This window comes from Bacillus sp. PS108, from assembly GCF_037963335.1.
Lineage (GTDB): Bacteria > Bacillota > Bacilli > Bacillales > Bacillaceae > Bacillus > Bacillus subtilis.
In genome coordinates, this window is record NZ_CP150155.1 from 811,013 (window position 1) to 905,000 (window position 93,988).

Below are 93,988 nucleotides of genomic sequence, written 5' to 3' on the forward strand. Positions count from 1 at the left end.
ATAAAAACGGATACGGAGGGGTTGGCATGGGGGAACTGAACAAATCGGCACGTCAGATTGTCGAAGCAGTCGGCGGTGCAGAAAATATTGCAGCGGCAACTCATTGTGTTACACGTTTGCGTTTTGCTTTAATAGATAAAAGCAAGGTTGACCAAGAGATGCTTGATCAAATTGATGTGGTAAAGGGATCATTCTCGACAAACGGACAGTTTCAGGTCGTAATCGGCCAGGGAACTGTCAATAAAGTATATGCTGAACTGGTTAAGGAAACGGGGATTGGCGAGTCAACAAAGGATGAAGTGAAGAAGGCCTCAGAAAAAAATATGAATCCTTTGCAGCGTGCTGTGAAAACGCTTGCAGATATTTTTATTCCAATATTGCCTGCGATTGTCACGGCGGGTCTTTTAATGGGGATCAATAACATTTTAACGGCGGAAGGCATTTTCTTCAGCACAAAATCGATTGTGCAGGTTTATCCGCAGTGGGCGGATCTTGCTAATATGATTAACCTGATTGCAGGCACGGCCTTTACGTTTTTGCCTGCGTTAATCGGATGGTCTGCCGTCAAGCGGTTCGGCGGCAATCCGCTTCTCGGCATTGTGCTCGGAGTTATGCTCGTGCATCCTGATTTGCTGAATGCGTGGGGATATGGCGCGGCAGAACAAAGCGGAGAGATCCCGGTATGGAATCTATTCGGCCTAGAGGTGCAGAAAGTCGGCTATCAGGGCCAGGTGCTCCCAATTTTGCTTGCTTCTTATATGCTGGCGAAGATTGAGGTATTTTTAACAAAACGCACACCTGAGGGCATACAGCTGCTCGTTGTCGCACCAATTACGCTTCTTTTAACGGGATTTGCCTCTTTTATCATTATCGGCCCGATTACATTTGCGATCGGTAATGTACTGACTTCAGGGCTTATCTCGGTGTTCGGTTCTTTTGCCGCACTGGGCGGTCTGTTATATGGCGGTTTCTACTCAGCGCTCGTGATTACCGGTATGCATCACACGTTTCTTGCAGTCGACCTGCAGCTCATCGGATCAAAGCTCGGCGGCACCTTTTTATGGCCGATGCTGGCGCTTTCTAATATCGCACAAGGTTCGGCAGCTCTGGCCATGATGTTTATCGTGAAGGATGAGAAACAAAAAGGCCTCTCCCTCACATCAGGGATTTCTGCTTATCTTGGCATTACAGAGCCTGCCATCTTTGGGGTGAATCTGCGATACAGATTCCCGTTTATCATTGCAATGGTCAGCTCTGGCCTGGCCGGAATGTATATTTCTTCTCAAGGTGTGCTGGCAAGCTCCGTCGGTGTCGGCGGCGTGCCGGGGATTTTCTCAATCATGAGCCAGTACTGGGGCGCGTTTGCAATCGGGATGGCTATTGTATTGATCGTGCCGTTTGCCGGAACATACGCGTATGCGAGATTCAAACATAAATAACAAATGGGGAGCGGGACGTGTTGAACGTTCCCTTTTCCCGTTTTCAATTTAAATATGGTGGTGGAAACAGATGAAAACAGAACAAACGCCATGGTGGAAAAAAGCTGTGGTTTATCAAATTTATCCGAAAAGCTTTAACGATACGACGGGAAACGGTGTCGGCGATTTGAACGGCATTATTGAAAAGCTGGATTACTTAAAAACACTTCAAGTGGATGTGCTATGGCTGACGCCGATTTATGATTCTCCTCAGCATGATAATGGGTATGATATCCGTGACTATTACTCGATTTATCCTGAATATGGTACGATGGAGGACTTTGAGCGCCTGCTGTCCGAAGCGCATAAAAGAGACTTGAAAGTCGTCATGGATCTTGTCGTCAATCATACGTCAACAGAGCACAAATGGTTTCAAGAGGCTATTTCGTCAAAAGACAGCCCGTATCGTGATTTTTATATATGGAAAGACCCGCAGGAAAACGGTTCTCTTCCGACGAACTGGGAATCGAAATTCGGCGGCTCGGCATGGGAACTTGACGAAGCGTCGGGCCAATACTATTTGCATCTGTTTGATGTGACGCAGGCTGATTTGAATTGGGAAAATGAAGAGGTCAGAAAGCATGTCTATGACATGATGCATTTTTGGTTTGAAAAGGGAATAGACGGCTTCAGGCTTGATGTCATCAACCTGATTTCTAAAGATCAGCGCTTTCCGGATGCGGAGGACGGCGGCGACGGCCGCTCTTTTTACACTGACGGGCCGCGGGTGCACGAATTTCTGCATGAAATGAACGAAAAGGTGTTTTCGCATTACGACAGCATGACGGTCGGTGAGATGTCTTCAACAACCGTAGACCACTGTATCCGGTATACGAATCCTGACAATAAAGAACTTGATATGACATTCAGCTTCCATCATCTCAAGGTTGACTATCCCAACGGCGAAAAATGGGCCTTGGCGCCGTTTGACTTTTTGAAGCTGAAGGAGATCCTATCCGACTGGCAAACGGGGATGCACGCAGGAGGAGGATGGAACGCTCTGTTCTGGTGCAATCATGATCAGCCGCGCGTTGTATCAAGATATGGAGATGATGGCGCATATAGGGTGAAATCGGCGAAAATGCTTGCTACGGCCATTCATATGATGCAGGGCACGCCTTATATTTATCAGGGCGAGGAGCTGGGGATGACGAATCCGAAGTTTACTGACATCAGCTCCTATCGGGATGTCGAATCGCTGAACATGTATCACGCCTTTAAGGAAAAAGGAATGGCTGATCAAGAGATCACAGCCATTTTACAGGCGAAATCCCGTGACAATTCCAGAACCCCCGTTCAGTGGGATGCTACGGAGAATGGCGGTTTTACAACGGGCACACCATGGATACCGGTTGCAGGAAATTACCGGGAAATCAATGCTGAAGCGGCGCTGAGGGATCAGAATTCGGTGTTTTACCATTATCAAAAATTGATTCGAATTCGCAAAATGTATGACATTGTGACAGAGGGAACGTATGAGTTAATCGCAAAGGATGACCCGAACATTTTTGCGTATCTCAGACACGGCAGCAATGAAAAGCTGCTCGTGATCAATAATTTTTACGGGACAGAGGCGGCCTTTACACTGCCGGACTCTTTAGCGCCTGACGAATGGAAGGCAGAGGTGCTGTTGACGAACGATGAAGCAAGGGAAGGGCTTCAGAACATGACGCTTCGCCCGTATGAGTCCATTGTTTATCGTTTAACGAAACCGTGTTAAACTAAGCTGGGTGGTCCATAATGAAGGTGAATAAATTCATCACAATTTATAAAGACATCGCACAGCAAATTGAAGGCGGCCGATGGAAAGCGGAGGAGATTCTTCCGTCTGAACATGAGTTGACCGCACAGTACGGTACATCAAGAGAAACGGTCCGAAAGGCGCTTCATATGCTCGCGCAAAACGGTTATATTCAGAAAATCAGGGGAAAAGGCTCCGTCGTGCTCAATCGTGAAAAAATGCAGTTTCCCGTTTCGGGCCTTGTCAGCTTCAAGGAGCTCGCGCAAACGCTTGGCAAAGAAACGAAAACAACTGTACACAAATTCGGGCTGGAGCCTCCGTCAGAGCTGATCCAAAAACAGCTCCGGGCCAATCTGGATGACGACATCTGGGAAGTCATCAGGTCTAGAAAGATTGACGGGGAACATGTGATTTTGGACAAGGATTACTTTTTCAGAAAGCATGTCCCTCACCTGACGAAAGAAATTTGTGAAAACTCCATATATGAATATATAGAAGGAGAGCTAGGTCTTTCGATCAGTTACGCCCAAAAAGAAATTGTCGCCGAGCCGTGTACGGACGAGGACAGAGAGCTGCTCGATTTACGCGGCTATGACCATATGGTCGTGGTGAGAAACTACGTCTTTTTGGAGGATACCAGTTTGTTTCAATATACGGAAAGCAGACACCGTCTCGACAAATTCCGATTTGTTGATTTTGCGCGGCGGGGGAAATGAGAGAGGCGCCTGCCTGCGGCAGCGCGCTTTTTTGTTTGGTATCAAAATTGATACTATCCAACAAAAATGTGCGTACTTTTACTTTTTATCATAATGGCTACAATAGAGATGAGAGTAACCTAAAGGAGAGGTGTTTTACATGGCAGATCTAAAGAAACAAATTCTGGATGCATACAATTTCAGGCATGCGACTAAGGAATTTGACCCGAATAAAAAAGTGTCAGACAGCGATTTTGAATTTATTTTAGAAACAGGAAGACTGTCTCCGAGCTCACTCGGCCTTGAGCCTTGGAAATTTGTCGTCGTCCAAAATCCGGAGTTCCGCGAGAAGCTTCGTGAATACACATGGGGCGCACAAAAGCAGCTGCCGACCGCAAGCCATTTCGTCCTGATTCTTGCGCGTACAGCGAAGGATATTAAATATAATGCGGACTACATCAAACGTCATTTAAAAGAAGTAAAACAAATGCCTCAAGACGTGTACGAAGGCTATTTAAGCAAAACAGAAGAATTCCAGAAAAACGATTTGCATTTGCTTGAAAGTGACAGAACATTGTTTGACTGGGCATCAAAACAAACCTATATCGCGCTTGGCAACATGATGACTGCCGCTGCGCAAATCGGTGTTGATTCCTGCCCAATCGAAGGCTTCCAGTACGATCACATCCACCGTATTCTTGAAGAAGAAGGCCTTCTGGAAAACGGAAGCTTCGATATTTCTGTGATGGTGGCATTTGGCTACCGAGTGAGAGACCCTCGTCCGAAAACAAGATCTGCTGTTGAAGATGTTGTGAAGTGGGTTTAAATAAAGAAAGCTGCTCGCTTAGCGAGCAGCTCTTTTTTTATGCCTGATTCGTTCTATTCTGTTTTCTCCTCTGATGTAAGTACATTGCCGTTCCGAGTGCGCTGATAAGAAATCCGGCCAACAGTATCGAGTACATGGATGTGGCTGTGTCCGGAAGCAGGCCGCCAGCCGGACCGTCTGTTCCTGATCCGCCCGAACCGTTTCCTCCAGAGCCGTTAGTCGGTTGAGTGCCGGGAGGCGTATCATTTCCTCCGTTTCCGTCAGTCGGCTGTTTTCCGCCTGGTTTGTCGGAGCCTCCGCCATGACTGCCGTCATCACCGCCTGTCGGTTGGTCGGACGGGAATGCCGGCGGTTTGTTGTTCGAACCGGAATTTAAGATCGTGTATTCGCTGAAGTGGTTTGTATATCCTGTCACCATATCATCGTCAACTGATCCGTTATCTGTCTTTGTGAAAGCTCTCTTTTTCCTGTCGACGTGATAAATGGCAGGGTTATGAGCTTCTTCAATATCAAACATGCGAAGCGAAAGCTGTACGGGCTCCTTGAATGATTTTATTTCTTTTCCTTTTTGCTTTACTGTAAAGTCATATACATCTGCCAATGACACATTCAATTCTCCCGTCGACTTGATTCCGATTGCAGTGTCTGCAGTTTTAAGGTTCGCCATTGGCATCTTCATGCTGTACCAGTAGTTGAACACCGTCAATGAAGGATCTGACTCTCTTTCTTTCAAAAGTTTGACCTGATCTTTTTTTACTTTGAGATTGATAGGCTTCTCTTGTGATCCTTCATGTGTTCCGTAATAGACAAGCGGCGTGTTGGCATTTTTAGCGTAAATCTCAAATTTGTCTTCATCAAGTGTCCAGCTGCCGTCCTTCTGCTTTGTCGGCAGGAATACTTCTTTGATCCGTCCTTCAACTTTAGGAGAGACCTTGTTTCCTAGTTTTTTCAGCTGTTCGGTGAAAATCTCATAATCAACGTAGCCAAGGTCTTCACCATGGGAGGCTTCTGTAAAGACAGAATATCCGTCTCCTCCGGCACCGACAAAATTATTTGTTGCCACGCGGTAGGTATCATCCGTATTTATAGCAACTTTGTCTCCGTTAGGCGATTCAATTTTCACTTCTAACACACGGTGCCCAGGTTCGTTGTTTAATGTAAAGGTATATTCGATTCCGGCCACCTGAGGGAAAGCGCCGCCGCCATTTTCCACATTGCTTAGGCCTTGTTCAAGGGCTTCTTTAATTTGTTTTCCGGTTAAATCGGCCACGTAAAGCGTATTGCCGAACGGCATCACGTTGAGCACCTCGCCGAGTGTGATATCACCTTTGTCAATGCCGGCTCTGATGCCGCCGCCATTTGTTATCGCTATTCTGGCGCCGGCTGCTTCTTTCGCTTTTGCCAGCATACCGTCCGCGATGAAGTTTCCGAGATTCGTTTCTTTCGTGCGCACATGCTCACGCTGGCCGTCAAGCGCCACATCCGTATAGCCGACTTTTTCATTTTTTACGTCTTCTAATTCACTTTTGAACTGATCAAGCTCTTGTTTTGCTTCTGCGTTTTCTTCTGTATGCTCATCAATTGGCAGCACGCTCTGATTTGATTTGTCTGTTTGCACAACGCCATTTTCATCAAACGCGACATCAACGCGCCCCAAGAATTGGCCGTATTCTTTTGCCTGTGCCACGATCGTCGGTTCTTCGTTGTTCACGACCTCCATTTTGTCTACGAGGGTGTGAGTGTGTCCGCCGATGATCAAATCAATGCCTTTTACTTTTTTGGCTAGCTCAAGATCCCGGTTATGCCCGATGTGGGTTAAAGCAATAATTTTATTTACCTGTTCTTCTTCTTGAATCGCTTTGACGGTGTTTTGTGCTGTTTCAAAGGCATCATTGAATACGATGCTTTTGCCCGGGCTTGATGTGGTGGCTGTATCTTCTGTTGTCAGGCCGAATACGGCGACTTTCTCCCCGTCAACGTCTAACAGAATGTAAGGGTGAATGCCGGCCTCTTTCTTTTCACCTGCCGTAAAGGTTTGCGGCTTTTTGACAAATGATTTCAGCTTGGGCTCATTTGACACATCTACGTTTGCACTGACAATCGGAAATTCCGGCGCTTCAAAGAGATAGCGGTTCGCCGGATCAACGGTTGCGCTGTTTCCGCTTAGAAAATCAGAAAGCACTGTCGGGCCTTTGTCAAATTCATGATTTCCGAAGGTCATGGCGTCATAGCCCATCATGTTCATCATTTTCAGATCGGCCAAACCGTTCCATTTTGTAAAATACAGATCGCCGGAAAACACATCTCCCGCATCAAGGAGAATGTTGTGATTTGTTTCGCTGCGTACTTCGTTGATTTTCGTCATTCGTCTTGCTGCATCATCGAGATGTGCGTGCGTATCATTGGTGTGCATGACGGTCAGGTCCCACAGTCCGTCTTTAGGAGGATCTGGATTTGAATCATCATCGAATTGCAGCTTATACACACCATAGCCTTCATTCGCAGACTTGCCTACATAAGCGACGTCGTCTGCTTTATCGGCAAATGGCTTGGCCAAAAGCGAGGATTCAAACGTCAGATTCGTGCCGGAAACAGGCGCGATTGACCAGTTGTTGTCTGCTTTTGGATTGACTGTTTTTTGTTCAATAATATAGTCCATCAGCACCTGCCTGTTTTCAACCGCAGAGCCGTGGACAATTTTATCGCTCGTCAGATGAGGGAACCCGCCGCCTCCGGACGCACGATAGTTATTGGTGACCACGAGAAATTCCTGGCTTGGGCTGATCGGCTTGCCTTCATAGGAAAGATTGATGATCCGGGATGAATCCGCATTGATCACTTTTCCGTTCTCATTGTATTTAGCCGGTTTTGTCACATCGACCTGATATGTGACACCGTCAATCACGTCAAAATTATAGGAGCGGAAATTCTCGTTCAGCAAGGCCTGGTCGCCGCCTTTAGCTGGATCAATTTGATTGAATTGGCCTGCTGACATCTCCAGCCAGTCCTTGACCTCGCTGCCTGTCAGCTTGACGATTTGAACAGTATTATCGTAAAGATACAAGTCACCGACATTTTTAATCGCAAGATCTCCGGCTGGAATGTTTGTATAGTAATTGGCTCCGTTTCTGCCGCCTGCTTTAAACGGCGCTCCAGCGGATAAAATCGGCAGGTTCTTGTACTCGGTATCCTTCATTTCTTTTTCAGCGTACCACTTTTGCGCGTCAGTCACGATCTGAATGGAAGGATCATCTTTGACCTGTGCAAAGAAGCTGTTAATATCTGCTTCGGTTTTGCCGACTGGCTTTCGGACATACTCCAGTGTGTTTTGGTGTGTTTGCTGAATGGTGTTTGTAACGGTTTCGTTTCTTGATGTGACGTTGCCAGCAATAGATTCAATACTTCCTTTGGAATCTGCTACTTTCCATGAGCCGTCCGCCTTTTCAAGCTTGAGGTCAATCACGCCTAAATATTTGCCCCAGCTGCTTGGCATGACGACAGGAATGCCGTTAATTGTTCCCTTTTCCACATTGAACTGAGCAACACCCGCATACTCGGCGGAAGGAAAGAGTCCGTGCTGATGGCCCGAGATAATCGCGTCAATGCCTTTCGTTTTAGTGGCAAGGTCAAACACGGCGTTTTCTGCGCCTGATGATTGCGCCTGCTTTTCAATGCCGGTGTGGGCGAGGGCAATAATGACATCTGCGCCTTCCGCCTTCATTTTCGGGATCGTTTCATTGGCGGATTCTACGATATCCTGCACCTGAACTTGCCCCTCGAGATTCTTTTTGTCCCATGTCATGATTTGCGGCGGGACAAAGCCTATGTAGCCGACTTTTACTTTCTGCTCATTACCGTTTTCATCAATGAGGGTTTTTTCATTAATCATATACGGCGTATAACGGTTTTCGCCGCTAGTTGTTTTGACGTTGGCATTTACAATCGGGAAATCGGCTCCTTTGATTGTGCCGTCGAGAAAGTCGAGCCCGTAGTTGAATTCATGATTGCCAAGCGTTCCGGCGTCGTATTTCAGCGCATTCATGACGCTGATAATCGGATGGGTTTTCGTGCCGGAGATAATGTCGTCTTTTTGATATTTCACCGCGTATTCACCCAGCGGATTCCCTTGAATCAAGTCGCCGTTATCCACAAGCAGAGTGTTAGGGTTTTGCTCGCGGTGCTTTTGGATCAATTGCGCTGTTCTTGCCAGACCGAAATCCGCCGTTTCTTTGTCGCTGTAGTAATCGTAATCCATCATGTTGGCATGAATATCAGTTGTAGCCAAAATACTCAGATGCACCTGAGGAGCCGCGCTTTCTTCTGCATGAATGGGTGGTGTTGGGAGGATTAGGCTAAGTATCATAATTGGGGGCAAAAGAATACGGAGAATGTTTTCGACGTGTGTTCGTCTTTTCTGTATTCTCACCAGTTCTCCACCTTTCAACGAAATTTGTGTTACAGCTCCTATTGTAAGAATATTTTGTAACTATTTGTAGGTGTTTCTTTATGATTATTGTAAAAGGGAGAAAAATGAGTACTATGTAGCAGCTTCAAGCGACAAATACTGGGTATTTATGCTTATCGTTTGTCCATATTCGCAAAATGTTTATTTTAGTGTGGCTGGGGTAGAGTGTTTTATGTAGACATATAAAGCGGGAGGTTATGAACCATGGGGAAAAAAATTGCAGTTGTTTTGACAGATTACTTTGAGGACAGCGAGTACACTGAGCCTGCGAAAGCCTTTAAAGAAGCGGGACATGAACTGACTGTCATCGAAAATGAAAAAGGAAAAACAGTAAAAGGCAAGCAGGGAAAAGCGGAAGTGACGGTTGACGCGTCCATTGACGACGTAAACCCTTCAGACTTTGATGCGCTTTTGATTCCCGGAGGATTTTCACCAGACCAGCTTCGCGCTGACGATCGTTTCGTCCAATTTACAAAAGCGTTTATGACTGACAAAAAACCGGTATTCGCCATTTGCCACGGCCCGCAGCTTTTAATCAATGCGAAAGCGCTCGACGGCCGAAAAGCGACGGGCTATACGTCCATTCGTGTTGACATGGAAAACGCCGGTGCCGACGTTGTGGACAAGGAAGTGGTTGTTTGCCAGGATCAATTGGTCACTAGCCGCACACCGGAAGATATACCGGCATTTAACCGCGAGTCATTGGCATTGCTTGAGAAATAAGAAAAAACGGACGCTCTTGGGCGTCCGTTTTTTGTTGCTTAGGCTTGAGCACCTGTCAGTTTCTTGTACCTGTAATACAAGAAAGCAGCTGCAGCCGTTCCGATGACCGCAATGCCGAAGTCGAATATGAAAATATGAGCGATGCCCCCCGCTTTTGCGATAAGCCCTGTTGCAATCGGCAGCAGAATCGATGCAAGACTTGAAGCGGTCGCTACAATTCCGGTAACGGTTCCTTTTCGCTTCCAGAAAAGCTCTGTCATTAACGTAATGGTAATTTGAAACACACCCGCAGTTGAAAAGCCTAAGAAAAAGGCAGTGATGTCCAGCACAACTGGGATATGAACGGTCAGCATGACTGCGAGCGTACATAAAGTAATAATAGGATATAAGAGCGTTATGAAGACAGGTTTGACCCATCTATTCAGCAAAACGGCTAATAATAAAACAGATGCCAGAGATCCTATACTATAATAGCTCAGCAATTGTACAGATGCTGATTCAGCTAAACCGGCTGCCTTTTGCGCGTAGCTCGGGAGCCAGATTTGAGAAACCGTAAATAAAGCCGTGGATGTAAAACCGATGATAATCAGTGCGGTGCCTTCCTTCTGAAAAACGGGTTCAGACAAGAAAACGGGAGATTCCTGTTGGCCGCTATTAGTTGGTTTCTTATGTTTTTTAGGAAACGAAAGCGTTGATAAATAAATAATATTCAGGAGATAGACCGCTGCCGGCAGATAAAAAGCAAATCCGTAAAACATGCTGTGGTCTGATAAAAATGTGATCAAAAGCGGCAAAAGTGCGGCCCCGACAGACATAAAGGCTTTGACCAAGACATTCGCCGAACCGGAAGCAGACGGAAAGAGCTCGGTTAGGGCCGGATATGTTCCGGCATCCATCGCTGAATTTGCGACTCCGGCTAATAAGGCGAACACAAACGCCAGCTCATAGCTCGGTGATAAAGGAATACCGACTAAAAAGACGGCCATAATTCCCGCAGAAGCGACAACAAGCGGCTTTCTGCCGATTTTATCTGATAGAACGCCGGAAATGCCGTATGTCAGCAGTTTGCCAAACCCGATAGCGGCAATGACATAACTGATGCCGGTCGGATCGGTATTCCACTGTTTTGTTAATGAAGACATATTGGATGCGAGAATGATGTTGACCATCCCCAGAAAGAAGTAGTTGATATACATTCCGGATGCTGTTTTGATAGATGTCGTTTGCATGCTTGTACTCCTTCAAATCTTATTCGAACACTTTGCTGTTTTGGTTTGGGGAAATGATAAAAAAGACTCGCCGAGTTTCCGGCCAGTCTCCATTATTTACGAAGCGAGGCTAATTCTTGAGCAATCGCCTGCATTTCACTTGGGCTGAATGATTCTTTTTTCATCACCATTCTGTGAAGGTACGTGAGGTCTTCAATCTTCTCATCACTGAAATCCTCCGCTTTGATTACGCCGACGTTCAGCATGTTCAGCTTTTGGGAAATCTCTTCAATCATTTGAGTTAATGTTTCTGTATTTGGGCTGGACAAAGGGTTCCATCCTTTCTATGCGCAATATAGGTATGTTTTATTCTAACAGAATTCCATCAGAAAAAAACCCTATTCTAAAAGCAGGCTGTTCATTCCAAAAAAGTGAAGACATCAGTTGAAAAGAAAATGAACATCCTACTAAGATATTCATGAAGGTTTCTTTTTAGAGAAATAGGGGCAAAGAATAGGGAGGTTGGACAACATGATAAGCGTGTTATTTGTTTGTTTAGGAAACATTTGCCGGTCTCCGATGGCGGAAGCGATTTTTCGGGACCTTGCAGCCAAAAAAGGATTAGAGGAGAAAATCAAGGCGGACTCAGCGGGAATCGGCGGCTGGCACATCGGCAATCCGCCGCATGAGGGAACGCAGGAGATATTGCGCAGAGAAGGAATCAGCTTTGATGGCATGCTGGCGCGTCAAGTCAGCGAACAGGATCTGGCCGATTTTGATTACATCATTGCAATGGATGCAGAAAATATCGGAAGTCTCAGAAGCATGGCGGGATTTAAAAACACCTCACATATCAAAAGGCTTTTGGACTATGTTGAAGATTCAGATCTTGCCGACGTTCCCGATCCTTACTACACAGGGAATTTTGAAGAAGTCTGCCAATTAATCAAATCGGGCTGTGAGCATCTCCTTGCGTCTATTCAAAAAGAAAAACAATTGTGAGTGAAAGGAGAATTTGCATGAACAACGAACGTTTAATGCTGAAAGGGATATTTCTCGGAGCTGCGGCAGGTGCGGCGTTATCACTGCTCCATAAGCCGACAAGACAGGCGTGCGGCATGAGATGGCTGACATGCAAGCATAAACTTTCACTGTATAAAAGCAATCCGGAGCTGTTAAAAAACACTGTTATCACAAAAGTGGATGAGGCCAAAAAGCTCGCCCAAACGCTTTCAAAGGAAGTCGACTTTGTGAACCAGCAGGTGAAAGAGCTGAAGAAAACAACGCCGCAAGTGATGGAACTCGTGCAAGAAACGAAAGAGCATTTTTCAAAAAAATGATCAAACATGCGAGGTGAGACGACATGAGTTTTTTGAAAGAGCTTTTCAGCAGATACACCCTTCATGAAGGACAAAGTAAATCAGCGGAGCTGGCGTATTTTTTTCTATTATCACTGTTTCCGTTTTTGATTTTTATGCTGACGCTCACCGCGTATCTTCCGCTTTCTACTGATGATGTTTTAGGAGTCATAGAACAATATGCTCCCGCCAGTGCGATGTCTCTCGTTGAATCCATTACCCATCAAACCTTAAATAATCGAAATGGCGGTTTGCTGTCATTCGGGATTATCGCCGCATTATGGTCTGCGTCTAATGGAATGAACGCGATCGTCCGGTCGCTAAACCACGCGTATGATGTGGAAGAAAACCGCTCTTTTATCATTGTTCGTCTAACCTCGATTTTTTTGACGATTGCCATGGTATTTACGATTTTAGTGGCTTTGCTTCTGCCGGTATTTGGCCGGGAGATTGGAAGGCTCGCTTCTGACTTTGTCGGCGCGTCGGATCTGTTTTTATCCGTCTGGGCCGCCATTCGCTGGGGTGTCAGCCCGCTTGTGCTTTTGATTGTTTTTTCCGCGCTGTATGTGATTGCGCCGAACAAAAAGCTGTCTCTCCGGTTTGTCATGCCGGGTGCGGTCTTTGCGACTATCGGCTGGATCATTGTCAGCACATTGTTTTCATTTTACGTCAGCACGTTTGCGAACTATAGCGCCACTTACGGGAGCATCGGGGGAATCATCGTTCTGATGATTTGGTTTTACTTGAGCGGCATTTTAATTATCCTAGGCGGAGAAATCAACGCTCTTTTACATAAACGTAAAAAGCTTCCTGATGAAAATCCCTACCAATAGCGCACCCTATAAACGAACTTCGGTTCAAAAAGAAGTCGGGGGGATATCGTGATGACCAAGCATACGAAAAAAGGCGGAAGCCATAACAAACAAAATTCGAAAAGCAAATCGAGCCATAAAACAAGCGGAAGCGCCAACGGACAAAACGGCTACCATTAGCATAAAAGCCTCCTGACATGATGTCGGGAGGCTTTTTGATTAAGAAGATGAAGAATAGGTTTCAGCCGGTGACCAGCTTTTCGGTTTGCCCAGCACAAGGGCCAGCCACACAGCGCTAAGCGTGAGAGTAATGAAGTAGAACAAGTTTGCGCTTTCAAATGTCTGCATATACCAGCCGCCGGCAACCGGGCCGAGGATGCTGCCGAGACTGAATGTAATGCCGCAAAGCAGGTTTCCCGCCGGCAGGAGGTGAGGCGGGAGAAGATCTGTCATATAGCTGATGCCAAGTGTAAAGGTTGATCCGACTGCCATTCCTGCAATAAAAAAGCAGCCGCCGATCACGTAAGGCGAAGGAAATACACCGGCGATGAAAAAGCAAAGAGCCCCAGTCAGCAAAATCACCAGCAGCACATTCCGCCTGCCGTATCTATCGCTGAGGATGCCGAGCGGAAACTGAAAGATAATGCTTCCAATCGCAAATGCGGGAAGGATGATCGCTACTGCGTCTACTGATATCCCCAAACGGAGCGCGTACACCGGAAAGCTTCCGTTCAGCGCCGTTTCCAGAAAGCCATAGCCAAATGTAGGCATAAAGGCAACCCACCCAAACAACATGGCCTGATAAAATCGCCTGAAACTATTGTCTGATTTGGTTTCATGAGGACTGGTTTCCGGGTATGCATTTTGTAGAAAGAAAACAAAAAGCCACGCAAACAGACTGATGCAGCCGGACACGATAAAAGGAAGCGACGGACTCAGTTTGACAAGCGGCACCATGAACGGGCCTGCGGCAAAGCCAAGGCCAAAGGAAAGCCCATAAATAGACAGGTTTCTTCCGCGATTTTGTTTTGATGACATGGAGGTCACCCACGTTTGCGTAGAAAAGTGAAGCATGTGGTCGCCGATTCCAATGAACAGGCGAAGCAGGAACCAAACCCAAACTGACTGAAGCCAAATAAATCCGAATAAGCTTAAAATGACAATGCTTCCGCCCATGACGATCAGTGGCTTGAACCCGAGCTTTCTGAGCGGCGCTTCCATAAACGGCGAAGCCAAAAGCACACCGATATACAGCCCGGTCGCGTGCAGGCCGTTGATAGCAGCGGATTCTCCATTTGTTTCAAAAATGATTGAAATGACAGGCAGTAGCATGCCTTGTGAAAACCCGGAAATGGATACGAGCAAGACAAGGATAAAGAAATGAAATCGTGACATCGTGTCAGTTCTCCTTATGTGGAATCTATGTTGATCGTACAATGTTTTCCAAAAGCAGGCAACCTGAAAAAAGCCTATATCACGCTATACATTTGCCCTCGTGTAATCATGAAGGTTTTTGTGAAGAATAAAAATAAAACAAGTCATAAAAAAGGAGCTATTTCACCATGAATCGTATCTTTTTTATTTTAGTGGCGGCCGGTGTTCCGCTTTCTGTGATTGGCAGTTTGATGCATTGGCCTTCCGCGGTTCTATTTGCAGTTTATTGCGTGACGATTATCGCGCTTGCAAGCTATATGGGGAGGGCGACAGAATCACTGTCCATCATTGCAGGACCGCGTATCGGCGGTTTGTTGAATGCAACCTTCGGGAATGCGGTGGAGCTGATTATTTCCCTTTTTGCATTAAAAGAAGGCCTGACAGGAATCGTGCTTGCCTCTTTAACCGGTTCAGTGCTGGGGAACCTGCTGCTGGTAGCGGGCCTATCGTTTTTTGTCGGCGGTTTAAAATATAAGCGGCAGGAATTTAATATCCATGATGCCCGCCATAACTCCGGGCTTCTGATTTTTGCCATCATTGTCGCCTTTGTGATTCCGGAGGTATTCTCTGTTGGTATGGGAAACGCCAGCAAGCTCAATTTAAGCATCGGCATCAGCATCATTATGATTCTGTTGTATGTGGCGGCGCTGTACTTTAAACTTGTCACGCATCGGGGCGTTTATCAGCCGAATAATGCCGCTCAGTCTGAAGAAGAGGAAGAGCCGGAATGGTCAGGGAAGGTTGCGACGATTGTCTTGTTTGCGGCAACGATTGTGGTTGCATACATATCCGAAAACCTGGTCCATACCTTTCACTCGGTTGCTGAACAGTTCGGGTGGAGCGAGCTGTTTATCGGGGTCATCATCGTGGCGATTGTAGGAAATGCGGCGGAGCACGCGTCAGCGATTATTATGGCCTTCAAAAATAAAATGGACATTGCGGTTGAAATTGCAGTCGGCTCTACGCTGCAGATCGCTATGTTTGTCGCACCGGTTCTCGTCATCTGTTCTATCTTTTTTCCGACAAGCATGCCGCTTGTATTTACATTGCCGGAGCTCGTCGCGATGGTATCAGCGGTTCTCTTGATGATCGCGATTTCGAATGACGGGGATTCCAACTGGTTTGAAGGGGCGACACTGCTTGCTGCATATGTCATTATGGCGATCGGCTTTTTCCTTCTTTAACCTGAAAAAATGATGGATAACAACAAAGCGGGATGAAAAGACTAAGGGAAAATGCCATAGAAAGAGTGATATGATGAAAAAGCTATTTCATTCCACACTTATCGTGTTGTTATTCTTTAGTTTTTTCGGTGTTCAGCCCATCCACGCGAAAAAGCAGTTTAAGGTTCCTAATTCTGTCGCAAGCATTTCAAAGGAAAACACGTATCCGAATGCTTCACAGGATCAGCCAATGCTTCAGCCGAGCAAGCTGGCAAAGGAATTGCTCGATCATTCTGAGGTGAAGATTGAAAATCCGCATCTCATCAAAATGCTGAATGAATCCAACATATCCGGCACACCGCTTGCAGTAGGGTACCGGGCGACAATATTTCTCGGGAAATGGGCGCTCGGCTATGAATCAAATGAAACAGTCGCAAACTGGGAATATAAAAAAATCAATACAAACCGTGCGGATAACCGCGGCGGGAAAGAAACGGCTGAAATGCATTATGCCCAGGAACAGCAGTACAGAGTGAAGGGCGGCCTCACAGCTAAAGTTCCAAATGCTGAAGATGTCAAAAGCATGATGATGCAAAAAGCAATGAAGAAAACGAACCTTCCGCTTGCATTTGAGACGGTCATCGGGGCTGGCACAAAACGGGATCAGATTTATAAAGTCGCTCCTAAAAAAATCGGTTATTTACATGCATATGCACCGGCTGTGAATGAAAAAGGAAAAGTGACTTACGGAGAAGTGTACTTAGTGCTGAAAGGAAATAAACGAAAACTCGTCGTGAAAAATGTCACGTCACAGGGCATCGGCGCGTGGATTCCGGTTCAAGATCATGTCACATTTGGCTTTCAGCTTTCCTCACTGCCAAGATAAATAAAAAACTGATTCCAACTCGGAATCAGTTTTTTTGTTTATTGGGTTCTCTCGATTCGGACCGCTTCCTCAAGCATTTGCACATTGTTTTGGTAGAGCTGGCGAACGAGAACCCGTCTGACTGCAAGGCTGGCACTGAAATAATCATCATCTTTCACCATGCCTTTAACCGTAAATTCGACGCCGCGATTGATTTTATTCAATGCGGTGATGCCGTGGATTTGAAACGGTTCTGTCGGATTGCCGAATTCATCCCGCTTCAATGAATCACGAAGCTCTTCATTCAGCATGTCACATGCCTCTTCCAACACGCTGTACACGCGGTCCGGATCTTCTTTAAAGCTGATAAGAAAGGATTCGGTAATCCGCATAAAATCAATATTATAGTTCTCTATTTGTCTGACCTCGCCGTTGCTGATGGTGAGCAGCTTCCCGCTCCATTCCCGGATTTGCAGCGAGCGGAGGCCGATTTCCTCCACTGTCCCGTTGAACAAGTTGTTGACGGTGACATAATCGCCTTTGTGCAGCTGGCGTTCATATATTAAGAACACACCAGCCAGCACATCTTTGATCAGCGATTGGGCGCCAAAACCGATCACGATACCTGCTACGCCCGCCCCGGCCAATATCTTGCCGAAATCATGCACAAATAAAGAAATAACGTAAAAGATAAAACCAATTGTCGCCGTATACTGGGTGACAGAACGGACAAGGCTTTCAATCGTTTTTTCCTTTTTTTCTTCAATAAAATCCGTCCGTTTAAAAAATAGCTGTACCAGCCGGTTGATGATAAAGACACTGATCCAAAGGATAACGGCAACGAGGAGAATATCGACGATTTTATTTTGAAAAACCTCCGTAAGTGTTTCTTTCATCCGCATCTAACTCCTGGCTTGACGTTTTGTGAAGTCTGTATCCTGATAATAACTGTTTTTGACAAGAACATTCGGTCCGAGGCACCGGACATTCGGGCAGTGGCAACTTAGTTCTTTCGCAAGCTTGGTCTCTCTCCACTTTTCATAGGCAGAAGGGAGGCTGTCCGTCTGAATGTTGCCAAGCGGCGGGGTATCACCGAAATCGGTCACGATAATGTTTCCGTCGAAAATGTTCACATTCAGGCGGGATCGGCCGTCAGGGTCATTTCGCACTGTGACGTTTTTCGCCGCGCGAAGCCGGCGAAGCAGCTTTTGGTCGTCTTCGTCCGGACTGCAGGCATAAAACGGCAGCGTTCCGAACAGCATCCACGTATTTTCATCACGAATATCCAGCAAGCGGTGAATGGCCTGTCTCATCTCTTTCAGGCTGAGGGATTCAAGAGCGCTTGCGAAATCGCTTGGGTACATTGGGTGGACCTCGTGACGCTGACATTTCATATCTTCTGTGATTTGGCGGTGAATATGCTCAATATGCGGAAGAGTTCGTTTGTTCAGCATCGTTTCCGCAGATACCATTACTCCGGCATCCACGAGCGTGCGGCTGTTTTCGATCATTTTTTCAAAATAGCGCGCGCGCTGTTCGAAGGTCGGTTTTCTGTCCATCATGGCAAAGCCGATTTCAGCAAAATCTTCAACTGTACCCCAGTTATGAGAAATATGTAGTACATCGAGATACGGAATGATCCATTCGTACCGCTCGATGTCGAGGGTCAGATTTGAATTAATTTGTGTCCGCACACCCCGTTCATGGGCATATTTCAATAAAGGAACAACATATTCTTTTACTGATTTCAACGAAAGCATCGGCTCTCCGCCTGTGATGCTGATGGATCTGAGGCGCGGGATTTCCTCCAGCCGTTTTAACAGAAGATCTATTGGCAGAGCATTCGGGTCTTTAGGCTGCAATGTATAGCCTACAGCACAATGCTCGCATCTCATATTGCACAGTGTCGTCGTTGTGAATTCAACGTTTGTCAGCTGCATGTCTCCGTATTGGTCAACATCCATATAGGCTTCCCAAGGGTCAAACTCGGGCGTAATCGGACGCAGCTTCGTGTTTTGTGTCATGACTATCTAACTCCTTTATAAATGGGCATACTAACGCTGCCAACAGTTAATTTTAGACCTGATTTGCCAAGATCGCAAGTAGCGCGGCGATTGAAAAACGGCAAAAAATGAGCTACCATAATAAAAAATGAATGGAGGAACAGAATGGGGAACGCCGTAAACAATAAAGATCAGCAGATTGATTATTTAAAGAACAGACTTGACATGTTTATGAACGTCATCGATTCATTAGACCCTGAAGCAACCGACGTTGAAGATATAGACAGGCTTATCAGTATGCTTGATGACCTGGAAGCCAAATACGAACGTTTTAAAAAAGATTGGGAATAAAACCGCGTGCCCGCCGCGGTTTTTTTATTGGCATAAAGCAACAGTATAAAACAAAGCCCCTATCTGTAAAATAAGAAAAAATGCAGAAGGAGCGCTGGCCATGAAGTGGATGTGTTCAATATGCTGCGCCGCCGTATTGCTTGCCGGAGGTGCAGCACAGGCGGAAGCGGTGCCGAATGAGCCGATTAATTGGGGCTTTAAACGAAGTGTCAATCATCAGCCGCCAGATGCCGGGAAGCAGCTGAACAGTTTGATTGAAAAATATGACGCGTTTTATTTAGGGAATACAAAGGAAAAAACGATTTACTTAACGTTTGATAACGGATATGAAAATGGCTATACGCCAAAAGTGCTTGATGTCTTAAAAAAACATCGCGTAACAGGAACGTTTTTTGTCACCGGGCATTTCGTAAAGGACCAGCCTCAGCTGATTAAACGAATGTCAGATGAGGGCCATATTATCGGCAACCATTCCTTTCACCATCCGGATTTAACGACAAAAACAGCTGATCAGATTCAGGATGAGCTTGATTCAGTCAACGAAGAGGTTTATAAAATTACGGGAAAGCAGGACAACCTGTACTTGCGCCCGCCGCGCGGCGTGTTTAGTGAGTACGTACTGAAAGAAACGAAACGCCTCGGCTATCAAACCGTTTTCTGGTCAGTCGCTTTTGTTGATTGGAAAATCAATAACCAGAAGGGGAAGAAATATGCCTACGATCATATGATCAAGCAGGCGCACCCGGGAGCTATTTACCTGCTTCACACTGTATCAAGGGACAATGCTGAAGCACTGGATGATGCGATCACAGACCTGAAAAAACAAGGCTACACTTTTAAAAGCATTGATGATCTGATGTTTGAGAAAGAAATGAAGATGCCGTCCTTGTAATGAGAAAAGCCTCTCCTGAAACGGAGAGGCTTTTCTTTATTTTATACATTTAATCAGTGCGGCCCAATCCAGATCTCCGAAGCCTTGTTCAATCCCGCTTTCAAAATGGCTCTTGGCCAGCTCGGCAAGAGGAAGATTTGCAGAAACCTGTTTTGCGGCGGCGAGTGCCAGGTTGGTATCCTTCAGCCCTAATGACATTTTGAAACCGGCCGGCTCAAATTTCTGCTCGGCCATGATGGTTCCGTAATTTTGGTAGACAGGGGAGCCGAAAAGCGCGCTGGCAATTTCTAAAAATTGTTTTTGTTCTAAGCCGTACTTCTCCATCATTAAGAAAGATTCAGATAACGCCTCCAGCATAGACACGAGTAAGAAATTGATGCTGATTTTCGCTGCATTTGCTATCTTGCTTTCTTCGCCGACGTCAAATATCTGCTGGCTCAGGCTGTCGAGCAGAGGCTTGGCAGCTTGCTTTGCTTCCGCCGGTCCGGCTGTTATGATACGGAGCGCGGCTTTGGCTGCGGCATCCGGTCTGCCAAGGACAGGAGCGGCGAGAAAAAATTGTCCTTTCTCTGCATGAGCCGCTGCGAGCTTTTCTGAGAACTCAACACTGATTGTGCTCATCGAGATGTGAATGCCGTTCTCTGCTAATCCTTCAAGCAGCCCGTCTTCTCCGAATGTCACGGTGCTGACAGAATCATCATCTGCAAGCATTGTGATGACAATATCAGCGGATTTTGCCGCCAGCCGCGGCGTATCAGCTGCCTGTGCGCCTTCTGTGACAAGGTCTTCTGTCTTTTGTTTCGTCCGGTTATAGACAGTCAATTCGTAGCCTGCTTGAAGAACATTTCGGGCAATGGGCTGTCCCATATTGCCGAGTCCGATGACAGCAATTTTCAATCTAATCACTCCCTGAATATTTTTTCCATTATAAACAATATGAACAGAATATGCATAGCGATCGGCTTACAACAAAAAAGAACAGCTGCTCGCTGTCCTCATTTAAAAATATTGAACCATCCTTTATGTACAAACCAAATCAGCATTCCAATCACAAGCGCGGCCATCAGGCCAAGTACAGCGAAATATCCGTATTTCCAATGCAGTTCCGGCATAAAGTCGAAGTTCATACCGTATACACCGGCAATAAAGGTGAGCGGGATGAAAATGGTTGATACGATCGTCAGTGTCATCATAATCGCATTCATCCGGTTTGAGTTTAGCGTCACGTAGCTGTCACGCAAGTCGGACGTCATGTCACGGTTGGATTCCACAATTTCAGACAACTTTAACAAATGATCATATATGTCGCTGAAGTAGGCTTTCGTTTCCCGCTGCTCTTTCACATGGTCAAGGCTTAAAATCCGATAGAGCAAATCACGCATCGGGATAATCGTCCGTCTCAAATGCAATAGGTCTGTTCTGAGATCAAACACCTCATTCATCAGCGTTCCATACGTTTTGTGGGGACGGCTTTCTTCAATTTCATTCAGCCGGTCTTCGATTTTATACACGAGAGGAAAATATTCATCAACAAGCTGATCCATGATCATATAAGAAATATGCCCGGGTCCTTTTTTCAATATGTCCGGTGAAGCATACAAACGCTCCCGGACTTTAGCGATACCGGGCGTTTCGTGTAAATGAAAGGTGACGACAAATTTTTCGCCTTGAAAGATATCGACTTCCTCCGTCTCAAGTGTTTCCTTATTCAGCGCATGAATCACGTAAAAACGATAGCCGTCATAATGGTCAAGCTTCGGCCGCTGCATATGCTGGAAGCAATCCTCAATGGCAAGCGGGTGAAAATGAAAAAAATCTCTCAATAACGCCGTTTCCGTATCCTCCGGGCCGTAAAAATCAACCCAGTACCATGCAATATCAGGCTGTTCCACTCGTTCGATCGGTATATTTTTCAGCAGCTGATGCTCTGTTGTGATTGCGGTAATGTTGATCATAAACAACCCTCCACCTGCCATTATATCATGCGGTCTTTATGAGAAAAGTATACGGTACTCTCTGCCTAATTCAAGCGGCATGTTATACTGAACAAAAACGGAAAAAAGGGTGGATCTCATGTGGAAGGAAAAAGTATCTGTCACGCCTCCGTATCATTTTGACCGCGTGCTGGACAGGCTGTCTTTAGACCCCCTCAATGCTGTTGATCGAGAGGCGAGGGAAGTCCGTGTGCCAATCAGAAATCAAGCGGGGGACGTATGTATTGTAAAGGTACAGGCGTTAGGCCATGCGGGCGAGCCTGAGTTCCTCGTCAGCGGGGAAACGGATCAGGGAGAAATGATGAAGGAAATCAAGCGGATTTTTCAATGGGAAAATCATTTGCAGCACGTTCTGGATCATTTTTCAAAAACGAGCCTGTCCGCCATTTTTGAAGAGCATGCCGGGACGCCGCTTGTTCTGGACTACAGCGTGTACAACTGCATGATGAAATGCATTATCCACCAGCAGCTTAATCTTTCCTTCGCTTACACGCTAACAGAACGGTTTGTTCATGCGTTTGGCGAGCAGAAGGATGGCGTGTGGTGCTATCCAAAGCCGGAAACGATTGCGGAACTCGATTATCAGGATCTGCGTGATCTGCAATTCAGCATGAGAAAAGCGGAATACACCATTGATACATCAAGGATGATCGCAGAAGGCACACTCAGCTTGTCAGAGCTGCCGCATATGGCGGATGAAGACATTATGAAGAAACTGATCAAAATCAGGGGTATCGGCCCGTGGACCGTGCAAAACGTCCTCATGTTCGGACTTGGCCGTCCCAATTTATTCCCGCTTGCCGATATCGGCCTCCAGAATGCCATCAAACGCCACTTTCAGCTGGACGATAAGCCGGCAAAGGATGTCATGCTGGCGATGAGCAAGGAGTGGGAGCCTTATTTAAGCTATGCGTCTTTGTATTTGTGGAGGAGTATAGAATAATTCGTCTGACAATGAAGGAAATCCTGCAAACGTGTTATACTAGAAAGATGTGAAAAAACCATTTCACTTTCTGCCATCCGCAGAAAGCTTCATATAGAAACGGAGAGAACAACGTGAACCAACAAAAGAAACAGGCGCCCGTCGAACTGAAGGTCGGACAAACTTTTCCGCTGACGATTAAGCGTCTCGGCATTAACGGAGAAGGTGTTGGCTATTTTAAGAAAAAAGTCGTCTTCGTGCCCGGCGCGCTTCCTGGCGAAGAAGTTGTTGTGCAGGCCACAAAGGTCCAGCCGAAGTTTTCGGAGGGCCGCATTAAGAAAATCCGCAAGGCATCTGAGCACCGGGTGGCACCGCCTTGCCCTGTTTATGAACAATGCGGCGGCTGTCAGCTTCAGCACCTTGCATACAGCCAGCAGCTTCGGGAAAAACGTGATATCGTCATTCAGTCTCTTGAACGCCATACGAAGTTTAAAGTTGAAAACATGGAAATCAAAGAAACGATTGGCATGGACAACCCGTGGAATTACCGCAATAAAAGCCAATTCCAGATCGGGCGCTCGCAAAGCGGCAGCATCATCGCCGGCTTATACGGTCTTGATTCTCATGACATCGTTCCGATTAAAGACTGTATCGTTCAGCATCCGGCAACGAACAAAACAACAGGCATCGTCCGCCGCATTTTAGAGGACTTCAATGTGTCTGTTTATAATGAAAGAAAACGAAAAGGCGACGTTCGCACGATCGTGACGAGAGTCGGCTTTGAAACAGGCGAAGTGCAGGTCGTGCTTGTAACCGCAAAAGAAACGCTTCCGCACAAGGAAGAAATCGTCAAAGCGATTCAAAAGCGATTGCCAGAGGTCAAATCCATTATTCAGAATGTAAATGGTGCGAAAACCTCAGTGATTTTTGGTGAGAAAACAAAACCGCTCGCCGGAAAAACAGTGATTCAAGAAGTGCTCGGCGACGTATCTTTTGAATTGAGCGCCCGCGCTTTCTTCCAGCTCAATCCGGAACAGACCGTCAAGCTGTATGATGAAGTGAAAAAAGCGGCGCAGCTGACCGGAAAAGAAAAAGTCGTTGATGCGTATTGCGGCGTCGGCACTATCGGCATGTGGGTTGCGGACGGAGCAAAGGAAGTCCGCGGCATGGACGTCATCAAGGAATCAATTGACGATGCCAAGAAAAACGCCAAAAAACACGGCATGGCAAATGCCACATACGTAACAGGAACAGCCGAGCACTGGCTCCCGAAATGGACGAAAGAAGGCTTCCGCCCGGACGTCGTCATTGTAGACCCGCCAAGAACGGGCTGTGACAGCACGTTCCTGGACACGATCAAAAAAGTCAAACCGAAACGCTTCGTCTACGTTTCCTGCAATCCATCCACGCTTGCGAAGGATTTGCAGACGCTGTCGAAGGACTATCGCGTGGACTATATTCAGCCTGTCGATATGTTTCCGCAGACGGCGCATGTTGAAGCAGTGGCGAGACTTGTATTGAAATCGTCTAACTAAAAAGAACATTTCCCAGTCATAAAATAGTTTTCCTAATAAGACCTGGATTTCGGTAAAATAAACAATTCCGATTTCCGGGTCTTTTTCGTGCGCAGCCCTTGTCCTAACTGTCTTTCCCCAATTTTATCTTCCTTCTTTTCTCGGAGATCTTTATTTTAACTGGCGAAAAGAATTGAAAAAACGTGTTGAAAAGCGGGTGAAAAAAAGCGTTATTTAACCGGAAAAATTTCCTTCCAGTATGATTAAAATACATGAGTAAAATGATGTAAAATCATAGATATATTTTTCATAATTTGTAAAATTATATATTAACTTGCAGTTATTACGTGTGAAATATTGATTATAGGAATATAAGGAAAGGTATGGCGTATATCATTTCAAGAGTCATTCGATGTAAAAAGTTGAAACATTGTAATAAACGAAAGAGGTGAAAATGATGGCCAACCCCATTTTAAAATGCATAACGTATGAGCACTACAACAATTAAATAATAGTGCCGAGACGATAACAACTATTACAGTAATACCTACAATGGTTATATCCTTGCGACAATCATGCTTCATAATATAATGATTTTAGATTGACACTTGGCTAAAAAGTATTGCAGAGAAGGAAATGGATAATTAAATGGATAAAGTATATAAAAGAAGTTGGTTTCAAACATTTTTGGCATTTTTAGTATCTCAGCTTTATTTTAATTTTGTAGAATTAACGGGATGGGGTCCTAAGTATAGAGAAATGAATGGATTCCCAGCAAACATAGTTGAACTAGATTTCTTTCAAACATATCTTTCATTCTATGATAATCCATGGTTTAATATTATTACTGTTTTCTTGGGAGTTTTCACTATTATACAAATAATTACAGGGATAACAAAGGATATTCGAAATTAAAGCAATAACTTCTGATGCCTTATTTAATGATGAAAGAAAATGAACACTTTCTTAATTATCTTATGAGTGAAGACTGCGACATTTAGTCAGCAGTCTATTTTATTGGTTCTGGATCAGGATTACCGAATTATAACCCTATACAAATATATAGTAGGTTGCCACTTGCTGCGTTGGTTATTTTCTAAATCATGAGCAAATCCCAAATGATTCAGATTGAAGTTCTTGAATTCTTTTAAATAAGGATTTATTTTCTCTTCTCATCCTCTTTACTCCATGTGATTCACAAGTGGTAGCAGCTTAAGTAGAGTTTTTTTTATTCTCTTGAGTACTCAGTTATACCACCCCCAACTCAATTTGCTTTATCTCTATTAGTTTTTCCGCAAATATGATATAGAGATACGGATATGGTGTAGTGTTAAATATCTTATCTTCAATAACAGGGCAATTATTTTGCGTTGGTAATATGGAGAACTCATATGATATTCTATTTAGGTTGGAATCCTTTTTATCCAAAAGTTCAAAAGTAAGGCCACTAAGAAAGACGAAGGTCAGCGCGAGTTAACCACAATATAAAAAATAGGGTAGATAATTATCCCACGTGAAATGTTCAAAATTTACTATAGATTGATAAGAAATGCTTTCGCATGCGATAAGTGTAAAAAGAAGCATGGTCAGTTTTTTAATATTGAGATACAGGTCTAGCTGTATCCTCTAATGAAAGGATTTGATTTTTGTTATGACAGAAAATTTCTGGCGTGAATTGCCACGGCCATTTTTTGTACTGGCACCAATGGAAGATGTGACAGATGTTGTTTTCCGGCATGTAGTAAGTGAAGCAGGCAGACCGGATGTGTTTTTTACAGAGTTCACAAACTCAGAGAGCTATTGCCACCCGGATGGGAAGGATAGCGTGCGCGGCCGTTTGACTTTTACAGAGGATGAACAGCCAATTGTGGCCCATATATGGGGAGATAAGCCTGAAAACTTCCGTAAAATGAGTATTGGCATGGCAGAGTTAGGATTTAAAGGACTAGATATCAATATGGGCTGTCCTGTGCCTAATGTGACACAGAACGGTAAGGGAAGCGGTCTTATCCGCCGGCCGGAAGTTGCAGCAGAGTTAATACAAGCAGCAAAAGCAGGGGGATTGCCCGTAAGCGTAAAAACAAGACTTGGTTTCACGGATGTAGACGAATGGCGCGAGTGGCTGACACACATACTGAAACAGGATATTGCCAATCTTTCTATTCATCTGCGCACAAGAGCAGAAATGAGCAAAGTAGATGCGCATTGGGAACTCATCCCGGAGATTAAGAAACTTCGTGACGAGGTGGCACCAGATACATTGTTAACAATAAACGGGGATATCCCTGACCGCCAAACTGGCTTGAAACTTGCTGAACAATACGGTGTTGATGGAATTATGATTGGGCGTGGTATTTTTACAAATCCATTTGCCTTTGAAAAGGAGCCGAAAGAGCATAGCAGCAAGGAATTGCTTGATCTCTTAAGGCTGCATCTGGATCTTCATGATAAATATTCAGCATTAGAAGCCCGTCCGTACAAGCCTCTTCCTCGCTTTTTCAAAATTTATCTCCGCGGGTTCCGAGGGGCAAGTGAATTAAGAAATCAATGCATGAACACAAAGTCAACAGATGAAGTGCGTGCATTGCTCGACGACTTTGAGAGAAAGTATCTTGATGGGATAGAGTAACTGCAGTGCTTGATTCAAAAAAGGCTAACAAAATAAAGGGATTTTTACACAATTCTTGACTAAAATACCTGGATTTTCGGTAAATCCGGGTCTTTTTTGTACGCAGCTTTACTCAGCCTGTCTTTTCTCTAATTTATTGTAAGAAAATAATGGTATATTTAGTGGAGATATCTTATAAAGGGGGAGAGAAAAATGAAACGGCTATGCATCATCCCCTGCGGCAAGAAAAAAATCTGGGACGTCCAGCCTGATGCCGGGCCGGTAAGAGCAGAGGACGCTTATCTCAGCCCGTTTCATCAGGCGTGCGAGCGGTATGCGAAAGCATTTTTCGATGAGTGGGTGATTTTGTCGGCGAAGCATGGCTTTCTTCGCCCTAGTGATCTCGTTTCGGGAAATTACGATGTCACTTTTGGCACCGGTCATCCGGAAATCATGACAGCGGACGAGCTAGGCCGTCAATTTCACGAAAAAGGCTTTTCTGATATCGAAGAGCTAGTCATGCTTGGCGGAAAAAAATATCGAAGCATTCTAAACGCCGTCATCGGAGAACACCAGCATATCAGCTGGCCGCTATCATCATACAAAGGCATAGGCTACATGCTCCAAGCGCTGAACCGGGCTGTTGAAGAAAAGCATGAACTGTAGCACGTACATATGAGGAAAAGAGTGGGAACATGAAAAAACTTGTGTTTGGCTTGCTTGCCATTGTGTTATTCGGATGCGGACTATATATCTATCATGTATGGTTCGGTGATCCATTTTCGAAAAATGCTGCAGAACAGAAGCTAGTGTCTTATGTGAAACAAACCTATCCTAAGAAAGAAATCAAGATCACGAATGGGGTATATAACGCTAAAACGTCTGAATATGTATTTGAAGCAACCTCCCAATCTCATCGCTACCCAATGTGTACGAAGGGATTTCTGCATCCTAAAGTAACGTGCGATGGAATTGAAGAAGCGTATACCGAATCAGTAGCAAAACATGTAAATGAAGAAGCAACGAAGGCAATCGAAGCAGATCTGAAAAAAGCGGTTCCTCGATTTATAAAAGCTGATGCTGCTTTGAGTATCGAAAACGGACAGTTCACGTTAGATACAAAATGGAACAAAAAGCTGGCTGAAAAAGCGCCTATGAGCATGACGATTCAGTTAGACGCCAGCGGGTTATCAAAAACAGATGCCGCAAAGATGGCGGAAACGGTCAGAAAAACGCTTAATGAAAAGGGATATACATACTCAAACGGCACGATAGACTGTATGCAGAAGGACGGGGACGGCGGTATTGGATATGTCAAATATTCAATTGATTTTCTTTCAAAAGCAGCTATTCAGTCAAACGATGCAGAGGAACTAGGAAGTTAAAAAGATTTCCAAGGAAATAAATACGTCGATCATTGTCAAAGGCCGGGTGATATCCGGTCTTTTTTTTGCATGCTGTAAAACGAGACAAATGAATCAGTTTGAGACAAAACGAGACACACGTCTCAAACTGTCTCCAAAGTGAAGATGAGAAGACTGATTTTACGGGCTCAAAAGACTGGCACACTTCTTGCATTTATAATGGTGAACCCTAAATAGAAGGAGGCGCACAAAATGAAATTGTTAAAACGAGAAGGCTTGTCATTAACTGAGGAAAAAGCGCTGTGGATGTACCAAAAGATGCTGGAGATCAGGGGCTTTGAAGACAAAGTGCATGAACTGTTCGCCCAGGGAGTGCTTCCCGGATTCGTTCATTTATATGCCGGTGAGGAAGCCGTGGCTGTAGGGGTGTGCGCTCATTTACATGATGGCGACAGCATTACAAGCACCCACAGGGGACATGGACATTGTATCGCCAAAGGCTGTGACCTGGACGGCATGATGGCGGAAATTTTCGGGAAAGCGACCGGATTGTGCAAAGGCAAGGGCGGTTCTATGCACATTGCGGATCTTGATAAAGGCATGTTAGGCGCAAATGGAATCGTCGGGGGCGGCTTTACGCTCGCATGCGGATCAGCGCTCACGGCTAAATATAAACAGACTAAAAATGTAAGCGTTTGCTTTTTCGGGGACGGGGCAAATAACCAAGGTACCTTCCACGAAGGGCTGAATTTAGCGGCTGTATGGAACCTTCCTGTCGTATTTGTTGCTGAAAACAACGGCTATGGCGAAGCTACCCCATTTGAGTACGCATCAGCCTGTGATTCAATCGCCGATCGGGCGGCTGCTTATAACATGCCGGGGGTTACAGTTGACGGCAAAGATATTTTAGCAGTTTACCAGGCAGCCGAGGAAGCGATAGAAAGAGCAAGAAACGGCGGCGGCCCGTCTTTGATTGAATGTATGACCTACAGAAACTACGGCCATTTCGAAGGAGATGCCCAAACCTATAAAACGAAGGATGAAAGAGTTGAGCACCTTGAAGAAAAAGATGCCATTCAAGGTTTTAAAAACTACCTTTTAAAAGAAACAGATGCTAATAAGCTGTCAGACATTGAACAGCGTGTCAGCGAATCGATTGAAAAAGCCGTCTCGTTCAGCGAAGACAGCCCATATCCAAAAGATTCGGAGCTGCTGACAGATGTGTATGTGTCATATGAAAAAGGAGGAATGTAAGAGATGGCGAGAGTCATAAGCATGTCAGACGCGATCAATGAAGCAATGAAGCTTGCGATGAGAAAAGACGAAAATGTGCTTTTGATCGGTGAGGATGTCGCCGGGGGAGCGGCGGTCGATCATTTGCAGGATGATGAAGCATGGGGCGGTGTATTAGGGGTCACAAAGGGACTCGTACAGGAATTCGGGCGTACAAGAGTGCTGGACACTCCGATTTCTGAGGCAGGCTATATGGGAGCGGCTATGGCTGCGGCATCAACCGGTTTGAGACCGATTGCCGAGCTGATGTTTAACGATTTTATCGGCACGTGCTTTGATCAGGTGATCAACCAAGGGGCGAAATTCCGTTATATGTTCGGCGGAAAAGCGCAAGTGCCGATTACCGTCCGCACCACATACGGAGCAGGGTTCCGGGCCGCTGCCCAGCATTCACAATCGCTGTATGGCCTTTTCACGAGCATCCCTGGACTGAAGACAGTTGTTCCATCCAATCCGTATGATGCCAAAGGTCTTTTGCTTGCAGCAATAGAAGATAATGATCCGGTGTTTTTCTTTGAAGACAAAACGTCCTACAACATGAAGGGCGAGGTGCCGGAAGATTATTATACAATTCCCCTCGGAAAAGCGGATATCAAACGCGAAGGCAATGATGTTACGCTCTTTGCAGTCGGCAAGCAGGTCAATACTGCGCTTGAAGCGGCTGCACAGCTTTCAGAGAGGGGCATCGAAGCCGAGGTCCTTGATCCCCGCAGTCTGTCTCCTCTGGATGAGGATGCGATTTTCACATCGTTAGAAAAAACAAACCGGCTGATCATCATTGATGAAGCCAATCCGCGATGCAGCATTGCCACGGATATTGCTGCGCTTGTCGCTGACAAGGGCTTTGATTTGCTTGATGCGCCGATTAAACGGATTACAGCGCCGCATACACCGGTTCCGTTTTCACCAGTGCTTGAAGATCAATATTTGCCGACACCAGATAAAATTGTCAGCGTCACGCTTGAATTGCTTGGCGAGCCGGCATTGAATTAAAGGGGGGACACAAATGGCGGTAAAAGTAGTGATGCCAAAATTGGGAATGGCCATGAAACAAGGGGAAGTATCGATATGGAATAAAAAAGTAGGCGACCCGGTTGAAAAGGGAGAAAGCATTGCCAGCATTCAATCGGAGAAAATTGAAATGGAGATCGAAGCGCCTGAAAAAGGAACGCTGATCGATATCAAAGTGAAAGAGGGAGAAGAGGTTCCGCCCGGCACAGCTATCTGCTATATCGGGGACGCCAATGAGTCGGTGCAGGAAGAGGCGGGGGCGCCTGTTGCTGAAGACAATATGCCGCAAGCCGTCCAGCCCGTCAAACAAGAAAACAAACCCGCAGCCTCCAAAAAAGATCGAATGAAAATATCTCCAGTCGCCAGGAAAATAGCAGAAAAAGCAGGATTAGACCTAAAACAACTGAAAGGAACTGGACCAGGCGGACGAATCGTGAAGGATGACGTAACAAAGGCTCTTGCTGAACAGAAAAAAGATCAAGCAAAGCCTGTTTCGGAGCAGAAAGCGCAGGAAATCCCGGTGACAGGCATGAGAAAGGTCATCGCTGCCCGAATGCAGGAAAGCCTGGCAAACAGCGCGCAGCTGACGATCACGATGAAAGCTGATATCACCAAGCTTGCCACTCTTCAAAAACAGCTTTCACCAACTGCGGAAGAGAGATACGGCACAAAACTGACGATCACTCATTTTGTCTCAAGAGCCGCCGTTCTCGCTCTGCAAGCTCACCCTGTGCTGAACAGCTTTTATCAAAATGAGCGCATCATCACACATCCCCATGTGCACCTTGGTATGGCTGTAGCCTTGGAAAATGGCTTAGTGGTGCCTGTCATCCGCCATGCTGAAAAGCTATCGCTGATTGAACTGGCTCAATCCATCTCAGAAAATGCCAAAAAAGCACGCGAGGGACGTGCGGGAAGCGAAGAACTGCAAGGATCTACTTTCTCCATTACAAACCTTGGCGCGTTTGGAGTTGAGCATTTCACACCGATACTAAATCCGCCGGAAACAGGCATTCTCGGCATCGGAGCAAGCTATGACACACCGGTGTATCAAGGGGAGGAGATCGTCAGAAGCACGATCCTGCCACTCAGCCTGACATTTGATCACAGAGCGTGTGACGGCGCCCCTGCCGCTGCATTCCTGAAGGCGATGAAAACATATTTGGAAGAACCCGCAGCATTAATTTTATAGGAAAAGCAGGTGAAAACGACATGACATTAGCCATTATCGGCGGCGGACCTGCAGGCTATGCGGCTGCGGTTTCCGCGGCACAGCAGGGCAGAAACGTGCTGCTCATTGACAAAGGCAAGCTTGGGGGGACCTGCCTGAATGAAGGCTGCATCCCGACAAAGTCTTTGTTAGAAAGCGCAAACGTTCTTGATAAAATCAAGCATGCCGACAGCTTTGGAATCGAACTTCCGGCAGGTGCGATATCAGTCGATTGGAGTAAAATGCAAAGCCGAAAACAACAGGTTGTCAGTCAGCTTGTCCAAGGCGTTCAGTACCTAATGAAGAAAAATCAAATACAGGTTGTAAAGGGAACAGCCTCCTTTCTTTCTGAAAGAAAGCTCTTGATCGAAGGAGAAAACGGAAAAGAAATCAGAGAGGCGGACCAAGTATTGATTGCCTCCGGGTCAGAGCCAATCGAGCTGCCTTTTGCCCCATTTGACGGCGAATGGATCCTCGACAGCAAAGACGCGCTTTCTCTTTCCGAGATTCCGTCTTCACTAGTCATTGTCGGCGGCGGTGTCATCGGGTGTGAGTATGCAGGGCTGTTCGCCAGATTGGGATCGCAGGTGACCATCATTGAAACAGCAGACCAGCTGATCCCGGCTGAAGATGAAGATATTGCCCGTCTCTTTCAGGAGAAACTTGAGGAAGACGGTGTCGAAGTGCATACTTCATCCAGATTAGGGCGGGTGGATCAAACGGCCAAAACGGCAATATGGAAAAGCGGTCAGCGAGAGTTTAAAACGAAGGCCGATTATGTGCTGGTGGCGATCGGCAGAAAACCCCGTCTTGACGGATTGCAGCTGGAACAGGCCGGAGTTGATTTTTCTCCAAAGGGCATTCCGGTGAATGGGCACATGCAGACGAACGTGCCTCATATTTACGCGTGCGGAGATGCTATAGGGGGCATTCAGCTCGCGCATGCCGCTTTCCATGAGGGCATCATCGCTGCTTCTCATGCTTCCGGAAGGGATGTCAAAATCAATGAGAAACATGTGCCGCGCTGCATCTATACGTCCCCGGAAATCGCGTGTATCGGAATGACAGAACGACAGGCAAGAAGCATATACGGGGATGTGAAGATCGGCGAATTTTCATTTTCCGCAAACGGCAAGGCGCTCATTAAACAGCAAGCGGAAGGAAAGGTCAAAATCATGGCTGAACCGGAATTCGGCGAAATCGTGGGTGTCTCGATGATTGGCCCGGATGTAACCGAGCTCATCGGCCAAGCGGCAGCGATCATGAATGGTGAGATGACGGCAGATATGGCGGAGCATTTTATCGCCGCCCATCCGACTTTATCGGAAACATTGCATGAGGCGCTGTTAAGCACGATCGGCCTTGCGGTACATGCATAATAAAGGAAAAAGCAGGCGCATGGATATAAGGCGCCTGCTTTTTTATTGTTGAAAGCGCTTTATTTTTCCCCTACAATAGATGAAAACGGCGTGTAAGGGAGGAGCGATCAAGGAAATGAATTCGGTCCCAAACGATTTGCAAACCTGGAAACGTTTTGTGAAAGACGGTGTGCTTGACGAAGCCCGATTAAGAAAACGGATTGCAGAGTCATGGCATCGCTGCAAAAAAGCTGAGGTCAATCCTTATTTAGAAAAAGGCCCGAAGGTTTTACAGCAAACGGAGCTGGATCAGCAGTCAAAAAAACATTCATTCTTCTTGACGACCGCAAAGCCTTACCTCGAAAAACTGCTGCCTGCCATAAAAGAAATGGAAATGATGGCGCTGTTAATTGATTCAGACGGTGTTGTTCTGGCATTGGACGGCCATCCGCGCGCGCTCTATGAAGCCAAACGCATCAATTTCGTCGAAGGGGCATGCTGGACAGAAACGGCTGTCGGAACAAATGCGATTGGCACGGCGCTCCACATCAGCGAGCCGGTTGCAATACAAGGATCAGAGCATTACTCTATCGCTTCCCATCTTTGGAACTGTTCAGCTGCTCCGATTCACCATGAGGATGGCAGCCTTGCGGGTGTAATTGACATATCATGCCCGGCGGCAGGCGCGCATCCTCATATGCTTGGTATTGCCACGGCGATTGCCTATGCCGCTGAACGGGAACTCGCAGCTAAAAGCCGTGAGAAAGAGCTGGAGCTGATCAGCCGTTTTGGGGAGAGAGCTGCATCCAGTGTGCCGATGGTGCTCTGTAATACCAAGCAGCACATCATCAGTGCGAGCATGCCGATTCGAACCTCAATGCCGGATTGGCAGGGCCGGCACCTGTACGAGTTGAAGGAACGGGGCTATTCAATCGAAAATGCTGTCACCATAGGAGATGGCGGCACTTGTTTTTATCTTTCGGAACAAAAGAAAAAGAAGGCGTTTCGATTCAATGGAGTGATCGGGCAAAGCGGCCGATCGCAAGCGATGCTGATGCACCTTGAACGAGCAGCTGCGACGGATGCATCGGTCTGTTTGTCGGGTGAAACGGGTACGGGGAAGGAGGTCGCGGCTCGCGCGCTTCATGAGAACAGTGAGAGACGGCACGGTCCGTTTGTTGCTGTCAATTGCGGAGCGATTCCGTCTGATTTGATTGAAAGCGAACTGTTCGGATATGCAGAGGGCGCTTTTACGGGAGCGAAACGAAATGGCTATAAAGGCGCCTTTCAAAAAGCGAATCAAGGCACATTATTTTTAGATGAAATCGGAGAAATTTCCCACTCGATGCAGGTTGCACTTTTACGGGTGCTTCAGGAACGCAAGATAACGCCAATCGGCGGGACGAAAGAAATTCCGGTTGATATCAGAGTTATTGCCGCCACACATTGTGATTTACGCGAGCTTGCCGAAAACGGAAAAATCAGAGAGGACTTGTTTTACCGTCTTCATGTCTATCCAATTGAACTCCCTCCATTACGCGATCGCACCGAGGATATCCCGGATCTCTTTGAGTACTACAAACAGAAGAATCATTGGCCAGGCGATCTTCCTTCTGATTTTTGTAATGTGCTGAAGCAATGGAAGTGGCCGGGGAATATCCGCGAGCTGTTTAATGTGTTTGAACGTCTTTCTATCAGATTTCCGGACGGCCGGCTGAGAGATGAATCGCTTCCCGCTTTACTGGAAGCCGCTGGATTGCCGGCCAGCTCTGCAGAAAAAAAGCCGGCTGCTGCCGGCGTGCTTACTTTTCGTGAGCAAATCCAAAAGGATATGATGATCAAAGCGCTTGAATCTGCAAAAGGAAACGTCTCTCAAGCCGCAAAAATCAGCGGGATCCCCCGAAGCACTTTCTACAAACGCCTGAAAAAATTCAACTTGTCCGCTGAATCATAAAGCATACTTCCTTCAGGAAATGGAAACGTTATGTATTGAAGGAGGGTGTTACGATGAATATTCAAAGGGCGAAAGAAATTGTAGAATCTCCCGACATGAAGAAAGTAACATATAACGGCGTTCCTATTTACATTCAGCACGTAAATGAAGAAACTGGAACAGCAAGAATTTATCCGCTTGACGAACCGCAAGAGGAGCATGAAGTGCAGCTGAACAGCTTAAAAGAGGATTAAACAAAAATGGCCCGCTTCATAAGCAGGCCATTTTGTTATCCGCGCGGCGCAAATAAAATGACACAGACACCGATGAGACAAATGAATGCGCCGATCCAGTCATACAGATCAGGTGTTTTCCGGTCAACAAGCCATCCCCACAGGACCGCAAGCACGATGAATACCCCGCCATAAGCGGCGTATACACGGCCGAAGGAAGGGAAGGACTGGAATGTCGGAAGAATGCCGTAGACAATCAAGATCAATGCTCCGGCGATCCCGTAGCCGGCTGGCTTTGCCTCTCTCAGCCATAGCCAAACCAGATATCCGCCGCCAATTTCAGCAAGCCCCGCCGCGAGAAATAAAAGAATGGTAATCAGCATCATGAGCACTCCTCAATTTGCATTTATCTTTCATTATAGAGGAGGAGAGCTTTTAAAGCTTCGGATGATTCTCAAATTCCTTCAAATACGCTTTTCGCTGAACCTCTGTAAATTGGCTGATCCAATTGTTTTGAGCCTCTTCATTCAAATGGGGAAGGATATAGCGTTCAACCGCTTCGAAAAACAACGGATTCGCGATGATGTTCCAGGTCGGGATTCGAACGATTTTGCCGTCTGTTTTCTCGATGATAATATCCTCAAAAAAGATTCCTTTCAAACTGTATTGATGGCGTCCCATATAAAGCCGCTTCACCTCGGAAAACAGCACGCTGCGCTTTCTCGAGAAGATTTCGCCACTAGGTCCGGTCTTTATGGTGAAAATGACATTTCCACGGCTTGTGAAGGCAGGAAAAGCCATAAAGAATGTGATCAATCCATAAATCATAGCCAGTAAACCGCCGCCCAAATAAAGCAGGGCATATTTAGATTCAAACGTGAGAGCTTCAGACACCAGCCAGACGCCCACAATAAAGGCGCCCCCTGTAGCGAGGAACAGCCAAGCCCTTAGAAGCATCATGCTTTTTACTTCAATCATGTGCTGCCCCTAAAGCTTCGGATGATTCTCAAATTCCTTCAAATACGCACTGCGTTGGATGTCTGTAAACTGTCCGATCCAATTGCTTTTCGCCTCTTCACTCAAATGGGGAAGGATATAGCGTTCAACCGCTTCGAAAAACAACGGATTCGGAATGATGTTCCAAGTGGGAATGCGAATGGTCTTCTGATCAACGGTTTGGATCAATATATCTTCTTGGAAGATTCCTTTTAGACTAAATTTATGGCGGCTCATCTCAATTTTCTTGATATCAGTAAACGTAACAGACACTTTGTCAGTGAACAATTCTCCATTTTTTCCTGTCTTGATGCGGAAAATGGTATTTCCCCGCGGGGTGAAAGCCGGAAAGAAGATGATAAATAAATATAAACAAAACAAGGTGAACAGAAAGCCAGCAGGTATGGCTAATAGGTAATATTTCGTTTGAAACGTAATACCCATATAAAAGAGCCACAAACATGCTAATCCCATACCGGCAGATCCGACAAAAGCCCATATTCTCAGGAACATTTTGCTTTTGACTTCAATGATTTCTTGGTTTTTCAATGCTTTTCTCCTTTTGTTAATTCAATTCTTATCATTGTGAAATGATTTGATTTACAACATCCTTATGAGCAGGGAGGATAGAAAATTCATTCTGGGTGATGCCTGTGACAAGCCAAGTATGGTGGGCCCCCGGCAGGACAAATGCCATGTCAGCCACTTCAGGAGTGTTATCTTTGCCATATGCCAGACGCATAAGTGTATCCATTTTCCCTTTCCGCAAAGCCAAATCATTTGTAAATCGGGTAACGTCCTCTTGGTGGTCATGTTTTTCAAGGAACTCTTTTAGATATGAAGGGTTGTCTGAAGCGCCCTCCAAGAGTTTTTCAAATTCATTTGATGTCAATGTCACAATCGATTCTCTTTTATCCTCTGTATCTATTATATGTAAAAACTCATCTGTCTTAGCAAGTAACCCTTCACTTGATTCCATTTTTGTAATGCGATGGACTTGTTCATCAAAAAGGAGTTCGTGAGAGTAGGTGCCGAATTTTGATACATGGCAGGACACATTCTGTTCGGCGCCTTGCCCGTTAAATTTAGAAAGCTTCACTGTATAGTCAGCGTCGTTTAATACATGGATAAACGGACAGTACTCGTCCTTTAACCGATATTGATGGTTCCGATATTCCGCTGCATCCTTAGCTAAGAGTGAGCGGCAAGCTGCTTCGAACAAAGCGCCGAGCTGTTCATCTTCTATTTCCGGAAAATAGGCCTGCTTCAAGGCCATCCCCTGTTCAAAAAACCCTTCGCTGTAAAAGCAAAATAAGAGTTCTTCTATGCTAATTGTAAACTGCTTCATTGTTTATTCTCCTATCCAAATGAAAATTTCCCTTTAAGGAAATGGGTTGCGCCGTGTATGAGCGAATCCGCTGTTTTCTTTGCTTTTTCCATTCCTTTTTTCGCGCTGTCTATCCCTTTATGTATCGATTTATTCGCCGCATCTATGCCGTCATTCACTGATTTGACGACTTTGCCGGCTGATTCCAGCCCTTTTTTGGCTGTATCAACGACAGCATGGATCGGTTCTTTCAGCTTTAAGGCTGCTTTTTCGGCAAAACCGGCTGTATATTTGGCGATTTGTTCTCCGACGACTCCGCCAATGTATGAACCTGCTGCCCCAAGAAGGACAGTACCCACAGGTCCTGCAAAGCTTCCAATTGCACCGCCCACAACAGCACCAGCTGTGGCACCGCCGGCAACAAAAATCGTATTATTCACAGCATTCCCGACGGCCTTGGCGTTTTCACGCTTGAGAACTTCGGGTTTGTCCTGGTATTTTGCATAATTTTCAGCAATTTTCACGCCTGCTCCGAATGTTTCGGTCGCTCCGGTAATCAGTGTGGCGGTAATGGCATTTCCTTTCGCGAATCTCAAGCCCGTTTTTCCCACATCCTTCAAAGTGGAGCGTACGCCGGCTTCATTAAGAAATCCTTTTGTGTAGCTTCTGACGCTGTTTGAAAAATCCACCGTGTCCTGAGGAAAGTATTTTGTAAACTTTTTATGTACCAAATCTGAAAATGGACGGTTGGTCTTTTTTAACAAATATTTAGGATTCAAAAGCACTCTTGCCGCTTTTTGATAACGTGAGCTGTCAACGGCCCTAGAAATATCCAAGAGCAGTTTTGAGTGCTGGGCTGTATGCAAGCCGCTTGGCTGTTTCACAAATTTCGTAAGCCCTAATCCGTAATATTTTCCCTGCGTCAGCATAAGAGCGGTTAAGCTTGTCATCGTACCGTATTTGTCGTAGGCATTGTAGAGCTTTCGCAAAATATCATCTTGTTCCACAAATTTATCGCCCGTTTTTCTGATGAAAATCTCATTGTCACTCAGCTTGGTGACGAGCGCTTTTCCTGAGCTCCACGCATCGCCCACTCCGGAAAAACAGCTGCTGTAGCGGGGATCGCATTGCAAAATCATCTGCCCCAGCTCCACATGCAGGTCCTTATATTTGTTTTCCATATCAGTTAATTCAGTGACAACATCATTTGCAAGCTGTTCGAGCTTATCCGGATCAACTGCAATGTTTCCTGACACACCGTTCACCTCCCGAGTTTATGTCTTTCCTCTCTTGCTTTACGCTCCAGTTCTTCCATTCTGGCAATTTCAGCTTTTCGTTCTTCTATTTTGACAGCGGCAGCCTTCAGCTCTTGGCTTGTTTCAAGCAGCTCCTGTTCGAATTGATCGTAGGCGGCTTTCGTTTCCTCGAAATCCTGGTCAAACGAATCTCTTGATTTGCCCTGCCAAGCATCTCCCATTGCAGATAACCGGGATTCAAGCAGCATTTTGGAGCTTCTGACCTCTTCTGCGGCCGCACTGTACTTGTTTGCCAGCTCAATGACTTTATATGAGTCCAACTTTTGTCCCCTGCCTTTTCTAAATTCACGCACAATTGGATGTTTTATATAAATGATTATAAATAATTCGGCATGTATCCGAATCGTACAAAAGAACCTTTTCATAAGAATTGGAAGGGCGTATATTCACTTAAAATTCACAGTTGGTGAGACTTTAAGATTACAAAAAAGGTAAAAAAAACAAATCCCTCAGACATAAGGCAAATGAGAAATTTCCCGCTCTATGGGAAAAAACACTAAAGTTGATCAAATGACCTAAGTGCGCCAAACGTGTTACGGGACGGGCTATCTCATGGTATAAATGGAATTGTAAACGTTATCAAGGAGGTCGTCATATGAAGAAAAAATCATTCTCAATCGTAATAGCGGGCGGAGGGAGCACTTTCACTCCAGGGATCGTACTCATGCTCTTGGACCATTTGGAGGAGTTTCCGATCAGAAAGCTGAAGCTGTATGATAATGATAAGGAGAGACAGGATCGAATTGCAGGCGCCTGTGACGTTTTTATCAGAGAAAAAGCGCCGGATATTGAATTTGCAGCGACGACTGACCCGGAAGAAGCTTTTACAGATGTCGATTTTGTTATGGCGCACATCAGAGTAGGGAAATACGCGATGCGTGCGCTTGATGAGCAAATTCCGTTAAAGTACGGAGTTGTCGGCCAGGAGACGTGCGGGCCGGGCGGGATCGCATACGGTATGCGTTCGATCGGCGGTGTGCTTGAAATATTAGATTACATGGAAAAATACTCGCCTGATGCTTGGATGCTCAATTATTCCAATCCGGCGGCAATTGTGGCTGAAGCTACGAGACGCCTTAGACCGAATTCTAAAATTCTCAATATCTGTGATATGCCGGTTGGGATCGAAGACCGGATGGCGCAAATTCTTGGCTTATCCTCAAGAAAAGAAATGAAGGTCCGCTATTACGGATTAAATCACTTCGGCTGGTGGACATCAATTCAGGATCAAGAGGGCAACGATTTAATGCCGAAGCTGAAGGAGCATGTATCTCAATACGGCTATATTCCGAAAACAGAGGCTGAAGCGGTGGAAGCGAGCTGGAATGACACATTCGCCAAAGCGCGTGACGTACAGGCCGCAGATCCTGATACACTGCCGAATACGTATTTGCAATATTATTTGTTCCCGGATGATATGGTGAAAAAATCAAATCCGAATCATACGCGGGCAAATGAAGTGATGGAAGGGCGCGAAGCTTTTATTTTCAGCCAATGTGACATGATTACACGTGAGCAGTCCACAGAAAACAGCGAAATCAAAATCGATGACCACGCATCATATATCGTTGATCTTGCCCGGGCGATTGCCTACAACACAGGTGAAAGAATGCTGTTGATCGTTGAAAATAACGGCGCAATTGCGAACTTTGACCCGACTGCGATGGTCGAGGTCCCATGCATTGTCGGCTCAAATGGGCCTGAACCGATTACCGTCGGCACCATTCCACAATTCCAAAAAGGGCTTATGGAGCAGCAGGTATCCGTTGAGAAGCTGACTGTTGAAGCGTGGGCGGAGAAATCGTTCCAAAAGCTGTGGCAGGCGCTAATTTTGTCAAAAACAGTGCCGAACGCGCGTGTGGCAAGACTCATTCTCGAGGATTTAATGGAGGCCAACAAAGACTTCTGGCCTGAGCTTGATCAAAGCCCGACCCGTATATCATAACTGAAATTCCCCCATTTTCGAATCTTTAATTGTATATAATAGAAAGAAAATGGGGGGATCTGATATGCAGCTCGAAGAACTGATCAATCAGCACTACAGCAAATTGAATGACAACGATTTTCATATTTTAAAATATATATTGAATCATAAGCACACATGCTATCACCTTGGAATCGACGCGCTGGCCAAAGCTTGCAGTGTATCGCGTTCCTCAATTTTACGGCTTGCCCAAAAGCTCGGTTTCAGTGGCTACAGTGAATTTCGCGTCTTTTTAAAGTGGGAAGATCAGCCGGAAGAAGGCGAGAGTATGAGTTTTGAAAAGCTGCTTGATGATATTGAAGCAAATTTGAAGTTCTTAAGGACAAAGGACATGACGGACATGTGCCAGCTGATTGATGAAGCTGACCGCATTTTCGTCTACGGTTCTGGAAATGCGCAAAAGATATGCGCCCGCGACCTGCAAAGAATGTTTATTCCGCGCCATCGCTATCTTATTTTAATTGAAGACACAAATGAATTTAATCTGATGCGCGGGGATTTTAAAGTGAACGATCTGTTTATCATCATTTCTCTTTCCGGAGAAACACCGGAGCTGATTCCTCAGGCAAGAATGCTTTCTGCAAAGGGTATTCCCTTTATTTCCATTACGAATTTAAAAAACAATGTCCTCGCCCAGCTGACTCCGCATAATCTTTATGCGACAAGCAAACCTGTGACATTAAGCGATAAAACGGAAATTGTCGCTTTTGCACCGTTTTTTCTCGTTGGCGAAGCATTGTTCCGCGCATATGTTGATTACAAAGAGGCAGAAAAAAATGACAATGAGTAGCAGGGGGTTCTGGTATGATGCAAAAAATTCAGCGCTTTGGAAGCGCGATGTTTGTGCCTGTTTTATTATTCGCGTTCGCCGGCATTATCGTCGGTATCAGCACGCTCTTTAAAAATAAAACCCTCATGGGCCCGCTCGCCGATCCCGACGGTTTTTGGTATCAGTGCTGGTATATTATTGAGCAGGGCGGCTGGACTGTTTTTAACCAAATGCCGCTCTTATTCGCCATCGGCATCCCGGTTGCTTTGGCGAAGAAAGCTCAGGCACGCGCTTGTTTGGAAGCGCTTACTGTTTACCTGACATTCAACTATTTTGTCAGCGCAATATTGACGGTATGGGGAGGAGCATTTGGCGTCGACATGAATCAAGAGGTCGGCGGAACGAGCGGATTAACGATGATTGCGGGCATAAAAACGCTCGATACCAACATTATCGGAGCCATCTTTATTTCTTCGATTGTCGTCTTTTTGCATAATCGCTATTTTGATAAAAAACTGCCCGATTTTCTCGGCATCTTTCAAGGCTCAACATATATCGTGATGATTTCCTTCTTTATTATGATCCCAATTGCCTTGGCTGTGTCTTATATTTGGCCGATGGTTCAATCGGGAATCGGCTCGCTTCAAAGCTTCCTGGTTGCTTCTGGGGCGGTGGGCGTTTGGATATACACGTTTTTGGAACGGATTTTAATTCCGACCGGCCTTCATCACTTTATTTACACGCCGTTTATTTATGGCCCGGCTGTAGCGGAAGGCGGGATCGTCACGTATTGGGCACAGCATCTTGGCGAATATTCGCAAAGCGCCAAACCGCTGAAGGAGCTCTTTCCGCAAGGCGGATTCGCGCTTCACGGCAACTCGAAAATCTTCGGTATTCCGGGTATCGCCCTGGCTTTTTATGTGACAGCCAAAAAGGAAAAGAAAAAACTCGTCGCAGGGCTGCTGATTCCTGTCACACTGACAGCGATTGTCGCCGGTATTACAGAGCCGATTGAGTTTACGTTCTTATTCATTTCACCTTTCTTATTTGCGGTTCACGCCGTGCTTGCCGCCACAATGTCGACAGTTATGTATATGGCCGGCGTCGTCGGAAATATGGGGGGCGGACTGATCGAAGCGGTGACCTTGAACTGGATTCCGCTCTTTGGAAGCCACGGTATGACATATGTATATCAAATTTTGATCGGACTCTCGTTTACAGCAATTTATTTTTTCGTCTTCAGATTTTTAATCCTCAAATTCAATATCGCTACACCAGGACGGGAAAAGGATGAACAGCAGGAAACAAAGCTATATTCGAAAAAGGAATACAGAGAACGAAAAAACAAGGATGAAACGGCCTCCGCTGCTGAAACGGCTGATGACACCGCTTTTCTGTATATTGAAGCGCTGGGCGGAAAAGACAACATCACTGAAGTCACAAACTGCGCCACCCGCCTCAGAGTCAGTGTCAAGGATGAAACAAAGGTTGAACCCGACAGCGTATTCCGCGCGCTTGGCGCACACGGCGTTGTCAGGAACGGGAAGGCGTTTCAGGTAATTATCGGATTAAGCGTACCGCAGATGCGGGAGCGTGTGGAAAAAATATTGAATCAATAAAGACTGCCCTCCTTTTCGGGAGGGTTTTCGTTTGCCGTCAAAAAGACCGCCATAGTAAAGTAAAGAAAGAGACAATCGAGTAAAAAGGGGTTTGGAGGCTTTTACATGCAAAAGGCTTTGTCGTTTTTAAAACCATATTCATTGCTGGCGGGGATTGCTCTGATTCTTATGTTGACGGAGCTTGCAGTTGAACTGATGCAGCCTTTATTGATTGCAAAAATCATCGACGATGGGATATTGAAGCAAGATCTGCGGCATGTATGGATATGGGGCACGGTCATGATCGGGCTGACCGTGTTATCCTTTGCGGCGGGGATGCTGAATTCCTTTTATGCCGCCCATGTCAGCCAAAGCTTTTCCTATGATACGAGAAAAGGGCTTTTCCAAAAAATCCAGTCCTTCTCCTATTCCACATTTGGACAGTTTTCGTCCTCTTCTTATATTACAAGGCTGACAAACGACGTCACACAGGTTCAAAATATGATTTTTATGAGTTTGCGGTTTATGCTGCGGGCTCCCTTAATGATTGCAGGCGGCATTGTGCTGTCGCTTGCCGTTAATGTGAAACTCGGCTTTTTTCTGCTTGTGACCATTCCGATCCTGATCTTGTTTTTGCTATGGGTATTAAGGAAAGGCGGGGCACTGTTCCGCTCAGTGCAGAAAAGGCTGGATCAAGTGAACACCATCATGCAGGAAAATTTAATTGCAATCAAGCTGATCAAAGCGCTGCTTCGCGGCAGCCACGAAGTCAAACGATTTATCAAAGCCAACACAAGGCTGATGGAAAAAACGGTTTCGGCCTTTCAGCTTGTGGAATTCACGATGCCTGTACTGATGCTTTTGATGAATCTCTGCATCCTTTTGATTTTGTGGGCGGGGTCCTACAGTATTACGAGCGGAAGCACTCAGGTTGGCGATGTTGTTGCGATAATTAACTACGCAACACGAATTACAGGCGCGCTTTCGATGTTTCCGTTTTTGATTATGATTTTCACCCGGGCGAAGGCTTCAGGGGATAGAATCGGTGAGGTGCTTGAAACAGAAGGCGACGAGCGGGAGGAAGGCACCATATCTGATCGTTTGTCAGGACGGATTGAGTTTCAGCATGTATCCTTTCGCTATCCTGAAATGGACAGAGAAGCGCTCAGGAATGTCTCATTTTCCGCAAAGCCAAGAGAAACGATCGCGATTCTCGGTGCGACGGGCTCGGGCAAGTCCACGCTTTTTCAGCTCATTCCGCGGCTTTATCAGCCGGATTCAGGCCGCATTTACATAGATGAAAAGCCGGTTCAAGATATTCCGGCTGAAGGGCTGCGCAGGCAAATTGGATATGTACCGCAGGAAGTCCTCTTGTTTTCCGGCACAATCAAAGAAAATATCGCTTGGGGCAAAGAAAATGCTTCACTAGATGAAATAATGGATGCGGCCAAACATGCGCAAATTCATGAAACGATTTTGAAGCTCCCAAATGGATATGACACAGTTTTGGGGCAAAGAGGCGTCAACCTGTCCGGCGGCCAGAAACAGCGAATTTCCATTGCGCGGGCGCTGATTCGAAAACCGGCTATCCTTCTATTAGATGACAGCACAAGCGCACTTGATCTGCAAACGGAGGCGAAGCTGCTTGAAGCAATCAGCACATACCATTGCACAACTTTGATCATTACACAAAAAATAACCACGGCGATGAAAGCTGATCAGATTTTGCTGCTTGAGGACGGCGAACTGATTGAAAAAGGCACTCACAGTGAGCTGCTTTCTGAATCTCAGTTATACAAGCGCATTTACGAGTCACAATTCGGAAGGGAGGGGAGCGAGTCATGCTAAAAGACATCCGCAAGCCTTTCCAATATCCCAAACTGCCAATTGACAAAAAAGAAGGCGCGAAAAAGCGGGCGAAAGCAAAGGATACAAAGGGCACACTGAGACGAATCTGGTCTTACTTGGCTGAAAGAAAAGGACTGCTCATACTTGTCATGCTAATGGTTGTCATCAGTGCCATATTCGGGCTCCTTGGTCCCTTTGTGATCGGAAAGGCCATCGACCATTTTATCGTCGGGAAAACGGTCAGCGGCTTGATTCCTGTTTTGCTTCTTCTGCTCGCTATCTATATCATTCAGTCCCTGTCGCTTTGGTTTCAAAACTATTGGATGATTACGATCTCGCAGGGCACGGTTTTCAGAATGAGAAGCGAATTGTTCACCCATCTGCATGAGCTGCCGATTCCATTTTTTGATAAACAGCGGCACGGCGAGCTGATGAGCCGGGTGACGAATGACATCGAAAATGTCAGTTCTACCTTAAACACGTCAGTCATTCAAATTTTGTCAAGCATGATCACCTTTGTCGGGACGATTGCGGTGATGCTGTACATGAGCCCGCTCCTTACATTGATTACGCTGACCATTATTCCGGTGATGGCAGCGAGCCTGAAATGGATCACCAACCGAACGGGAAAGCTGTTTAAAGAACAGCAGAAAAACCTTGGTGATCTGAATGGGTATATTGAGGAATCTGTTTCAGGCGCAAAGGTCATCAAAGCATATTCACGTGAGAAGCAGATTACTGCTGAATTTCTCGAAAAAAACGCTGCACTCAAGACGTCGGGCTTTTGGGCGCAGACGATTTCCGGGTTTATCCCGAAGGTCATGAACTCTTTGAATAACTTAAGCTTTACAATGATAGCGGCAATCGGCGGTTTGTTTGCGCTGAAAGGCTGGATCTCGATCGGCTCCATCGTCGTCTTTGCCGAGTATTCAAGACAATTTACACGCCCTTTAAACGATCTGGCCAACCAGTTTAATACGATGCTGTCCGCAATCGCCGGCGCTGAACGGGTGTTTGACGTGCTTGATGAAAAAGAAGAGCGCGAGGATGAAAAGAACGCCGTGCATCAGCCCATCCAAACAGGCAGCATTGAATTCCGGGATGTGTCCTTCGGTTACGATAAAGGGCAGCAGACACTGAAGCATTTACAGTTTACCGTGCCTGCGGGGCAGTCCATCGCGTTTGTCGGACCGACGGGGGCGGGGAAGACAACCGTCACTAATCTTCTCGCCCGTTTTTACGAGCCTAACGAAGGAAAAATTTTAATCGACGGTACAGATATTAAAACCCTTACTAGAGCAAGCCTGAGAAAAAACATGGGGTTTGTTCTTCAGGATTCTTTCTTATTTCAGGGAACGATCAGAGAAAACATTCGCTACGGCAGGCTTGATGCTTCTGATCAGGAAGTCGAAGCCGCTGCAAAAACAGCGAATGCCCATAGTTTTATTGAAAGGCTGCCAAAAGGGTATGACACCGTGCTGACGCAAAACGGTTCGGGCATCAGTCAAGGACAGAAGCAGTTGATTTCTATAGCGAGGGCGGTGCTTGCTGATCCGGTTCTTCTCATTTTGGATGAAGCGACAAGCAACATTGATACCGTTACAGAAGCCAACATTCAAGAAGCGCTCGCCCGTTTAATGGAAGGAAGAACAAGCGTCATCATTGCCCACAGGCTGAACACCATTCAAAGAGCGGACCAGATTGTGGTGCTAAAAGACGGTGAAATGATTGAAAAAGGCAGCCATGATGAGCTGATTCGGCAAAAAGGATTTTACAGTGACTTATATGAAAGCCAATTTGAGAAATAGACCTTTGTCCTGCACAGAGGTCTTTTTTGTTACAGTTTTATAGTACTTTTATTTCATTTTCGTAAAATGTAACAAAATTACTTGACGTAAACAAGTTATGTATATATACTAGCTTACATTAAGTAAGTGATAACATTTATCAAGGAGGATAAAATGAATAAATCATTTGAAATTGGCACATTACTTTTAAGAGTTATTACAGGCATTATCTTTTTTGTTCACGGTTTATCAAAGTTTCAGGGAATGGAGGGCACCATCCAATTTTTCGGCAGCATAGGCCTTCCAAGCTTTATGGCGTATGTCATCGCAGCGATTGAACTCATTGGCGGAGTGCTTGTCTTCTTCGGATTGGCTACACGTATTGTCGGTGTACTGTTCGCTCTTACACTGATCGGCGCCATCATCACTGTTAAGCTGAAAGCGCCATTCATGGGCAATGCAGAATTTGATTACCTTCTGCTTTTGACATCCATTCACCTGGCGCTTACTGGAAGTCGATTCCTGGCGCTGGACCCATTTGTGTTTAAAGGAAAAAAGAACGAAAACGTTTCAGCATAAGAAAAGAGGCATGCAGCATGACCAGCATTCATGAGGATACACACATTGGCTATGCCAAACTCACAATTCGCAGTCTGGAGCGTTCGCTTCAGTTCTACTGTAACGTCATCGGTTTTCAAGTCTTAAAAAAGACGGATCGCCAAGCGGAATTAACGGCTGACGGGAAACGCGTACTGCTTATTCTTGAAGAAAATCCGAGCGCTGTCGTCTTGCCTGAACGGTCTGTGACAGGCCTTTATCACTTTGCGATTCTTCTTCCGGACAGGAAAGAACTTGGGATCGCGCTCGCCCGCCTGATTGAACACGGCATTGCTATCGGACATGGAGACCATGCTGTCAGCGAAGCGCTCTACCTGTCTGATCCTGACGGAAACGGCATTGAAATGTACGCTGACCGCCCCCGCAGCACGTGGCAGCGTGATCGGGAAGGAAACTATGTCATGACGACAACCGCTGTTGACATTGAGGGCCTTCTGGAAGAGGCAGGAGATGAGCGGAAAACATCGCTTCCGAACGATACAATCATCGGACACATTCATCTGCATGTCAGTGATTTGAAAGAAGCAAAGGCGTTTTATACAGATGTACTGGGCTTTGACATTGTCGGAAACTATGCGGGCATGTCCGCCCTCTTCGTTTCAGCCGGGGGGTACCACCATCATATCGGCTTAAACATTTGGGCGGGAAGAAATGCGCCGCCTAAACCGACAAATGCCAGCGGACTAGATTATTACACTGTTGTCCTGCCTCACCAAGTGGAGCTGGATTTGGTGGCAAACCGAGTCAAACATGCCGGGTATTCGATTGAAGAGACGGAAAACAGCTTTCGTGTGAAAGACCCTGTTTCCGGCGCCTATATTACATTTGTGATTTAACTGCAATCCCCTTGCCGAAATAACGGCAGGGGGATTTTTTATTTTCCAGAAACTCCTGTCAAAAATGCCCTGAGGCAGGTATGATAAGAAGGGAATTGGGTATCGGGAGTGATGAGCGTGAAAGCTCTTTTTTTTACGAGAATGTTCACCTTGATGGTGAGCTGTTTAATGTATCTGTCCATTGTGAAAGAGGATAACTGGTTTGGATATGTATTTATAGCAGCAGGTGCTGCCATGTATGCAGCCAATCATGTTTTGCTGACAAAAGAGACAAATGCCATCTGGTTCTGCCTGATTGATATTGCAATCGGCTTTTCGTTCGGATTTATCTTTCCCGGCACAGGTTTGTTCATTATTATGCTTTGTCCGGTTGCGGTCGCCTTTTTTCTGCGGGGGTTTCCTAAAAGAACAGCATGGTCTGTCTTATGTCTTTCCTCTATTTTATTTTTGACCGTCCTCATCCGTACATATGCGATGTTCGGCAATGAATTTGTCATTGATCATTTGACTAGCATGACATTCGTTGTCTTCTGCGGTGTCGTGGGCAAATTAATCCGCAAGCTGTTGGATGCGCAGGATACGGCAAAACAGCAGTTTCAGGAACTGACGGAGTCCCATCTGGCGCTGTCTGCTGCACATCAGGAGCTCCATTTATATGCGAAGCAGGTTGAAGAGCTGACTGCCATTTACGAGCGGAACAGAATGGCGCGGGAAATCCATGATACAGTGGGGCATAAAATGACGGCCCTTCTCGTCCAGCTGCAGCTTTTGCGTGAATGGCAAAAAAGAGACAGCCAAAAAGCGGATGAGACAGTAGGTGTCTGTGAAACACTTGCCCGTGAAGCGCTTGATGATGTCCGCTTATCAGTACGCACCCTGCAAACTGAAAACGATCCTTCGCTAATCGAATCGCTGAAACAGCTGACAGAGGACTTTTGCAAAAATGCAGGAGTCACAACAGAATTTGCGGTCAGCGGTGATCCTGCAATCATCCCGCTGTCTCTCCATCCGACCCTGATCAGAACGGTGCAGGAAGCACTGACCAATGCCAAACGGCACGGCGGCGCCGCAGCTTGTTCGATACAGCTTGCCTGCACAACGGACAGCATCAGCCTTGTCATTAAGGATGACGGCAAAGGCAATCCCGAGGCAGCACTTGGTTTTGGTCTCTTGAATATGAAAAAGCGGGCAGCGGAACATGGCGGAATGATCCGCTTTGAAAGCGAACAGGATCAAGGATTTACTGTGAATGCAGAATTTTCACTTGCCAATAAAAAATGGAGCTTCAGGCCCGTGCAGCAAAAGGAGAGTTTATCATGATTAAGATCATCATTACCGACGATCAGGATATCGTCAGAGAAGGGCTGGCATCCCTGCTCCAGCTCAGAGAAGAGCTCGATGTGATCGCAACAGCGCGAAACGGACAGGAAGCCTTCGAAAAGGCGAAAGAGCTGGAGCCGGATATCGTGTTAATGGACATCCGCATGCCGATTTCCAACGGGGTGGAGGGAACAAAATTAATCACAAGCTCGCTGCCCGGCGTAAAGGTTTTGATGCTGACAACCTTTAAGGATTCAGCGCTGATTGCTGAAGCGCTTGAAGAGGGAGCAAGCGGGTACCTGCTGAAGGATATGTCGGCAGATACGATTGTAAAATCGGTGATGACTGTTCATTCTGGCGGAATGGTGCTTCCGCCGGAATTGACTGCCCAAATGCTGAATGAATGGAAGCGTGAAAAACAGCTGAAAGGAATAAATGAGATAGAAAAACCTAACGAGCTGCTCGACCTGACCGAGCGCGAAATCGAAGTTCTGGCTGAGCTGGGGTACGGGCTGAATAACAAAGAAATTGCCGAAAAGCTTTACATTACAGAAGGCACAGTCAAAAACCACGTTTCAAATATTATCAGCAAGCTGGCTGTCAGGGACAGAACCCAAGCCGCCATTTACTCGGTCAGATATGGTGTATCTGTCTTTTGACATATGACGTTTTGCATATACGCTTCTCTGAAAAGGCCTTTTACAGGCCTTTTTTTCATGCCCTATGTTCTATCTGCCGCTACATGCCGCACGCCTTTCTTTCTTCTACAATGGCAATGGATCAAAAAAAGGAGTGAGACGACGTGCTGCAAGCAGAAAACATCAAAAAGGCATATGGAAAAAAAACAATCGTGAAAGGTATTTCTTTTTCCCTCCAAAAGGGGGAGTCGTTCGGTCTGCTCGGGCCAAACGGTGCGGGGAAATCCACAACCATTTCGATGATTTCCGGCCTTGTCCCGCATGACAGCGGGAACATCACGGTGGGCGGCTATGTCATCGGAAAAGAAACGGCCAAAGCGAAACAAAAAATCGGCATTGTTCCGCAGGAAATTGCATTATATCCGACGCTGACGGCTCATGAGAATCTTATGTTTTGGGGGAAAATGTACGGACTTACGCACGGTGAGGCCAAAAAAAGATCGGCTGAGGTCCTTGAATATGTCGGTCTGACTGAGCGGGCTAAAGATAAGATTGAAACATTCTCCGGGGGGATGAAACGAAGAATCAACATCGGTGCGGCTTTAATGCATAAGCCCGAGTTGCTGATTATGGATGAACCGACTGTCGGTATTGACCCTCAATCGAGAAATCACATTTTAGAAACGGTCAAACAGCTCAACGAAACGGGCATGACGGTGATCTATACGAGTCATTACATGGAAGAGGTTGAGTTTTTATGCGATCGGATCGGAATTATTGATCAGGGGGAAATGATTGCGATTGGCACAAAAACTGATTTGTGCAGCCGCCTTGGGGGCGATACCATCATTCAGCTCACGGTCAGCGGGATCAATGAAGCGTTTCTTGTGGCGATCCGATCTCTGGCCCATGTGAATGATGTAACAGTACATGAATTAGAGCTCAAAATTGACATTTCTGCGGCTCATCATGAGAAAGTCGTCACCAGCCTGCTTGCTGAAGCTGCTGCTCATCATATAAACCTGCTGTCCCTTCAGGTGCAGGAACCGAATCTGGAGCGCCTGTTTCTGAATCTGACCGGCCGCACGTTGCGGGATTGAGGAGGGACGGCAATGAAAAAAAGCATATGGATCGCATGGAAAGATGTCAAAATCAGAATCACGGACAGAAAAGGGTTTATGATGCTTATCCTAATGCCGCTGATCCTAACGTGTATTTTAGGGGCGGCGCTCGGATCAGTTGTTGACGGAGGCAGCCGGATTGATGACATCAAAGTCGGCTACATTCAATCAGACCAGTCAGATGCAGCGAACATGTTTACAAAAGATGTTCTCAAAAAAATGAAGTCGATAAAGGCCACAAAAGCCGGCAGCGAAGACAAGATGAAGAAGCTGATTGATGAAAAGAAAATCGATGTAGGCATCGTCATCCCGAACCATTGGGAAGCCGGCAAAACCTCAGCTGTTGTTTATGCCGCACCTGATCAAACATTGAAAAGTTCCATCATCGAAACAGCTGCAAGCTCTTTTATAGAACAATATAAAGCGGTAAAGGAAGCCGCGTCAGCCTCAATGGACTACATCAGCAAAACGGAAGCTGTAAAGCAAGGAAAACTTGACCCTGCACAGTTTGCAGAAAAGCTGGCAAAGACGCTAGAAAAAGAAACAGGTGACAAGCTTACTATTGCGGAAAAATCTGTCGGCAGCAAAGCCGTTACCAGTTTTCAATACTATTCGGCGGCAATGCTTTGCATGTTTATGCTGTTTCATATCACAGTCGGGGCGAAATCGTTTTTACAGGAAAAGGATACGGAGACGCTTGCCAGAATGCTGATGACGCCTGCGCAAAAATCCGTCATTCTCTTCGGAAAATGGCTTGGGACGTATCTGTTTGCCATCATACAATTTTTCATATTTCTGATCGTCACAATCAATGTATTTGGTGTGGACTGGGGCGGTAATCTGCTGTTTGTGAGTGTACTCGGGCTTTCTTACGCCGCAGCTGTATCTGGTATTTCAATGCTGCTTGCGTCGTGCATCAGCGATATGAAATCTGCAGACTCGATAGGCGGCTTCGGCATTCAATTGCTTGCGGTTCTCGGCGGGTCCATGCTGCCGCTGTACCAATTTCCGGACGTCTTGCAGTCTGTATCCAAAGCGGTGCCAAATCGCTGGGCGCTTGACGGCTTTCTTTCTTTAATGGAAGGGGGAGGCTGGGCTGACCTTCAAAAGCCTGTGCTTCTTTTTGCGGCGATCGGCCTTTGTTCACTTGTAATTGGTATCAGACGGCTTCATACAAGATAAGGAGGTACAAAAGGTGAAAAAAATCATAGCCATTTGCGGCATTGAGCTTTCTCTCATTTTTAAGAAGCCACAGAACTATTTGATCATGTTTGCTGCCCCGCTTTTGCTTACCTTTGTATTTGGGAGTATGCTCGGCGGCAATGATGATAAGGTGCGGCTTGCAATCGTTGATCAGGACGATACGATTCTCTCACAGCATTATATTCGGCAGCTGAAGGCACACGATGATATGTATACATTCGAAAACGTGCCTGAAAACAAAGCGTCAGAAAAGCTGAAACAAAAGAAAATTGCCGGGATCATCGTCATTTCCCGCTCGTTCCAGACACAGCTGGAAAAAGGCAAACATCCTGAGCTGATTTTCCGTCACGGCCCTGAGCTGTCGGAAGCGCCGATGGTCAAACAATATGCAGAAAGCACATTGGCAACGCTCAATATTCAGGTGACCGCGGCAAAAACGGCATCGCAGACAGCGGGAGAGAACTGGAAGGCTGCGTATAAAACCGTTTTCGCCAAAAAACATGAAGATACAGTTCCGGCTGTAACACGGCAGACGCTCAGTGATAAAAAAGAGGGTGCGGAAGCAAGTGACACAGCCTCCAGAGCAGCAGGTTTTTCCATCCTGTTTGTCATGCTGACCATGATGGGAGCGGCTGGAACCATTTTAGAAGCAAGAAAAAACGGCGTATGGTCCAGATTGCTTACAGCCTCTGTCAGCCGAGCCGAAATCGGTGCTGGGTATGTGCTGTCCTTCTTTGTCATTGGCTGGATTCAATTTGGCATATTGCTTCTCGCAACCCATTGGCTGTTTGGCATCAACTGGGGGAATCCGGCTGCGGTTATGGTGTTGGTGTCGCTTTTTCTGCTGACCGTTGTCGGCATTGGATTGATGATTGCGGCCAATGTCAGAACGCCAGAACAGCAGCTTGCGTTCGGTAACTTGTTCATCATCGCAACATGTATGGTGAGCGGGATGTATTGGCCGATCGACATTGAACCGAAATTTATGCAATCCATCGCTGAATTTCTTCCGCAAAAGTGGGCGATGAGCGGGCTGACAGAGATTATCGCTAACGGTGCCCACGTCACAGATATTCTCGGAATCTGCGGCACTTTGCTTGCATTTGCTGCGATCACTTTCGCAGCGGGGCTTAAGGCGCTCCGAGCCTAAAAAACATCTGCCGTTTAGGCAGATGTTTTTTTGCATGTGGGTACATTCGTATGGGTGTAGCCTGAACTGCGGTTAATCCTTATCTATCATAGCTAAAATTGATTCCAGCCAAGAAACGTAATTTTTCTCCCGCTCCAGCGCTTTCGTTAGCACAAGATAGTGGCCGAAGTCCGGTGAAGAAAATGACATCGGCTCTGCTGAAGCCATAAGCTTTTCATAGCTTCCCTGTAAGTCAGAAAGCTTGGCCTGTCGTTTTTGCAGCTGGTCTTTGAACAAATCAGAAGCCTCCTGGCGCGATAGACAAGAAATGAAATAAGCCTTCAGCATAAATTCATCCTTCACCGTCTCGGGTATCGGCTGGTGGCGGATCAGCCAGTCATGCAGCTCCTGCTTTCCGCTGTCTGTCAGGGTGTACATCTTTTTCTCCAGCTTTGTGCCCTGAATCGTTGTCCGGAACGTGATAAATCCTTCATCCGTCAGCTTTTTGAGCTCAGGGTAAATCTGGCTGTGCTTGGCGCTCCAAAACTGGCCGAGCTCCTCTTTAAAATAACTCGTAATATCGTATCCACTCAATTCGCCTTTTCGCAAAAGCCCTAATATGGCGTATTTTAATACTCTCATGCTATCCTCCGTGTCTGGCTGTTTCGCAAAACAGATAAGCCGGTGCTCAACTGTGATTCTAACTGCCTATTTCCCTTATTATAGAAAAGGGAGGAAGGGAACACAACCGGGCTCTTTGGAAATGAAGATAAAAGGTTTGTCAGAAGGTATCCGATTTATCTCCGTCAATATAAAAGAGATTTAAATTTAATTTTCAGAAAAAATATTAACCATATTGATTTTTTATGTATAATAGGAAATTGGTGGTGTAAACATTTTAAGGGGGAATAAACGTGAAAAAAGTACTTATGGCATTCATTATTTGTTTATCGCTGATTCTATCTGTTTTAGCCGCTCCGCCGTCTGGCGCAAAAGCTGAATCAGTACATAATCCTGTCGTTTTTGTTCATGGAATAAGTGGTGCATCATACAACTTTTTCGCTATTAAAAACTACTTAATTTCTCAAGGCTGGCAAAGCAACAAACTGTATGCAATTGATTTTTATGATAAAACAGGAAATAACCTAAATAACGGCCCGCAGCTTGCTTCATATGTTGACCGTGTTTTAAAAGAGACGGGGGCAAAAAAAGTAGATATTGTGGCTCATAGTATGGGAGGCGCCAATACGCTGTACTATATTAAATATTTAGGCGGGGGCAATAAGATTCAAAATGTCGTAACGCTTGGCGGGGCTAATGGTTTAGTGTCATCAACGGCGCTGCCGGGTACAGATCCTAATCAAAAGATCCTCTATACATCTATTTACAGTCTCAATGATCAAATTGTCATCAATAGCTTGTCTCGGTTACAAGGAGCGCGAAACATCCAGCTTTATGGCATCGGTCATATTGGCTTGCTCTCTAATAGCCAAGTGAACGGCTATATCAAAGAAGGGCTGAATGGCGGAGGCCTCAATACAAATTAATATCTTCAAAAAACAACCTGCTGTCTCCGTTACAGTGGGTTTTTTCGTCTGAGAAAGCCATAGGGTCTTATGACCTTAGTCTATCATGCATACGTCAATTTATGACATCAGGCACTTTTTCAAATAGAGCGGACATGTTAAGGTACAACCATCGATTTCTATCAATTTGAAATAAAAGGAGCGCTGTTATGCAAATTAAAGAAATTTTTATGATCCGCTGCATTTCGTGCTTAAGTGTCGTCTTGCTCCATATCATTTCAATGGTCCTGATGCTTCAGGCAGAAGCTCTTGCAGATATTTCTCACACTGTTGATTCTTTCCGCACACTCCTGATGTTCAGCACGCCCGCTTTTATTTTCATCTCTGAATTTTTACTGGCCCGTTCTTATCCTGATGGGGTGCCTGACGGTTTTTTAAAGAAGCGGGGAAAAGTGATTTTTGTTCCTTTTCTATTTATCGCGGCCATCGATGCGCTGCTGATGACCAGTGCGATGGGGGGAGAGGTAACCTTTCTCGCGTTTGTGCAAAAATATCTGGCGAACGTATTCTTAGGAAACTTTATCGGATACTTCATTCTCGTCATCTTTCAATTTTACATGCTGCATATGATGTTTCATGAGTATTTGAAAAAAGCATCGCCGAAATGGGTGCTGTCTATCTCATTTGTGGTGACAGCCGCTTATTTAGGCTATTTCTCCGCAGCCAGCCCGGCTCCTGCTTCTGATGAGGGCGGGGCATTTCCGTTCTTCTGGGTTCCGTTCGCAGGCTGGCTTTTCTACTTTTGTCTAGCCTACTATTGCGGAAAAGAATACAAGCGTTTTTTAGCGTTGCTGAACCAATACCGCTGGGTGGTGTACGGCGCCGCAATTGCTTCTGGGGCGCTGGTTGTCACTGTTTCTTATGTGGGTGAAATCGGCATGATCAGCTCGAAGCGGCCTGATATCATGCTGTATTCAACAAGCATGATTTTTCTGTGTTTTCACTTGTTCTCCAAAATGAAGCATGTGCCGAAAATCATGATGTTTATCAGCAACTATTCCTTTTCGATTTATCTGCTTCATGCCTATTTTATGATTATAGGCTACGTGTTGCTTTTGAATATGCCCGAAATTCCTGCCGTACCAGCTGTTCTCCTGTTGTTTGCCGTGTGTACAGCCGGCCCGATTATGACTTCATGGGCGCTGAATAAGTTCAAATATGGGTATTTATTTGTGGGGAAAATTTATCAGCCAAAACAGAAGAAGGTAACAGTCGAAGTGCGTGATCACGCAGGGTGAAAAACAAGCGGCAGGGGGGGCTCCTGCCGCGTTTCTTTACTTCTTATCCGCTTGCAGAACTGTTTTTAAATATAGTTTTGCAGACTCAGCAAGTCCAGATACATCAGCTTTTTCTTCATCGAAATACAGGGCGTTTTGAATGATGCCGTCATTCATATTGAGGAAAAACTTGGCGATAGTCGCAAGAGGCTGAAGCGGCTGAAACTCTCCCTGATCGATCCCTTTTTGCAATAGCTTTGAAAATCTTTCCACAAAAAGATCATACCTTTTCTCCAAATACTGCCTACGTTCCTCATTCCGCCAAGCTGTCACTAAATATTCAAATTGCACCGGCGCCAGCGTATCTGCTACATCACGCAGGCCCTCAGTCAGTTCATCCAAATAGATTGAAATGGCGGACCAAACACTTTGGTGTTCAGCTGATTTATCAAGCTTTCGGAGTCCTTCATCCAGCCCTGTTTCAATAATGCGGCGAAACATCTCCTCAGTGCTTGAAAAATAAAGATAGACACCGCCCCGGCTGAAACCTGACTCTTCTACAACGTCCTTCATCGTCGTTAATTCGAATCCTTTACGTTTAAAAACCGTTTTGGCAGCCTCTAAAATCTTTGCCTGTCGTTTATCCTTGTGCTCCTTTGTTACTTTTGGTGACAAGATATCGCCTGCTTTCTGAAACTTTCTTACCTACAAGTGTAATCAACCCAATCAAGATCAGCAAGCAGCCACAGACAAGAAAAGCAAGTGAAACACCGATCCATTCCGCCAGCATGCCTCCGCCCGCCATGCCGAGGATGGAGGCGAGGGTTGTCGCGCTCTGAATGGCGCCAAACACCCTGCCGCTGTAATCAACCGGCACTGTTGTTTGCACGAGAATTTGAAATGGAATATGGACCAGACCAAAAGCCGCTCCCATGATGAAAAAAGCGAAAATAAAAAGAGCAATGCCGGCAATTCCCATTCCACTCAGAAATGGCACGCCTCCAGTTGCTAGTCCAAGCAGAAAGGTCCCAGCTGAGAAATAAAGAAAATAAGAGGTGATTCGCCGTCTGCCGGCAATTGCCGCCGTAAGGAGCATGCCGGCTCCGCTGACGGCCATGCACCAGCCTGCAAGCTCAGGCGGAGCGCCTGAAAAAGAACGGATAAGAATGATAGCCTGGGAATCACCAATCTGCAAAACAAAGAGAACGACGCAAGCTGTGAGTAAGCCTATTAAAAGAAGCGGCATCCGTTTCAAATACTGAAGGCCTTCTTTAATAGAAGCAAGTGCTGATGTTTTTTCTTGAGGTGTATTGGCTTTTTGTAAAAAAGCATCTTTGGGGAGGAAAAACAAAATGACAGCGGAAAGAAGAAAGGCGCCGGCGTTAATATAGAAAACAGAATGTATAGAGACAGCAGCGATCAGCATGCCGCCAAGGGCAGGGCCGAAGATTTTTGCACTGTTATCAATGATGCTGCTGGCGGAAACAGCCTGCTGAATGTGTGCTTCCGGAGCCAATTCCTTAAGCTTTCCGTTTTTAGCAGGTGAAAAAAGTGAAGAAAAACAGCTCTGAAGGCATAGCAATACGTAAAGCTGCCAAAGCTCACTGACATAAACGCAGCTGATAACGGTGAGGGCACGTCCGATTTCAGACAGAAACATGATCGTTTTTCTGTCAAAACGGTCGGCAAGCAGACCCGATACAGGTCCGAGTACAATGACAGGCAAAGCAAACGACATCATTAAAAGCGACATATCTAATGGAGAAGCATGAAGCTGAAAAGCGGCTAATGTTAGCACGGCCAAAATGTGAAGCCAGTCTCCAAGTGAAGAAATGGTTTGCGAGGCTAACAGTGTCATCAGTCCTTTTTGATTGCGAAACAACGGTTTTTCCATGATTCATCCTCCTGATTATTAAAATGACACTAGTGTCGTTTTTATTGTATGGGAAAAAGACACAATATACAATCTTTTTCTTGTAAAATAAAGGAGAAGAGTGAAAAGAAGGGGGAACATTCATGACATCAGTCAATCTAAGCTACCCAATAGGAGAATACAAGCCGAGGGAATCCATATCGAAGGAGCAAAAAGATAAATGGATTCAAGTACTTGAAGAAGTGCCGGCAAAATTGAAGCAAGCTGTAGAGGTCATGACGGACAGCCAGCTTGACACACCGTACCGGGACGGTGGATGGACCGTTCGGCAAGTTATTCATCATCTGGCTGACAGTCATATGAACAGCTATATTCGTTTTAAATTGAGCTTGACGGAAGAGACACCGGCTATCCGTCCGTATGATGAAAAAGCATGGTCGGAGCTAAAAGACTCGAAAACGGCAGATCCGAGCGGCTCACTTTCGCTTTTGCAGGAGCTACACGGAAGATGGACGGCTCTGCTCCGCACCCTGACGGATCAGCAATTTAAGCGCGGATTTTATCACCCTGATACAAAGGAGATCATTACCCTGGAGAACGCGCTCGGCCTGTATGTCTGGCACTCACATCACCGTATCGCTCATATTACGGAGCTTTCCAGACGGATGGGGTGGTCTTAACGCTTTTGCCGGCGGAAAGCCGGAATACTGATAGCAGCAATCACCAGAAGTGAGATCACAGCAGCCGCTGCATATAAATGATCATAGCCGCTGGCGACACTCGCATGAATGGCGTCGCTTATCGCGGTTTTGACTTCAGGAACGGGAATGCGTTCGATTTGTTCTTGTAAAGAAGAAACATCAGAACTGTCGATCTCCGGAATCATCTGCATCGCCTTTTCTGAATATCCGCTGTCCGATAAGCGGCTGTTGATCTCATCACCTATTTGGTCAAACCCGGCTGTGATAAAACCTGCATATAGAGTAGGCGCCAAGGTCAGTCCAATTTGCCTTACTAATGAAAGCGTGCCAAGAGCTGTACCCTTATTTGTTTTTGCCGCTTCTGATACAAGGACGTTCAGCGGAGCGCCTAACAGAAAGCCAAAACCGATCCCAGCTGCCACACTTGCGATCACAAACTCCCATTTTTCCGTCACCCAGAGCGGAAATAAAGCAAACCCCGCACATGAGATGATTCCCGAAAGAATAACGGTTTTTACAGGACCTTTTTTGTCGGTAAGCGCTCCGCCAAGCCAAGCGCCGATTCCGGAAGCCAACGCAAGCGGTGTCATCCAATAGCCTGCTTTTGCGGCAGGGACACCCAAATACTGCTCGACATATGACGGGATAAAAATGACTGCCGCCAAGAGCCCCCCGGATAACAAACCGATGATAAGCGTGCGCTGAAACATATGGTTTCGCAGCAGAGAATACGCCAAAATGGGATCGCCTCCTCGCATTTCAACTCTCTTTTCATACGAGATAAGCGCTGCAAAACAGAGCATGCCAAAAATAATACATCCATAAACCTCCGGATTCCCCAAGCTGTGTAAGAGATTTGCCCCGTCAAGGTTCGTCATGCCGTACATCACGGCTAAAATCGACAGGGATAGAAGGAAGATTCCGGCCGCGTCGAGGCGCTTAGCTTCAGGTGCTTTTGTTTCCGCGATAAAGTATGCGCCGAAAACAACCAATAGCACGGCAATCGGCAAATTAATCAAAAATAGCCAATGCCAAGACCCGGTCCAATCAAGCAGAAAGCTTCCGATATTTGGCCCGAGCACAGCGGCCATCCCGTTCATTGCGCCAAGCAGCCCAAGCGCCTTCCCCTGTTTTTCCTTTGGGAGGGTCGCGAGAATGTGAGAGCTGCCGATGATGAAAATCCCGCCGCCTCCAAGCGCCTGAATCAGCCGCGATATCAGAAAGAGCGGGAAGCTTTGGCTCAAAGCAACAAGCAAAGAACCAAGTCCGAACAGGCAAACCTCAATGAGAAAGAGTTTTTTTCTGCCGTAGCGGTCGGAAAGCTTTCCGACGATTGGCACACTGACGCTAAGACCGAGCGTATAAAGAGTAATGCCCCATGATCCCCAGGAAGGAGAAACGGCAAACGACTCGTTTATCGTTGTTAAAGCAGCTGAAATAATTCCGTTATCTAGCGCAGCCATAAATACACCAATCGTAAACAGGCTGATCGCCCACTTTTGGCCTTTCTGCTCTGTTAATGCTTCAGGCATATTCATCAACCCCTTTTTTATTCACTAGAAGTATATTATTCATTTTAAATGAACTAAATGTCAAATAAAAAAAGCCTGCTCCCGCAGTTTGCGGATGACAGACTTACAGATTTATTCTTTTTTCGCTTTTTCTAATGCTCTTGAAAGGATAGACAGCCCTTCGGAAACAGCCTGCTTTTCTTCAGGGGACAGCAGCTCTAATGAACGCTTCAATTTCAGGTGGCCTTTTTCATACAAACCCCGGAAAATCTTTTTCGCATTCTCTGTCAACTGAACAACTACAGAGCGGCGGTCCTCTTCAGAATGTGAGCGTTTGACAAATCCTGATTTTTCAAGCCGGTCAAGCAGCCCAGTTGTATTGGACAGAGAAGCCCCCATTTTTTCAGCAATGTCGCTCACTTTCAATGTTCCATGGTTGTTTAATAGCATCAGCACTTTCATTTGCGGCATGCTCATATCCAGCTTCATCCACTCGGACACATCACCGAGCCCGGCGGACGTTAAGACTTTCATATAGAGCACCCATATTTCCCGTTCCTCCGATGAAAGAATGTTTTCGTTTAATACTGTTGTATCGTGTAAATTATATTCCATTTCATCACTTCCTCATCATTCACTCCTCTTACCATATTACTCGATTTTCACTCCTGAAAGAAAGTGAGCAGAAACCGCATGCGGGACTTTGTCCGAAAAATAACGGTAGTGTATAATGAGTTGGAGATTATTGGGGGAGAGGATCGAACTAGAATATGATTGGAGAGACCATTGCTGATTAAAAAGAATGCTTTATCAATATTAAAAATCGTTTTTCCTATTGCTGTTTTGCTATTTGTTATTTATCAATCGAAAAAAGAACTGACAAATCTGTCATTCAAACGTACGCTCATGGTCATCAACGGACTGGAACGAACGGACTTATTCATGCTTGTGTTGATCGGCTTGCTGGCTGTTGCGGCCATGTCGCTGTATGATTACGTCCTGAAATACTCACTGCGCCTATCGATCACAAACGGAAAAGTATTCAGGGTTTCCTGGATCGCCAATTCATTTAATAATGTGCTGGGCTTCGGCGGTTTAGCCGGCGTCGGGTTAAGAATGATGTTATATAAGGAGCATACGAAAGACCATAAGGCACTCGTGAAAGGAATCGCCTGGCTCACATCATCTATGCTGCTCGGATTATCTGTTTTCAGCATTTTCGTCGCTGCGAGAGTGCTGCCAGTTGATGAAGTGATTCATGAAAAGCCTTGGCTATGGGCGGTCGTTATCGGTTTTGCGCTGATATTGCCGCTGTCTTTGGCGGTGTCCAAAATAAAAGACCGCAAAGCTGGGGATGAAAAGAATGCGGATAAAGTGAAAAATCCGATTTTCGCATATATTGGAGCTTCAGTTGTTGAATGGCTCATGGCCGGGATCGTCATCTATTTTGCTTTGTTCGCTATGGGCATTCATGCAGATATCAGGTATGTGTTCGGGGTGTTCGTCATTGCGGCGATCGGAGGAATGATCAGCCTCGTGCCGGGCGGCTTCGGCTCGTTTGACCTTTTATTTTTGCTGGGGATGGAGCAGCTTGGCTATCATCAAGAGGCCATCGTTACTTCTATTGTGTTGTACAGGCTCGCCTACTCATTTATCCCATTTATCTTGGGACTGTTCTTTGCCGCCGGCGACCTGACGGAAAATACAATGAAGCGGCTCGAAACGAACCCGCGCATCGCACCGGCAATTGAGACGACAAACGTTCTGCTTGTTGTTCAGCGTGCGGTATTAGTGAGAATTTTGCAAGGCTCGCTTTCCCTTATTGTGTTCGTAGCAGGTCTGATTGTCCTGGCCTCAGTTTCCTTGCCGATTGACCGGCTGACGGTTATACCGCACATTCCGCGCCCGGCGCTTTTGCTGTTCAACGGCCTGTCCTTAAGCTCAGCGCTCATTCTGCTGATTTTGCCGATCGAGCTTTATAAACGGACAAAACGTTCCTATACGATGGCCATTACAGCGCTTGTCGGCGGCTTTGTGTTCAGCTTTTTAAAAGGGCTTAACATCAGCGCGATATTTGTACTGCCGATGATTATCGTATTGCTTGTGCTATTGAAAAAACAATTTGTCCGCGAACAGGCATCCTATACACTGGGACAATTGATATTCGCTGTGGCGCTGTTTACTGTGGCGCTCTTTAACTACAATCTGATCGCGGGCTTTATTTGGGACCGGATGAAGAAGGTGCTGCGTCACGAGTATTTCGTCCACAGCACCTCGCATATTACACATGCAACCATCATGGCGATCATTATTGTGCCGCTGTTCTTCTTTATATTTACAGTGGTCTATCATAAGAGAACGAAACCGATCGGAGAGCAAGCTGACCCTGAGCGTCTTGCTGCGTTTCTTAATGAAAAAGGCGGCAACGCGCTGAGCCATCTTGGTTTTCTTGGAGATAAGCGGTTTTATTTTTCTAGTGATGGGAATGCACTGCTTCTGTTTGGGAAAATCGCCAGAAGGCTGGTCGTGCTCGGCGATCCGTCTGGCCAAAGAGAATCATTCCCGCTCGTGCTGGAAGAATTTCTGAACGAAGCGCATCAGAAGGGATTCAGTGTTTTGTTCTACCAAATTGAACGAGAGGACATGGCGCTGTATCACGATTTTGGCTACAACTTCTTTAAATTGGGCGAGGAAGCATATGTAGATTTAAATACATTTACCTTGACTGGGAAGAAAAAAGCCGGCCTTCGGGCAATCAATAACCGCTTTGAGCGGGAGGAGTATACTTTCCATGTGGATCATCCCCCATTTTCTGATGCGTTTTTGGAGGAGCTGAAGCAAATCTCAGACGAATGGCTCGGCTCGAAAAAGGAGAAGGGATTCTCGCTCGGATTTTTTGATCCTTCCTATTTACAGAAAGCGCCGATCGCCTATATGAAAAATGCAGAAGGAGAGATCGTTGCATTCGCAAATGTCATGCCGATGTACCAGGAAGGAGAGATATCGGTCGATCTGATGCGCTATCGCGGCGACGCTCCAAATGGCATTATGGACGCATTGTTTATCCGCATGTTTTTATGGGCAAAGGAAGAGGGCTGCACGTCATTTAATATGGGAATGGCACCCTTGGCCAATGTCGGCACTGCCTTTACATCCTTCTGGTCCGAAAGGTTTGCCGCTGTCATTTTTAATAATGTCAGATACATGTACAGCTTCAGCGGCCTAAGAGCCTTTAAAGAAAAATACAAACCGGAGTGGCGAGGGAAATACTTAGCGTATCGGAAAAACAGATCTCTTTCTGTCACCATGTTCCTCGTTACACGTCTGATTGGCAAAAGCAAAAAAGACTCCGTCTAATAAGACGGAGTCTTTTTTTATTTCGTTTTTAAAAAGTAGGTTTCAATATCATCAAGCAGGTAGTTTGCGGCTTTAATTCCGCCTGCGGTTGTCCATACGACGTCATCGACTTCATGTGCATTACCTGACTTCACGGCCTTCAGGTTTTTCCATAGTGAACTGCTTGTCCACTGATTGGCCCATTTTTCATTTTCCTTTGCATTATCGGCTTTATAAGTGAAATAAAACAGCACATCAGCATCCATATCAGGAATAGATTCTTTACTGTCAGTTGAGAATGTAAATTGGTCCTTTTGTTTCTTAAACAGCTCCACTTGTTTTTCAGGGCGTTTGAAGCCAAGCTGGTCTAAAATAATCCCTGAGAATGAATCGGTATAATAGATTCTTGATTCACCGGATAAAAAGCGTACGACTGAAACTGTTTTGTTTGTCTGGTCGCCCAGCTTGTTTTTTAAATCAGAAACACGTTTATCAAAATCGGCAATGACTTCCTTGCCTTTGTCCGCCTTATTCACCGCGTTGGCGTATAGAGTCAGGTTATCCTTCCAGTTCCCGGCCAAAGATTCAGCAAAAACAGTCGGCGCAATCGCATTTAACTGATCATAAATTTTTTCCTGGCGCACTTTGTTTCCAATAATCAAATCAGGCTTTAATTCTGCAATGGCTTCCACATTCGGTTCCGTTTCAAGACCGACGTTTTTAACACCTTTCATGTCATCTTTCAGATAGTCATACCACGGGTCGCCCTTCCATGACTTTACGGCTCCGACCGGCTTAATGCCAAGCGCTAAGAGCGCCTCTGTTCCTTCATTAGTTAAAACAACAATCCGTTTTGGATTGGCGGGGATGTTGTCTGATGTCCCCATTGCATGTTTGACCGTTCTTGTTTTGCTGCTTGACCCCTCGCTGTTGCTTGAACTTTCTGAACTATTACAGGCAGAAAGTACCATAAAGGCCATTAAAAATACGAATAGCATGCTGATATGCTTTTTCATCTTTTTCCTCCCAATATTGAAATTCATTATCATTTAGATCATAATAAGCAGTGTTAAGAGTGTCAATCCCTAATTGAGGATTATTCTCAAAAACAAACATTACATAGTAAATAACTAGGAGAATTAGATCATGATCTGCAAAAAGGCATCTTCAAAATGGATTGTGTTAGTATGTCTGATTTTCATTTTACTGGCGGCTGTCTGCGCAAGCGTCGTGTATGGCTATACAGGTACGTCATGGAGACAGGTCTATCAGGCGTTTACTTCCTTCAACGGAACAAATGAGCATGTCATCATCAAGGATGTCAGGCTTCCGCGCGCTTTGGTTGCGACAGTCGTCGGCGCCTCGCTTGCAGCCGCGGGCGCTCTCATGCAGGCGCTCACAAAAAATCCGCTTGCGTCACCGGGGATTTTCGGGATTAACGCCGGTGCAGGTTTTTTTATTGTTGCCGGATCGTTTTTTCTGCATATTCAGTCACCTCAGGCATTAGTATGGAGCTCGTTTCTGGGGGCAGCATTTACCGCCGCGATCGTCTATGCAGCAGGCTCGCTTGGGAGGGAAGGGCTGACGCCAATCAAACTGACGCTGGCGGGAGCTGCCATGGCAGCCATGTTTTCTTCTCTGACACAGGGCTTGCTGTCTGTCAACGAACTCGAGCTTGCCCAGGTGCTTTTTTGGCTGACTGGCTCTGTGCAGGGCCGGAGTCTGGAGCTGTTGATGACGATGTTTCCATATGCAGCGGCAGCGCTTGTAATCTGCTTCTTTCTCGGCCAAAAAATTAATCTCCTCGTTATGGGAGAAGATGTGGCAAAAGGACTCGGCCAAAAAACAGGCCTGTTAAAATTTGTGATGGCGCTTTGTGTTGTCATGCTTGCAGGGTCCGCTGTCGCCATTGCCGGGCCGATTTCTTTTATCGGCATCATTATTCCGCATTTTGCCCGCTTTGTCGTTGGTAATGATTATCGCTGGGTTCTGCCATTTTCCGCTGTTTTGGGTGCCATTTTGCTTGTTTGTGCGGATATCGGTGCGCGATATATCATTATGCCTCAGGAAGTTCCTGTCGGGGTCATGACCGCCATCATCGGAATGCCTGTGTTTGTGTACATCGCAAGAAGGGGGGCGAAGCTATGAAACTTCGTTTTGGCGTTACTGCGGCTGAAAAGAAAGCATGGATCGTATTTTTGGTTTTACTGGGGTTAACAGCTGCTGTACTCATCATAAGCGCTGGTCTCGGACAAAGGTTTATTCCTCCCTGGGATGTAGCAAAAACATTCTTTGGTGCAGGTTCCAAGCTGGATGAACTGATGATCATGTCGTTCCGCATGCCAAGAATTTTGACGGCTTTATGCGCCGGTGTCTGCTTGGCAGCGGCAGGCGCGATATTGCAGGGGCTCGTCAGAAACCCTCTCGCATCTCCGGATATTATCGGAATAACAGGAGGAGCGGCGGTAGCGGTCGTGCTTTTAATGATGTTCTTCTCAGACCGCAGCAGTTCACTTACGATCAGTCTGTCATGGCTTCCGGCAGCTGCATTTATCGGCGCATCGGCTGTCGGGCTCATCGTCTATTTACTGGCATACAAAAATGGCGCCTCCACATTTCGGCTGGTGCTTATCGGAATCGGATTTTCAATGTCGGCGCAGGCGATGACTACTCTGCTAATGATCAAAGGCCCGATTTACCGGGCATCACAAGCCAATGTGTATATCACTGGGTCAGTTTATGGGTCAAACTGGCAGCATGTAAAAATAGCTATTATCTTATCTGTCATTCTCTTATTCATTTGTTTTGTCGCGCTAAAAAATATGAATATACAGGTGCTGGGTGAAGATATTGCGGCGGGTGCAGGAAGCGCTGTGCAGCGAAATCGTTTTTTCTTGCTCCTTTTGAGTACGGCTCTTACGGGTTGTGCAGTTTCAGTTGCCGGCACAATCGGTTTTGTCGGGCTGATGGCGCCCCATATTGCAAGACGGCTTGTCGGCTCATCTTATGGCGCGCTGCTCCCAGCGTCGGCACTTATTGGAGCTCTGCTCGTTTTAACAGCTGATATCGTCGGCAGAACCTTATTTGCTCCGGTGGAAGTGCCGGCCGGCGTCTTTACAGCGGCTATCGGCGCACCTTATTTTATTTATTTGCTCTATAAAACAAGAAATTCTTAATCGTTACACCCATTTTCTTAAAAAAGAAAATGGGTTTTTTTGATAATGACTGAAGATTCGTAATTATTTTTGCTATACTGACAGAGACATTGATAAAGAAAGGGCGGCAGATGAATGAAAGAAGCAGAGGTATTAAAATATGAAGCATTTACAAGCAGTCCCGGCAAAGGAAACCCCGCAGGCGTCGTTTTGCAGGGAGACGATTATACGGAAGACGAGATGCAGATCATAGCTGAGCGTGCCGGGTATTCAGAAACCTCCTTTATCCGAAAAAGCGAGTCGGCCGATCTTGAACTCCGTTACTTTACACCTGGACACGAAATGAATTTGTGCGGTCATGCGACAGTTGCTTCTCTTTACGCATTATGTGAGAAAGGAATGCTGGAGAGCGGTAAAACGTACAGCATCCAAACGAAAGCGGGTATCCTGCCTGTGAAGATTTCTGAAAAAGATGGCCGTATTCATATCACGCTTGAACAGGCCTCTCCGCAATTCAAACCATTTACAGGCGATCGGAAAAAACTTGCGGACGCACTGGGTATCACCGAAGAGGATTTTCATGAAGACCTTCCGATTGTGTTTGGCAGCACTGGCATATGGACAGCCATCGTTCCGCTTAAATCATTGGAGGCTTCCAAAAAATTGGTGCCAGATAACAAACAATTTCCGGCAGTGTTAATTGATCTGCCAAAAGCTTCAGTCCATCCGTTTACCTTTGAAACCGTTCATCCCGATAGCGACCTGCACGGACGCCACTTTTCATCCCCGTATTCGGGAACGATTGAAGACCCCGTGACCGGCACAGCATCCGGCGTGATGGGGGCTTATATGAAACATTATGGCAATGCCGAGCAGCATAAATTTATCATTGAACAAGGGCAGGAAATTGGAAAAGACGGAAAAGTGGAGATCGAAATGAACGAAGCCGGCGGCCATGTGAAAGTGAACATGACAGGAACAGCCGTTTACTCAGAAACCCGTATTCTTAAAATCTAATACGGATGATGGTTTACAAAAAGATGCACTTTCCGTTATCATTATGAAATGATAATCATTTTCAATTGCATAGGAAGGTGAGACGGTATGCCTCAAACCGAACAAATACATCAGCATTCAGTACTGCGGGACATCATACGCAGCAGAAGATCGATTCGAAAGTTTAAACAAGAGCCAGTACCTTCAGCAGTCATTCTTGACATGCTTGAAACGGCAAAATATGCGCCAAATCACAGAGTGACAGAGCCATGGAGATTTATTTACGTTTCCAGTGAGACAGGTAAAGCGAACCTCATCAATACATTTGCAGCGTTCTCTAAGAAATCCAAGCCGGATATGACAGAGGAAAAGCTTCAAAATTTCAAAAACACACTTGGGCGCGTTCCAGGATTTCTCCTCGTCGTGTTTCAGGAAGATGAAAACGAAAGAGCGCGGGACGACGATTTTGCGGCAACAAGCTCGTTAATTCAAAATCTTCAGCTTCTTGCTTGGGAAAAAGGAATCGGCATGGTTTGGAAAAGCGGAAAAATCCTTTATGACAAAGAAGTCCATCAGGCCTTTGGTTTGCAGGATAATGAGCGTTTCGCCGCCATCATACAAACAGGTTATCCTGACGAGGCGCCGGAAGTGAAAAAACGCACACCGATCCGCGACCGGTTTACTGAAATGTAAAAAGCCCCTTGTCTCAAACGGAGACAAGGGGTTTTTCATTAACGAGATTTCTTTTTCGCTCTGTTGTCGGCTGCTTTCGCACGCTCTTGCGCTTCGCGGTCATCTGCATCAGCAAGCTCGGTTGAATATTCTTCGTAAACGCCGTCAGTTTCCCTTTTTAATGCATCGGGAACTTGTGGAAGCTTTTGTTTGTTTTTATCACGGTTTTTGTGGATATGATTTCTGCCCATATCAAATTCCCCCTAAAAAGTGATATCAAACAAATATAGTATTTGGTTTTAAGGGGCTATGTATTCCTACTTCCGCTTAGCAGCTTTTTCCGCTTTTTTAAATTCGCCTGAATAAAGAACTTCCTGCATTTTTTTCAGGTTGGCGCCTTGCTGGTGCTTCTCCCTCTTTTTTTCCATAAAAAGGACCTCCTTCAACCATGTTATTCTTAAGGTTGACGCTTCCTGCTGTTTTTATACAGTCTTTCGGTCCGCTATCAGCTGTGAGAGTGCAAATTCAAGATCCGAATATGTAAAACGAAATCCAGAGGTTATCGCTTTTTTCGGAAGAGCGCGCTGTCCTTTCACAATCAAAAGACTCATTTCACCCAATGCTTTTGATAAAAAGAATTCCGGGACGGGGAGCCAGTGCGGGCGGTGCTTCACCCGTGCAATCGTTTTTCCGAATTGCTTCATGTCCACAGGATTGGGCGCGGTGACATTCATTGGGCCTGAGATGCCGGCGTTTTCCACCGCATATCGGATCATCTGGGCCGCATCCTCGACATGAATCCATGACAGCCACTGCCTTCCCGTTCCGATCGTTCCGCCGGCCAGAAACTTATAGGGGAGAACCATAAGCGGTAAAGCGCCTTTTTCTCCAAGCATCACGCCAAATCTCGCATAAACTGTCCGGATGCCCATCGCTTCAATATGCTGTCCTTCCTTTTCCCACAGGTGTGCAGTATGGCTGAGAAAATCCTCATCTGACGTTGCAGAATCCTCTGTGAAAGTTTTCTCAAGGCTTGTGCCGTAAATGCCCACGGCACTGGCTTGGATCAATGTCTTCGGCTTCTCCTTCTGTTTCTGAATAAGCCGCTGCACTTCACGCGTCGCATTGATACGGCTGGAGAGAATGTGCTGCTTTGTTTTATTTGTCCAGCGGCCAAAAATCGATTTTCCCGCAAGGTTTATCCAGACATCAATATGAGGAAGTTCCTGCTCCGGGGCGGCTCCTTCCGTCAGCCATTGGACATATGTCATATTTTTTTGTTCAGTTTCCCTTGCGTTTCTTGATAAAATATAAACATGGTGTCCCTGGCGGGTAAGAACGCCTGTCAGATGCTGGCCGAGAAAACCGGTTCCGCCCGTCATTGCGATATTCATGAACATCTCTCCTCATCGTTCTAATAAATATACTTTACCTCATTGTAATAAAAGAAAACGCGTTTCAGGCCTGAGAAGGGAGATTAAGATGCCGTTTATTACAAAAATATCAACGCAAAAAAAGAATACGGAACGCTTCAATATTTTTCTGGATGATAAATACGCCTTCAGTGTGGACGCGGATGTGCTCGTGAAATTTGAGCTCAAGAAGGGAAAAGAACTCGATGATCTTGACATCATTGAGATTCAATACGGCGATGAAGTGAAGAAAGGCTTCAACCGTGCGCTTGACTTTTTATCCTATCGAATGCGGTCGACGAAAGAGGTCGAGGACCACTTAAAGAAAAAAGAAACCTCGCCCCCCGTCATTGCGGAAGTCATCCATAGGCTTAACGATTACAAGTACTTAAACGACCAGGAATTTGCCGCAGCCTATGTCAGCACTCACAAAAAAACAAACGGAAAAGGCCCTGATGTTTTGTTCAGAGAGCTAAGAGCGAAGGGAATTGATGACGATACAATTAAGGAGGCGCTAAGTTCCTTTTCCTTTGAAGATCAGACAAGAGAAGCGGTCAAGCATGTTGAAAAGCTTCTCAAAAAAGATAAAAAGCTTTCGACGAAAGAATTCAAACAGCGCGCCCAGCTGCAGCTTCAGCGCAAGGGCTTCTCATTTGATGTTATCAGCGCGGCGATGGATCAGATTGAATATGAAAATGATGAAGACACAGAGAAAGAAGCGCTGCGCCTTCACGCGGAAAAAGCGTTTAGAAAATACCGCTATGACGGCTCATATGAAAGCGCCATGAAGGTCAAACAATTTTTATTCCGCAAAGGATTCTCACTCGATTTAATCGAGCAATTACTGCAGGAAGAGGAGTACTGAAATGGAGAAACGATACAGTCAAATGACACCTCACGAACTCAATACCGAAATCGCATTACTTTCTGAAAAAGCAAGAAAAGCCGAACAGCATGGAATCATAAACGAACTGGCAGTGCTCGAACGGAAAATTACGATGGCAAAAGCATATTTACTGAACCCGGAAGATTACTCACCGGGAGAAACATATCGTGTGGAAAACACTGAGGACGAGTTTACCATCAGTTATTTAAATGGCGTTTTCGCATGGGGATACAGGACCTCTTCCCCTCAACAAGAGGAAGCGCTGCCAATCTCAGTATTGCAAGAAAAAGAATAAAGCGTAACAGGAGGCTGATGATCAGCCTCTTTTTGTTTGCAGCACATTTACACGAATTCTTAAAGAAAAAATCATTGAATTCACTTGAAAAATCTTTTAAGATGAAACTCGTTGTTTTTTAAAATCAAAGGAGGCGATGACGTTGAGTATCAAAAACCCATCTGTAAAATTTATTATATTTGTTCTTATGATTTGTACATTTTCAATCGGCTATACAGAATACGCGGTGATGGGTATTTTGACGTCGATTGCCAATGACTTTCATATACAGGTTTCATCCGCAGGGCTTCTTGTCACGGCTTATGCGGCAAGCGTTTGTTTGACAGGACCGCTCGTCACCATCATTTCCGTCAAGCTTCCGAGAAAGCCTGTGCTTCTTGGGCTTATGGCGATATTTATCCTTTCAAACCTGATGAGCGCACTGGCGCCGAATTTTGCGGTATTGGCCATTTCAAGAATTTTATCTGCGTCCATTCATGGCGCTTTCTTCGCGATTGCCATGGTATTCGCAAGTGAAATGGTTCCGCCGGAAAAGCGTGCTGCAGCTGCTGCTTCAATGAACGGCGGACTGACAGTGGCTCTAATGCTTGGTGTTCCATTCGGCTCTTATCTCGGAGATGTCCTGAATTGGAGAGCGGTGTTTTCCATCATTACGGCACTTGGTGTCATCGGATTTTTAGGCCTTATGGCTGCCGTACCGAACAGAAAACCAAAAGTGATCCCAATGCTTATGAATGAGTGGGGGGTTTTTAAACACAAACAAGTGCTGTTTTCCTTCGCGATTACCATTTTAGGCTATTCCGGTGTCTTTATCGCCTACACCTTTATCGAACCCATTTTAAGGCATTCAGCCGGATTCAGCACGGTTGGCATTACAGGTGCTCTCTTTGCGTATGGATTGGGAGGCGTTGCCGGGAATTTCTTTGCTGGAAAAGTACCGCTGCCTTTGCTGACTCGGACGATGATCGGCGTAATGATCGGTTTAATCGGTGTTCTGGCTGTATTTCCTTACATCGCCATTTACCCGGCTGCAGCCATTTTGGCAACGTTCCTATTCGGGGCATGCGCATTCGGCACGCCGCCTCTTTTGCAAACAAAGGTCATTTCATCATCTGAGGGCGGCACGACCATTGCCGCAGCTGTCAGCGTATCAGCATTTAACCTTGCCAATGCCCTTGGTGCATGGATCGGCGGAATGATTTTAAACGGAACAGGCTCTTATTCCTGGCTGTTTGCAGGCGGTGCGCTTATGACCGCATGCGGACTTGTGCTTTCTACCTTCGCACACTTATCAGAAAAGAAGAGCGTCTACGAATATCAAGTCAATAAAGGGTAAAAACAGCTGCAGTGTATGCAGCTGTTCTTCTTTACCGTTTGCCTGAGGCTCTCATTCTTTCTTGAGGATGCTGATTGATAGATCCGTCAGCACGCTTTGAAGCATAGTCGTCCTTTGCTCTCGGTTCACCCTGAAATTTGTTTTCGTTTTCGTAAGGAAATCCTTTTTCTTTATTTCGGACCATGTCATATCCCCCTAGGTTCGAGATCAAAAAGTTGCGTCTTTCCAGATGAAGACGTAAGGTTAGTATATGGAGAACACCACGTAATAAAGCGTTATTTTTTTCCTGAAGAAAGGAGACTGCACACATGAATATGTACATTGAGAAACTGACTAATCTGCTTCTGGAAAAGAACGAGATGATCAGCTATATACAGGCAAAAACGTGGGTGGAATTGTTATGGAGCGATTTCGAAGCAACCTATGCAAAAGCCGGACACGCCTATCAAGGTGAAAAAATGACTGAAAAAATCGTCACACAATGGATTGAAAACTATGGCGGCCAGCTCCACCTTTTTCAAAGCTCCCGTAACGACGTGAATGATTACTTAAATCAAAGCAGAGGCCTTTTGCACTAAAAACCTGCCGTTAACGACCGGCAGGTTTTTTCATTTTCTTAAAATTACCTTAACAGGAAGAAATCATAAACAAAACATGTTTCACCAGCCTGTCAATCAGGGAATACCACTAATATCTTGTCAAAATGCGAGGAGGAGCTTTATATGAAAAAGAAACAAGTAATGCTCGCTTTAACAGCTGCCGCAGGACTGGGTTTGACAGCACTTCATTCCGCTCCCGCAGCAAAAGCTGCGCCCCTTCACGACATATCTGTCAGCATGCCATCATCCGATTCTTACATCATAAAAGCAGGAAAGCTGAATGTCCGGACTGAGCCAAATCATAAAGGTGACATTCTCGGCACTGTATCATCAGAACAAAAGGTAAAAGTCGATAGGTTCATAAATGCCGATTGGGCTCAAATTCATTTCAAAGGAAAAAAAGCGTATATTTCAACTCACTTTTTAATGAAAACCGCAAGCCAAGCGAAAACAACGAAACAGACAGCCTTCTATACACCGACGCCCGAAAACGGAAAAGCTAAGCAGCTCTCATCTGGAACAGAGGTGACAATACTCGGGTGGGGATTTAGTGAAAACGGAGGATTTGACTTCACTTGGGCGTTCGTGGATTATGGCGGTGTAATAGGCTATATTCACACAAAGGATTTACAAATGCGATAAAAAGGCAGGCCGAGGCTTGTCTTTTTGCCTATGCATGAAACATTTCTTCTTTCTGCACGTAACAATGAGAAAGGAGATGAGGATATGACGGGTTTAGTCGGCGGAGGGCTTATGATCATTGCGGGCATACTGATCAAACTGTTTCCTCCCAAATCGATCAACAGTGTGTATGGATACAGAACGAGACGCTCAATGTCAGATCAAAGATTATGGAATGAAGCGAACCGTTACAGTGCATCATTAATGATCCTGTCAGGCTTGGTGATTGCGGGAATGGGTTTGCTGCTGGGATCAAACTTGATTATTCTTCAGCTTATCCTGCTGATTGCCGCCTGTGTCATAACATTTATGCTAACGGAGAAAAGGCTGAAAATCATGACGCACAGTCAAGGAGGAGATTGAAGTGGACGGAGTTAAATGCCAGTTTGTCAATACGAACGGAATCACGCTCCACGTTGCAGCCGCAGGACCGGAAGACGGCCCGTTAATTGTCCTGCTCCATGGATTTCCTGAGTTTTGGTACGGCTGGAAAAATCAAATCAAACCGCTTGTTGATGCGGGTTACCGGGTCATTGCTCCTGATCAGCGGGGCTACAATCTCAGTGACAAACCGGAAGGAATTGATTCATATCGGATTGATACATTAAGAGATGATATCATCGGGCTTATTACGCAATTCACTGATGAAAAAGCAATTGTCATCGGTCATGACTGGGGAGGAGCTGTCGCATGGCATTTGGCTTCCTCACGCCCGGAATATCTTGAAAAACTGATCGCGATCAATATCCCGCACCCGCACGTCATGAAAACCGTAACGCCGCTTTATCCGCCGCAATGGCTGAAAAGCTCGTATATCGCATACTTCCAGCTGCCCGATATACCGGAGGCATCACTAAGGGAAAATGATTATGAAACATTAGACAAAGCGATTGGATTATCCGACCGTCCCGCGCTTTTTACATCCGAGGATGTCAGCAGGTACAAAGAAGCGTGGAAGCAGCCGGGCGCGCTGACAGCTATGCTGAACTGGTACAGAGCCCTCAGAAAAGGAAGCTTGGCAGAGAAACCCTCTTACGAAACAGTACCTTACCGAATGATCTGGGGAATGGAAGACCGCTTTTTGAGCAGAAAGCTTGCGAAAGAGACGGAAAGGCATTGCCCGAATGGACATCTCATCTTTGTTGATGAAGCTTCCCATTGGATTAACCACGAAAAGCCAGCCATCGTCAATCAGCTGATTTTGGAATATCTTAAGAACCAATAAGCTAAAATTTCTCTCCATCCGTCTGTCATAATGGCAGACTTTTTCTGTGCGTTTTTTTCATAGTCTGTTTTAAACATGACAAAATAACATTAAAAATCATGAATGTCACCATAAAATTGTAACAAAAAACAGGTTTAAACGACTTTAAAAAAAGGAATAGCCTTACTGAAGATTTGTGTAAAACTCCCCTAAGGCAATACTTAAAAAGAATAATAAAAAGAAGGTGCCTTAATGAAGCAAGGATTAATCTCGATTATTATCCCGTCTTACAATGAAGGGTATAATGTCAAACTCATTCATGAATCTTTAAAAAAGGAATTTAAAAACATTCATTATGACTATGAAATATTCTTCATAAACGACGGAAGTGTTGATGACACGCTTCAGCAGATCAAAGACTTGGCAGCAACGTGCAGCCGGGTAAAATATATATCTTTTTCTCGAAACTTTGGAAAAGAAGCCGCAATTTTGGCGGGCTTTGAGCATGTTCAGGGCGAGGCGGTTATTGTCATGGATGCCGATCTGCAGCATCCGACATATTTGCTGAAGGAATTTATCAAAGGCTACGAAGAAGGGTATGACCAAGTCATTGCTCAAAGGAACAGAAAAGGGGACAGCTTTGTCCGCTCACTCTTATCATCTATGTATTACAAGTTCATTAATAAAGCGGTGGAAGTCGATTTGCGTGACGGTGTCGGTGACTTCAGATTGTTAAGCCGCCAAGCTGTGAATGCACTTTTGAAGCTGAGCGAAGGAAATCGCTTCTCAAAAGGCCTTTTTTGCTGGATTGGCTTTGATCAGAAAATTGTATTTTATGAAAATGTCGAACGAAAAAACGGCACCTCCAAATGGTCGTTCAGCAGTCTGTTTAACTACGGAATGGACGGCGTCGTTTCATTTAATCATAAGCCGCTGAGATTATGTTTTTATACAGGCATTTTCATCCTGCTGCTTTCCATCATTTATATCATTGCCACATTCGTTAAAATTCTGACTAACGGTATTTCTGTGCCTGGGTATTTCACCATTATCTCAGCAGTGTTATTTCTCGGCGGAGTACAGCTGTTAAGCCTTGGAATTATAGGCGAATATATCGGCCGAATCTATTATGAAACAAAAAAACGCCCGCATTATTTGATCAAAGAAGCGAATATCCCGAACAAAGACCTGCCTGAAACGAACGAATTAAAAAACATGCGGCGTCTGACAAAAATGCACTGAAAATACCAAGCGCCATTGGCAGTGCTTTTTTTGCGTGTCTATTATCTTAAAAGCAAGACTGGAGAATTTATATGAAAAGAAAACATATCATGATCTATGCGGCCAGTTTGCTGGTGTCCGTTCTGGCACACGCTTTTTTTGTGAAAGAATGGGCGGAAGGCAGGTATATGACAGGTCCGGGTGACGGGCTTGCGCAAATGATCGTATTTAAAAAATTATTATTTGACCAATATACACACGGGAATTTTTTCTACAATTATTCATTCGGACTTGGCGGCGGCACATTCAGTCAGCTCGGCTATTATTTTTCTGCGTCTTTTCTTTTTCTTGCTGTATCCGCCGCTGTTTGGATGCTTCAAGCCGTCCAGCTGATCGGAGAAGCGGATACGCTTTTTTGGGCTGAGTCAGCTGTTTTTATCAGTATTTTCAAATTGAGCTTGATCATCTTTACGTCCGCTTCTGTTTTTCATTATCTTATTAAGCACAGGGCGGCATCGTTCACGGGAGCCGTGTTATACGGCGTCTCAATTATTTATTTCCGTCACGAAGCGTATTGGGAATTTTTCACCGATACAATGGTTTGGCTTCCGCTGCTTGTGCTTGGCGCAGAAAAAATTATTAGAGAGCGGCGTCCGGCGTGGTTTATCGTTGCGTGTTCGCTGACGTTAATCAACAATTTTTACTTTGCATACATAAACCTTATATTCATCGGAATCTATGTGCTGTTCAGATGGCTGATTAGTTTGGAACCACATGAAGAGAAAAGATGGATTCAAATCAGATTATTTCTCGTTTCAGGCTTCATTTCTTTTGGCATCAGTGCGGTGGCGTTTGTGCCGGTAGTATACGGTTTTTTAAACAACCTGCGCCCTCCATACAGCCAGAAAATAGAGTGGCTCAATTTCGATGATAATATCTTATTTTCGAGCCGGATCATCATTGTGCCGGCCGCTTTTCTGCTGTTTTTGTTTATGATTTCTTTTTACAAAAACCGTGTGTTTCGTCTCTTTGCCGGGTTGAGCCTGCTGTTTATTCTGTTTCATTTCAGTCCGTATGCGGCAAGCGTCTTTAACGGTTTTTCCGCCCCGCAAAACCGGTTTGAATATATTCTGGCCTTTGCCATTGCGGGAGCAGCTGCGGCTGGTTTGTCACAGCTGTCTGAATTGAAACGGAAAGAACTGCTCCCGGCCGCAGCTGTCGTCCTGCTTCTTTACTTGTATCATATTCAAAGGTATAAGCTCGATATATGGAAGCCTGCGAATGAAAGTATTCTATTGCTCTTACTCATGACAATCGCAGCCTTGTTTGCTGCAGCTTTTGCGAAAAAACGGGCAAAAATGGCTGTGTACGGTATAATCATTCTTTCTTCGCTGTTTGTCGCCAACTCCTATCAAAAATACGCGCTCTCAGAAGGCGGCGATTTGGATAGTGTGACAAAAGAATATCTTACAAGTGAGGAATACAGAGGGCGGGAATCATCTGAGCTCATCAGACGTTTACAGAAGGAAAACGATGATCCGCTCATGAGAATCGACTGGATGAACGGGGTCCGCAATAATACGCCAATCATTTACGGGTTTAATGGCTTCAGCGCCTATTCCAGCATTTTAAACAAAGATCTGCTGGCCTTCTATTGGAATGATTTAAGCATCGATATGGGCAGGGAAAGCGTCAGCCGTTACGCGTCATTGGGAGACAGGGCGAATTTATACAGCCTGCTTTACGGCAAATATTATATGACCGAAAAAACGAACGAAGCCAGCGTTCCGTACGGCTTCAAAAAGCATTTAGAAACAGAGCATTATGCAGTTTATGAGAATCAGTACATGCTTCCATTCGTCAAAACAGCGGATGCCATATACAGCGAAAGTGAGCTGGACCGATTGCCCGCTCTTGCGAAAGAACAGGCGATGTTGAAAGGAATCATATTAAAAGATCCATCAGGAAAAACGGAGCAGACACCAAAACCGTCCAATATGATCACCAAGTCGGACATTACCGCAAAACAAGCCCAGTATCAAAACGGGCTGCTAACCGTAACTGGAGAAAACGGAGGAGAGCTGATCATCACCCCGAAACAGCCATCATCCGCTCCGGGAGACTACTATGTCAGCTTTTATTTGAAAAGCAAAGCAAAAGACAGAGGATTTACGTTAAAGGTAAATGATTATGTCACAACAAGGAAATCGAACAAATCGATATATAAAACCGGAGTAAATAATATAACGGTAAGAGTGCCTAAATCAGGCCATATCTCAATCAATCTTCCGAAAGGAACCTATGAGCTGAGGAACATAGCGCTCTATGAAGAAAATTACCAAACGCTGAAAAACGCTGTAATGCTAAATAAAACAGAGAAAGCAGACAAACTGAATTGGAACAAAAATCGACTGACCTTTGCCTATCATCTGTCAAAAGACCAGTACATCATGCTTCCGATCCCATATGAAAAAGGCTGGGAGCTGAAGATCAACGGAAAAACACAGAAGATCGAAAAAGCGGATTATGCTTTTATAGGCTTCAAGGCGCAAAAGGGAGACAATCACATTGAGCTGACTTACTATCCGCCATACTTCAAAATATCGGCGATCATATCTCTCGTCAGTCTGCTGCTTGCTGTTTTCTATATAAGACGTAAAAAGCCCGGCTCTATATAGAGCCGAGCTTTAATTTTTTCTGAAGTTTTTCTTCGCTGAATATCCATCCCGTATAGGACGAACGGATCGTGAGATCATGGCCGATATGAACAATCGCGACAAACGGATAATGGCCTTTGCTCCGATAACGCAGGTCGATAAATCTCACCTCATAATGATCTTTAAACGTATCCACTTCCCACCGGTAAACCGGAGAAAAGGACAGAAACGCCGCGATGTTATCATCCTGCTTTGCCGCATGCATTACATCGGTTTCAGGAACAGGCACCCGATTAAATGTATCCAGAATCACTACATGTCCTTCCATGCTTCTTCCTACATAGAAAGCATGTGCTGTCGTCACTGCGATTCGCCATTGCCTGAATTTCATCGTTGGAGAAATAATAATGCTTTCGATCTCATCATGAATCATCTCATGAAGCTTCCGTTTAATTCTAAGCTGCATGATCAGGCGCACCAAATAATAGCCTGCCAATATGATATATAAGCTGAGAAACGTGATGCCGGGACTCCCGCCTGCATACCAAATCGCGATAGCTGCCAGATGGCTGATAAAAATAAACGGATCAAACGTATTAATCAGCCCGAGCGCAACCCATTTTTTCGAAAACGGACGAATGGCTTGTGTTCCATAGGCGTTGAATATATCAACAAAGACATGCAGAACGACTGCCAGCAGTGTCCACAGCCATAGGTGCAGAAAATCGGCCTGAGGATAAAATAAATACAGAATCGCCGGGATGATGACAGACCAAAACAAAACGGCGGGAATTGAATGGGTAAATCCTCTGTGATTCCTTATATAAACAGCATTGTTTTTAAGCTTTAACACAGTATCAATATCCGGAGCCTGAGAGCCCGCAAGCGTTGCGATCATAACAGCATGAGCCATTGCCGGATCTGATCCGACAACAGGATCAAGCGTCGCAATACCGCCCAGTGCGATGCCCATAACGACATGTGTGCCCGTATCCATAGGTGACCTCCTTGCAGGGTGATCCTGCACATTCACTTTGTAAGAAATTCCCCATTTTCATATACCCAATTTTTAAACTGATTCAATCGTTCTCATATGTTTCCGCTTTTTCTTTATTACTATTTAATGTAACATATTATCGTACTGTGCCCTTAGTGTACAACAAAAAACAGTCTAAAGAAAAGCGGGGCGCGAAAGACTGGGGAGAAACACATATGAACGTACTTGAAGACAAATTAAAACAAAAAGACATACAGCAATTTCGTGATGATTTAATCTCATGGTTTGAACGAGAGCAGCGCGTTTTGCCGTGGAGAGAGGACCAAGATCCATATAAGGTGTGGGTATCTGAAGTGATGCTGCAGCAAACGAGAGTAGAGACAGTGATTCCTTACTTTCTCCGGTTTGTAGAACAATTCCCGACAGTGGAAGCGCTCGCTGATGCTGATGAAGAAAAGGTGCTGAAAGCATGGGAAGGGCTCGGCTATTATTCGCGAGTCAGAAACCTGCAAAGCGCGGTAAAAGAAGTGAAACAGGAATACGGCGGCATTGTTCCTCCAGACGAGAAAGATTTTGGCGGGTTAAAAGGCGTCGGCCCTTATACAAAGGGAGCGGTGCTCAGCATTGCCTACAATAAACCCATTCCCGCGGTTGACGGAAATGTGATGCGTGTCATGTCCAGGATTCTATCTATTTGGGATGATATTGCCAAACCAAAAACAAGAACGATCTTTGAAGACGCCATACGAGCTTTTATTTCCAAAGAAAAACCATCTGAATTTAATCAGGGCTTGATGGAGCTTGGAGCCTTGATCTGTACGCCAAAATCACCCTCATGCCTGCTTTGCCCGGTTCAGCAGCATTGCTCAGCATTTGAAGAAGGCACTGAACGGGAGCTTCCGGTAAAAAGCAAAAAGAAAAAGCCCGGGATCAAAACCATGGCCGCGATCGTACTGACTGATGAAGACGGACAAGTGTATATCCACAAACGGCCGTCTAAAGGTTTGCTCGCCAACCTGTGGGAATTCCCGAATCTTGAAACACAAAAAGGGATCAAAACTGAGCGTGAACAGCTCATTGCTTTCTTAGAAAACGAATATGGCATACAAGCTGATATCAGTGATCTGCAAGGTGTAGTCGAGCATGTTTTCACCCACCTGGTATGGAATATTTCAGTGTTTTTCGGTAAAGTAAAACAAGTGTCGGATACCAGCAAGCTGAAAAAAGTAACGAAAGAAGAGCTCGAGCAATTTGCGTTCCCGGTGTCACATCAAAAAATCTGGAAGATGGCAGGAGAAGCAGCCGCCATCTCGGCTGCTCCGTAAACCATTCTTAATCGTAAGAGACGCGCGTGCCGTGGCTGTAGTCCGCTTCATTGCGCTTCATTCCGCCGCGCGCTTCAATTTCTTGCGTTAATTCCCGGTATTTTGATTGGCCTTCTTCGTTCAAATAAGGCATAATTTGCTGAAAGGCATGATGAAAATAAGCGAGTTCACTGTTCTTCCAATCTTTTTTGGAAACCATGTTCAATTCGCTCATATCACGTCCGACATACATAACAGAAGACCCCCTTTAAAGTTCTTGCCATTATTGTTTGTGGAAATAAAAGAACTATACGCTACAAGGAGATGAGGAAAAATGGAACAAAATAAATGTGCACTCGTAACAGGAAGCAGCCGCGGTGTCGGAAAAGCGGCCGCGATCAGACTTGCTGAGAACGGCTATAACATCGTCATTAACTATGCACGCAGCAAAAAAGCAGCATTAGAAACAGCGGAAGAAATCGAAAAGCTTGGCGTTAAAGTGCTTGTCGTAAAAGCAAACGTAGGACAGCCTGCAAAAATCAAAGAAATGTTTCAGCAAATTGATGAAACGTTCGGCAGACTTGATGTTTTTGTCAATAATGCCGCTTCAGGAGTACTAAGACCTGTCATGGAATTAGAAGAAACACACTGGGACTGGACGATGAACATTAATGCGAAAGCATTGCTTTTCTGCGCTCAGGAAGCTGCCAAGCTAATGGAGAAGAACGGAGGCGGGCATATTGTCAGCATCAGTTCATTAGGCTCTATCCGCTATCTTGAAAACTACACCACGGTCGGTGTATCAAAAGCAGCGTTAGAGGCTTTAACCCGTTATCTTGCCGTTGAGCTTTCACCAAAACAAATTATCGTCAATGCTGTTTCAGGCGGAGCGATCGACACAGATGCGCTGAAACACTTCCCGAATAGAGAAGATCTGCTTGAGGATGCGCGCCAAAACACGCCGGCGGGACGCATGGTCGAAATTAAAGACATGGTTGATACTGTTGAGTTTCTAGTGTCTTCCAAGGCTGACATGATCCGCGGACAGACAATTATCGTTGACGGCGGACGCTCACTGCTCGTTTAAAAATTTTTAAAAAAGAGGAATAGCTATACGATCACCTGCACATTCTAATGACCGTGGAGGTGATAACAATGGCTAACTCAAATAACTTCAGCAAAACAAACGCTCAACAAGTTAGAAAACAAAACCAACAATCAGCTGCTGGTCAAGGTCAATTTGGCACTGAATTTGCTAGCGAAACAAACGCTCAGCAAGTCAGAAAACAAAACCAGCAATCAGCTGGACAACAAGGTCAATTCGGCACTGAATTCGCTAGTGAAACTGACGCACAGCAGGTAAGACAGCAAAACCAATCTGCTGAACAAAACAAACAACAAAACAGCTAATCACTGAAACAGAAAAAAGCACTTCATCTTCGGGTGGAAGTGCTTTTTTCTGTTTGAAAAACGACAAAACTTGTGGAAGGTCTACAGAATGAGTCAAAGGGTTTGCTTTACGGAGATCGAAATGATTAAAGGAGGAAATGTTTATACTTTCATCAGGCTGAAGGAGGAACCGATGACCGAATTTGAAAAGCTGGTAAGTGAACAGATGAAAACGATGGATAAGCTTCTCGATCTCCAATCAGAGCTCGACCGCTGCAAACAAATTGAGGCGGAACTCCGGCATTTGGAAAGGGATGCAAGGCTGCGTGGGATTCAGGCTGAAATTGCGGTAAAACGGAAACACCTTGCCGATATACAGGATATGTTTCAAAAGCAGACAGAGCAGGTCATTCGTTCATATCGCAGCTCAGAAAAGCCGTCTTCCTTTGTGTAGTGTAGGAATGTGCCATTCCCCGGCCGGAATGGCTCTTTTATTTTCATTTTTCAATTTGTAACGTTATAATAGGTAAAAGACGTTGTCGGTAAGCAAATTTGGACATACTAACTGTAGGGCTTTATAGAAAGTAGGGGAGAAATATGGGCTATCCCAAGGAAGGAGAAACCATTCAAATTCACAGCTATAAGCACAACGGGCTGATTCATAGAATTTGGAATGAGACAACAATCTTAAAAAGTACAGAAATGTGTGTCATCGGAGCCAATGACCGGACGATGGTAACCGAATCAGACGGCCGGACATGGATAACCAGAGAGCCCGCAATCTGTTATTTTCACGCAAGACAATGGTTTAATGTCATCGGGATGCTGAGGGAAGACGGGGTTCATTATTATTGCAACATCAGTTCTCCGTTTGCCTATGATGGCGAAGCAATTAAATATATTGATTATGACTTAGATGTTAAGGTTTTTCCTGACATGACCTACAATATTCTCGATGAAGACGAATATGATGATCATCGGAAAGCCATGAATTATCCAAAAGAAATCGACAGTATTTTAAGAGACTACTTAAATACGCTGCTCCATTGGATTCACCAGCGTCAGGGACCGTTTGCGCCCGAGTTTGTCGATATGTGGTATGAACGGTATTTGCGCTATACAAAATAATGGTTACGTAAAAACCTGTTGCGGGGTACAACAGGTTTTTCACATGGGCTCACACACATCATGATAAAGAGAGAGGGGGAATCAACGTGGGGGTTATGAAACGCTACATGCAATTCGTCAAACCTTATAAGAAGCAAATTTTCGTTACAGTGTTAATCGGGATCGTAAAATTCTCCATTCCGCTTGCTCTCCCATTGCTTCTGAAGTACGTAGTTGACGACATTATTCAAGGAGGCGGCACGGCCAGTGACAAAACCACGTCATTGTTCACGATTATGGCGATCATGTTCGCCTTATTTTTAATTTTGCGCCCGCCTGTTGAATATTACCGGCAATATTTTGCCCAGTGGACTGCCAGCAAGGTGCTTTATGATATAAGAGCTAAGCTGTTTGACCATATACAAAAACTGAGCCTTCGTTTTTACGCGAATACAAGAACAGGGGAAGTCATTTCCCGAGTGATTAATGATGTAGAACAAACAAAGGATTTCGTCATCACAGGGCTGATGAATATATGGCTCGATATGCTGACGATTTTGATTGTAATCTCTATCATGCTCACACTGGACGTTAAATTAACGCTGATCTCTATCGTTTTATTCCCATTATACGGAATATCAGTGAAGTATTTTTACGGCCGTTTACGAAAGCTGACAAGGGAGCGCTCACAGGCTCTTGCTCAAGTGCAGGGGCATTTGCACGAACGCATTCAAGGCATGCCTGTCATCAGAAGCTTTGCGATAGAAGATCATGAACAGGCTCAATTTAATGAGAAAAACGGTCATTTCTTAGATAAAGCCATCCGACACACGAATTGGAACGCCAAAACCTTTGCGGTCGTTAATACCATTACAGATTTGGCGCCGCTCATCGTCATAGCGTGCGCCGGGTATTTTGTCATTAATGGACCGCTGACAGTCGGAACAATGGTCGCGTTTGTCGGATATATTGACAGAATGTACAACCCTGTTAGAAGGCTGATCAATTCCTCTACAACTTTGACACAGTCAATCGCATCAATGGACAGGGTATTTGAATTTATTGACGAGCCCTACGAACTCACTGACAAACCAAATGCGATAAAGGCCGATCAGATTCGCGGAGGAGTGGAGTTTCAAAACGTTTCGTTTCAATATGAGAAGGACAAAGAAAATATTCTTCATGATGTATCCTTAAAAGTAAATAGAGGAGAAACTGTAGCTCTCGTCGGCATGAGCGGAGGAGGAAAATCAACGCTCGTCAGCCTGATCCCAAGATTTTATGATGTAACAAGCGGCAGACTGCTGATTGATGGGACGGATATTCGCGATTATGAAGCAAGAAGCCTTCGCAACCAGGTTGGTATGGTGCTTCAGGATACCTTTTTATTTAGTGAAACGATTCGGGAAAATATCGCGATCGGCAAGCCTGATGCCACACTTGAAGAGATAATCGAAGCCGCCAAAGCTGCAAATGCCCATGAATTTATCATGAGTTTTCCAGAAGGATATGAGACCCGGGTGGGGGAACGAGGCGTTAAGCTTTCAGGCGGACAAAAGCAGCGGATCTCAATTGCGCGGGTATTCCTGAAAAATCCGCCGCTCCTCATTTTAGATGAAGCTACATCAGCTCTGGATTTGGAAAGTGAGCATTACATTCAAGAAGCGATGGACAAACTGGCGAAGGATAGAACAACTTTTGTTGTCGCCCACCGTTTATCGACAATCACCCATGCGGATAAGATTGTTGTCATGGAAAACGGGACAATCATTGAAATCGGAACCCATGATGAACTCATGGACTATGAGAGCCAATACAAGCACTTATTTACCATTCAAAATTTGAACTAAAACCAATCTTATATCCTTTTAACGAAGGATATAAGATTTTTTTGTATATAAAAAAACCCGGCTGTTTAACCGGGTTACTCTTCTGTTTCTATTTCGCAGTCTTTCGGATGATACGTTTGAAAACTTGTGATAAGTGTTTCTAAATGTTCAAGCTGCTCGCGATATTCCACGGCGCTTGCCATAATATTGAGCATGTTGTAATCAATAAGCTCCTCATCCGTATTCTGCTGATTTTTTAAAAATGACTTTGTTAAAAGCTGCTTATACCGGATGCCTTCTTCAACCGCGTCATCATGCGGCTTGATTTTTCCGACAAACCTCATCAAAATCCGTTCGTGCCAGTAAAGCAGGTAATCAAGTTCTTCAGTCAATGTTTCCTGAAACTCTTCCGGCATATGATAGATCTCGTTTTCCAGACGATGCAGCTTCTTCAATGTATCAAGCGCCCGATTTGCAGTAATAATGGCCTGTCTGAACAGGACAAGCTTTCTTGATTTCACATAAGTCGTTTTCTTAAAGTAACTTCTTTCTTCTTTATATAGAAGATATGTCTGATCAAGCTTGATCATTTTTTCTTTCAGTTTTTCAATATCCTCTTTCAAAATCGAATGCTCTGTCGACTGCCGCATGGACAATCTGATCCACTTCATAATTTCTTCGGTGTTTTCGACGGTATTATGAATCAGTTTTGTTTCGTACTTAGGAGGCAAAAACACAAGGTTGACGATAAAGGAAGAAAGCACCCCTAAGATGACTGTGCTTGTTCTGATCAGCGCGAACATTAAAAAGTCGTCACCGGCAGATTCTAATATCGCAATGACTGTTACAAGAGCAATTGAAATTGTATGTTCAATTTTAAGTTTCAGCATGATTGTAATGACAATAACTGCTGTTAACCCGATCATAATCGGGCTGGGTCCGAAAATAAGGCCGAACACTGTGGCAATCACAGCTCCGATGATATTTGCTTGAACCTGGTCAATAATAATGAGAAAAGAGCGGTAAATCGACGGCTGGATCGCAAATATCGCTGCAATTCCAGCGAAAATCGGCGCGGGAAGCCCGATCCACGAAGCCAAATAAAGAGCAAGTGTAATCGCAATCCCGGTTTTGAAAATGCGGGCACCAAGTTTCATTGGTTTGTGCGTGCATTCCTTTCTATAGTAAATTGTGTGACATAGCAAATGGGCTAATCCTTAAAATTCCCGGTTAGTTTATTTGCTAAACAATTAAGTAATATACAGGGATCGATACAAATATTCAAGCTATTTTTCTAGAAAAAGACCAAAATCTTACACGTTGTTTGATTCCATAAAAAAACAGGAGCCCAAAGCTCCTGTTCAAAGTATCTGATTCTAGTTTTTAAGATGTTTAAAAGCATCCTCGACCGCTGCAAGCGTGTCTTTAATATCCTGCTCTGTATGTGCTGTGGTAATAAACCAAGCTTCATACTTAGAAGGTGCTAAATTAATTCCGCGTTCCAGCATCAGCTTGAAAAACGTAGCGAATGTTTCTCCGTCACTCCGTTCAGCCTGCTCGTAATTTTCCACTTTCTCATCAGAGAAGTATACCGTGAGCGCACCTTTTAACCGGTTGACCGTAATGGTGATGCCGTGTGTTTCTGCGTGCTTCAAAATGCCTTCCTCAAGCATAGCGCCAAGGTGATCAAGCTTTTCATACACGCCTTTTTCTTTGAGCACTTCCAGACAAGCGATGCCTGATAGGATGGAAGCGGGGTTCCCTGCCATTGTTCCTGCCTGATAAGCAGGCCCTAGCGGAGCTACCTGCTCCATGATTTCTTGTTTGCCGCCATAGGCGCCAATCGGAAGTCCGCCGCCGATAATTTTCCCGAGTGCTGTTAAATCTGGTTTCACCTGTAAGAGATCCTGCGCGCCGCCATACATAAAGCGGAAAGCCGTAATGACTTCATCGTAAATAACGAGAGCGCCTGCATTATGTGTCAATTCATTTACTTTTTCTAAGAAGCCCTCTTTCGGCTCGACGATACCGAAGTTGCCGACAATCGGTTCAACGAGAACTGCCGCGATTTCACTGCCCCATTTATCAAGAGCCGCTTTATAGCTATCGATATCATTAAATGGTACTGTGATCACTTCGTTTGCAATGCTTTTCGGTACACCGGCTGAGTCTGGTGTGCCGAGAGTAGACGGGCCGGAGCCTGCGGCGACAAGCACAAGGTCCGAATGCCCGTGATAGCAGCCCGCAAATTTAATGATTTTTGTCCGGCCTGTATATGCGCGAGCCACGCGGATGGTCGTCATAACGGCTTCTGTACCCGAATTGACGAATCTTACTTTGTCCATAGCGGGAATGGCTTCTTTGAGCATCTTTGCAAATGTAACCTCGTGTTTCGTTGGTGTTCCATACAATACACCGTTCTCTGCCGCTTTTTTAATCGCTTCTGTAATATGTGGGTGGGCATGTCCTGTAATAATCGGACCGTACGCCGCTAAATAATCGATGTATTTGTTGCCGTCCACATCCCAAAAATAAGCGCCGCTTGCTTTCTCCATTGCAACAGGAGAACCGCCGCCGACTGCTTTATATGATCTAGACGGGCTGTTTACACCGCCGACAATGTGCTGTAATGCCTCATTGTGAAGTTCAATTGATTTTGTATGCAAGAATAAAAACCTCCTATATCTCCATGCGTCCTTTCTATTGTAGCATGCTTCCGAACAAGAACAATGGCTTCGGGCTTCAGATTCAGCTGAGATGGTTGTAATCCGGACAAGAATTGGATACGCTTAATAAAAAAACATCCGGAGGTAACGTAATGACTATAGAAATCGGACAAAAAGCGCCTGATCTTGAGTTAAAAGGCGATCATGGGGAAACAGTAAAATTATCGGATTATAAAGGAAAGTACATCGTGCTTTATTTTTATCCAAAGGACATGACACCGGGATGTACAACTGAAGCATGCGATTTTCGGGACAGTCACGAAAGCTTCGCCGAACTGGATGCCGTCATTATTGGCGTCAGCCCGGACAGCCAGGAAAAACACGGAAAATTTAAAGAGAAGCATAACCTGCCATTTCTGCTTCTTGTTGATGACGAGCATAAGCTGGCGGAAGCGTTTGATGTGTGGAAGCTGAAGAAAAACTTCGGAAAAGAGTATATGGGAATCGAACGTTCCACTTTTTTAATTGATAAAGAAGGCCGGCTCATTAAAGAATGGAGAAAAGTAAAAGTAAAGGACCATGTAGCCGAAGCGCTTCAAACCCTCAAAGATATGTCGGAAAAGTAAATCTCTATGAGCCTATGCTTACTTTTACCCTGATATCAATTGACAAATTATCGTAGAAAGAGTTACACTAATTATAAACATTACAATGTAAGAATTTTTTTTAGAAGAGAGGTGCATGACGGATGGCTGCACATGAACTAAAAGAAGCCTTAGAAACGTTGAAGGAAACCGGAGTTCGCATTACTCCTCAACGTCATGCGATTCTGGAATATCTCGTTAACTCTATGGCTCATCCAACAGCGGACGATATATATAAAGCTCTGGAAGGGAAATTTCCTAACATGAGCGTAGCGACGGTATATAACAATTTGCGTGTGTTCCGAGAATCAGGTTTGGTAAAAGAGCTCACATACGGTGATGCTTCCAGCAGATTCGATTTTGTGACATCTGATCACTATCACGCGATTTGCGAAAACTGCGGTAAAATTGTGGACTTCCACTACCCGGGCCTTGATGAAGTGGAGCAGCTCGCTGCCCACGTCACGGGCTTCAAGGTCAGCCACCACCGTTTAGAAATTTACGGCGTCTGCCAAGAGTGTTCGAAAAAAGAAAATCATTAAAAATAAGCTGACCGCACGAAACGGTCAGCTTATTTTATTTCGACATTTTCTTTTTATTATAAGACTCATCAAATTCTTTTCCTTCTAATCCCTTATCTAAAGTCAGCGGCTCTCGGCAATGCATGCACATATCGACTCTTCCTAAAACCTTTGTCTCTTTTTCACAGCCCGGACAAATGACGCGAACCGCTTTGGTCGAAAGCATTCCGATCCAAAAGTAAACTATCGTGCTGAGACCGATGGATAAAAGCCCAAGTATCATAAACAAACTAGAAAGCAAAACTGACTCTTTGAAAAAGATCCCGATGTACATAATGATAAACCCAACGAAAACCAAACTTAACGCAAATGTTCTGATTTTATTAATTTTGCTGGAGTATTTCGCCATGTCCATCCCCCTCTGATTTAACTATAGCACAAACCCGATGGGATTTTCTTCATGTTTTCGGTTGAACTGGAATTTACATATGGAGAGTTACTGTGAAATTGTTTATAATAGTTCAATGTGTTTAGAAAAAAGGAATTTCGTTTTAACCATAGAATTGAATCAAATAGAGAATAAAAAAATTTGAACAATTGCATTGGAGGAATAGTGATGGAAAATCTTCTCCGTCCAATTTACCAAGAAAGAGCAAGTCACCCCAATACATTGGCTGTCATTATGATTGAGAGAAGAAACAAAACATCTTCCTTAACAGATAACTTTGATGCAGCTTTGCTGGTAATTGTAAAAGATGCTGATGATCCAGTTTTTATAAAGCATTATGAATTTGATCATCAAACAGCTTCTTTGCATGTGGTAACAGATTCTCAGATTCAAGAATGGATTTTGCTCGGAACAAATAGAAGAATCATAGATTGGATTGTAAATGGCAGAGTTTTGTTTGACCGTAATGAATACGTAGTTGAACTGATTGACAGGCTGAATACATTTCCGTTTGCCGAACGTAAACTGAAGATCGGACTCGAATACGGCAAATTAATCAGAAGGTATGTTGAAGGGAAAGCTTTTTTTGAAGCCAATCAATTTTTAGATGCCTACAACGCCGTTGTTCATGCGCTGCATCATTTAGCACGTATTGAAGTAATCGACAGAGGATTCCATCCCGAAACCACGGTGTGGAGCCAAGTGCGCCAGATGGAGCCGCAAGTGTACAAATTATATTCCGAGCTGATTGAAAGTCACGAGAGCCTGGAAAAAAGACTTGAATTATTATTCTTAGCAAATGATTTTCTCATCCATTCCAAAGCCGAGATCGGTTCGGCGCATCTTTTCGAAGTAATGAAAGAAAAAGACATTTGGCAATTCGGTGAGCTTCTTCAACATCATGACCTAAAGCACTTTACCCAAGATCTTGGCGTTATGCTTGATTACTTGACAGAAAAGGGACTTATCAACGTCTGCCAGATAGAAACGAAAGGACAGGCTGTCTATCACCGAGGATATTCTTTTAAAAAAGGTGTTGACTCTGATTCTTGACCGTGTTATATTATTAAACGTCGCTGATGCGCTTCTGAGAAAACAAGCTCACAGCGGCGGGGAAATAAATCAAAAAAACATTTGACAAAAGAAAGTCAAAATGTTATATTAATAAAGTCGCTTCAACAAGAAGTGAAAATGATCTTTGAAAACTAAACAAGACAAAACGTACCTGTTAATTCAGTTTTAAAAAAAATCGCACAGCGATGTGCGTAGTCAGTCAAACTAGGTCCTGCACGACGCAGGTCACACAGGTGTCGCCGCAGGATGCGGTGAACTTAACCTGTGATCCATTTATCGGAGAGTTTGATCCTGGCTCAGGACGAACGCTGGCGGCGTGCCTAATACATGCAAGTCGAGCGGACAGATGGGAGCTTGCTCCCTGATGTTAGCGGCGGACGGGTGAGTAACACGTGGGTAACCTGCCTGTAAGACTGGGATAACTCCGGGAAACCGGGGCTAATACCGGATGGTTGTTTGAACCGCATGGTTCAAACATAAAAGGTGGCTTCGGCTACCACTTACAGATGGACCCGCGGCGCATTAGCTAGTTGGTGAGGTAACGGCTCACCAAGGCAACGATGCGTAGCCGACCTGAGAGGGTGATCGGCCACACTGGGACTGAGACACGGCCCAGACTCCTACGGGAGGCAGCAGTAGGGAATCTTCCGCAATGGACGAAAGTCTGACGGAGCAACGCCGCGTGAGTGATGAAGGTTTTCGGATCGTAAAGCTCTGTTGTTAGGGAAGAACAAGTACCGTTCGAATAGGGCGGTACCTTGACGGTACCTAACCAGAAAGCCACGGCTAACTACGTGCCAGCAGCCGCGGTAATACGTAGGTGGCAAGCGTTGTCCGGAATTATTGGGCGTAAAGGGCTCGCAGGCGGTTTCTTAAGTCTGATGTGAAAGCCCCCGGCTCAACCGGGGAGGGTCATTGGAAACTGGGGAACTTGAGTGCAGAAGAGGAGAGTGGAATTCCACGTGTAGCGGTGAAATGCGTAGAGATGTGGAGGAACACCAGTGGCGAAGGCGACTCTCTGGTCTGTAACTGACGCTGAGGAGCGAAAGCGTGGGGAGCGAACAGGATTAGATACCCTGGTAGTCCACGCCGTAAACGATGAGTGCTAAGTGTTAGGGGGTTTCCGCCCCTTAGTGCTGCAGCTAACGCATTAAGCACTCCGCCTGGGGAGTACGGTCGCAAGACTGAAACTCAAAGGAATTGACGGGGGCCCGCACAAGCGGTGGAGCATGTGGTTTAATTCGAAGCAACGCGAAGAACCTTACCAGGTCTTGACATCCTCTGACAATCCTAGAGATAGGACGTCCCCTTCGGGGGCAGAGTGACAGGTGGTGCATGGTTGTCGTCAGCTCGTGTCGTGAGATGTTGGGTTAAGTCCCGCAACGAGCGCAACCCTTGATCTTAGTTGCCAGCATTCAGTTGGGCACTCTAAGGTGACTGCCGGTGACAAACCGGAGGAAGGTGGGGATGACGTCAAATCATCATGCCCCTTATGACCTGGGCTACACACGTGCTACAATGGACAGAACAAAGGGCAGCGAAACCGCGAGGTTAAGCCAATCCCACAAATCTGTTCTCAGTTCGGATCGCAGTCTGCAACTCGACTGCGTGAAGCTGGAATCGCTAGTAATCGCGGATCAGCATGCCGCGGTGAATACGTTCCCGGGCCTTGTACACACCGCCCGTCACACCACGAGAGTTTGTAACACCCGAAGTCGGTGAGGTAACCTTTTAGGAGCCAGCCGCCGAAGGTGGGACAGATGATTGGGGTGAAGTCGTAACAAGGTAGCCGTATCGGAAGGTGCGGCTGGATCACCTCCTTTCTAAGGATATTATACGGAATATAAGACCTTGGGTCTTATAAACAGAACGTTCCCTGTCTTGTTTAGTTTTGAAGGATCATTCCTTCGAAACGTGTTCTTTGAAAACTAGATAACAGTAGACATCACATTCAATTAGTAACACAAGATATCACATAGTGATTCTTTTTAACGGTTAAGTTAGAAAGGGCGCACGGTGGATGCCTTGGCACTAGGAGCCGATGAAGGACGGGACGAACACCGATATGCTTCGGGGAGCTGTAAGCAAGCTTTGATCCGGAGATTTCCGAATGGGGAAACCCACCACTCGTAATGGAGTGGTATCCATATCTGAATTCATAGGATATGAGAAGGCAGACCCGGGGAACTGAAACATCTAAGTACCCGGAGGAAGAGAAAGCAAATGCGATTCCCTGAGTAGCGGCGAGCGAAACGGGATCAGCCCAAACCAAGAGGCTTGCCTCTTGGGGTTGTAGGACACTCTGTACGGAGTTACAAAGGAACGAGGTAGATGAAGAGGTCTGGAAAGGCCCGCCATAGGAGGTAACAGCCCTGTAGTCAAAACTTCGTTCTCTCCTGAGTGGATCCTGAGTACGGCGGAACACGTGAAATTCCGTCGGAATCCGGGAGGACCATCTCCCAAGGCTAAATACTCCCTAGTGACCGATAGTGAACCAGTACCGTGAGGGAAAGGTGAAAAGCACCCCGGAAGGGGAGTGAAAGAGATCCTGAAACCGTGTGCCTACAAGTAGTCAGAGCCCGTTAACGGGTGATGGCGTGCCTTTTGTAGAATGAACCGGCGAGTTACGATCCCGTGCAAGGTTAAGCAGAAGATGCGGAGCCGCAGCGAAAGCGAGTCTGAATAGGGCGCATGAGTACGTGGTCGTAGACCCGAAACCAGGTGATC

91 protein-coding genes and 2 rRNA genes (1 of these 93 only partly in view) are annotated in these 93,988 nt (G+C 45.5%); 64 read left to right on the forward strand and 29 right to left on the reverse strand.

Annotated elements, in window-relative coordinates; genetic code table 11:
- Window positions 1-26: 26 nt before the first annotated feature.
- The 4 genes from treP to NSQ16_RS04145 all read left to right on the forward strand — a co-directional run bounded on the left by treP (window position 27) and on the right by NSQ16_RS04145 (window position 4,740).
- Window positions 27-1,439 (forward strand): PTS system trehalose-specific EIIBC component, encoded by a 1,413-nt coding sequence (gene treP / locus NSQ16_RS04130; protein ID WP_032722999.1) that lies wholly within the window; start codon window positions 27-29, stop codon window positions 1,437-1,439.
- 70 nt (window positions 1,440-1,509) lie between these two features.
- The gene (gene treC, locus NSQ16_RS04135; protein ID WP_032730624.1) at window positions 1,510-3,198 is read left to right on the forward strand and encodes an alpha,alpha-phosphotrehalase; all 1,689 of its coding nucleotides are present in this window, start codon (window positions 1,510-1,512) and stop codon (window positions 3,196-3,198) included.
- A 20-nt stretch (window positions 3,199-3,218) separates the two neighbouring features.
- Entirely contained in the window at window positions 3,219-3,935 is a 717-nt protein-coding gene (treR, locus tag NSQ16_RS04140; protein ID WP_003233679.1) for a trehalose operon repressor, read from the forward strand.
- Window positions 3,936-4,074: 139 nt separating this feature from the next.
- Window positions 4,075-4,740, forward strand: a complete 666-nt coding sequence (locus NSQ16_RS04145; protein WP_014476144.1) for an NAD(P)H-dependent oxidoreductase — start codon at window positions 4,075-4,077, stop codon at window positions 4,738-4,740.
- Between the two features lie 37 nt (window positions 4,741-4,777).
- Here NSQ16_RS04145 and NSQ16_RS04150 read toward each other — a convergent pair whose 3' ends face one another.
- Window positions 4,778-9,166 carry a multifunctional 2',3'-cyclic-nucleotide 2'-phosphodiesterase/3'-nucleotidase/5'-nucleotidase gene (locus NSQ16_RS04150; protein WP_080265328.1) on the reverse strand — a complete coding sequence of 1,463 codons (4,389 nt, stop codon included), beginning with the start codon at window positions 9,164-9,166 and terminating at the stop codon, window positions 4,778-4,780.
- A 243-nt stretch (window positions 9,167-9,409) separates the two neighbouring features.
- Between NSQ16_RS04150 and yfkM the strand changes: the two genes are divergently transcribed.
- The gene (yfkM, locus tag NSQ16_RS04155; RefSeq protein WP_015252557.1) at window positions 9,410-9,928 is read left to right on the forward strand and encodes a general stress protein 18; all 519 of its coding nucleotides are present in this window, start codon (window positions 9,410-9,412) and stop codon (window positions 9,926-9,928) included.
- 38 nt (window positions 9,929-9,966) lie between these two features.
- Here yfkM and NSQ16_RS04160 read toward each other — a convergent pair whose 3' ends face one another.
- On the reverse strand, window positions 9,967-11,157 hold the full coding sequence (locus tag NSQ16_RS04160) for an MFS transporter (RefSeq protein ID WP_003233671.1): 1,191 nt from the start codon (window positions 11,155-11,157) through the stop codon (window positions 9,967-9,969).
- A gap of 92 nt (window positions 11,158-11,249) precedes the next feature.
- Window positions 11,250-11,465, reverse strand: a complete 216-nt coding sequence (locus NSQ16_RS04165; RefSeq protein ID WP_003243712.1) for a DUF1128 domain-containing protein — start codon at window positions 11,463-11,465, stop codon at window positions 11,250-11,252.
- 202 nt (window positions 11,466-11,667) lie between these two features.
- On the opposite strand from NSQ16_RS04165, the gene yfkJ reads away from it, so the two are divergent.
- The 3 genes from yfkJ to NSQ16_RS04180 are packed head-to-tail and all read left to right on the forward strand — an operon-like array spanning window position 11,668 to window position 13,327.
- Window positions 11,668-12,138, forward strand: a complete 471-nt coding sequence (yfkJ, locus tag NSQ16_RS04170; RefSeq protein ID WP_019712686.1) for a protein-tyrosine-phosphatase — start codon at window positions 11,668-11,670, stop codon at window positions 12,136-12,138.
- A 17-nt stretch (window positions 12,139-12,155) separates the two neighbouring features.
- Complete coding sequence (locus tag NSQ16_RS04175) at window positions 12,156-12,476, forward strand: hypothetical protein (protein WP_003233665.1); 321 nt, start codon at window positions 12,156-12,158, stop codon at window positions 12,474-12,476.
- Between the two features lie 23 nt (window positions 12,477-12,499).
- Complete coding sequence (locus NSQ16_RS04180) at window positions 12,500-13,327, forward strand: YihY family inner membrane protein (RefSeq protein WP_003233663.1); 828 nt, start codon at window positions 12,500-12,502, stop codon at window positions 13,325-13,327.
- Window positions 13,328-13,525: 198 nt separating this feature from the next.
- Here NSQ16_RS04180 and NSQ16_RS04185 read toward each other — a convergent pair whose 3' ends face one another.
- A complete protein-coding gene (locus NSQ16_RS04185) occupies window positions 13,526-14,701 on the reverse strand; it encodes an MFS transporter (protein WP_003233661.1) in 1,176 nt (391 codons plus the stop codon).
- Between the two features lie 167 nt (window positions 14,702-14,868).
- Here NSQ16_RS04185 and cax point away from each other — a divergent pair, with 167 nt between their 5' ends.
- Window positions 14,869-15,924, forward strand: coding sequence for a calcium/proton exchanger (gene cax / locus NSQ16_RS04190; protein ID WP_003233658.1), 1,056 nt, complete (start codon window positions 14,869-14,871; stop codon window positions 15,922-15,924).
- A gap of 70 nt (window positions 15,925-15,994) precedes the next feature.
- A complete protein-coding gene (locus tag NSQ16_RS04195; RefSeq protein ID WP_003233657.1) occupies window positions 15,995-16,789 on the forward strand; it encodes a YfkD famly protein in 795 nt (264 codons plus the stop codon).
- A 38-nt stretch (window positions 16,790-16,827) separates the two neighbouring features.
- Here the strand turns inward: NSQ16_RS04195 and mscC are convergent, their stop codons facing one another.
- A complete protein-coding gene (mscC, locus tag NSQ16_RS04200; RefSeq protein WP_003233656.1) occupies window positions 16,828-17,670 on the reverse strand; it encodes a mechanosensitive ion channel protein MscC in 843 nt (280 codons plus the stop codon).
- Entirely contained in the window at window positions 17,671-18,792 is a 1,122-nt protein-coding gene (gene yfkAB / locus NSQ16_RS04205) for a radical SAM/CxCxxxxC motif protein YfkAB (protein WP_003233655.1), read from the reverse strand. It abuts the gene before it with no gap.
- 144 nt (window positions 18,793-18,936) lie between these two features.
- On the opposite strand from yfkAB, the gene NSQ16_RS04210 reads away from it, so the two are divergent.
- Window positions 18,937-19,122: an SE1561 family protein gene (locus tag NSQ16_RS04210; protein ID WP_003223132.1), complete on the forward strand. Its 186-nt coding sequence runs from the start codon at window positions 18,937-18,939 to the stop codon at window positions 19,120-19,122.
- A gap of 100 nt (window positions 19,123-19,222) precedes the next feature.
- Window positions 19,223-20,014, forward strand: a complete 792-nt coding sequence (pdaA, locus tag NSQ16_RS04215; protein WP_014479173.1) for a delta-lactam-biosynthetic de-N-acetylase — start codon at window positions 19,223-19,225, stop codon at window positions 20,012-20,014.
- 36 nt (window positions 20,015-20,050) lie between these two features.
- On the opposite strand, the gene NSQ16_RS04220 is transcribed toward pdaA, so the two are convergent.
- Together NSQ16_RS04220 and corA are read right to left on the reverse strand one after the other, a co-directional pair.
- Window positions 20,051-20,911, reverse strand: a complete 861-nt coding sequence (locus NSQ16_RS04220; RefSeq protein ID WP_003233652.1) for an NAD(P)-dependent oxidoreductase — start codon at window positions 20,909-20,911, stop codon at window positions 20,051-20,053.
- Between the two features lie 98 nt (window positions 20,912-21,009).
- Window positions 21,010-21,969: a magnesium/cobalt transporter CorA gene (corA, locus tag NSQ16_RS04225; RefSeq protein WP_003233650.1), complete on the reverse strand. Its 960-nt coding sequence runs from the start codon at window positions 21,967-21,969 to the stop codon at window positions 21,010-21,012.
- A 118-nt stretch (window positions 21,970-22,087) separates the two neighbouring features.
- On the opposite strand from corA, the gene NSQ16_RS04230 reads away from it, so the two are divergent.
- The 12 genes from NSQ16_RS04230 to NSQ16_RS04285 all read left to right on the forward strand — a co-directional run bounded on the left by NSQ16_RS04230 (window position 22,088) and on the right by NSQ16_RS04285 (window position 35,475).
- Complete coding sequence (locus tag NSQ16_RS04230) at window positions 22,088-22,951, forward strand: DNA-3-methyladenine glycosylase (protein ID WP_003233646.1); 864 nt, start codon at window positions 22,088-22,090, stop codon at window positions 22,949-22,951.
- A 113-nt stretch (window positions 22,952-23,064) separates the two neighbouring features.
- Window positions 23,065-24,465: a 23S rRNA (uracil(1939)-C(5))-methyltransferase RlmD gene (gene rlmD / locus NSQ16_RS04235; protein WP_015252551.1), complete on the forward strand. Its 1,401-nt coding sequence runs from the start codon at window positions 23,065-23,067 to the stop codon at window positions 24,463-24,465.
- Window positions 24,466-25,092: 627 nt separating this feature from the next.
- Window positions 25,093-25,359 (forward strand): YfzA family protein, encoded by a 267-nt coding sequence (locus NSQ16_RS04240; protein ID WP_009966802.1) that lies wholly within the window; start codon window positions 25,093-25,095, stop codon window positions 25,357-25,359.
- Between the two features lie 736 nt (window positions 25,360-26,095).
- On the forward strand, window positions 26,096-27,073 hold the full coding sequence (locus NSQ16_RS04245) for a tRNA-dihydrouridine synthase (RefSeq protein WP_015715509.1): 978 nt from the start codon (window positions 26,096-26,098) through the stop codon (window positions 27,071-27,073).
- Window positions 27,074-27,265: 192 nt separating this feature from the next.
- Window positions 27,266-27,718 (forward strand): DUF6884 domain-containing protein, encoded by a 453-nt coding sequence (locus tag NSQ16_RS04250; RefSeq protein ID WP_019712688.1) that lies wholly within the window; start codon window positions 27,266-27,268, stop codon window positions 27,716-27,718.
- Between the two features lie 29 nt (window positions 27,719-27,747).
- Window positions 27,748-28,437 carry a hypothetical protein gene (locus tag NSQ16_RS04255; RefSeq protein WP_003243897.1) on the forward strand — a complete coding sequence of 230 codons (690 nt, stop codon included), beginning with the start codon at window positions 27,748-27,750 and terminating at the stop codon, window positions 28,435-28,437.
- Window positions 28,438-28,668: 231 nt separating this feature from the next.
- Window positions 28,669-29,670 (forward strand): acetoin:2,6-dichlorophenolindophenol oxidoreductase subunit alpha, encoded by a 1,002-nt coding sequence (acoA, locus tag NSQ16_RS04260; RefSeq protein ID WP_003242898.1) that lies wholly within the window; start codon window positions 28,669-28,671, stop codon window positions 29,668-29,670.
- Between the two features lie 3 nt (window positions 29,671-29,673).
- Window positions 29,674-30,702 (forward strand): acetoin:2,6-dichlorophenolindophenol oxidoreductase subunit beta, encoded by a 1,029-nt coding sequence (acoB, locus tag NSQ16_RS04265; RefSeq protein WP_003243124.1) that lies wholly within the window; start codon window positions 29,674-29,676, stop codon window positions 30,700-30,702.
- A gap of 13 nt (window positions 30,703-30,715) precedes the next feature.
- Window positions 30,716-31,912 carry an acetoin dehydrogenase complex dihydrolipoyllysine-residue acetyltransferase gene (acoC, locus tag NSQ16_RS04270; protein ID WP_003244059.1) on the forward strand — a complete coding sequence of 399 codons (1,197 nt, stop codon included), beginning with the start codon at window positions 30,716-30,718 and terminating at the stop codon, window positions 31,910-31,912.
- Between the two features lie 20 nt (window positions 31,913-31,932).
- Window positions 31,933-33,309: an acetoin dehydrogenase complex dihydrolipoyl dehydrogenase gene (acoL, locus tag NSQ16_RS04275; RefSeq protein ID WP_032723005.1), complete on the forward strand. Its 1,377-nt coding sequence runs from the start codon at window positions 31,933-31,935 to the stop codon at window positions 33,307-33,309.
- Window positions 33,310-33,424: 115 nt separating this feature from the next.
- Window positions 33,425-35,242, forward strand: a complete 1,818-nt coding sequence (gene acoR / locus NSQ16_RS04280) for an acetoin dehydrogenase operon transcriptional activator AcoR (RefSeq protein WP_003244100.1) — start codon at window positions 33,425-33,427, stop codon at window positions 35,240-35,242.
- Window positions 35,243-35,295: 53 nt separating this feature from the next.
- Entirely contained in the window at window positions 35,296-35,475 is a 180-nt protein-coding gene (locus tag NSQ16_RS04285; protein ID WP_003244276.1) for a small acid-soluble spore protein H, read from the forward strand.
- Window positions 35,476-35,510: 35 nt separating this feature from the next.
- Here the strand turns inward: NSQ16_RS04285 and NSQ16_RS04290 are convergent, their stop codons facing one another.
- From NSQ16_RS04290 to NSQ16_RS04315, 6 genes are read right to left on the reverse strand one after another with little or no spacing between them, the layout of a single operon-like run.
- Window positions 35,511-35,840, reverse strand: a complete 330-nt coding sequence (locus NSQ16_RS04290) for a YnfA family protein (RefSeq protein WP_010886445.1) — start codon at window positions 35,838-35,840, stop codon at window positions 35,511-35,513.
- A gap of 49 nt (window positions 35,841-35,889) precedes the next feature.
- Window positions 35,890-36,432, reverse strand: coding sequence for a YfjD family protein (locus NSQ16_RS04295; RefSeq protein WP_230488074.1), 543 nt, complete (start codon window positions 36,430-36,432; stop codon window positions 35,890-35,892).
- A 9-nt stretch (window positions 36,433-36,441) separates the two neighbouring features.
- Entirely contained in the window at window positions 36,442-36,999 is a 558-nt protein-coding gene (locus NSQ16_RS04300; protein WP_230488075.1) for a YfjD family protein, read from the reverse strand.
- 31 nt (window positions 37,000-37,030) lie between these two features.
- Window positions 37,031-37,798 (reverse strand): hypothetical protein, encoded by a 768-nt coding sequence (locus NSQ16_RS04305; protein ID WP_024571964.1) that lies wholly within the window; start codon window positions 37,796-37,798, stop codon window positions 37,031-37,033.
- Between the two features lie 11 nt (window positions 37,799-37,809).
- A complete protein-coding gene (locus NSQ16_RS04310; protein WP_153255813.1) occupies window positions 37,810-39,033 on the reverse strand; it encodes a hypothetical protein in 1,224 nt (407 codons plus the stop codon).
- A 5-nt stretch (window positions 39,034-39,038) separates the two neighbouring features.
- A complete protein-coding gene (locus NSQ16_RS04315; protein WP_072175498.1) occupies window positions 39,039-39,353 on the reverse strand; it encodes a WXG100 family type VII secretion target in 315 nt (104 codons plus the stop codon).
- A gap of 335 nt (window positions 39,354-39,688) precedes the next feature.
- Between NSQ16_RS04315 and glvA the strand changes: the two genes are divergently transcribed.
- The 12 genes from glvA (at window position 39,689) to lnrN (ending at window position 53,965) form a co-directional block, all read left to right on the forward strand.
- Window positions 39,689-41,038 (forward strand): maltose-6'-phosphate glucosidase, encoded by a 1,350-nt coding sequence (glvA, locus tag NSQ16_RS04320; protein ID WP_014476180.1) that lies wholly within the window; start codon window positions 39,689-39,691, stop codon window positions 41,036-41,038.
- A gap of 64 nt (window positions 41,039-41,102) precedes the next feature.
- Complete coding sequence (gene glvR, locus NSQ16_RS04325) at window positions 41,103-41,867, forward strand: MurR/RpiR family transcriptional regulator GlvR (RefSeq protein WP_014476181.1); 765 nt, start codon at window positions 41,103-41,105, stop codon at window positions 41,865-41,867.
- 14 nt (window positions 41,868-41,881) lie between these two features.
- Entirely contained in the window at window positions 41,882-43,465 is a 1,584-nt protein-coding gene (gene malP / locus NSQ16_RS04330) for a PTS maltose transporter subunit IIBC (protein WP_003233606.1), read from the forward strand.
- Window positions 43,466-43,570: 105 nt separating this feature from the next.
- Entirely contained in the window at window positions 43,571-45,292 is a 1,722-nt protein-coding gene (locus tag NSQ16_RS04335) for an ABC transporter ATP-binding protein (protein ID WP_089172489.1), read from the forward strand.
- On the forward strand, window positions 45,286-47,100 hold the full coding sequence (locus NSQ16_RS04340) for an ABC transporter ATP-binding protein (protein WP_327837953.1): 1,815 nt from the start codon (window positions 45,286-45,288) through the stop codon (window positions 47,098-47,100). Before NSQ16_RS04335 ends, NSQ16_RS04340 begins: the two co-directional genes overlap by 7 nt.
- Before the next feature lie 153 nt (window positions 47,101-47,253).
- Complete coding sequence (gene catD / locus NSQ16_RS04345) at window positions 47,254-47,658, forward strand: DoxX family oxidoreductase CatD (protein WP_015252533.1); 405 nt, start codon at window positions 47,254-47,256, stop codon at window positions 47,656-47,658.
- Window positions 47,659-47,675: 17 nt separating this feature from the next.
- The gene (gene catE, locus NSQ16_RS04350) at window positions 47,676-48,533 is read left to right on the forward strand and encodes a catechol 2,3-dioxygenase (protein ID WP_173614002.1); all 858 of its coding nucleotides are present in this window, start codon (window positions 47,676-47,678) and stop codon (window positions 48,531-48,533) included.
- Window positions 48,534-48,650: 117 nt separating this feature from the next.
- Entirely contained in the window at window positions 48,651-49,853 is a 1,203-nt protein-coding gene (gene lnrJ / locus NSQ16_RS04355; RefSeq protein ID WP_072175501.1) for a two-component system sensor histidine kinase LnrJ, read from the forward strand.
- Window positions 49,850-50,512 carry a two-component system response regulator LnrK gene (gene lnrK / locus NSQ16_RS04360; protein WP_327837949.1) on the forward strand — a complete coding sequence of 221 codons (663 nt, stop codon included), beginning with the start codon at window positions 49,850-49,852 and terminating at the stop codon, window positions 50,510-50,512. The genes lnrJ and lnrK overlap by 4 nt, the downstream gene beginning before the upstream one ends.
- Window positions 50,513-50,655: 143 nt before the next feature.
- Window positions 50,656-51,591, forward strand: coding sequence for a linearmycin resistance ATP-binding protein LnrL (lnrL, locus tag NSQ16_RS04365; RefSeq protein ID WP_327837947.1), 936 nt, complete (start codon window positions 50,656-50,658; stop codon window positions 51,589-51,591).
- Between the two features lie 12 nt (window positions 51,592-51,603).
- On the forward strand, window positions 51,604-52,794 hold the full coding sequence (gene lnrM / locus NSQ16_RS04370) for a linearmycin resistance permease LnrM (RefSeq protein WP_230488076.1): 1,191 nt from the start codon (window positions 51,604-51,606) through the stop codon (window positions 52,792-52,794).
- A gap of 13 nt (window positions 52,795-52,807) precedes the next feature.
- The gene (lnrN, locus tag NSQ16_RS04375) at window positions 52,808-53,965 is read left to right on the forward strand and encodes a linearmycin resistance permease LnrN (protein WP_230488077.1); all 1,158 of its coding nucleotides are present in this window, start codon (window positions 52,808-52,810) and stop codon (window positions 53,963-53,965) included.
- A 72-nt stretch (window positions 53,966-54,037) separates the two neighbouring features.
- Here lnrN and padR read toward each other — a convergent pair whose 3' ends face one another.
- On the reverse strand, window positions 54,038-54,586 hold the full coding sequence (gene padR, locus NSQ16_RS04380) for a transcriptional regulator PadR (protein ID WP_003233588.1): 549 nt from the start codon (window positions 54,584-54,586) through the stop codon (window positions 54,038-54,040).
- A gap of 272 nt (window positions 54,587-54,858) precedes the next feature.
- Between padR and estB the strand changes: the two genes are divergently transcribed.
- Both estB and NSQ16_RS04390 read left to right on the forward strand, forming a co-directional pair.
- Window positions 54,859-55,491: an esterase EstB gene (gene estB, locus NSQ16_RS04385; RefSeq protein WP_230488078.1), complete on the forward strand. Its 633-nt coding sequence runs from the start codon at window positions 54,859-54,861 to the stop codon at window positions 55,489-55,491.
- 188 nt (window positions 55,492-55,679) lie between these two features.
- Window positions 55,680-56,768 carry an acyltransferase family protein gene (locus NSQ16_RS04390; protein WP_144483443.1) on the forward strand — a complete coding sequence of 363 codons (1,089 nt, stop codon included), beginning with the start codon at window positions 55,680-55,682 and terminating at the stop codon, window positions 56,766-56,768.
- Between the two features lie 36 nt (window positions 56,769-56,804).
- Here NSQ16_RS04390 and NSQ16_RS04395 read toward each other — a convergent pair whose 3' ends face one another.
- Window positions 56,805-57,422, reverse strand: a complete 618-nt coding sequence (locus NSQ16_RS04395; protein WP_230488079.1) for a TetR/AcrR family transcriptional regulator — start codon at window positions 57,420-57,422, stop codon at window positions 56,805-56,807.
- Entirely contained in the window at window positions 57,388-58,641 is a 1,254-nt protein-coding gene (locus tag NSQ16_RS04400; protein ID WP_014479207.1) for an MFS transporter, read from the reverse strand. Before NSQ16_RS04400 ends, NSQ16_RS04395 begins: the two co-directional genes overlap by 35 nt.
- A gap of 122 nt (window positions 58,642-58,763) precedes the next feature.
- On the opposite strand from NSQ16_RS04400, the gene bstA reads away from it, so the two are divergent.
- Window positions 58,764-59,300 carry a bacillithiol transferase BstA gene (gene bstA / locus NSQ16_RS04405; RefSeq protein ID WP_230488080.1) on the forward strand — a complete coding sequence of 179 codons (537 nt, stop codon included), beginning with the start codon at window positions 58,764-58,766 and terminating at the stop codon, window positions 59,298-59,300.
- On the opposite strand, the gene NSQ16_RS04410 is transcribed toward bstA, so the two are convergent.
- Complete coding sequence (locus NSQ16_RS04410) at window positions 59,297-60,853, reverse strand: MFS transporter (protein ID WP_230488081.1); 1,557 nt, start codon at window positions 60,851-60,853, stop codon at window positions 59,297-59,299. The two genes, bstA and NSQ16_RS04410, sit on opposite strands and share 4 nt — an antisense overlap.
- A 111-nt stretch (window positions 60,854-60,964) precedes the next feature.
- Window positions 60,965-61,447, reverse strand: coding sequence for a MarR family transcriptional regulator (locus NSQ16_RS04415; protein ID WP_003233577.1), 483 nt, complete (start codon window positions 61,445-61,447; stop codon window positions 60,965-60,967).
- Window positions 61,448-61,618: 171 nt separating this feature from the next.
- Here NSQ16_RS04415 and mprF point away from each other — a divergent pair, with 171 nt between their 5' ends.
- Window positions 61,619-64,189, forward strand: coding sequence for a bifunctional lysylphosphatidylglycerol flippase/synthetase MprF (gene mprF, locus NSQ16_RS04420; protein WP_230488082.1), 2,571 nt, complete (start codon window positions 61,619-61,621; stop codon window positions 64,187-64,189).
- Between the two features lie 17 nt (window positions 64,190-64,206).
- On the opposite strand, the gene NSQ16_RS04425 is transcribed toward mprF, so the two are convergent.
- On the reverse strand, window positions 64,207-65,184 hold the full coding sequence (locus tag NSQ16_RS04425; RefSeq protein WP_014479212.1) for an iron-siderophore ABC transporter substrate-binding protein: 978 nt from the start codon (window positions 65,182-65,184) through the stop codon (window positions 64,207-64,209).
- Window positions 65,185-65,314: 130 nt separating this feature from the next.
- On the opposite strand from NSQ16_RS04425, the gene NSQ16_RS04430 reads away from it, so the two are divergent.
- The 4 genes from NSQ16_RS04430 to NSQ16_RS04445 all read left to right on the forward strand — a co-directional run bounded on the left by NSQ16_RS04430 (window position 65,315) and on the right by NSQ16_RS04445 (window position 69,012).
- The gene (locus NSQ16_RS04430) at window positions 65,315-66,316 is read left to right on the forward strand and encodes an iron ABC transporter permease (RefSeq protein ID WP_230488083.1); all 1,002 of its coding nucleotides are present in this window, start codon (window positions 65,315-65,317) and stop codon (window positions 66,314-66,316) included.
- The gene (locus NSQ16_RS04435) at window positions 66,313-67,344 is read left to right on the forward strand and encodes an iron ABC transporter permease (protein ID WP_003243057.1); all 1,032 of its coding nucleotides are present in this window, start codon (window positions 66,313-66,315) and stop codon (window positions 67,342-67,344) included. The genes NSQ16_RS04430 and NSQ16_RS04435 overlap by 4 nt, the downstream gene beginning before the upstream one ends.
- 114 nt (window positions 67,345-67,458) lie before the next feature.
- On the forward strand, window positions 67,459-68,340 hold the full coding sequence (locus NSQ16_RS04440) for a PhzF family phenazine biosynthesis isomerase (RefSeq protein ID WP_144530880.1): 882 nt from the start codon (window positions 67,459-67,461) through the stop codon (window positions 68,338-68,340).
- Window positions 68,341-68,427: 87 nt separating this feature from the next.
- On the forward strand, window positions 68,428-69,012 hold the full coding sequence (locus tag NSQ16_RS04445) for a nitroreductase (RefSeq protein WP_003243940.1): 585 nt from the start codon (window positions 68,428-68,430) through the stop codon (window positions 69,010-69,012).
- Window positions 69,013-69,050: 38 nt separating this feature from the next.
- On the opposite strand, the gene NSQ16_RS04450 is transcribed toward NSQ16_RS04445, so the two are convergent.
- From NSQ16_RS04450 to NSQ16_RS04460, 3 genes are all read right to left on the reverse strand, one after another.
- On the reverse strand, window positions 69,051-69,242 hold the full coding sequence (locus tag NSQ16_RS04450; RefSeq protein WP_003233561.1) for a YfhD family protein: 192 nt from the start codon (window positions 69,240-69,242) through the stop codon (window positions 69,051-69,053).
- A 66-nt stretch (window positions 69,243-69,308) separates the two neighbouring features.
- Entirely contained in the window at window positions 69,309-69,419 is a 111-nt protein-coding gene (locus tag NSQ16_RS04455; protein WP_003223230.1) for a YfhE family protein, read from the reverse strand.
- A gap of 54 nt (window positions 69,420-69,473) precedes the next feature.
- On the reverse strand, window positions 69,474-70,385 hold the full coding sequence (locus NSQ16_RS04460) for a TIGR01777 family oxidoreductase (protein ID WP_021481167.1): 912 nt from the start codon (window positions 70,383-70,385) through the stop codon (window positions 69,474-69,476).
- 88 nt (window positions 70,386-70,473) lie between these two features.
- Between NSQ16_RS04460 and recX the strand changes: the two genes are divergently transcribed.
- The 3 genes from recX to NSQ16_RS04475 all read left to right on the forward strand — a co-directional run bounded on the left by recX (window position 70,474) and on the right by NSQ16_RS04475 (window position 72,920).
- The gene (gene recX, locus NSQ16_RS04465) at window positions 70,474-71,268 is read left to right on the forward strand and encodes a recombination regulator RecX (RefSeq protein ID WP_029726844.1); all 795 of its coding nucleotides are present in this window, start codon (window positions 70,474-70,476) and stop codon (window positions 71,266-71,268) included.
- A gap of 1 nt (window position 71,269) precedes the next feature.
- Window positions 71,270-71,584, forward strand: a complete 315-nt coding sequence (locus tag NSQ16_RS04470) for a YfhH family protein (RefSeq protein ID WP_003244592.1) — start codon at window positions 71,270-71,272, stop codon at window positions 71,582-71,584.
- A 142-nt stretch (window positions 71,585-71,726) separates the two neighbouring features.
- Complete coding sequence (locus tag NSQ16_RS04475) at window positions 71,727-72,920, forward strand: MFS transporter (RefSeq protein ID WP_021481165.1); 1,194 nt, start codon at window positions 71,727-71,729, stop codon at window positions 72,918-72,920.
- A gap of 31 nt (window positions 72,921-72,951) precedes the next feature.
- On the opposite strand, the gene NSQ16_RS04480 is transcribed toward NSQ16_RS04475, so the two are convergent.
- Window positions 72,952-73,104, reverse strand: coding sequence for a small, acid-soluble spore protein K (locus NSQ16_RS04480; RefSeq protein ID WP_003223241.1), 153 nt, complete (start codon window positions 73,102-73,104; stop codon window positions 72,952-72,954).
- A gap of 124 nt (window positions 73,105-73,228) precedes the next feature.
- On the opposite strand from NSQ16_RS04480, the gene NSQ16_RS04485 reads away from it, so the two are divergent.
- From NSQ16_RS04485 to NSQ16_RS04510, 6 genes are all read left to right on the forward strand, one after another.
- On the forward strand, window positions 73,229-73,498 hold the full coding sequence (locus NSQ16_RS04485) for a YfhJ family protein (protein ID WP_003243789.1): 270 nt from the start codon (window positions 73,229-73,231) through the stop codon (window positions 73,496-73,498).
- Window positions 73,499-73,642: 144 nt separating this feature from the next.
- On the forward strand, window positions 73,643-74,161 hold the full coding sequence (locus tag NSQ16_RS04490) for an SH3 domain-containing protein (protein ID WP_085187167.1): 519 nt from the start codon (window positions 73,643-73,645) through the stop codon (window positions 74,159-74,161).
- An 84-nt stretch (window positions 74,162-74,245) separates the two neighbouring features.
- Window positions 74,246-74,563 carry an SdpC immunity protein SpdL gene (gene spdL, locus NSQ16_RS04495; RefSeq protein WP_021481164.1) on the forward strand — a complete coding sequence of 106 codons (318 nt, stop codon included), beginning with the start codon at window positions 74,246-74,248 and terminating at the stop codon, window positions 74,561-74,563.
- Between the two features lies 1 nt (window position 74,564).
- Window positions 74,565-75,425 (forward strand): epoxide hydrolase EphM, encoded by an 861-nt coding sequence (ephM, locus tag NSQ16_RS04500; protein WP_085187170.1) that lies wholly within the window; start codon window positions 74,565-74,567, stop codon window positions 75,423-75,425.
- 231 nt (window positions 75,426-75,656) lie between these two features.
- Complete coding sequence (locus NSQ16_RS04505) at window positions 75,657-76,646, forward strand: glycosyltransferase family 2 protein (protein ID WP_021481163.1); 990 nt, start codon at window positions 75,657-75,659, stop codon at window positions 76,644-76,646.
- 71 nt (window positions 76,647-76,717) lie between these two features.
- Window positions 76,718-79,303: a YfhO family protein gene (locus tag NSQ16_RS04510; RefSeq protein ID WP_339232585.1), complete on the forward strand. Its 2,586-nt coding sequence runs from the start codon at window positions 76,718-76,720 to the stop codon at window positions 79,301-79,303.
- Here NSQ16_RS04510 and NSQ16_RS04515 read toward each other — a convergent pair.
- Entirely contained in the window at window positions 79,296-80,279 is a 984-nt protein-coding gene (locus NSQ16_RS04515; protein WP_014476212.1) for a metal-dependent hydrolase, read from the reverse strand. The genes NSQ16_RS04510 and NSQ16_RS04515 overlap by 8 nt on opposite strands.
- A gap of 215 nt (window positions 80,280-80,494) precedes the next feature.
- Here NSQ16_RS04515 and mutY point away from each other — a divergent pair, with 215 nt between their 5' ends.
- The gene (mutY, locus tag NSQ16_RS04520; RefSeq protein ID WP_003243838.1) at window positions 80,495-81,604 is read left to right on the forward strand and encodes an A/G-specific adenine glycosylase; all 1,110 of its coding nucleotides are present in this window, start codon (window positions 80,495-80,497) and stop codon (window positions 81,602-81,604) included.
- 7 nt (window positions 81,605-81,611) lie between these two features.
- Here the strand turns inward: mutY and NSQ16_RS04525 are convergent, their stop codons facing one another.
- Window positions 81,612-81,836 (reverse strand): hypothetical protein, encoded by a 225-nt coding sequence (locus tag NSQ16_RS04525; RefSeq protein ID WP_003233542.1) that lies wholly within the window; start codon window positions 81,834-81,836, stop codon window positions 81,612-81,614.
- Window positions 81,837-81,917: 81 nt separating this feature from the next.
- On the opposite strand from NSQ16_RS04525, the gene fabL reads away from it, so the two are divergent.
- The 5 genes from fabL (at window position 81,918) to NSQ16_RS04550 (ending at window position 85,929) form a co-directional block, all read left to right on the forward strand.
- Window positions 81,918-82,670 (forward strand): enoyl-[acyl-carrier-protein] reductase FabL, encoded by a 753-nt coding sequence (gene fabL / locus NSQ16_RS04530; protein WP_003223262.1) that lies wholly within the window; start codon window positions 81,918-81,920, stop codon window positions 82,668-82,670.
- Window positions 82,671-82,738: 68 nt separating this feature from the next.
- Complete coding sequence (sspE, locus tag NSQ16_RS04535; RefSeq protein ID WP_003233541.1) at window positions 82,739-82,993, forward strand: gamma type acid-soluble spore protein SspE; 255 nt, start codon at window positions 82,739-82,741, stop codon at window positions 82,991-82,993.
- A gap of 172 nt (window positions 82,994-83,165) precedes the next feature.
- Window positions 83,166-83,426 carry a YgaB family protein gene (locus tag NSQ16_RS04540; protein WP_003242708.1) on the forward strand — a complete coding sequence of 87 codons (261 nt, stop codon included), beginning with the start codon at window positions 83,166-83,168 and terminating at the stop codon, window positions 83,424-83,426.
- 143 nt (window positions 83,427-83,569) lie between these two features.
- Window positions 83,570-84,100 (forward strand): DUF402 domain-containing protein, encoded by a 531-nt coding sequence (locus tag NSQ16_RS04545; RefSeq protein WP_003223272.1) that lies wholly within the window; start codon window positions 83,570-83,572, stop codon window positions 84,098-84,100.
- A gap of 86 nt (window positions 84,101-84,186) precedes the next feature.
- A complete protein-coding gene (locus NSQ16_RS04550; protein WP_009966836.1) occupies window positions 84,187-85,929 on the forward strand; it encodes an ABC transporter ATP-binding protein in 1,743 nt (580 codons plus the stop codon).
- Window positions 85,930-86,003: 74 nt separating this feature from the next.
- Here NSQ16_RS04550 and NSQ16_RS04555 read toward each other — a convergent pair whose 3' ends face one another.
- On the reverse strand, window positions 86,004-87,065 hold the full coding sequence (locus NSQ16_RS04555; RefSeq protein ID WP_003233537.1) for an aromatic acid exporter family protein: 1,062 nt from the start codon (window positions 87,063-87,065) through the stop codon (window positions 86,004-86,006).
- A gap of 219 nt (window positions 87,066-87,284) precedes the next feature.
- Window positions 87,285-88,574 carry a glutamate-1-semialdehyde 2,1-aminomutase gene (locus NSQ16_RS04560; RefSeq protein ID WP_015715541.1) on the reverse strand — a complete coding sequence of 430 codons (1,290 nt, stop codon included), beginning with the start codon at window positions 88,572-88,574 and terminating at the stop codon, window positions 87,285-87,287.
- A gap of 152 nt (window positions 88,575-88,726) precedes the next feature.
- On the opposite strand from NSQ16_RS04560, the gene bcp reads away from it, so the two are divergent.
- Window positions 88,727-89,200, forward strand: a complete 474-nt coding sequence (gene bcp, locus NSQ16_RS04565) for a thioredoxin-dependent thiol peroxidase (protein WP_003233532.1) — start codon at window positions 88,727-88,729, stop codon at window positions 89,198-89,200.
- 122 nt (window positions 89,201-89,322) lie between these two features.
- Window positions 89,323-89,760 (forward strand): peroxide-responsive transcriptional repressor PerR, encoded by a 438-nt coding sequence (perR, locus tag NSQ16_RS04570; RefSeq protein WP_003223285.1) that lies wholly within the window; start codon window positions 89,323-89,325, stop codon window positions 89,758-89,760.
- A 34-nt stretch (window positions 89,761-89,794) separates the two neighbouring features.
- Here perR and NSQ16_RS04575 read toward each other — a convergent pair whose 3' ends face one another.
- Window positions 89,795-90,148 carry a YgzB family protein gene (locus NSQ16_RS04575; protein WP_326149788.1) on the reverse strand — a complete coding sequence of 118 codons (354 nt, stop codon included), beginning with the start codon at window positions 90,146-90,148 and terminating at the stop codon, window positions 89,795-89,797.
- Between the two features lie 207 nt (window positions 90,149-90,355).
- On the opposite strand from NSQ16_RS04575, the gene NSQ16_RS04580 reads away from it, so the two are divergent.
- The 3 genes from NSQ16_RS04580 to NSQ16_RS04590 form a co-directional block, all read left to right on the forward strand.
- Window positions 90,356-91,240 (forward strand): nucleotidyltransferase-like protein, encoded by an 885-nt coding sequence (locus tag NSQ16_RS04580; protein WP_015715543.1) that lies wholly within the window; start codon window positions 90,356-90,358, stop codon window positions 91,238-91,240.
- Between the two features lie 294 nt (window positions 91,241-91,534).
- Window positions 91,535-93,084, forward strand: a 16S ribosomal RNA gene (locus NSQ16_RS04585).
- A 170-nt stretch (window positions 93,085-93,254) separates the two neighbouring features.
- Window positions 93,255-93,988, forward strand: a 23S ribosomal RNA gene (locus NSQ16_RS04590); it runs 2,194 nt beyond the window's last position.
- Together the 16S and 23S rRNA genes form the textbook arrangement of a ribosomal RNA operon.

Coding starts and splice junctions, on each gene's coding strand:
- acoA (WP_003242898.1), top strand. CDS start 28,669: ATGAAATTGTTAAAACGAGAAGGCTTGTCATTAACTGAGGAAAAAGCG.
- NSQ16_RS04430 (WP_230488083.1), top strand. CDS start 65,315: ATGATCTGCAAAAAGGCATCTTCAAAATGGATTGTGTTAGTATGTCTG.
- glvR (WP_014476181.1), top strand. CDS start 41,103: ATGCAGCTCGAAGAACTGATCAATCAGCACTACAGCAAATTGAATGAC.
- padR (WP_003233588.1), bottom strand. CDS start 54,586: ATGAGAGTATTAAAATACGCCATATTAGGGCTTTTGCGAAAAGGCGAA.
- NSQ16_RS04485 (WP_003243789.1), top strand. CDS start 73,229: ATGAATATGTACATTGAGAAACTGACTAATCTGCTTCTGGAAAAGAAC.
- NSQ16_RS04175 (WP_003233665.1), top strand. CDS start 12,156: ATGAACAACGAACGTTTAATGCTGAAAGGGATATTTCTCGGAGCTGCG.
- NSQ16_RS04290 (WP_010886445.1), bottom strand. CDS start 35,840: ATGATGCTGATTACCATTCTTTTATTTCTCGCGGCGGGGCTTGCTGAA.
- NSQ16_RS04515 (WP_014476212.1), bottom strand. CDS start 80,279: ATGGATACGGGCACACATGTCGTTATGGGCATCGCACTGGGCGGTATT.
- mscC (WP_003233656.1), bottom strand. CDS start 17,670: ATGCGGATGAAAGAAACACTTACGGAGGTTTTTCAAAATAAAATCGTC.
- NSQ16_RS04295 (WP_230488074.1), bottom strand. CDS start 36,432: ATGATTGAAGTAAAAAGCATGATGCTTCTAAGGGCTTGGCTGTTCCTC.
- NSQ16_RS04305 (WP_024571964.1), bottom strand. CDS start 37,798: ATGAAGCAGTTTACAATTAGCATAGAAGAACTCTTATTTTGCTTTTAC.
- NSQ16_RS04210 (WP_003223132.1), top strand. CDS start 18,937: ATGGGGAACGCCGTAAACAATAAAGATCAGCAGATTGATTATTTAAAG.
- acoR (WP_003244100.1), top strand. CDS start 33,425: ATGAATTCGGTCCCAAACGATTTGCAAACCTGGAAACGTTTTGTGAAA.
- treC (WP_032730624.1), top strand. CDS start 1,510: ATGAAAACAGAACAAACGCCATGGTGGAAAAAAGCTGTGGTTTATCAA.
- NSQ16_RS04555 (WP_003233537.1), bottom strand. CDS start 87,065: ATGAAACTTGGTGCCCGCATTTTCAAAACCGGGATTGCGATTACACTT.
- cax (WP_003233658.1), top strand. CDS start 14,869: ATGAATCGTATCTTTTTTATTTTAGTGGCGGCCGGTGTTCCGCTTTCT.
- NSQ16_RS04480 (WP_003223241.1), bottom strand. CDS start 73,104: ATGGTCCGAAATAAAGAAAAAGGATTTCCTTACGAAAACGAAAACAAA.
- NSQ16_RS04180 (WP_003233663.1), top strand. CDS start 12,500: ATGAGTTTTTTGAAAGAGCTTTTCAGCAGATACACCCTTCATGAAGGA.
- bcp (WP_003233532.1), top strand. CDS start 88,727: ATGACTATAGAAATCGGACAAAAAGCGCCTGATCTTGAGTTAAAAGGC.
- NSQ16_RS04545 (WP_003223272.1), top strand. CDS start 83,570: ATGGGCTATCCCAAGGAAGGAGAAACCATTCAAATTCACAGCTATAAG.
- NSQ16_RS04340 (WP_327837953.1), top strand. CDS start 45,286: ATGCTAAAAGACATCCGCAAGCCTTTCCAATATCCCAAACTGCCAATT.
- NSQ16_RS04390 (WP_144483443.1), top strand. CDS start 55,680: ATGCAAATTAAAGAAATTTTTATGATCCGCTGCATTTCGTGCTTAAGT.
- fabL (WP_003223262.1), top strand. CDS start 81,918: ATGGAACAAAATAAATGTGCACTCGTAACAGGAAGCAGCCGCGGTGTC.
- acoC (WP_003244059.1), top strand. CDS start 30,716: ATGGCGGTAAAAGTAGTGATGCCAAAATTGGGAATGGCCATGAAACAA.
- NSQ16_RS04505 (WP_021481163.1), top strand. CDS start 75,657: ATGAAGCAAGGATTAATCTCGATTATTATCCCGTCTTACAATGAAGGG.
- NSQ16_RS04490 (WP_085187167.1), top strand. CDS start 73,643: ATGAAAAAGAAACAAGTAATGCTCGCTTTAACAGCTGCCGCAGGACTG.
- acoL (WP_032723005.1), top strand. CDS start 31,933: ATGACATTAGCCATTATCGGCGGCGGACCTGCAGGCTATGCGGCTGCG.
- NSQ16_RS04410 (WP_230488081.1), bottom strand. CDS start 60,853: ATGCCTGAAGCATTAACAGAGCAGAAAGGCCAAAAGTGGGCGATCAGC.
- glvA (WP_014476180.1), top strand. CDS start 39,689: ATGAAGAAAAAATCATTCTCAATCGTAATAGCGGGCGGAGGGAGCACT.
- NSQ16_RS04425 (WP_014479212.1), bottom strand. CDS start 65,184: ATGAAAAAGCATATCAGCATGCTATTCGTATTTTTAATGGCCTTTATG.
- NSQ16_RS04250 (WP_019712688.1), top strand. CDS start 27,266: ATGAAACGGCTATGCATCATCCCCTGCGGCAAGAAAAAAATCTGGGAC.
- yfkM (WP_015252557.1), top strand. CDS start 9,410: ATGGGGAAAAAAATTGCAGTTGTTTTGACAGATTACTTTGAGGACAGC.
- NSQ16_RS04415 (WP_003233577.1), bottom strand. CDS start 61,447: ATGGAATATAATTTACACGATACAACAGTATTAAACGAAAACATTCTT.
- NSQ16_RS04540 (WP_003242708.1), top strand. CDS start 83,166: ATGACCGAATTTGAAAAGCTGGTAAGTGAACAGATGAAAACGATGGAT.
- sspE (WP_003233541.1), top strand. CDS start 82,739: ATGGCTAACTCAAATAACTTCAGCAAAACAAACGCTCAACAAGTTAGA.
- perR (WP_003223285.1), top strand. CDS start 89,323: ATGGCTGCACATGAACTAAAAGAAGCCTTAGAAACGTTGAAGGAAACC.
- NSQ16_RS04450 (WP_003233561.1), bottom strand. CDS start 69,242: ATGGGCAGAAATCATATCCACAAAAACCGTGATAAAAACAAACAAAAG.
- NSQ16_RS04445 (WP_003243940.1), top strand. CDS start 68,428: ATGCCTCAAACCGAACAAATACATCAGCATTCAGTACTGCGGGACATC.
- catD (WP_015252533.1), top strand. CDS start 47,254: ATGAATAAATCATTTGAAATTGGCACATTACTTTTAAGAGTTATTACA.
- NSQ16_RS04470 (WP_003244592.1), top strand. CDS start 71,270: ATGGAGAAACGATACAGTCAAATGACACCTCACGAACTCAATACCGAA.
- mutY (WP_003243838.1), top strand. CDS start 80,495: ATGAACGTACTTGAAGACAAATTAAAACAAAAAGACATACAGCAATTT.
- lnrM (WP_230488076.1), top strand. CDS start 51,604: ATGAAAAAAAGCATATGGATCGCATGGAAAGATGTCAAAATCAGAATC.
- yfkJ (WP_019712686.1), top strand. CDS start 11,668: ATGATAAGCGTGTTATTTGTTTGTTTAGGAAACATTTGCCGGTCTCCG.
- recX (WP_029726844.1), top strand. CDS start 70,474: ATGCCGTTTATTACAAAAATATCAACGCAAAAAAAGAATACGGAACGC.
- NSQ16_RS04400 (WP_014479207.1), bottom strand. CDS start 58,641: ATGGAAAAACCGTTGTTTCGCAATCAAAAAGGACTGATGACACTGTTA.
- catE (WP_173614002.1), top strand. CDS start 47,676: ATGACCAGCATTCATGAGGATACACACATTGGCTATGCCAAACTCACA.
- NSQ16_RS04580 (WP_015715543.1), top strand. CDS start 90,356: ATGGAAAATCTTCTCCGTCCAATTTACCAAGAAAGAGCAAGTCACCCC.
- NSQ16_RS04230 (WP_003233646.1), top strand. CDS start 22,088: ATGTGGAAGGAAAAAGTATCTGTCACGCCTCCGTATCATTTTGACCGC.
- NSQ16_RS04335 (WP_089172489.1), top strand. CDS start 43,571: ATGCAAAAGGCTTTGTCGTTTTTAAAACCATATTCATTGCTGGCGGGG.
- pdaA (WP_014479173.1), top strand. CDS start 19,223: ATGAAGTGGATGTGTTCAATATGCTGCGCCGCCGTATTGCTTGCCGGA.
- NSQ16_RS04435 (WP_003243057.1), top strand. CDS start 66,313: ATGAAACTTCGTTTTGGCGTTACTGCGGCTGAAAAGAAAGCATGGATC.
- acoB (WP_003243124.1), top strand. CDS start 29,674: ATGGCGAGAGTCATAAGCATGTCAGACGCGATCAATGAAGCAATGAAG.
- NSQ16_RS04440 (WP_144530880.1), top strand. CDS start 67,459: ATGAAAGAAGCAGAGGTATTAAAATATGAAGCATTTACAAGCAGTCCC.
- treR (WP_003233679.1), top strand. CDS start 3,219: ATGAAGGTGAATAAATTCATCACAATTTATAAAGACATCGCACAGCAA.
- NSQ16_RS04240 (WP_009966802.1), top strand. CDS start 25,093: ATGGATAAAGTATATAAAAGAAGTTGGTTTCAAACATTTTTGGCATTT.
- NSQ16_RS04185 (WP_003233661.1), bottom strand. CDS start 14,701: ATGTCACGATTTCATTTCTTTATCCTTGTCTTGCTCGTATCCATTTCC.
- NSQ16_RS04160 (WP_003233671.1), bottom strand. CDS start 11,157: ATGCAAACGACATCTATCAAAACAGCATCCGGAATGTATATCAACTAC.
- malP (WP_003233606.1), top strand. CDS start 41,882: ATGATGCAAAAAATTCAGCGCTTTGGAAGCGCGATGTTTGTGCCTGTT.
- NSQ16_RS04455 (WP_003223230.1), bottom strand. CDS start 69,419: ATGGAAAAAAAGAGGGAGAAGCACCAGCAAGGCGCCAACCTGAAAAAA.
- NSQ16_RS04525 (WP_003233542.1), bottom strand. CDS start 81,836: ATGTATGTCGGACGTGATATGAGCGAATTGAACATGGTTTCCAAAAAA.
- NSQ16_RS04510 (WP_339232585.1), top strand. CDS start 76,718: ATGAAAAGAAAACATATCATGATCTATGCGGCCAGTTTGCTGGTGTCC.
- spdL (WP_021481164.1), top strand. CDS start 74,246: ATGACGGGTTTAGTCGGCGGAGGGCTTATGATCATTGCGGGCATACTG.
- yfkAB (WP_003233655.1), bottom strand. CDS start 18,792: ATGACACAAAACACGAAGCTGCGTCCGATTACGCCCGAGTTTGACCCT.
- NSQ16_RS04285 (WP_003244276.1), top strand. CDS start 35,296: ATGAATATTCAAAGGGCGAAAGAAATTGTAGAATCTCCCGACATGAAG.
- NSQ16_RS04145 (WP_014476144.1), top strand. CDS start 4,075: ATGGCAGATCTAAAGAAACAAATTCTGGATGCATACAATTTCAGGCAT.
- bstA (WP_230488080.1), top strand. CDS start 58,764: ATGACATCAGTCAATCTAAGCTACCCAATAGGAGAATACAAGCCGAGG.
- NSQ16_RS04195 (WP_003233657.1), top strand. CDS start 15,995: ATGATGAAAAAGCTATTTCATTCCACACTTATCGTGTTGTTATTCTTT.
- lnrK (WP_327837949.1), top strand. CDS start 49,850: ATGATTAAGATCATCATTACCGACGATCAGGATATCGTCAGAGAAGGG.
- NSQ16_RS04255 (WP_003243897.1), top strand. CDS start 27,748: ATGAAAAAACTTGTGTTTGGCTTGCTTGCCATTGTGTTATTCGGATGC.
- corA (WP_003233650.1), bottom strand. CDS start 21,969: ATGATCAACATTACCGCAATCACAACAGAGCATCAGCTGCTGAAAAAT.
- treP (WP_032722999.1), top strand. CDS start 27: ATGGGGGAACTGAACAAATCGGCACGTCAGATTGTCGAAGCAGTCGGC.
- NSQ16_RS04245 (WP_015715509.1), top strand. CDS start 26,096: ATGACAGAAAATTTCTGGCGTGAATTGCCACGGCCATTTTTTGTACTG.
- NSQ16_RS04575 (WP_326149788.1), bottom strand. CDS start 90,148: ATGGCGAAATACTCCAGCAAAATTAATAAAATCAGAACATTTGCGTTA.
- NSQ16_RS04460 (WP_021481167.1), bottom strand. CDS start 70,385: ATGAATATCGCAATGACGGGCGGAACCGGTTTTCTCGGCCAGCATCTG.